Annotated in this window: 98 protein-coding genes and 4 pseudogenes (2 of these 102 only partly in view); 39 read left to right on the top strand and 63 right to left on the bottom strand. The window is 66.2% G+C overall.

Features of this window, described 5'->3' with window-relative positions; translation table 11 throughout:
* Both IPG63_01250 and IPG63_01245 read right to left on the bottom strand, forming a co-directional pair.
* Positions 1 to 71, bottom strand: a pseudogene (locus IPG63_01250) (putative toxin-antitoxin system toxin component, PIN family); it reaches 289 nt to the left of the window's first position.
* A gap of 3 nt (positions 72 to 74) precedes the next feature.
* Complete coding sequence (locus IPG63_01245) at positions 75 to 314, bottom strand: hypothetical protein (protein ID MBK6725878.1); 240 nt, start codon at positions 312 to 314, stop codon at positions 75 to 77.
* Positions 315 to 511: 197 nt separating this feature from the next.
* Between IPG63_01245 and IPG63_01240 the strand changes: the two genes are divergently transcribed.
* The 3 genes from IPG63_01240 to IPG63_01230 are packed head-to-tail and all read left to right on the top strand — an operon-like array spanning position 512 to position 1,637.
* Entirely contained in the window at positions 512 to 799 is a 288-nt protein-coding gene (locus tag IPG63_01240; GenBank protein MBK6725877.1) for a hypothetical protein, read from the top strand.
* Complete coding sequence (locus tag IPG63_01235) at positions 759 to 1,256, top strand: ATP-binding protein (GenBank protein MBK6725876.1); 498 nt, start codon at positions 759 to 761, stop codon at positions 1,254 to 1,256. Before IPG63_01240 ends, IPG63_01235 begins: the two co-directional genes overlap by 41 nt.
* A 3-nt stretch (positions 1,257 to 1,259) precedes the next feature.
* A complete protein-coding gene (locus tag IPG63_01230) occupies positions 1,260 to 1,637 on the top strand; it encodes a hypothetical protein (protein ID MBK6725875.1) in 378 nt (125 codons plus the stop codon).
* Between the two features lie 3 nt (positions 1,638 to 1,640).
* On the opposite strand, the pseudogene IPG63_01225 reads toward IPG63_01230, so the two are convergent.
* The 14 genes and pseudogenes from IPG63_01225 to gshB form a co-directional block, all read right to left on the bottom strand.
* A pseudogene (locus IPG63_01225) lies at positions 1,641 to 2,000 on the bottom strand (Uma2 family endonuclease).
* A 127-nt stretch (positions 2,001 to 2,127) separates the two neighbouring features.
* Positions 2,128 to 6,741, bottom strand: a complete 4,614-nt coding sequence (locus tag IPG63_01220) for a thrombospondin type 3 repeat-containing protein (protein MBK6725874.1) — start codon at positions 6,739 to 6,741, stop codon at positions 2,128 to 2,130.
* Between the two features lie 192 nt (positions 6,742 to 6,933).
* Positions 6,934 to 8,154, bottom strand: coding sequence for an ATP-binding protein (locus tag IPG63_01215; GenBank protein MBK6725873.1), 1,221 nt, complete (start codon positions 8,152 to 8,154; stop codon positions 6,934 to 6,936).
* Positions 8,155 to 8,249: 95 nt separating this feature from the next.
* Positions 8,250 to 9,299 (bottom strand): 23S rRNA (cytidine(2498)-2'-O)-methyltransferase RlmM, encoded by a 1,050-nt coding sequence (gene rlmM / locus IPG63_01210; protein MBK6725872.1) that lies wholly within the window; start codon positions 9,297 to 9,299, stop codon positions 8,250 to 8,252.
* Positions 9,289 to 9,921: a nucleoside deaminase gene (locus IPG63_01205; protein MBK6725871.1), complete on the bottom strand. Its 633-nt coding sequence runs from the start codon at positions 9,919 to 9,921 to the stop codon at positions 9,289 to 9,291. The genes rlmM and IPG63_01205 overlap by 11 nt, the downstream gene beginning before the upstream one ends.
* 1 nt (position 9,922) lies before the next feature.
* Positions 9,923 to 10,201, bottom strand: a complete 279-nt coding sequence (locus IPG63_01200) for a TMEM165/GDT1 family protein (GenBank protein MBK6725870.1) — start codon at positions 10,199 to 10,201, stop codon at positions 9,923 to 9,925.
* 10 nt (positions 10,202 to 10,211) lie between these two features.
* A complete protein-coding gene (locus tag IPG63_01195) occupies positions 10,212 to 10,556 on the bottom strand; it encodes a hypothetical protein (GenBank protein ID MBK6725869.1) in 345 nt (114 codons plus the stop codon).
* Positions 10,556 to 12,277, bottom strand: coding sequence for a glutamine--tRNA ligase/YqeY domain fusion protein (locus tag IPG63_01190; protein ID MBK6725868.1), 1,722 nt, complete (start codon positions 12,275 to 12,277; stop codon positions 10,556 to 10,558). The genes IPG63_01195 and IPG63_01190 overlap by 1 nt, the downstream gene beginning before the upstream one ends.
* 54 nt (positions 12,278 to 12,331) lie before the next feature.
* Positions 12,332 to 12,634, bottom strand: a complete 303-nt coding sequence (locus tag IPG63_01185; protein MBK6725867.1) for a DUF3253 domain-containing protein — start codon at positions 12,632 to 12,634, stop codon at positions 12,332 to 12,334.
* Between the two features lie 112 nt (positions 12,635 to 12,746).
* Positions 12,747 to 13,667 (bottom strand): aspartate carbamoyltransferase catalytic subunit, encoded by a 921-nt coding sequence (locus IPG63_01180; protein MBK6725866.1) that lies wholly within the window; start codon positions 13,665 to 13,667, stop codon positions 12,747 to 12,749.
* Positions 13,664 to 14,113 carry a Holliday junction resolvase RuvX gene (ruvX, locus tag IPG63_01175; protein MBK6725865.1) on the bottom strand — a complete coding sequence of 150 codons (450 nt, stop codon included), beginning with the start codon at positions 14,111 to 14,113 and terminating at the stop codon, positions 13,664 to 13,666. The genes IPG63_01180 and ruvX overlap by 4 nt, the downstream gene beginning before the upstream one ends.
* Positions 14,106 to 14,672 carry a YqgE/AlgH family protein gene (locus IPG63_01170; protein MBK6725864.1) on the bottom strand — a complete coding sequence of 189 codons (567 nt, stop codon included), beginning with the start codon at positions 14,670 to 14,672 and terminating at the stop codon, positions 14,106 to 14,108. The genes ruvX and IPG63_01170 overlap by 8 nt, the downstream gene beginning before the upstream one ends.
* A gap of 28 nt (positions 14,673 to 14,700) precedes the next feature.
* Positions 14,701 to 15,516 (bottom strand): energy transducer TonB, encoded by an 816-nt coding sequence (locus IPG63_01165; protein ID MBK6725863.1) that lies wholly within the window; start codon positions 15,514 to 15,516, stop codon positions 14,701 to 14,703.
* Between the two features lie 41 nt (positions 15,517 to 15,557).
* The gene (gene gshB / locus IPG63_01160) at positions 15,558 to 16,502 is read right to left on the bottom strand and encodes a glutathione synthase (GenBank protein MBK6725862.1); all 945 of its coding nucleotides are present in this window, start codon (positions 16,500 to 16,502) and stop codon (positions 15,558 to 15,560) included.
* A 249-nt stretch (positions 16,503 to 16,751) separates the two neighbouring features.
* On the opposite strand from gshB, the gene pilG reads away from it, so the two are divergent.
* The 8 genes from pilG to IPG63_01120 all read left to right on the top strand — a co-directional run bounded on the left by pilG (position 16,752) and on the right by IPG63_01120 (position 29,738).
* Positions 16,752 to 17,156, top strand: coding sequence for a twitching motility response regulator PilG (gene pilG / locus IPG63_01155; GenBank protein ID MBK6725861.1), 405 nt, complete (start codon positions 16,752 to 16,754; stop codon positions 17,154 to 17,156).
* A gap of 59 nt (positions 17,157 to 17,215) precedes the next feature.
* On the top strand, positions 17,216 to 17,764 hold the full coding sequence (locus tag IPG63_01150; GenBank protein ID MBK6725860.1) for a purine-binding chemotaxis protein CheW: 549 nt from the start codon (positions 17,216 to 17,218) through the stop codon (positions 17,762 to 17,764).
* Positions 17,765 to 17,803: 39 nt separating this feature from the next.
* Positions 17,804 to 19,837, top strand: a complete 2,034-nt coding sequence (locus tag IPG63_01145; GenBank protein MBK6725859.1) for a type IV pili methyl-accepting chemotaxis transducer N-terminal domain-containing protein — start codon at positions 17,804 to 17,806, stop codon at positions 19,835 to 19,837.
* Between the two features lie 15 nt (positions 19,838 to 19,852).
* Positions 19,853 to 20,725 (top strand): protein-glutamate O-methyltransferase CheR, encoded by an 873-nt coding sequence (locus tag IPG63_01140; protein ID MBK6725858.1) that lies wholly within the window; start codon positions 19,853 to 19,855, stop codon positions 20,723 to 20,725.
* An 8-nt stretch (positions 20,726 to 20,733) separates the two neighbouring features.
* On the top strand, positions 20,734 to 24,519 hold the full coding sequence (locus IPG63_01135; protein MBK6725857.1) for an Hpt domain-containing protein: 3,786 nt from the start codon (positions 20,734 to 20,736) through the stop codon (positions 24,517 to 24,519).
* A gap of 168 nt (positions 24,520 to 24,687) precedes the next feature.
* Complete coding sequence (locus IPG63_01130; GenBank protein ID MBK6725856.1) at positions 24,688 to 27,159, top strand: response regulator; 2,472 nt, start codon at positions 24,688 to 24,690, stop codon at positions 27,157 to 27,159.
* A gap of 412 nt (positions 27,160 to 27,571) precedes the next feature.
* A complete protein-coding gene (locus tag IPG63_01125; protein ID MBK6725855.1) occupies positions 27,572 to 29,260 on the top strand; it encodes a hypothetical protein in 1,689 nt (562 codons plus the stop codon).
* Positions 29,261 to 29,276: 16 nt separating this feature from the next.
* Complete coding sequence (locus tag IPG63_01120; protein MBK6725854.1) at positions 29,277 to 29,738, top strand: chemotaxis protein CheW; 462 nt, start codon at positions 29,277 to 29,279, stop codon at positions 29,736 to 29,738.
* A 60-nt stretch (positions 29,739 to 29,798) separates the two neighbouring features.
* Here the strand turns inward: IPG63_01120 and IPG63_01115 are convergent, their stop codons facing one another.
* The 6 genes from IPG63_01115 to IPG63_01090 all read right to left on the bottom strand — a co-directional run bounded on the left by IPG63_01115 (position 29,799) and on the right by IPG63_01090 (position 37,675).
* Positions 29,799 to 30,557, bottom strand: coding sequence for a methyltransferase domain-containing protein (locus tag IPG63_01115; GenBank protein ID MBK6725853.1), 759 nt, complete (start codon positions 30,555 to 30,557; stop codon positions 29,799 to 29,801).
* A 4-nt stretch (positions 30,558 to 30,561) separates the two neighbouring features.
* Positions 30,562 to 30,960, bottom strand: a complete 399-nt coding sequence (locus IPG63_01110) for a hypothetical protein (protein ID MBK6725852.1) — start codon at positions 30,958 to 30,960, stop codon at positions 30,562 to 30,564.
* A gap of 46 nt (positions 30,961 to 31,006) precedes the next feature.
* Positions 31,007 to 31,603, bottom strand: a complete 597-nt coding sequence (locus IPG63_01105; protein ID MBK6725851.1) for an HNH endonuclease — start codon at positions 31,601 to 31,603, stop codon at positions 31,007 to 31,009.
* A 75-nt stretch (positions 31,604 to 31,678) separates the two neighbouring features.
* Positions 31,679 to 33,151: a DUF1501 domain-containing protein gene (locus tag IPG63_01100; protein ID MBK6725850.1), complete on the bottom strand. Its 1,473-nt coding sequence runs from the start codon at positions 33,149 to 33,151 to the stop codon at positions 31,679 to 31,681.
* An 8-nt stretch (positions 33,152 to 33,159) separates the two neighbouring features.
* Positions 33,160 to 34,941 carry a DUF1800 domain-containing protein gene (locus IPG63_01095; protein ID MBK6725849.1) on the bottom strand — a complete coding sequence of 594 codons (1,782 nt, stop codon included), beginning with the start codon at positions 34,939 to 34,941 and terminating at the stop codon, positions 33,160 to 33,162.
* Positions 34,942 to 35,425: 484 nt separating this feature from the next.
* A complete protein-coding gene (locus IPG63_01090; protein MBK6725848.1) occupies positions 35,426 to 37,675 on the bottom strand; it encodes a patatin-like phospholipase family protein in 2,250 nt (749 codons plus the stop codon).
* A 74-nt stretch (positions 37,676 to 37,749) separates the two neighbouring features.
* Between IPG63_01090 and IPG63_01085 the strand changes: the two genes are divergently transcribed.
* The 4 genes from IPG63_01085 to IPG63_01070 all read left to right on the top strand — a co-directional run bounded on the left by IPG63_01085 (position 37,750) and on the right by IPG63_01070 (position 40,945).
* Positions 37,750 to 38,913 (top strand): cystathionine gamma-synthase, encoded by a 1,164-nt coding sequence (locus IPG63_01085; GenBank protein MBK6725847.1) that lies wholly within the window; start codon positions 37,750 to 37,752, stop codon positions 38,911 to 38,913.
* Between the two features lie 103 nt (positions 38,914 to 39,016).
* Positions 39,017 to 40,324: a hypothetical protein gene (locus tag IPG63_01080; GenBank protein MBK6725846.1), complete on the top strand. Its 1,308-nt coding sequence runs from the start codon at positions 39,017 to 39,019 to the stop codon at positions 40,322 to 40,324.
* A 64-nt stretch (positions 40,325 to 40,388) separates the two neighbouring features.
* Positions 40,389 to 40,628: an addiction module protein gene (locus IPG63_01075; GenBank protein ID MBK6725845.1), complete on the top strand. Its 240-nt coding sequence runs from the start codon at positions 40,389 to 40,391 to the stop codon at positions 40,626 to 40,628.
* Entirely contained in the window at positions 40,625 to 40,945 is a 321-nt protein-coding gene (locus tag IPG63_01070; protein ID MBK6725844.1) for a type II toxin-antitoxin system RelE/ParE family toxin, read from the top strand. The genes IPG63_01075 and IPG63_01070 overlap by 4 nt, the downstream gene beginning before the upstream one ends.
* Here IPG63_01070 and IPG63_01065 read toward each other — a convergent pair.
* The 4 genes from IPG63_01065 to IPG63_01050 form a co-directional block, all read right to left on the bottom strand.
* Positions 40,881 to 41,405, bottom strand: coding sequence for a hypothetical protein (locus tag IPG63_01065; GenBank protein ID MBK6725843.1), 525 nt, complete (start codon positions 41,403 to 41,405; stop codon positions 40,881 to 40,883). The genes IPG63_01070 and IPG63_01065 overlap by 65 nt on opposite strands.
* A gap of 115 nt (positions 41,406 to 41,520) precedes the next feature.
* Positions 41,521 to 42,699 (bottom strand): hypothetical protein, encoded by a 1,179-nt coding sequence (locus tag IPG63_01060; protein ID MBK6725842.1) that lies wholly within the window; start codon positions 42,697 to 42,699, stop codon positions 41,521 to 41,523.
* Between the two features lie 72 nt (positions 42,700 to 42,771).
* Positions 42,772 to 43,662, bottom strand: a complete 891-nt coding sequence (locus tag IPG63_01055; GenBank protein ID MBK6725841.1) for a hypothetical protein — start codon at positions 43,660 to 43,662, stop codon at positions 42,772 to 42,774.
* Positions 43,663 to 43,723: 61 nt separating this feature from the next.
* Complete coding sequence (locus IPG63_01050) at positions 43,724 to 44,941, bottom strand: CoA transferase (GenBank protein ID MBK6725840.1); 1,218 nt, start codon at positions 44,939 to 44,941, stop codon at positions 43,724 to 43,726.
* A gap of 205 nt (positions 44,942 to 45,146) precedes the next feature.
* On the opposite strand from IPG63_01050, the gene IPG63_01045 reads away from it, so the two are divergent.
* From IPG63_01045 to IPG63_01035, 3 genes are all read left to right on the top strand, one after another.
* Positions 45,147 to 46,340 (top strand): magnesium transporter, encoded by a 1,194-nt coding sequence (locus IPG63_01045; protein ID MBK6725839.1) that lies wholly within the window; start codon positions 45,147 to 45,149, stop codon positions 46,338 to 46,340.
* Positions 46,337 to 46,927 carry a HutD family protein gene (locus IPG63_01040; protein MBK6725838.1) on the top strand — a complete coding sequence of 197 codons (591 nt, stop codon included), beginning with the start codon at positions 46,337 to 46,339 and terminating at the stop codon, positions 46,925 to 46,927. Before IPG63_01045 ends, IPG63_01040 begins: the two co-directional genes overlap by 4 nt.
* 97 nt (positions 46,928 to 47,024) lie before the next feature.
* Complete coding sequence (locus tag IPG63_01035) at positions 47,025 to 48,992, top strand: hypothetical protein (GenBank protein MBK6725837.1); 1,968 nt, start codon at positions 47,025 to 47,027, stop codon at positions 48,990 to 48,992.
* 117 nt (positions 48,993 to 49,109) lie between these two features.
* Here IPG63_01035 and IPG63_01030 read toward each other — a convergent pair whose 3' ends face one another.
* From IPG63_01030 to IPG63_00970, 13 genes and pseudogenes are all read right to left on the bottom strand, one after another.
* Positions 49,110 to 49,430 carry a non-heme iron oxygenase ferredoxin subunit gene (locus IPG63_01030; protein MBK6725836.1) on the bottom strand — a complete coding sequence of 107 codons (321 nt, stop codon included), beginning with the start codon at positions 49,428 to 49,430 and terminating at the stop codon, positions 49,110 to 49,112.
* Positions 49,430 to 49,951, bottom strand: coding sequence for a GNAT family N-acetyltransferase (locus tag IPG63_01025; protein ID MBK6725835.1), 522 nt, complete (start codon positions 49,949 to 49,951; stop codon positions 49,430 to 49,432). Before IPG63_01025 ends, IPG63_01030 begins: the two co-directional genes overlap by 1 nt.
* A gap of 2 nt (positions 49,952 to 49,953) precedes the next feature.
* Positions 49,954 to 50,373 (bottom strand): SUF system NifU family Fe-S cluster assembly protein, encoded by a 420-nt coding sequence (locus tag IPG63_01020; protein MBK6725834.1) that lies wholly within the window; start codon positions 50,371 to 50,373, stop codon positions 49,954 to 49,956.
* The gene (locus tag IPG63_01015; GenBank protein ID MBK6725833.1) at positions 50,373 to 51,599 is read right to left on the bottom strand and encodes a cysteine desulfurase; all 1,227 of its coding nucleotides are present in this window, start codon (positions 51,597 to 51,599) and stop codon (positions 50,373 to 50,375) included. The genes IPG63_01020 and IPG63_01015 overlap by 1 nt, the downstream gene beginning before the upstream one ends.
* Positions 51,596 to 52,807, bottom strand: coding sequence for a Fe-S cluster assembly protein SufD (gene sufD, locus IPG63_01010; protein MBK6725832.1), 1,212 nt, complete (start codon positions 52,805 to 52,807; stop codon positions 51,596 to 51,598). Before sufD ends, IPG63_01015 begins: the two co-directional genes overlap by 4 nt.
* A pseudogene (gene sufC / locus IPG63_01005) lies at positions 52,804 to 53,578 on the bottom strand (Fe-S cluster assembly ATPase SufC). Before sufC ends, sufD begins: the two are co-directional and overlap by 4 nt.
* Before the next feature lie 2 nt (positions 53,579 to 53,580).
* The gene (locus IPG63_01000) at positions 53,581 to 54,045 is read right to left on the bottom strand and encodes a nucleotidyltransferase (GenBank protein MBK6725831.1); all 465 of its coding nucleotides are present in this window, start codon (positions 54,043 to 54,045) and stop codon (positions 53,581 to 53,583) included.
* Positions 53,993 to 54,229, bottom strand: coding sequence for a hypothetical protein (locus IPG63_00995; GenBank protein ID MBK6725830.1), 237 nt, complete (start codon positions 54,227 to 54,229; stop codon positions 53,993 to 53,995). Before IPG63_00995 ends, IPG63_01000 begins: the two co-directional genes overlap by 53 nt.
* Complete coding sequence (gene sufB / locus IPG63_00990) at positions 54,226 to 55,656, bottom strand: Fe-S cluster assembly protein SufB (GenBank protein ID MBK6725829.1); 1,431 nt, start codon at positions 55,654 to 55,656, stop codon at positions 54,226 to 54,228. Before sufB ends, IPG63_00995 begins: the two co-directional genes overlap by 4 nt.
* A gap of 10 nt (positions 55,657 to 55,666) precedes the next feature.
* A complete protein-coding gene (locus IPG63_00985; GenBank protein MBK6725828.1) occupies positions 55,667 to 56,122 on the bottom strand; it encodes an SUF system Fe-S cluster assembly regulator in 456 nt (151 codons plus the stop codon).
* 181 nt (positions 56,123 to 56,303) lie between these two features.
* Positions 56,304 to 57,404, bottom strand: a complete 1,101-nt coding sequence (locus IPG63_00980) for a hypothetical protein (GenBank protein MBK6725827.1) — start codon at positions 57,402 to 57,404, stop codon at positions 56,304 to 56,306.
* A 229-nt stretch (positions 57,405 to 57,633) separates the two neighbouring features.
* A complete protein-coding gene (locus IPG63_00975) occupies positions 57,634 to 58,494 on the bottom strand; it encodes a hypothetical protein (GenBank protein MBK6725826.1) in 861 nt (286 codons plus the stop codon).
* A gap of 354 nt (positions 58,495 to 58,848) precedes the next feature.
* On the bottom strand, positions 58,849 to 60,168 hold the full coding sequence (locus IPG63_00970; GenBank protein ID MBK6725825.1) for a right-handed parallel beta-helix repeat-containing protein: 1,320 nt from the start codon (positions 60,166 to 60,168) through the stop codon (positions 58,849 to 58,851).
* 33 nt (positions 60,169 to 60,201) lie between these two features.
* On the opposite strand from IPG63_00970, the gene IPG63_00965 reads away from it, so the two are divergent.
* Positions 60,202 to 61,248, top strand: a complete 1,047-nt coding sequence (locus tag IPG63_00965; GenBank protein ID MBK6725824.1) for a hypothetical protein — start codon at positions 60,202 to 60,204, stop codon at positions 61,246 to 61,248.
* On the opposite strand, the gene IPG63_00960 is transcribed toward IPG63_00965, so the two are convergent.
* The 7 genes from IPG63_00960 to msrB all read right to left on the bottom strand — a co-directional run bounded on the left by IPG63_00960 (position 61,221) and on the right by msrB (position 66,483).
* On the bottom strand, positions 61,221 to 63,914 hold the full coding sequence (locus tag IPG63_00960; protein MBK6725823.1) for a serine/threonine protein kinase: 2,694 nt from the start codon (positions 63,912 to 63,914) through the stop codon (positions 61,221 to 61,223). The genes IPG63_00965 and IPG63_00960 overlap by 28 nt on opposite strands.
* Before the next feature lie 23 nt (positions 63,915 to 63,937).
* A complete protein-coding gene (locus IPG63_00955) occupies positions 63,938 to 64,501 on the bottom strand; it encodes an RNA polymerase subunit sigma-70 (protein MBK6725822.1) in 564 nt (187 codons plus the stop codon).
* Between the two features lie 202 nt (positions 64,502 to 64,703).
* Positions 64,704 to 65,177 carry a hypothetical protein gene (locus tag IPG63_00950; GenBank protein ID MBK6725821.1) on the bottom strand — a complete coding sequence of 158 codons (474 nt, stop codon included), beginning with the start codon at positions 65,175 to 65,177 and terminating at the stop codon, positions 64,704 to 64,706.
* Positions 65,178 to 65,257: 80 nt separating this feature from the next.
* Positions 65,258 to 65,485, bottom strand: coding sequence for a hypothetical protein (locus IPG63_00945; protein MBK6725820.1), 228 nt, complete (start codon positions 65,483 to 65,485; stop codon positions 65,258 to 65,260).
* The gene (locus tag IPG63_00940; GenBank protein MBK6725819.1) at positions 65,482 to 65,796 is read right to left on the bottom strand and encodes a DUF5615 family PIN-like protein; all 315 of its coding nucleotides are present in this window, start codon (positions 65,794 to 65,796) and stop codon (positions 65,482 to 65,484) included. The genes IPG63_00945 and IPG63_00940 overlap by 4 nt, the downstream gene beginning before the upstream one ends.
* The gene (locus IPG63_00935; protein ID MBK6725818.1) at positions 65,786 to 66,010 is read right to left on the bottom strand and encodes a DUF433 domain-containing protein; all 225 of its coding nucleotides are present in this window, start codon (positions 66,008 to 66,010) and stop codon (positions 65,786 to 65,788) included. Before IPG63_00935 ends, IPG63_00940 begins: the two co-directional genes overlap by 11 nt.
* Before the next feature lie 65 nt (positions 66,011 to 66,075).
* Entirely contained in the window at positions 66,076 to 66,483 is a 408-nt protein-coding gene (gene msrB, locus IPG63_00930) for a peptide-methionine (R)-S-oxide reductase MsrB (GenBank protein MBK6725817.1), read from the bottom strand.
* 75 nt (positions 66,484 to 66,558) lie between these two features.
* Here msrB and lptD point away from each other — a divergent pair, with 75 nt between their 5' ends.
* The 11 genes from lptD to IPG63_00875 all read left to right on the top strand — a co-directional run bounded on the left by lptD (position 66,559) and on the right by IPG63_00875 (position 78,655).
* Positions 66,559 to 68,745, top strand: coding sequence for an LPS assembly protein LptD (gene lptD, locus IPG63_00925; GenBank protein ID MBK6725816.1), 2,187 nt, complete (start codon positions 66,559 to 66,561; stop codon positions 68,743 to 68,745).
* Between the two features lie 74 nt (positions 68,746 to 68,819).
* Positions 68,820 to 70,109, top strand: coding sequence for a peptidylprolyl isomerase (locus IPG63_00920; protein MBK6725815.1), 1,290 nt, complete (start codon positions 68,820 to 68,822; stop codon positions 70,107 to 70,109).
* A gap of 9 nt (positions 70,110 to 70,118) precedes the next feature.
* The gene (gene pdxA / locus IPG63_00915) at positions 70,119 to 71,123 is read left to right on the top strand and encodes a 4-hydroxythreonine-4-phosphate dehydrogenase PdxA (protein ID MBK6725814.1); all 1,005 of its coding nucleotides are present in this window, start codon (positions 70,119 to 70,121) and stop codon (positions 71,121 to 71,123) included.
* Positions 71,120 to 71,896 (top strand): 16S rRNA (adenine(1518)-N(6)/adenine(1519)-N(6))-dimethyltransferase RsmA, encoded by a 777-nt coding sequence (gene rsmA / locus IPG63_00910; protein ID MBK6725813.1) that lies wholly within the window; start codon positions 71,120 to 71,122, stop codon positions 71,894 to 71,896. The genes pdxA and rsmA overlap by 4 nt, the downstream gene beginning before the upstream one ends.
* Before the next feature lie 44 nt (positions 71,897 to 71,940).
* The gene (locus IPG63_00905; protein ID MBK6725812.1) at positions 71,941 to 72,213 is read left to right on the top strand and encodes a WGR domain-containing protein; all 273 of its coding nucleotides are present in this window, start codon (positions 71,941 to 71,943) and stop codon (positions 72,211 to 72,213) included.
* Position 72,214: 1 nt separating this feature from the next.
* Complete coding sequence (locus tag IPG63_00900; GenBank protein MBK6725811.1) at positions 72,215 to 73,057, top strand: hypothetical protein; 843 nt, start codon at positions 72,215 to 72,217, stop codon at positions 73,055 to 73,057.
* 5 nt (positions 73,058 to 73,062) lie between these two features.
* Positions 73,063 to 74,157, top strand: a complete 1,095-nt coding sequence (locus IPG63_00895) for a uroporphyrinogen decarboxylase (protein MBK6725810.1) — start codon at positions 73,063 to 73,065, stop codon at positions 74,155 to 74,157.
* A complete protein-coding gene (locus IPG63_00890; GenBank protein MBK6725809.1) occupies positions 74,154 to 74,648 on the top strand; it encodes an SET domain-containing protein-lysine N-methyltransferase in 495 nt (164 codons plus the stop codon). Before IPG63_00895 ends, IPG63_00890 begins: the two co-directional genes overlap by 4 nt.
* Entirely contained in the window at positions 74,645 to 74,974 is a 330-nt protein-coding gene (locus IPG63_00885) for a phosphotyrosine protein phosphatase (GenBank protein MBK6725808.1), read from the top strand. Before IPG63_00890 ends, IPG63_00885 begins: the two co-directional genes overlap by 4 nt.
* Before the next feature lie 151 nt (positions 74,975 to 75,125).
* Complete coding sequence (locus IPG63_00880; protein ID MBK6725807.1) at positions 75,126 to 75,443, top strand: hypothetical protein; 318 nt, start codon at positions 75,126 to 75,128, stop codon at positions 75,441 to 75,443.
* A gap of 386 nt (positions 75,444 to 75,829) precedes the next feature.
* Positions 75,830 to 78,655, top strand: a complete 2,826-nt coding sequence (locus IPG63_00875) for a collagen-like protein (GenBank protein MBK6725806.1) — start codon at positions 75,830 to 75,832, stop codon at positions 78,653 to 78,655.
* Between the two features lie 57 nt (positions 78,656 to 78,712).
* On the opposite strand, the gene dsbD is transcribed toward IPG63_00875, so the two are convergent.
* Positions 78,713 to 81,154 carry a protein-disulfide reductase DsbD gene (dsbD, locus tag IPG63_00870; GenBank protein MBK6725805.1) on the bottom strand — a complete coding sequence of 814 codons (2,442 nt, stop codon included), beginning with the start codon at positions 81,152 to 81,154 and terminating at the stop codon, positions 78,713 to 78,715.
* Positions 81,155 to 81,322: 168 nt separating this feature from the next.
* Between dsbD and IPG63_00865 the strand changes: the two genes are divergently transcribed.
* The 3 genes from IPG63_00865 (at position 81,323) to IPG63_00855 (ending at position 85,308) form a co-directional block, all read left to right on the top strand.
* Positions 81,323 to 81,583, top strand: coding sequence for a DUF3297 family protein (locus tag IPG63_00865; GenBank protein MBK6725804.1), 261 nt, complete (start codon positions 81,323 to 81,325; stop codon positions 81,581 to 81,583).
* 526 nt (positions 81,584 to 82,109) lie between these two features.
* Entirely contained in the window at positions 82,110 to 83,522 is a 1,413-nt protein-coding gene (locus tag IPG63_00860; protein ID MBK6725803.1) for a hypothetical protein, read from the top strand.
* Between the two features lie 28 nt (positions 83,523 to 83,550).
* Positions 83,551 to 85,308, top strand: a complete 1,758-nt coding sequence (locus IPG63_00855; GenBank protein MBK6725802.1) for a hypothetical protein — start codon at positions 83,551 to 83,553, stop codon at positions 85,306 to 85,308.
* A gap of 105 nt (positions 85,309 to 85,413) precedes the next feature.
* On the opposite strand, the gene IPG63_00850 is transcribed toward IPG63_00855, so the two are convergent.
* The 3 genes from IPG63_00850 to IPG63_00840 all read right to left on the bottom strand — a co-directional run bounded on the left by IPG63_00850 (position 85,414) and on the right by IPG63_00840 (position 89,953).
* The gene (locus tag IPG63_00850; protein MBK6725801.1) at positions 85,414 to 85,857 is read right to left on the bottom strand and encodes a hypothetical protein; all 444 of its coding nucleotides are present in this window, start codon (positions 85,855 to 85,857) and stop codon (positions 85,414 to 85,416) included.
* Positions 85,854 to 88,493: an Ig-like domain-containing protein gene (locus tag IPG63_00845; GenBank protein ID MBK6725800.1), complete on the bottom strand. Its 2,640-nt coding sequence runs from the start codon at positions 88,491 to 88,493 to the stop codon at positions 85,854 to 85,856. The genes IPG63_00850 and IPG63_00845 overlap by 4 nt, the downstream gene beginning before the upstream one ends.
* Positions 88,494 to 88,576: 83 nt before the next feature.
* Positions 88,577 to 89,953, bottom strand: a complete 1,377-nt coding sequence (locus IPG63_00840) for a hypothetical protein (protein MBK6725799.1) — start codon at positions 89,951 to 89,953, stop codon at positions 88,577 to 88,579.
* 207 nt (positions 89,954 to 90,160) lie between these two features.
* Between IPG63_00840 and IPG63_00835 the strand changes: the two genes are divergently transcribed.
* The 5 genes and pseudogenes from IPG63_00835 (at position 90,161) to IPG63_00815 (ending at position 99,439) form a co-directional block, all read left to right on the top strand.
* Entirely contained in the window at positions 90,161 to 93,826 is a 3,666-nt protein-coding gene (locus IPG63_00835; protein ID MBK6725798.1) for a hypothetical protein, read from the top strand.
* 255 nt (positions 93,827 to 94,081) lie between these two features.
* Positions 94,082 to 94,369, top strand: a complete 288-nt coding sequence (locus tag IPG63_00830) for a co-chaperone GroES (protein ID MBK6725797.1) — start codon at positions 94,082 to 94,084, stop codon at positions 94,367 to 94,369.
* Positions 94,370 to 94,487: 118 nt separating this feature from the next.
* Positions 94,488 to 96,132: pseudogene (groL, locus tag IPG63_00825) on the top strand (chaperonin GroEL).
* Entirely contained in the window at positions 96,132 to 96,821 is a 690-nt protein-coding gene (locus IPG63_00820; GenBank protein ID MBK6725796.1) for a SocA family protein, read from the top strand. Before groL ends, IPG63_00820 begins: the two are co-directional and overlap by 1 nt.
* A 317-nt stretch (positions 96,822 to 97,138) precedes the next feature.
* The gene (locus IPG63_00815) at positions 97,139 to 99,439 is read left to right on the top strand and encodes a M28 family peptidase (GenBank protein MBK6725795.1); all 2,301 of its coding nucleotides are present in this window, start codon (positions 97,139 to 97,141) and stop codon (positions 99,437 to 99,439) included.
* 417 nt (positions 99,440 to 99,856) lie between these two features.
* Here the strand turns inward: IPG63_00815 and IPG63_00810 are convergent, their stop codons facing one another.
* From IPG63_00810 to IPG63_00755, 12 genes are all read right to left on the bottom strand, one after another.
* Complete coding sequence (locus IPG63_00810; protein ID MBK6725794.1) at positions 99,857 to 100,066, bottom strand: hypothetical protein; 210 nt, start codon at positions 100,064 to 100,066, stop codon at positions 99,857 to 99,859.
* 79 nt (positions 100,067 to 100,145) lie between these two features.
* Positions 100,146 to 102,101, bottom strand: a complete 1,956-nt coding sequence (locus IPG63_00805; GenBank protein ID MBK6725793.1) for a copper-translocating P-type ATPase — start codon at positions 102,099 to 102,101, stop codon at positions 100,146 to 100,148.
* A gap of 247 nt (positions 102,102 to 102,348) precedes the next feature.
* Positions 102,349 to 102,687 carry a hypothetical protein gene (locus IPG63_00800; GenBank protein MBK6725792.1) on the bottom strand — a complete coding sequence of 113 codons (339 nt, stop codon included), beginning with the start codon at positions 102,685 to 102,687 and terminating at the stop codon, positions 102,349 to 102,351.
* Between the two features lie 184 nt (positions 102,688 to 102,871).
* The gene (locus IPG63_00795) at positions 102,872 to 103,513 is read right to left on the bottom strand and encodes a nuclear transport factor 2 family protein (GenBank protein MBK6725791.1); all 642 of its coding nucleotides are present in this window, start codon (positions 103,511 to 103,513) and stop codon (positions 102,872 to 102,874) included.
* A 67-nt stretch (positions 103,514 to 103,580) separates the two neighbouring features.
* Positions 103,581 to 104,246 carry a cytochrome c gene (locus IPG63_00790; GenBank protein MBK6725790.1) on the bottom strand — a complete coding sequence of 222 codons (666 nt, stop codon included), beginning with the start codon at positions 104,244 to 104,246 and terminating at the stop codon, positions 103,581 to 103,583.
* A gap of 172 nt (positions 104,247 to 104,418) precedes the next feature.
* Complete coding sequence (locus tag IPG63_00785; protein ID MBK6725789.1) at positions 104,419 to 104,925, bottom strand: CopL family metal-binding regulatory protein; 507 nt, start codon at positions 104,923 to 104,925, stop codon at positions 104,419 to 104,421.
* A 151-nt stretch (positions 104,926 to 105,076) separates the two neighbouring features.
* Positions 105,077 to 106,243 carry a hypothetical protein gene (locus tag IPG63_00780; protein ID MBK6725788.1) on the bottom strand — a complete coding sequence of 389 codons (1,167 nt, stop codon included), beginning with the start codon at positions 106,241 to 106,243 and terminating at the stop codon, positions 105,077 to 105,079.
* Positions 106,240 to 106,836 carry a hypothetical protein gene (locus IPG63_00775; GenBank protein MBK6725787.1) on the bottom strand — a complete coding sequence of 199 codons (597 nt, stop codon included), beginning with the start codon at positions 106,834 to 106,836 and terminating at the stop codon, positions 106,240 to 106,242. The genes IPG63_00780 and IPG63_00775 overlap by 4 nt, the downstream gene beginning before the upstream one ends.
* A 6-nt stretch (positions 106,837 to 106,842) precedes the next feature.
* Positions 106,843 to 108,678: a hypothetical protein gene (locus IPG63_00770; protein ID MBK6725786.1), complete on the bottom strand. Its 1,836-nt coding sequence runs from the start codon at positions 108,676 to 108,678 to the stop codon at positions 106,843 to 106,845.
* A 529-nt stretch (positions 108,679 to 109,207) separates the two neighbouring features.
* The gene (locus tag IPG63_00765) at positions 109,208 to 109,672 is read right to left on the bottom strand and encodes a DUF4442 domain-containing protein (protein ID MBK6725785.1); all 465 of its coding nucleotides are present in this window, start codon (positions 109,670 to 109,672) and stop codon (positions 109,208 to 109,210) included.
* Entirely contained in the window at positions 109,672 to 112,143 is a 2,472-nt protein-coding gene (locus tag IPG63_00760) for an acyl-CoA dehydrogenase (GenBank protein ID MBK6725784.1), read from the bottom strand. Before IPG63_00760 ends, IPG63_00765 begins: the two co-directional genes overlap by 1 nt.
* 16 nt (positions 112,144 to 112,159) lie before the next feature.
* Positions 112,160 to 113,056 (bottom strand): alpha/beta hydrolase, encoded by an 897-nt coding sequence (locus IPG63_00755; protein ID MBK6725783.1) that lies wholly within the window; start codon positions 113,054 to 113,056, stop codon positions 112,160 to 112,162.
* A gap of 90 nt (positions 113,057 to 113,146) precedes the next feature.
* Between IPG63_00755 and IPG63_00750 the strand changes: the two genes are divergently transcribed.
* Positions 113,147 to 113,740 (top strand): TetR/AcrR family transcriptional regulator, encoded by a 594-nt coding sequence (locus tag IPG63_00750; protein ID MBK6725782.1) that lies wholly within the window; start codon positions 113,147 to 113,149, stop codon positions 113,738 to 113,740.
* Positions 113,741 to 113,875: 135 nt separating this feature from the next.
* Here IPG63_00750 and IPG63_00745 read toward each other — a convergent pair whose 3' ends face one another.
* On the bottom strand, positions 113,876 to 115,343 hold the 3' portion of the coding sequence (locus IPG63_00745; GenBank protein MBK6725781.1) for a TonB-dependent receptor. The gene runs 674 nt beyond the window's last position; 1,468 of the gene's 2,142 nt are visible here — the last part of the coding sequence; the start codon falls outside the window, past its right edge — the gene reads right to left on this strand; its stop codon occupies positions 113,876 to 113,878.

Here is a 115,343-nt window from a genome sequence, read left to right as displayed (position 1 = left end):
AGCAATCGAAAAGGCACGCCACCCCAGATCAACGCCGATACGACGACATCGGTGTCGAGCACGAACCGCACCGGTCAGCGCCGCTGTGCGTGACGCATGGCTCGTACAGCGTGGACCTCCGCCACGACTTCTTCGTCGGTCATTGGCAGCAAGTCGGCCACGTGCAGGTCGCCTGCAAGCTGCAATAGCCGGCGCCCGGCGTCGCGACGCATCGCGTCCTCCAGTAGCTGGCGGATGGCGTCGTCAGAGAGCAGGCCGGCGCTCCTGGCGCGTTCAACGACATCGTCGGGCAGGGATACGGTGATGCGGGTCATGGAGATCTCTCCCTTGCGAACGGCCCTCTTGGCGACGCGGCTGCGCTCGGCCTCAGCCTCAGATACTTCAGTGTCCGTTGCGCAAGCATAGCCGGCTGGCGTGCAGTGTGTTGGCGCACTCATAGCGAAGCCGCGTCGCGCGGGATTGCGGTTCAGATCGAAGCAACGGCCGCCTCTGCGATCCGGCACTGGGCCGGATGCTGTCCCCGGACCCGGTCGTGCAGGAGCTCTACAACGCCCAGAATCTCAATCGCTACACCTACGTCCTCAACAACCCGCTCAGCTACACCGCCCCCAGCGGCCTGAACTTCATCCGCAAGTACTGGCGCCAGATTGCGGCGGTCGTGGTTTCCATCTTTCTGCCCGGTGCGGGTTTCATGATCGCCGCTTTCGGTGAATTCGGGGCAGTGGTGGTTGCCGGCTTCCGGTCCGGAGGTATCGGCAATGGCAGTTTGCATGGCGCGATGGTGGGCGCCTTCAGTTGAGCACGCTCACCACAGTCCGGGCCGCGGACTCGACAAGCGGCTCATCGCCACGCTGTCTGGCGGCGACTGGATCCGACAAAAGCAGAGTCTGTTGATCACCGGTCCGACCGGCGTCGGCAAGACTTGGCTGGCCTGTGCGCTGGCGCAACATGCTTGCCGCCAAGGCTTCCCGGCGCTGTATCAGCGCGTGCCGCGGCTCACCGAAGCGCTACGCATCGCGCATGCCGACGGCAGCTTCGGCAAACTGCTTGCGCAACTCGCGCGCATCGACGTGTTGATCCTCGACGATTGGGGCATGACCCCGCTCGATCAGGCCGCACGCCACGACCTGCTCGAAGTCATCGACGAACAGATACCCTACGTCTTTGCGCACATCAGGTTCGATGCAAAGCTCAACAGGAACGTCCCCATCTACGATGAGCCGGGTCGTTGGCGCCGATTCCAGCCCGGAGGTTAGTTCATGCTCTCGAATCTGAAGTGGTCATTTCTCTTGGTTTGTCTCGCAGCGCCTGTCGCCTGCACCGTGGCGTCCAGCCAAGCCCAGGTGATCGAGCTTGAGGATATTGCCACTGATGCTGAAGCGGTCGAGGTCGAGAGAAGGGCGCTGCAAGGTGACGTTTTCTCCATGATCCGACTTAGCAGATATGTGGGCATGAGGAACAACGACGTCGTGGAGGCGCGACACTGGTTGTGGTTGGCAGCAAAGCATGGAGACTGCATGGGAATCTCGGAGACCATCAGCTACTGCGAGGACGACGAGGAACTGGAGCATTGCGCAAAGTGGTACATCGCCAGGGATGAGCATTGTCCAAAGTTGCCTAGCGATGCCGCTCGATAAATCTCAGTCCTCGGGAGCTTCTCCCTGCTTGCGTAGCGCGGCCATGAAGTCCAGATCGAGCGTCAGACCGGCGAGGGCGGTGATCAGGATGTTGCCTTCGGCTCGGCGGATTTCGGCGGGGGCGAAGCGTGCTGGATTCTGGGCGGCAGGGTCCTGGCGATACAGGGTGATCACGCCCGAGGGAATGTCGATCAGCCAGAGTTCGCGCACGCCGGCCAGGTCGTAGCGCTGGCGCTTCTCGATGAGATCGAAGCTGGCGGTGCTGGGCGACAGCACTTCGATGATGAAATCCGGCGCGCCGCGAACGCCGCGTGCGTCGATCTTGGCGGGATCGCAGACGACCGCCACGTCCGGCTCGAAAAGCAGTGGAAGAGAGGCTGGACGACAAGGCACTGCGGTCGTCCGAATGCGCTGTGCCGGTATCCGGCGTCTCCGAAAAACAACACGGCCCGCGCGAAGCGGGCCGTGTTGTTGGGTTTGCGGCGGGGAGTTACTCGAAACCGTCGCGGAAGATCAGGCCAGCATCGGTCGGGTAGGGGTCGCAGGCGTCGCCCTGGCCGTCGCTGTCGGTGTCGGTCTGGCTGGCGTTGGCAGTGATCGGACAGTTGTCGACGAGGTTGAGCACGCCGTCGCCGTCGATGTCTGGATCGCAGGCGTCGCCGATGCCGTCGTTGTCGAGGTCGGCCTGGTCGTTGTTGGCGAGCGCGGGGCAGTTGTCGAGCATGCCGCAGATCAAATCACCGTCCGGGTTGAGTACCGGATTGGTGGCGCAGGCGAAGTCGAGGTAGGTGATCATGCCGTCGTGGTCGGAGCTGTTGATCGGCCCGGTATTGGTGCGGCTGCGCTCATCGGCCGCGGCGTTGTTGGCAATGCCGTAGTCCGCGCCCAGGAAATAACCCTGGGCGGTGCGCGCCAGCAGGATGTGATCGATGACCTGCATCGCCGGCACATCGCGGTCGCCCGATCCCTGCACCGCATCGAAGTCCTGCGTGAACTGGTACGAGGTGCGCTCATTCGCCGGGACCGCCGTGCCGACATTGAACAGCCGCGGCACGACGATGTTGGCGCCGAGGTTGCAGGTCTCGGTGCCGGCTCCGCCCGACAGCGTCGCGTTGCACTCGTTGGCGGCGTCGTCATAGCTGCCGGCGATCAGGCCAACCACGTCGGCATAGCCGTCGGTGTGCTCGAAGGCGTTGTAGTCGCCGACCAGAATCAGCGGCAGCGTGTCGGTGCCCTGTCCGGCGAACGGACCGGTGGCGGTCTGGAATGCCTGCACCAGGTTGGCGATGTCGCGCGCCTGCTGGAAGCGCTTGGCGCGGTCGCGCTCCAGCGCTGACTGGGTCGTGCAACTAGTCGTGATCTTGTCGACGCAGGATCGCGCCTTGGTGTGGTTATTCAGCACCGCAAACGCACGCGCACCGCCCGGTCCGTTGAACGTGCCGCGCAGCAGCAGCGGCGGGCGATCATGCAGAATGTCCGAACCGTTCGGGTCGTTCCACATGTTGCCCTTGTAGAACTGCTGAACGCTGACGCCACCGACACGGCTGGCGCGGGTCAGGAAGCCCACGTCGATATCACCCGGGTCGTCGCCTTCGAGCAAGGCTGCGTCGTAGATTGGGCCGCCGTCGGCGTTGATGCGGGCGGCGAGGTCCTGCAGCGTGGTCAGGCGGTCGACTTCCTGCACGCCGATCACGTCCGGCGAACCGAGCACGCCGCGCACATAGGCGGAGACCTTGCCGAGCTTGTCGGTGTAGTTGAGTACGGTGCCACCGGCGCCGCGTGTATCGCGACTGCACTGCGGGGTCGAAACGAGGTCGTCGCACAGGTGCTGGGTGTTGAACGAAGCGACGGTCAGTTCATCGCCGCCGGCGGCCGCCATTACCGCCTCGGGCACTGCTTGGGCGGCGACGATGTTGAGCACGGTCGGATAGAACTCGTAGTCGCCGAAGCTGTAGCCAATCACGCCGCTGGCATTGAAGCGCGTGCCTGCGGTGACCTCGGTCACGGTCAAACCGGCCTCGTCCGCATCCATCTCCAAGGATTCCGGGTTGCCGTCGAACTGACCGGCGGCGGCGTTGCCGGCGCCAGGAATGCTCGGCCACAGCACGCCGACTTCGCGCCGCGAGACCATTGCGGTGGGCGAGATGAACACTTCGGCGTAGAGATCTGCTGCGCGGCGCAGGTTTGCGCGCGAGACGATGGCGTCGGGCAGGCTCACGCGCATGCCCTCGAAGCACTCGAAGTTGGTGTCGGTGTTGTTGACTCCGCCGGGTCCGGTGCCCGGGCAGCTCAGCAGTGTCGGGTTGGTGGACGGAATACCGCCGCCAGCGCTGAACGGCACCGCGGTCGGCAGTGGTGCGGTGCCGGTCACGACGATGCTGGTCGGATTGCTGATCTGGGTCTGGCCGAAGCGTTCGTGCGCCTGACCGACCACGGTCACCGCGTCACCGATCGCAACCGTTGGGTCGGTGTTGGTGGAAACGAAGATGCCTTCCGAAGTCAGCGGGTCGGCATCGGCGTCGGCGTCGGCGGCCTGGGCGAAGAAGCCGTTGAGATCGGCGGGCGAGCCATCGACCGCAGCGATGCGGGTGATGGCGGTGACGATCGCACCGGAGATGCGGACGATTTGCCCGGGGTTGGCGTCGGAGGGCGTCGGATCGAAGCTGGAGAACGCACCGCTGCCCTGGATCTGGTGGATCGGCGTGGTCGTCAGATCGTCGTCCTGGATCGTCCCGGTTCCCGGAGAAACGGCGATGCTGGCGCCGACCGGACTCGACAGGTTCACGACGAAGACCTCGTTCGGCTCGACCGTGGTGTCGCCGGTGACGTTGACGGTGACGGTGCGCGTCAGGTTCATGGCGTCGAAGCTGAGTGTGCCCGAAGCCGCGGCGTAGTCGTTGTCCGCGACAGTGGCTGTGCCATCGTTGCTGGCGTAGTTGACCGTGACCGTGCCACTCGCGGGCGCGGCGCTCATGGTGACGGTGAACGAGAACGCGGTCGGTCCGCTGTTGCCTTCATTCTGGCTGACGTTGTTGATCGACAGGCTCGGCACGTCATCGTTCTGGATGGTGCCCGTCGCGACCAGGTCGTTGCCGGTGGCGTTGACGTTGGTGACGCCGGAGAGGGTGACGGTGAAGTCTTCGTTGCTCTCGATGCTGCTGTCGGTGACGATGCTGACGACCACGCTGCCGCTGGTGGCGCCTTCAGCGATCGAGCCTGCGGCTGCCACCAGGCCGCCGTAATCGATCGGGTCATTGGCGCTGCCGTCACTGGTGCTGGCGCTGAAGCTCACGCCGCCGGCCGGGGCAGCGCTGGAGAGCGTGATCGGGAAGCTGAAGTTGGTGCTGCCACCGGTGCCCTCGACCGCGCTGACATCGCCGATGCTGATCGTCGGCAGCGCCACCGCGAGATCATCATCGAGGATGGTCGCGGTGCCGCTGTTGCTGCCTGCGAGCACGAAGTAGCCGCTGGCGGCGGCGGTGGCGATGGTGACGGTGAAGGTCTCGTCGGGTTCGTCGCTGTCGTCGCAGAGGATCGGCAGGTCGATGGTCGAGACCGTTGCTGCGGGCAGCAACGTCTGCGCCTGATTCGTGTAGCCGGTGTAGTCGGTGCCCTGGGTTGCGGTGACGGCCGCGGTGGTGAAGGTGAAGGGGATGCCGGTGCTCGGCACGCTGCCGTTGCGGCTCACGGTCAGGACCAGGTTGTTCGATCCCGGGCAGGTGGCGACATTGCCTTCGGTCAGCGAGTCCGCGGCTTCGAGGTCGAGCGTCGGGACCATGAACGAAACATCGTCGATCGCGAGCGCGTCGGCGACGCCGACGGTGTTGGCGTCGAGCCAGCGGATCCAGAAAGTGGCGCCGTTGGCCAGGTTCAGGGTCTCGATCCAGGCATTGATCGCGGTGCGGTTGCCGCTGGCGTTGCCGTCGAGCGCGGTGTTGGCGACGCTGGTGTTGGGCGAGCTGAAGTCGAGCGTGTTGACGTCGGTCCAGGTGGCGGCGCCATCGGTGAGCGAGGTGGCGTCGGTGCTGTACTGGAAGTCGAGACGGTCGGAGGTGGTGTCTGCGGCGCTGCGCTTCCACTGCTCGCCGGTGTACTTGACCCAGAGGTACTTGAGGACATCGCCGGTGTTGTTCTGCAGGCGCGCGCCGATGTAAGGCGTGGCGGTGGTGCCGCGCACTGCCGGCTCGCGCCAGGTGCCGAGTGCGCGATCGCTGTTCGTGCCGGTGCCGAAGCTGTACACGCCTTCGTTGATCGCGCTGCTGCCGTCATCGGCCAGATAGACGCCGTCGCCACCGACCTCATCGAAGGCGAAGCCGGTCGGCAGCGTGCTGCTGGTGCCGGAACTGGCGAGCGTGTCCAGCGACTCGATCGAGAGCGTGGAAACGGTTACCGGACGCGGTGTCGTGATTGGCGTGCCGGTGACGCTGAGGTCGTCGATGCCGACCCATTCGTCGGTGCCGGCTGCGTTGATCGTCAGGATGCGGAGCTGGATCTGCGCCTTGTTGTCGGCGTCGCTGCCGAGATTTCCGGTGACGGCCGTCACCTGCGTCGCTGACCCGCCAGTCGTGGCATCGGTGATGTTGGTGTTGGTGCCGGCTGCCAACGTGAAGGCGCCCGAGCAACTGCCGAGTGAAGCGCACGCCCTGTACTGCAAGGCGAGCGGCTGGGTGGCATTGGTGGCGTCCGACTCCATGTCCTTGGCGTTGAAGGTGACCACGATGTTCTGGAAGCCGGTGGTAACGAGGTTGACCAGGATGTAGGCGGCATCCGCGGTGCCGCTGCCCTGGACGGCGACGGCGTTGCCGTTGATCTCGATCTCTCCGGTGCCGCCGGCGGAGGCAGAGCCCGGGGTGGTGATGTTCGGGGTCACATGCAGCGTGTCAGCATCGCCGCCGATCGGGTCCGCCAGAAGAGTGCCGGCATTGCCGCCGTTGTACGGATTTGCGCCGGCGGCGTCGGTGCCAGCATAGCCCTCGATACCCGGCACGCCGGACCAGTCGTTCGCGGTGGTGATCAGCGACGTGTTGGTCCAGTCTTGGGAAAACGGCAGGGTTTGCGGCGTGCTGTTGGCCAGGACGAGCGGAGCGCAGAGCAAAGCCACCATACCGCCTGCACGCGCAAGGCGGTTGAACCCACGACGATGTTGCATGACGAACCCCTGTGTGACTGCTTCGTGAAGGAGGCAGCCTAGCAGCGGCCTGTTCCCGTCGCATGACACGGCGCGGCAACGCGTACGGGCGTGGCCGAGCTTCGGCTCAGGCGCGGGTGGCGAAAACAGTGATTTCTTCGCGGTCGATCAGTGCTTGCTTATCTGCCGCAGGCGCGCCATTGCGTCTGGGAGACTGAGGGCGCTCACGCCGTCGGGCAGAGGAAAGCTGCGCTCTTCTCCGTGCACGAACCAGCGGCTGCTGGCCTCGACATCGCGGCATGCGATGTGGAAACCACGCGAGGGCTTGGTGGACGTACTGCGCTTGATTTCAACGGCGATTCGTTCGCCATGACAGTCAAGCAGCAGGTCGACTTCCGCACCGTCCTGGGTACGGTAGAAGTGAGCTGTGCACATCGTTCCTGCTGCGGTGATGAGCTGCTCTGCCACCCAACCCTCGAAGCTGCCGCCGATGACCGGGTGCTTCAGCAAGGCCGGCATGTTCGGGATGCCGAGCAGTGCGTGGGTGAGGCCCGAGTCGCGGATGTAGACTTTGGGCGACTTGCGCAAGCGCTTGCCGACATTGTGTGCAAACGCGGGAAGACGCCGCAGCAGGAACAGGTCACAAAGCAGGTCCAGATAGCGCAGCGTGCTCTGGGCCGAGACGTCGAGTCCTCGCGCCAACTGGCTGGCGTTGAACTCTGCGCCCTGCAGGTGAGCCAGCATGGTCCAGAAGCGACGGAGGGTTTCGCGCGGAAGCCTCGGCGCGAACTGCGGAATGTCGCGTTGCAGGTAGCTTTGGACGAACTGCTCTCGCCAGACCATGCTGTCGGTGTCGTTGCGCGCGAGATAGGACTCCGGGAAACCGCCCCGAAGCCACAACCTGTTCGCCGATGCCGCCCCGACCTCGGTAATCGAAAACGGTCCCAGTTCGACGACCTCAACGCGACCGGCCAGCGATTCTGCGGCACCCTGGAGCAGGTCGAGCGAGGCTGATCCGAGGACGAGGAATTGGCCACAGCGGTGCCCCTGCCTGCGACGTTCGTCAACCGCGACACGAAGGGCCTGGAACAGGGTCGGCACGAACTGGACCTCGTCGAAAATGCACAATCCGGGCCCCAGGTGGTCGAGCAGTGCGTCCGGCTCCGCAAGCGCAGCGCGGTCCGAAGCGCGTTCGAGATCGAAGTAGCGCGACCCGGAAATGCCCCGGTCTGCGGCGATCTGACGGGCCAGCGTGGTCTTTCCGACCTGTCTCGGCCCGACCAGCGCCACCACCGGCGATCGCTCCAGGGCGGCCCAGGTGGCATGCTCGCTCCTGCCAATCTTGAACACTGCATATTCTCCATGTGCTGGAAGATTTGCAGGGTACATCCGAGCGCGGGCTCAGGGCCAACCCGGACCAGCGGAGCAATGTGCATGCGGCAAACGCTGGGTCGGCCGGAGCACGGCACCGGGTCGCCGGGCCCTCAGGCGCGGGTGGCGAACACCGTGATCTCTTCGCGGTCGTGGTAGAGCTGCTTGGCGCGCAGGTCGAGGTCGAAGGGGGCGGATGCGCGCATCGCCGCGAAGCAGCGTTGCACCTCGGGCCAGCGTTTTTTCATCGGCAGCTTGAGGTTGAAGATGGAGCGTCGGCACCAGCCCTCGCGCAGCCAGGTGGCCATGCGCTCGGCGACCTTGATCGGTTGCTCGACCATGTCGCAGACCATCCATTCGATCGGCTTCTGCGGCTGGAAGCGGAAGCCGTCGGCGCGCACATGATCGACCAGACCAGTGGCCATCAGCGAGTCGGCCATGGCGCCGTTGTCGACCGCGATGACGCGCATCGCGCGCCGGGTGAACTGGTAGCTCCAGCCGCCTGGGCAGGCGCCGAGATCGACCGCGGTCATGCCGGCCTGCAGCCAGCGCGCGCGCTCATCCTCATCGAGCAGCACCAGGAAGGCCTCTTCGAGCTTGAGCGTGGAGCGACTGGGCGACTCGGACGGAAAACGCAGGCGTGGAATGCCACCCTTCCATGGCGCCGTTTCGGCATGCGTCGCGATCGACACGTCGATGTGCGTGCCGCTGTGGGCGAACAGGTGCAGGCGATGCGCGCTGCGCGCATCAATTCGCTTCTCGCGCTTGAGCGCGGTCGCCATCGCCGACTCGAAACTGCGGGCGAAGGCGCGCATCTGTTCACCGGCCGGGCTGTCCGCGGTCTCGACCCAGACATCGCTCAGCATCACGCCTGAAGCCTTCAGCTCGGCGAGGATCGGGCCGACGCGGTCTTTCGCATCGAGTTGCTCAAACGAGGCTCGGATCGGTAGCAGCTGGCGTGCGAAGATCAACTCGCGCACCGTGATCTTGCGCAGCGCTGCGGCCTGGACGTGGAGGATCACGAAACCGCTGTCGCGGCTTGTCTGCGCATAGCCGGCGCCACCGCGTGTCGCCAGTTCCTGTTCCAGTTCCTGCGCGCATTCGGGCTCGAAGCCGGCGCGGGTGAGGGCGAGCAGACGTGGAAAAACGGGGTCAGATTCCATTTTCGGTCCTGGACTCGGCTCGGAAGGATGCGCGTTCATCGAAATGGAATCTGACTCCGTTTTTCAATAGCGCGCCGCCGCTGTCGCGGTAGAACGCGAGCACGTCGCGGCATTCGTCGCGCAGGATGTCGCGTCGCACGGCGATGCCGCGGCGTTGCAGTTCTCCGACCCAATCCTGCGGCAGCGGGCCTTCGTCGAACTCGGTGAGTTCCATCACGTCCTCGGCGCGCGCGCCGATCTGCAGTTCGTCGATGCCGGCCCAGAAGCTGGCGCCATAGCATTGGCAGCACGGCTGCGCCGAAGTCACCAGCGCATAGCGTTCGCCGGTTTCGTTCATTCGGTATCGTTGCAGGCGCTGCTGCGCGGTCATGAAGGCCATGATCTCGGCGTGCGCGAGCGAGCAGTTTTGCGGCATGACGCGATTCACGCCGACGCTGACGATGCGCCCGTCGCCGTCGAAAACGGCCGCGCCGAACGGGCCGCCGGTTTCCAGTTCAACATTGCGCCGCGCCAGCGCGGCGACGAAGCGCATGCGCGAGGCATCGTCGGCATGGATCGCGAGTGCGTCGATTTCGGTCGACACCCAGTCGGGCAGGGCCAGCTGGACTTGTGCGCGGATCATCTCAACTACTCCGGGTCGCGAGTGTCCATGCACCGATGGCGATGAAGCCGATGCCGGCGATGGTCTTCAGGGTCACCGGCGAGGCAAAGCGCTCGAGTTGCGCGCCAACCAACACGCCGATGCCGGCAGCGGTGACCAGCGCCACCGAGGAGCCGGCGAACACGGCCCATTTGGAGCGCATGCCGTCGGCAGCGAACAGCATCGTCGCCAGTTGCGTCTTGTCGCCGATCTCGGCCACGAACACCGAGAGCGCAACGGTCAGGAAGGTCTGCCAGAACACGCGTCCGCCTTCAGTCTAGCTCGGTGGTGGCGGTGGCCGACTCGACGCACTGGCCGGCGTCGCAGCGGCAGCCGGCAATGTCGCGTTGGCCGCAGACCGAGCTCAGCCCCTCGCTCTCGCAGCGACGCTTCACCGCCGCCACATCGACCGCTTGGTCCACGTGCACGCAGGCGAGAAATTCGCCGCAGCAATTGCCGACGTTCTTGACCGTGCACTGGGCATCGGTCTCGCAGGCAAGCGGCGCATCCGGCGCACCCGCCGCAGTCGGTTCTGGACTGGTAACCGGTGCCGGCGCACAGGCCGCGAGCAGCCCGCTGAGCAGCACGATGCAGATCCTCCATTCGAGCGTACGCATCACTTGCCTCCGGCCTTGGCCCAGGAATCTCGCAGCGTGCAGATGCGATTGAACACCGGTCGATCGGCGCGATGGTCGACGCGGTCGGCGACGAAGTAACCGATGCGTTCGAACTGGAAGCGGGTTTCCGCCGCCACCTTGGCGAGCGAGGCTTCGAGCTGCGCGCTGACGACGCGCACCGATGCCGGATTCAGATGGTCGCGATAGGTCAAGCCGTCCTTGTCGTCATCAGGATCGGCTACGCTGAACAGGCGGTCATACAGGCGCGCCTCGGCGGCAATCGCGTGCTTCGCGCTGACCCAATGGATCGTGCCTTTCACCTTGCGGTCGGCACCGGGCATGCCGTGGCGCGTGGTCTCGTCGAGCGTGCAATGCACTTCGGTCACGGCGCCATCGGCGTCCTTGAGGAGGGCTTCGCACTTGACGATGCCGACCCCACGCAGGCGCACTTCGCCGCCCGGGACCAGGCGGTGGTAGCCCTTGGGCGGCACTTCCATGAAGTCCTCGCGTTCGATCCACAGCTCGCGCGAAAACGCCACGGCGCGCGTGCCGCGGGACTCGTCCTTGGGGTGGTTGGCCATCGTCAGCGTCTCCGCGTGCGACTCGGCCAGGTTGCTGATCACCAGCTTGAGCGGATCGACCACCGCCATGCGCCGTTCGGCGCGCGCGTCGAGGTCGTTGCGCACTTCGTTCTCGAGCAGCGAGAACTCGAGCACCGACTCCTGCTTGGTCACGCCGGCATTGCGGATGAAGGTGCGGATCGCTTCCGGCGTGAATCCGCGGCGGCGAATGCCGCGCAAGGTCGGCATGCGCGGGTCGTCCCAGCCGGCCACCAGGCCATCGTTCACCAGCGCGAGCAGCTTGCGCTTGCTCATCACCAGGAAGTCGAGATTCAGGCGCGAGAACTCGATCTGGCGCGGACGGCCGGGCGCGAGCCCGAGGCGATCCAGTTCGTCCCTGAGTTCCGGCATCTCCCACACCGGCAAATGATCCAGGCACCAGTCGTAGAGCGGGCGGTGATCCTCGAACTCGAGCGTGCACAGCGAATGGGTGATGCCCTCGACCGCATCCGAGATCACGTGTGCGTAGTCGTACATCGGGTAGATGCACCAGGCGTCGCCGGTGTTCTGGTGCTCGACCTTGCGGATGCGATACAAGGCCGGATCACGCAGGTTGATGTTGCCCGATCTCATGTCGATCTTGGCGCGCAGCGTGCGCGAGCCATCGGAGAAATCGCCCGCTTTCATGCGCGCGAACAGGTCGAGGTTTTCGGCGACGGAACGGTCGCGGAACGGGCTGTTGCGACCGGGTTCGGTCAACGTGCCGCGATACGCGCGCACTTCGTCCGCGCTGAGGTCGCAGATATACGCATGGCCGTCGCGGATCAACTTCAGTGCGCAGCGATGGATCAACTCGAAGTAATCGGAAGCGTGGCGCAGATCGGCCCACTGGAAGCCGAGCCAGTGCACGTCCTGCTGGATCGCCTCGACGTATTCCGGGTCTTCCTTGGCCGGGTTGGTGTCGTCGAAGCGCAGGTTGCAGCGGCCACCGAACTCGGCGGCCATGCCGAAGTTCAGGCAGATCGACTTGGCATGGCCGATATGCAGGTAGCCGTTCGGCTCGGGCGGGAAACGGGTGGCGATACGGCGATGCTTGCCGCTCTCCAGGTCGTCGAGGACGATCTGGCGGATGAAGTGGTTGGGGGTGGGGCTCAAGCTCATGAATCGCGGCTCGGACAAGGCAAGAGCGCGAGTTTAGCCGATCGCGGCAGCGCCTCAGTGACCGCGGATGCGCTTGCGCCGCAGCCGCAGCCGCACCGGGCCACGGGCAGCGTGGATATCGACCGGCCGGCCGCTCTGGACGATGTCGATGCTGCCCTGGTCGGCCATGGTGGCGGCGACATCACGCACCGAGCGCATCAGGTCGCGCCACTCGATCTTCAGTTCACCACCGAGGATGCGCGCGGCCTCGCTCGGGCAGATGCTGGCGTCGTCGTTGCGGTGTTCCAGCAGTTCGATCACGCACTCGCGGATCAACACCGCGAGCGAGTCTTCGACCGGGAACTGGCGTGGCGTCACGGTGGCGGTATCCTGAGTGCCGCTCGACGGTAGCCGAGTCGCGCACCGGGAACCATGTGCGCCGTCGCGCAATCTTCGCCAGCTACGATCATTTGCAGCGCCCGCCAGCGGCTCATGCTCGCGCTCCCGCCAGGTGCGCCATCACCGCCATGCGGACGGCGACGCCATTGCCAACCTGCTCGAGGATGCGCGATTGCGCGCCGTCGGCGACGACGTCGGCGATTTCGACATTGCGGTTGATCGGACCCGGGTGCATGACGATCGCCTCCGGATGCGCGAGCCGCAAGCGGACAGGGTCGAGCCCCCAGTCGCGAAAATAGTCGGCGTCGGAGGCGATCAGCGCATGCTGCATGCGCTCTTTCTGCAGGCGCAGCATGATCACCACGTCGGCACCGCGCACGGCGTCGTCGATGCGCTGGTGCACGACGCAACCGGGCAACGTATCGGCCTCGGGCAGCAATGCCGCCGGAGCGGCGACGCGCAGTTCGCCGACGCCGAGCGCGCGCAGGGCGTGGATGTCGGAACGGGCGACGCGCGAGTGCAGGATGTCGCCGACGATCGCGACGCAGCGGTTCGCGAGATCGCCCTTGTGGCGCACGATGGTGTAGGCGTCGAGCAGGCCCTGGGTCGGGTGCGCGTGGTTGCCGTCGCCGGCATTGATGATCGAGACGCCGTCGGCCGCCTGTTCGGCGAGTGCACCCGGGGTGCCGTTTTCCTTGTGCCGCACCACGAACTGGTCGCAGCCCATGGCTTCGAGGTTGCGCAGCGTGTCGAGCAGGGTCTCGCCCTTCTGTGTTGACGAATGCTCGACATCGAAGGCGACCACGTCTGCGCCAAGGCGCATCGCCGCCAATTCGAAGCTGACACGGGTGCGCGTCGAGGGCTCGAAGAACAAGTTGACCACCGTGCGCCCGGCCAGCAGTTGCGGCGGCCGGGGTTGACGCAGGCGGTCGGCGAGTGCGAACAGCGATTCGATTTCCGTGCGCGCCATGCCGGCGAGGGTGACCAGATGGCGGCGATGGGACGGGTTCATGCGGGGGCCGACTCGGTTTGCGGATGATGGAGCCACTGTTCGACGATGCGGCGCGCGGCCTGCGCGTCGAGCATCGCGGCGTCCTTGCGGCGCGCCAGGCCGGCGCGACGCGCGGCGACGAACTCGGCATCGGCAGCGCGCGAGGTGAAGCGCTCGTCGGCGAGGTGCACCGGAACGGCGTAGCGCTGCCGCAGCAGTGCGGCGAAGGCGCGCGCCGCATGGGTCATCGCCTGCTCGTGGCCATCGCGTGCCAGCGGCAGCCCGACCACCAGCGCCTGCGGGCGCCAGGTCTTGATGAGCGCATCGCAGGCGGCCCAGTCCGGGCCACTCTCGTGGTTGCGCATTACCGCGAGCGCGCTCGCCGTGTGCGTGATGCGCTGGCCGACGGCCACGCCGATGCGGCGCAATCCATAGTCGAAGCCGAGCACGACGGTCGCCTCAGGCATGGCCAGCCACGCCCCCGAGCAGGCGGATATCGACGCCGAGCAGCCGTGCGGCAGCGTCCCAACGCTGCTCCACCGGCAGGTCGAAGAGGATGGCGGTGTCCGGCGGCTCGGCGGTGAGCCAGGCGTTGTCGCGCATCTCCTCTTCCAGTTGTCCGGCCGACCAGCCGGCATAGCCGAGCAGGACCAGAAACCGCTTCGGACCGCGTCGTTCGGCGATCGCCTGCAGCACATCGCGCGAAGTGGTGACGACGAGATCGTCGGAGACCTGGGCGCTGGAGTCCCAGGTACCGAACGGCTCATGCAGCACGAAACCGCGATCGCCCTGGACCGGGCCGCCGACCAGCACGCGCATCTGCGCCAGATCCGCCGGCGCGTGCTCGATGCCGACCTGGGCCATCACATCGCCCAGGCTCCAGTCGGAAGGACGGTTGATGGTCAGGCCCATTGCGCCGTCCGCGTTGTGCTGGCAGACCAGGGTTACGCCGCGCGCGAAGTTCGGGTCGATCAGCGCCGGCATGGCGATCAGCAGGTGGCGGGACAGGTAGCTGGGCGGAGACATGCGTGCGAGTGTAGTGGATGCGCCTGGGTCACTTGCCGGTGACGGTGCCGTCGAGGAATTGCCAGGTGCGGGTGATGTGCAGGATATCGATCTGTTCGTTGCTCGCTGGCAGGGGCGAAAACGGCGCGCCCAGCTCGACGATGCGGATCGCGGCCTGATCGAGCACCTCGTTGCCGGACGACTGGATGATGTCGATGCGTTCGACGCTGCCATCGCGATTGACCGCCACCGTCAGCACCAGGCCGCCGTGCACCTGCTTGCGTCGCGCCTCGTCCGGATAGTTGAGATTGCCGATGCGCTCGATCTTGGCGACCCAGGAGCGCATGTAGGCGGCAAACGCATACTCGCGCGTGCTGGCCGAGATGAACTTGCGCTTCGGGCGCTTGGCGTAGGCCTCGGTCTGGCGTTCGAGTTCGGCCGCGAGCCGTGCCATTTCCAGGCTGTGCTCGATCAGTTCGCGCGCGCTGACCTGGGGCACTTCGGGCGTTGCGACGCGGGGCTCGTCGACGCGCTGCACCGCATATTCCTTGGAGCTTCCGTGCAGTGCCGGTTTCGGAGTGGCCTGTTGCGGCTTGGGCGCACCGGCACGCTGCGGCATCGGTGCGAGGCCGTCGGTCGGCTTCGGGATCGGGCTGGTGACCGGCTGGCGCGGCCGTTTCGACTCCTCCGACTCGCCACCTCCTTGCTGCGAGGCGTTGGCCAGGAAGTCGGCCTTGTTCGGTTGCGTCGCGGCGGCGGACTGCACCAGGATCACGTCCAGGCTGGGCAGGTAGGCTGCCGGGTCCTCATAGTCGAAGGAAACGCCGAGGATCACGATTGCGTGCAGGATCGCCGAGAACAGCAGGGTGACGCGCAAGCGCTCTTCGGGGCCGATGCGCTGCTGGCTCACGCGAGTCGGCTCTCGATGGCGTCAAACAACATCGCGCCGATGTCGGTGCCGGTCTGAGCGTCGATGTCCACGACCCCGGTCGGGCTGGTGACGTTGATCTCGGTCAGCCAGTCGCCGATCACGTCTAGCCCGACGAAGAGCAAACCACGTCGCTTCAGTTCCGGACCGACCTGGTCGCAGATCCAGCGATCCCGCTCGGTCAGCGGCTGGGCGACGCCGCGCCCGCCGCGGGCGAGGTTGCCACGGAAATCGTCGCCGCCAGGAATCCGCGCCAGGCAGAAGGGCACCGGCGTACCGTCGATCATCAGGATGCGCTTGTCGCCGGCGCTGATTTCCGGGAGGAAACGCTGCGCCAGCGCGAATTGGCGGCTGTTGTCGGTCAGTGTTTCGAGGATGACGTTGAGGTTCGGGTCGCCGCGCTGGCTGAGGAAGATCGAGCGCCCGGCCATGCCGTCGATCGGCTTGAGCACGCAACGGTCATGTTCGCCGACGAACGCCTTCAGCGTGGCGGCGTCGCGTGCCACCAGCGTCGGCGGGCAGCATTGCGGGAAGCGCAGCGCGAACAGTTTCTCGTTGCAATCGCGCAGCGCCCCCGGATCATTCACCAGCAGTGGTCGCGCCGGATCGGCCATGCTCGCCCACAGAAGTTCGTGCAGGAACGCGGTGTCCACGGGCGGGTCCTTGCGCAGCAGCAGCACGTCGAGTTCGTCGAGCGGCAGCAAGCGCGATGCCGCCGGGGTGAACCACGGGGCATCACCCGGATGCAGCGTGATCGGTCGGAAGCGGGCGCTCGCACGGCCGGCCTCCAGCACCAGGTCGGTCGGGCTGCAAACGAGGATTTCGTGTCCACGCCGCGCGCCAGCGCGCATAATGGCGACGGTGGTGTCCTTGCCTGGCCGAATGCGTTCGGCCGGATCCATCAACACGCCGATCTTGCGCATGGTTCGAAGAGTTCGCTCGGAAGGAAGGAGGCGTGAGTAATCTGCAGGGCTCGCAGCAGATCGTCATTTGTGCCAGTTTCGCGCATGATACCCTTTTTCAACAAGCCGTTAGAGTCTTTACTTGACAGGTTTCTCCACGTTGGCTAAACAGCTTTCAATCGGGTTCGAGGCCGTCGTTGTGCGCTTTTGGGGCCACGCGACACGCGACGAACCGGCATCAGGTTGCACCCAAAGACTCCCGGGGGTCGCATGGACGAGCAAGGTAAGGAAGGTTCCCTCGCCGGATTGAAGGTGATGGTGATCGATGATTCGAAGACCATTCGCCGTACCGCCGAAACACTTCTGAAGAAGGAAGGTTGCGATGTGGTTACCGCAACCGATGGTTTCGAGGCGCTGTCGAAAATCTCCGACCAGCAGCCGCAAATCATCTTCGTCGACATCATGATGCCGCGGCTCGACGGCTATCAGACCTGCGCGCTGATCAAGAACAACCAGATGTTCAAAAGCGTGCCGGTGATCATGCTCTCGTCGAAGGATGGCCTGTTCGACAAGGCGCGTGGCCGCATCGTCGGCTCCGAGCAGTACCTGACCAAACCGTTCACGCGCGAGGAATTGCTCGGCGCGATCCGCCGCCACGTCGATCTGAAGGGCTGATGCCGTCGCAGGGGAGTGGGGTCGATGAGCATTTTCCGCCGCAGATTCGAGAGGAACGCATGAGCGAATCCGCAAGCACGATGGGGCCATTCGAGATGCTGCTCGATTACGAGCAGCGCAGCCTAGCTCATGTTGCCGGCCTGCCCGAACAGATCGACGCGCCCGGCCTTTGGCGCGGCATCGCGTTTCGCGTCGGCGGCAAGCTGATGGTCAGCAGCATCACCGAGATCAACGAAATCCTGACCTACCCGACCATGACCTTCGTGCCCGGCACGCGGTTGTGGCTGCTCGGCGTCGCCAACGTGCGCGGCAACCTGGTGCCGGTGGTGGATCTGCGCGGTTTCGTCGAGGGCGAGAAGAACACCCACAACGAGCGCTCGCGCGTGCTGGTGGTGAAGCAACAGGGCGGCAACGTTGGCCTGCTGGTGGACGAAGTGCTCGGCCAGCGCAGCCTGGTGGATGAGAATGAAGTGGTCGGAGCGGTGGAGGACGATGTGCGCTACCAGCGCTACATCCCCAAGCAGTACGACCTAGGGGGCGTCCGGTACCTGCACTTCAGCGTGAGCGCGCTGGTGCGGAACCGGGAATTCGTACAGGCGGCGGCATAGTCCGTCGGTTTTGGTGGTCAGCGCGGCGAGGAACAACCAATGAGCACAACGTCAGCCAATACCGGGTCGCGATTCAGCGGATCCGCATCCTGGGGCCTTCTGGCCTTTTTCAGCCTCCTGGCGCTGTTGCTGAACGTCGGTTGGCGCTTCTACAAGGACAACCAGGAGCGAGCCGCGATCGGCTACACCACCGACCTGCAGGTGCTGTCGCAACAGGTCTCCAAGTTCGCGACCGAAGCCGCCGCCGGTAATATCGAGGCCTTCGAGGAACTCAGGACCACGCGCGCCTCGATCGAGACACGGGTGAATGGGCTGCTGAAGGGCGACACCAAGGCCGGCATACCGGCCTACGTCAACGAGTCGGATGCGGTGAAGATTCCGCTGAACAAGCTCAGCGAGGATTGGGACCCGATCAACAAGGCTGCGAAAACGATTCTTGAGCGCCAGGAACTGGTGCTCGACATCACCGAAACCGCCTCCGAGTTCCAGTCCGCGATCCCCCAGTTGACCGGCAAGATCGACGAGTTGTTCTCGGTGTTCCGCGACTCGCGCGCGTCCGGCGACAATCTCTATCAGGCCAGCCGTCAGATGCTGCTCGCCGACCGCATGTTGCGCCGCGTGTCCGACATTCTGCAGGGTGGCGATCAGGCGATCTCCGCCGCCGACCAGTTCGCCCGCGACGCCCAGGTTTACAGCCGCGTGCTCAGCGGCTGGATGCAGGGCGACGCTGAAATCGGCATCGAGGCCCTCTCCAATCCGACCGCCCGCGCCATCGTCTCCGACGTCCAGACCCTCTACAGCGGCGTCGGCGAAAACGTCGAGAAGATCCAGAGCGCTTCGACCGACCTGTTCGAGGTAACCGAAGCCGCCGACAACATTTTCCAAGCCTCGGGCTTCCTGCTCGAGTCGAGCAAGAACATGGCGACCGGTCTCGGCAAGCTGCCCGGCCAGCGCATTCTCGGCAACGACTACGTGTCGCTGGTGCTCGGTGGCCTGACCCTGCTGTTCTCGCTGCTCGCCGGTCTTGCCCAGTACGGCGCCACGCGTCGCCAGCTGCAGAGTACCGCCGACCTGAACCAGCGCAACCAGGAAGCCATTCTGCGCTTGCTCGACGAAATGGGTTCGCTCGCGGAGGGCGACCTGACGGTGAAGGCAACGGTGACCGAAGACATCACCGGCGCAATCGCCGACTCGGTCAACTTCGCGGTCGAAGCACTGCGCTCCCTGGTGACCACCATCAACGAGACCGCGGTGCAAGTGGCCGCTGCTGCCCAGGAAACCCAGGCGACGGCGATGCACCTCGCGGAAGCCGCAGAACACCAGGCGCAGCAGATCACCTCGGCCTCGGCGGCAATCAACGAGATCGCGGTCTCGATCGACGAAGTGTCGAAGAACTCGGCCGAATCGGCCGACGTGGCGCAGCGCTCGGTGGCGATCGCCGGCAAGGGCGCAGCGATGGTGCGCCAGACCATCCAGGGCATGGACAACATTCGCGACCAGATCCAGGAAACCTCGAAGCGCATCAAGCGCCTCGGCGAATCCACTCAGGAAATCGGATCGATCGTCGAGCTGATCAACGACATCGCCGAGCAGACCAACATTCTCGCGCTGAACGCCGCCATTCAAGCGGCCTCGGCCGGTGAGGCCGGCCGTGGATTCGCGGTCGTCGCGGACGAAGTGCAGCGACTCGCGGAGCGCTCCGGTGGTGCGACCAAGCGAATCGAAACGCTGGTGCAGACCATTCAGGCGGATACCAACGAAGCCGTCAGCTCGATGGAGCAGACGACCTCTGAAGTGGTGGCGGGTGCCCGCCTCGCGGAAGACGCAGGCCTCGCGCTCGGCGAGATCGAAAAGGTGTCGAACGACCTCGCGGACCTGATTCAGAACATTTCCGAAGCCGCCCGCCAGCAGTCCGCTGCAGCGACCAACATCTCGGCGACCATGAACGTGATTCAGGAAATCACCACGCAGACCTCGGCCGGTGCATCTCAGACTGCGGAGTCGATCGGAAATCTGGCGCAATTGGCCGCCGACCTGCGTCGATCGGTTGCCGACTTCAAGCTGCCGGGCTGACGGAACCGTCCCTCGATGGTGACCATCGCACCCAGCAGGAACCCCTTTTCGCCGATGCCGAGCATGGGCGACGAGGAGTTCGTGCGCTGGGTCGATCTGTTGCAGCGGCGCACTGGTGTGGTGGTGCCGCCCGATCGCAAGACTTTTCTCGTCACCGGCCTGCGAATGCGCATGCGCGAGACCGGCTACGCCAGCTTCGATACCTATTTCGATCAGGTACTGAACGGCGCGCGCGGTGCGATCGAGTGGGCGACTCTGGTGGATCGGCTTACGGTGCACGAGACCCGCTTCTTCCGCCACCTGCCCTCGCTGGAATTGATTGGTGACGAGTGGCTGCCGCTGCATCTTGCAAGAGCGCCGGGCGCCGCCGTGCATGCCTGGAGCGTCGGCTGCGCGACCGGCGAGGAGGCGTACTCGTTGGCGATGGCGCTCGACCTTAAACTGCGCGCGCTTGATGCGCAGAAGGCGTATTTCGGCGTCACCGCCACCGACATCAGCAATCCGGCGCTGGCGGTCGGGCGCTCGGGTCTTTACCCGCGCGAACGCTTGGCGGAGTTGCCGGAACCGTATCGAACGAACTACACCGTGGCCGAAGGCAAGGACTCCTTCCAGATCGTGGAGTCGCTGCGCAAGCGCGTCGGTTTCGCGACCTTCAACCTGCTCGACGTGGCGCGTGCGCCGCTGAAGAAGCTCGACCTGATCTACTGTCAAAACGTGCTGATCTACTTCGCTCGCGAGCGCCGCAAGGCATTGCTCGATGCGCTTGCCGATCTGCTGAAGCCCGGTGGCCTTCTGGTCTTAGGACCTGGTGAGGTGCTCGGATTTGCCAATCCCCAGCTGACACGGATCGGTGGGCGCCAGACCTTGGCGTACTGCCGGAACGGGTGAGGTTGCATATGCGTCTGCAACAAGAAATCGATTTCACCACCCTGAATTGGGTCAAGCAGGAGCTCGACGAGACGCTCAAGCAGGCCCGGCAGGCACTCGAGGCGTTTGTCGAGGACCCTGCGGATTCGAGCCTGATGCGCTTCTGCGCCACCTACCTGCACCAGGTGCAGGGCACACTGCGCATGGTCGAGCTGTATGGCGCGGCGATGGTGGTCGAGGAAATGGAGCGCGTCGCCCAGGGGCTGCTCGACGAGCAGATCCGCAACAAGAATGACGCCTACGAAGTATTGATGCGCGGCATCGTGCAGCTGCCTGACTACCTCGAGCGGCTGCAGGGTGGACACAAGGACATTCCGATCGTCCTGTTGCCGCTGTTGAACGACCTGCGTGCTTGCCGCGGCGAGAAATTGCTCAGTGAAGGCGTGCTGTTCTCGCCCGACCTGTCCGCGGCGCTGCCGGCGGCGGCGGCGGGTCCGGACAAGCCGTTGCCAGACCAGGAGATGAAGCCGGTAGCGGCGCGCCTGCGCACCAACTACCAGATGGCGCTGGTGAAGTGGCTGCGCGACCAGACTTCCAACGTAGCCGCCGCGGGGCTGATGAATGCGCTCGACGGATTGCGCAGCGTCACCTTCCATGAGGATGGTCGGCGCTTGTGGTGGGTGGCCGGCGGCCTGCTGGATGGCGTTCGTGCCGGCCTGGTCGATGCGAATCAGGCGGTGAAACTGCTGTTCGGTCGCGTGGATCGCGAGATCAAGCGTCTGGCCGATAGTGGCGAAGGCACATTCAAGCTCGAGCCGCCGCGTGACCTGATCAAGAACCTGCTTTATTACGCCGCGCATGCGCGTGGCAACGATGGCCGCATCGGCGAACTCAAGCGGACCTACAAGCTCGACTCGCTGCTGCCGAGCGACAAGGAGATCGAACACGCGCGCGGTACCCTGGGCGGCCGCAACAAGGCCCTGCTCGACACCGTCTCGAATGCGATCAAGGAAGATCTGATGCGCGTCAAGGACGCGCTTGATCTCTATCTGCGTACTGCCAACCCGAACCCGGCCGATCTCGGTGCGCAACGCGAAGTGCTCGACCGTGCTGCCGACACGCTCGGCATGCTCGGCCTCGGCGTGCCGCGCCGCGTCGTTCTCGAACAGCGCGACAGCCTGACCGCGATGGTGGCCGGCACCAAGCCGGCCGAGGAAGGCGCGTTGCTCGATATCGCCGGCGCGCTGCTGTTCGTCGATGCCTCGCTTGACGACAACATCGACCGGCTGGGTGCGGACGAGGAGAAGGCGCCCGCAGTCGAAGGCGCGACGACGATGGAACTGCCGCAGGTCGAGGTGCGCAAGATCCTCGACGCGCTAATGAAGGAGGTGCAGGCGAACCTGTTCCAGGTCAAGCAGGACATCGTGGCCTTCATCGAATCCGGTTGGCAGCATGACAAGGCCGAGTCGATTCCGCGCCTGTTCGACGAGATCGGCGGTGCAATGCGCATGGTGCAGCTCGACGAGGCCAGCCAGTTGCTGGCGGCGATGGCGAAGTTCATCGACGTGGAGGTGTTGCTGCGCAAGCGGGTGCCGACCGCGGACCAGATGGATCGACTCGCCGATGCCGTGGCCAGCGTCGAGTATTACCTGGAAGCCACGCACGCGCAGCGTGCCGGGCGCGAAAAGATTCTCGATGTCACCAAGGAAAGCTTGGAAGATCTCGGCTACTGGCCGATTCCCGAGGACGAGGCGCTGGCTGCAGAGACTGCGGCGATGTCCACGCCACCAGCGGCTCGTGCCGTCGCTGCCGTCACGACGCCAGCTGCAATGCCAACAACGGCGGCACCGCCCGCGGCCGAAGAGACCGTGGGCGACGCGCTGCTGAGCGCAGTGAGCCTGCCTGACAGCGGCGAGATCGACCGCTTCATCGCCAATATCGATCGTGGTGAGTCCGGGATGGATTATGTCGCTCCGGTTTCCGCGGAAGCCGTGGAGTCGCCGGAGATGCGCTCGGTGGTCGAGATCGCCCCCGGCACCGGCATGGAAGACTTGGTCGTCGGCGCCGCGGCACCCACACCCGAACCGCCGCCGCAGCAGGATGTCGGCGGGCTCAAGTTCGCCGAGACCACGAGCATGGCCCAGTCGTTGCAGCCGTCCGCTGCCGATGGTGCTGCCGAGGAAGACGAATACGAGTACGAGTGGATCGAGGAGGATCGCGAAGTCATCGAGGAAGCGCCGGTCGCGGACGGTGGTGCGTTCCAATCGGTGCCCTCCGACGATATCGACGAAGAGATCCGCGAAGTCTTCCTCGAAGAAGTTCAGGAAGAAGTGGAAAACCTGAATCGTTGCCTGCCGGAGTGGAAAAACAACACCGCCGATTTTGAGAAGCTGAAACCGGTTCGGCGTTCCTTCCACACCATGAAGGGCAGCGGGCGGCTGGTTGGCGCCATGGCGCTGGGCGAGTTCAGCTGGAAGGTGGAGAACACGCTCAATCGCGTGCTCGACAAGTCCATCGCGATCACCCCAGCGGTGCTGGACTTGCTCGACAAGGCAGTCGCCGCGTTGCCTGCGCTGCTGGCGGCTCTCCGCGGCGAACAACTGCGCGGTGCCGACGTGCCGCAGTTCATCGCCGTTGCCGAGAAGCTGGCAGCGGGAGAGGATGCCTGGGTGCGTCCGGCCGAGCCGATCAAGCGCATCGAGAAGGTGCGCGTGCAGGTCAAGCGCCTGAAGCCGAAAGCGGTGGTGGAGCAACCGGCGCCGTCCCTGATCGTCGCGGCGCCGGTCGAGTTGACCGAGTCGTTCGACATCCACACCGAACTGGCACCGCCGGTTTCGACCGAGGCCGACCTGACGCCCTGGCAGCCGCCGCTGGTCGACCCGATGATGCTGGAGATCCTGCGCAGCGAAGTGGCTACGCACCTGCAGGCAGTACGCGGCTATCTCGACGAGTGCCGGACCGCCGGTGCCGGACAGCAGATCTCGGAGAGTCTGCTGCGGGCGGTTCACACCATGCATGGGGCGATCGCGATGGTCGACCTGCCGGCGATCGCGCCGCTGCTCGCGCCGCTTGAGGGCTACGTCAAGCGCTTGCGCGGGGCCAGCGAAGTGCCGAGCTTGGCCGGCGTGGACGCAATTGCGGAGACTGCCGCACTGATCGAACAGGTGGTGGCGGGGGCCGACCAGCACGGTTTCGTCGCGCCGGATACGACCGCACTGGTCGAACAGCTGACGCGCTTCCGCAATGGTCTGCCTGAGCCCGACAGTGTGCTCGGCGTGTTCAACGTCAATGTCGAAGAAGAAGACGCCGGACTCGCAAGCGATGCAGAAGCGCCGCCTGGCGAGTCTTTCGACGATCTGCTGATCGCGCCAGCGGACGAAGTGGAAATGGAGACCGAGACTGCCGTCGATCCAGTCGCGTCGTCCGGCGACGATGCCTGGTCCTGGGATGCGGACGTAGCAACTGCCGCAACGCCCGAAGTGACCTTGGATGAAGCGTTGTTCGCGGATGCAGGCGTGCTTGAGGAAACCCTGGTGGACCCGCCACTGGGCGCGCCCGCGATCGAGGAAATCACGATGGATGCGCCGGTCGCCGCTTTCGACGGCGATTGGGCTGCGCCACAGTCTGAGGAGGCCGCTCTCGATACCTTGCCGGCGCTGGCGGACGAGGCGCCGGTACTCGAAGTCGAGGACGCGGATCTCGCTTACCGCGAAGACTTGCCGGACGCCGAACCGGCGCTGGAGCTCGCCAGCACGATCCCCGAGCCCGCGCTCGAACCCGAATTCGAAGCGCTGGAGGACTGGTCGATCGAATAGGCATTCGCCCAAGCCGACGCCGAGACCGAATTGCCGGAACTGCAGGATGAGTTCACCGCAGCGGCGGACGTTCCGCCGCTGGTCGATGCCTTGCTGGTCGCGGAGGCGGTTGCCGCTGCACCAGAGGCCTTGATCACCGCGCCAATCGAGGCGTCCTCGCACGAGGTCATGTACGTGCAGGTCGAGCCCGATCTCAATCCGGACGGGCCGCTGGAGCTGCCCGACATGGACGAGGACCTGCTCGAGATATTCGTTCAGGAGGGCGGCGACATTCTCGACGCCTCCGACACCATGATGGCGCGCCTGCGCGAACAGCCGCATGAGCGCGAAATTGTCAGCGGCCTGCAACGCGAGTTGCATACGCTGAAGGGCGGTGCACGCATGGCTGGCCTGGCGCCGATCGGCGACCTGAGCCATGCCATGGAGGCGCTGCTGGAACTGGTGGCCGACGGCCGACGTGCGATGGATCGGGTCTCGCTGGAGTCCCTGGAACGTGGCTTCGACCGTCTGCACCAGTTGGTGCAACGTGTTGCCAAGCGTCAGGCGATCGGCATGCCGGTCAATGCGGTGGCGCGCTTCGACGCGCTGGTGGCAGGCGAGGCGATCGCGACCGTGGATGGCGAGGTGCCAACATCGGACGTCGCCGCGGTCGTGGTCCCGGTCACTGCAGCGGCGGAAACTGCGGTCACAGGTTCCGAAGCGGCCAAGCCGGCCGTGGCTCCGGCACCAACGCCGCGGCCCGCGCGCGACATGATCGAAGAAGTGGAGGAAGCCGGTCGCGTCGCGCAGGAGATGATCCGCGTGCGCTCCGACCTGCTCGACAATCTCGTCAACTACGCCGGCGAGGTTTCGATCTACCGCTCCCGTCTTGAACAGCAGATGGGCACCTTCCGCTTCAACCTGCAGGAACTCGACCAGACGGTGCTGCGTTTGCGCGAGCAGCTGCGCAAGCTCGAGATCGAAACCGAGGCGCAGATCATCGCGCGCTACCAGCGCGAGCACGAAACCTCGGACGCCGACTTCGACCCGCTCGAACTCGATCGCTTCTCCACCTTGCAGCAACTCTCACGAGCGCTGGCCGAGTCGGTGTCCGACTTGGCAGCGTTGCAGAGCGCGCTCGACGATCTTACGCGCCAAGCAGAAACCCTGTTGTTGCAGCAGTCGCGCGTCAGTTCCGACCTGCAGGAAGGTCTGATGCGCACGCGCATGGTGCCGTTCGACTCGGTGGTGCCGCGTCTGCGTCGATTGATGCGGCAGACTGCGGGTGAGTTGAGCAAGCGCGCGCAGTTGCGCGTCGAAGGGGCACAGGGCGAAATGGACCGCAACGTCCTCGATCGCATGACCGCCCCGCTCGAACACATGTTGCGTAACTCGATGGCGCACGGCATCGAGACACCGGCGGAGCGCGCCGCGCAGGGCAAGAACGAAGAAGGCACAGTGACCGTCGCGATCTCGCGTGAGGCAACGGAAGTCGTGATCCGCGTGAGCGACGACGGCAAGGGCATGGATCGCGACGCGATCCGGCGCAAGGCGATCGAGCGCGGGCTGCTCAAACCGGACGCACAGCTGTCCGACCGCGATCTGTTCGGATTCGTGCTCGAAACCGGCTTCTCCACTGCGGAGACGGTCAGCAAGATCGCCGGTCGCGGCGTCGGCATGGACGTGGTGCACTCCGAGATCAAGCAGCTCGGGGGTTCGCTGGCGATCGACTCGGTGCGCGGCAAGGGCAGCCAGTTCACGGTGCGCCTGCCGTTCACGCTGGCGGTGACGCAGGCGATCCTGGTGCGTATCGGTGAGCATCTGTTCGCGGTGCCGATGTCCTCGGTGCAGGGCGTGGTGCGCATCCGCCGCGAAGACCTGGATGCGCGCATGCACAGCGCCCAGCCGGTCTACAGCTATGGCGGCGACGACTACACGATTTATGAAATGAACGACCTGCTGGGTACGGTGTCGCACCGCGCCAGCGACGATGCACAGTTGCCGCTGCTGATGGTGCGCTCCGGCGACCAGCGTGCCGCGGTGCGCGTGGATGCAGTGCTCGGCAGCCGCGAAGTCGTGGTCAAGTCGGTCGGCCCGCAGATCAGTTCGGTGCCGGGCATCTTCGGCGCCACCATCATGGGTGATGGTTCGGTGGTGATGATCCTCGACATGGCGCCGCTGGTGCGCAAGGTCGCGGCGCTGCGCCAGACCGTGCTCGACGAGCAGGGCATCGAGATTCCGTATGTGCCGGAGCCGGTCACTGTCCCGATCGAGCGGCGTCAGCCGCTGATCATGGTGGTCGACGACTCGATCACCATGCGCAAGGTGACGAGCCGCGTGCTCGAACGCAACGACATGGAAGTCACCACCGCGAAGGATGGCCTCGACGCGGTCGAGAAGATCCAGGACCGGGTGCCGGATCTGGTGCTGCTCGACATCGAAATGCCGCGCATGGACGGTTACGAGTTCGCGACCTACATGCGCAACGACCCGCGCCTGAAGGCTGTGCCGATCATCATGATCACCTCGCGTACCGGCGAAAAGCATCGCCAGCGCGCGATGGAAATCGGTGTCGACCGTTACCTGGGCAAGCCTTACCAGGAGGCCGATCTGCTGCGCAATGTCGACGAAATCCTGAGGTTGACCCGTGCCGTCCACTGAGACCAGAGTCGAAGTCGCGATCGGGCTGGTGTACCAGTCCGGGGACCTGCACGCGCATCTGCGTGACGCGCTGCGCGACAGCGGGGCGAGCATTGTCTACGAGACCGAGACGGTGGCATTTGATCGCGCCGCGCTGGCGCGCTCCGGCGCGCAGGTGGTGATCGTCAATCTCGACCCGGACAGTGATGAGCAGCTGGAGGCAATCGACGATCTGCTGGTCGACGATGCCATCAAGGTGGTGTTCAACGACGGCGAGGTCAGCAGCAAGTTGGCCGGCTATGACCTGGCGCGCTGGGCACGGCACCTGGCCGCGAAAATCGTCGGCGATGCCGAATTGTTGCCGCCGCGTCCGGCCGGTGCCGAAGCGGTTCCGGTGCGCAGCATGCCGCAGCATGCGTTGACCACCACCCAGATGCCGAAGTCGCTCGATGCACCGAGCATCAGCGACGACTCGATGCGACATGCCACCGACGCCATTGCCGATGCGTTGGCTTCGTTCGACATGCACGCAACCAAGATGGAGGCCAAGAACTCGCCTGGCGCCGACGACCTGAGTGCATTGCTCGGGGATTTCGGATTGACAGATCCGGTCGGTGCGCTGCCAGCGGCCGCGAATCCATTCGCGGATCTCGGGCTCTCCCTGGATATGGGCGTCGATGCGAAGCCTGCGGAGCGTTCCGATGCGACGGTTGCGCCGGCGGGCGATCTGGCGCCGACGGTCGAATTCGCAAATCCCTTTGACGGGCTCGATTTCGAGTCTCCGGTCCCCGCTGCGGAGCGTCTTCCGGATGAGCGCGATCCTGTGCTCGAAGGGTTGGAGATTGGTGCCAGTGAGCTTGGCGCGGAGACTCCTGCGACATCAGCGGAATCGAAAACCGGCGACCTGCTGGCGTTCGCTGATTTGAGTTTCGATGAGCCCCCCCCAGCCACTGCTTCGGTGATCGGTCTGGATGATCTCCTCGCAGAGCACGCGCAGCGCGCGCCGGCGCCGGCGATGTTGGGTCAGCCAAACGCTGAGACGAGGACACCTCCTGCCGCAAAGGCCGAACCGTCCCAGCGGCTCAGGGAATTGTCGCTCTCGGCCGACGCCGACTATCACGTGGCCGCAAGTACGCCCGCCCCGGCGCCCGAGGTGTTCGTTCCAAACTTCGACTTGAGCGGTCTCTCGCTGGAACCCTCCGAGGAAGAGATGAAGGCGCTCCTGCGGCACTCGGATCCGTATCGTGACGGGGGCATGTCCTATGAGGCGGTGCTGGACCCGTCGGTGCGTTCCAAGGCGGCTCTTGAGCCAGCGCCCGAGCCAGCGAGTCTCCCGCCACAGAAGCCGGCGCCGGTCGATGAGACTACACCCGACTTCCCATTCGACCTCACCTTCGACGAAACGTCGTCGGATTCCGAAGTTTCGGCGATTGGCGAAGCGCCCGCATCCGGTTTGGTGCCCGACTTCGACATCCCCGATGATTTGCTGAGCGAATTTGCTGCGTTGGAGTCGGTGGGCCCGTCAGCCGCAGCCAGCGCTCGAAAGGACGCGGTCCTGTGCAGAGTCTGGGTGCTCGGGGCGTCGATTGGCGGGCCCGATGCAGTGCGCGAGTTCTTGGCGAATATCCCGGCGAGCGTGCAGTCCTGCTTCGTGTTGGCGCAGCACATGGGCGCGGACTTCGTCGATTTGATGGTGGCGCAGTTGCAGAAGGCGACGCCGATGCCTGTGGCCATCGCCGGTTCCGGCATGCGCGCTGGTCACGGTCAGGTGTTGGTGGCACCAATCGCCGAGCGCATGCTGCTGGATCCGAGCGGCGAGGTGAAGGTGGTCGCGCTCGATGAGGCGTCACCCTACAGCCCGTCGATCGACCGCGTGCTGATCGACGTGGCCGATCGCTTTGGCGCCGATGCCGGGGCGATCATCTTTAGCGGCATGGCGCATGATGCGATCGAAGGCGCAATGCACCTGGCGAAAAAGGGCGGCAGCGTGTGGGTGCAGGACCCGGCGACCTGCGTCGTGAGTTCGATGATCGATGGTGCGATGGAAGCCGGCGTCGTCAGCTTCATCGGCACGCCGGTCGATCTGGCGGCGGAGTTCGTCCGTCGTTTTGGCAAGGCGTAAGGACGGGGAGCGCACGATGGAAAAGCAGGCCGAAATCCGCGGATTGATGATCACGGTGACCAACGGGCGCGTGCTGCTGCCCAACGCCAACGTGACCGAGATCATCACCTACTCGACGCCAGAGCCGATCGAGAACGCGCCGCCGTGGCTGCTCGGCCGCACCCGTTGGCGCGGCTGGCGTGTGCCGCTGGTGTCGTTCTCGATGTTGACCGGGCTGGCGGCGAAGGAAGGCGGTGTCAACGCCAAGGTCACCGTGCTCAAGGCCCTGGGCGGTAATCCGAAGATGCCGTTCCTGGCGATGGTGGCGCAGGGCTTTCCGCGTCTGACCACGATTTCGGCGGAGACCATGGTCGCGGCTGGCGAGGGCGAGGAACACGCAGTCGGTATCGCCCACACCGTGCTGGTGCGTGATGATCACGCCATCGTGCCCGACCTGGTCGGGATCGAGCGCCTGATCAGCGACGCCATCGCCGCCTGAGATCTCCGCCGTCGAGCGTGCGCATGGGATGCGCGCCCTCGCCGAGCGACGTTAGCTGGTTCAGTCGACGTAACCCGCCACCATCACGCGCTTGCCGTGCAGCAACTGTTCGTAGCCGTCCGACGGAACCGGCAGCACTTCGACGCGCGCGAACCCGACCTTGCGCATGATCCAGCACAGCGCTTCGGTGCTCGGCACCAGACAGATGCCGGTAGTGCTGGCCTCGGGGCCATGGGTGTCGTCGGTCTCGTCGATGATGCCGAATGAGCCCTTGAGAGGCCGCACGAACTTGTAGCTGCCGTAATCGACCATGCCGCTCAGGTTCGGTACCACCTGGGTTTCCACCAGGCACAGGCGTCGCGTCAGCGCGCGCGCCACGCGCAGCGCCCCCACCGGATTCTCGAGGTGGTAGAGCAAACCCAGGCACAGGCAGACGTCGAACTGGCCCACGGCCGCGAGGTCCAGTGCGTGCACGTCGGACTGCATCATGCGCATCTGCGTCAAGCGCAGGGTGTCGCGGATCAACGTGGCGTCGGCAATGTGCTCGCTGCGCGCATCGACCGCGAGCACGTCGCGCAGACCGAGTTGCGCCAACTGCACCGAGAACCAGCCCTGGTGGCAGGCGAGGTCGATGCCGTCGAGTTGCGTCAGGTCATCGCCGAAGCGGGCACGCAGCGCCGCCGCGAGCATGGACGAACGGGTGTGGTGGATGCCATCAAGCCAGCCGCCATCGTAGCTCGGCGTGGTGGCGCCGCTCGGCAGCCGGAACGGATAGAACCAAGGGCGCGCCAGTGCGCGCGCTTCCAGATCGGCGGTCATGGCCTCATCCCTGGTTGACGGGTGCGAAGTCGCGACGGGCGCTCGCGATAGTGACGGTGAAGCCGGCGATCACGTCGATCAGGCACATCGCGGTCAGCGCGAAGAAGGCCGGGTGCGCGAACTTCGGCGCGATCAGCAGTTCCACCAGCGCGACGATGAACACGATTAGCGACAGCGCGTGGTCGAGAACGCTCATCGAACTGGTGCGCGTGGCCTTGAAGATCTCGACGTAGAGCAGGATCAGGCCGAGCACGACCAGCGCGTCGCCGCTCGCGAACGCGACGCCGCCGCCGGAGGGCAAGGTCAGCACGAACAGCGGCTCGGCGAAGCCGGTCTGGGCTGCGAACGCGACCAGATTCGCGAGCAGCAGCACGACGGAAAGCAGGGGAATGGCCGACAGCATGACGCGCTCTCGCAGGGCGGAGCCGCATTGTGCCAGAGCCGGCCGCTCAGGCGTGGATGCGGCGGTCGCGCGGCAGGTGACTGACCAGGAACTGCATCTGGTCGGAGAGGATGTTGCGGTTCGACAGGATCAGGTGCTCGACCCAGCTCGGACGGTAGGGGATCGCGAGCAGCGGCATGTTCGCCTGCTGCGGCGTGCGCCCGCCCTTGTGCACGTTGCAGGCCAAGCAGGCGCTGACCACGTTTTCCCACACGTCGCGTCCGCCTCGGGAGGTCGGCAGCACGTGGTCGCGGGTCAATTGCGGGCGGCCGAAATGCTGGCCGCAATACATGCACAGATAGCGGTCGCGCGCGAACAGCGCGGCGTTGGTCAGGGCCGGCGCCGGTGCCATCAGTCCGGGACGCGCATGGCCGCGGCTGGCCACGATCGGGTGCAGTTCAACGATGCTCTGCGATCCGGTCCGGCGGCTCCTGCCGCCATGCACGGTCAGGCAAGGCTCGCCGATGGTCCATGCGACCGCACCGCGGACGTAGAGGCAGGTGGCTTCCTGCCAGCTCATCCAGTCGAGGATGCGACCGTTCGAGTCGAGCGATAGCAGCCGCGTCGAATCCAGATCGGCCTTCTGTGCAACCTGCAACAGCATCCCGTCCTCCAGCGCCAGTGGATCACTGCTGGCGCCCGAGCATAGCCGAAAGCCATGGCACGACCGCAATACGCCTCAGACCGCCGCCGGCAGGAACCCGAGGTGGTGAGAGCCGGTGCCGCCTTGGGTGATGTCGGTGAAGCGGGTGACGTTGGGGAAAACCAGGCCGCGGCCACCAGCATCGTCCGGCAGTCCGTACCAGCGCGCGAGCGTCCACGCATACTGGTCAACACTGGTGGTCGGGATGATCTGGCCCCAGCCGGCGTCATCCGGGTTCGAGGCGCTGGCCGCGAGGCTCGGGAAGCGGCCGTAGAACTGGCCGCCGTTGACCGCGCCTCCAAGCACCAGGTGATGCCCGCCCCAGCCATGGTCGGTGCCATCGCCGTTGTTGGTGAGCGTGCGACCGAACTCGCTGGCGGTGAACGTCGTCACCTGATCCGCGATGCCCATGGTCTGCGTCGCTTGGTAGAACTTCGTCAGCCCATTCGCGATGGCACGGATCAGGCCGGGGTGGTCGGCGAGTTGGGTGTCGTGATTGTCGAAACCGCCGAGTCCGACGAAGAAGATCTGGCGCTGCATCTGCAGCGTGTCGCGCACTGCGATCAGGCGCGCCACCATCTTCAGCTGGCGCGTGAGGTAGTCCTCGATGGATGCGTCGGTACCAAACACGGCATCGAAATCGGGTGCGGCCGCCAGTGCGCTGATGACCTGCTCGTAGTTGGATACGGTGCGCTTGAATCCGTTCGCGTAGGTGCGCTCGAGCGGGTGCGAGAGCGGGGCATTGAGCAACTGGTACAACGCCGCGCGCCGATCGGTCGGGTCGGACCAGGTCGGGTCGATGTTGCTGATGCGGTCCACACCCCAGGCATTCAGGAAGTAGGGAACCACGTCCTCGCCCGACTCGAGGACGTTCTCGCCGTCGGTCGAAATCGTCATCGCCAGGTTCTGGTTGGTGTTGCTGGCGCCGAAGCGGTCCGCGAGCAAGCCGCCCCAACCCATGCGGTCCAGGCTGTTGGCCGTGGGTGTCTGCCAGTAGGTCGCTTGATCCTCGTGCGAGAACAGCTGCGGGGGGACCGGCACGCTTTCGTTCTGGTACTGGGTCTTGGTGACCGGATAGAGCAGCGGCCCCGTGTTGGCGACGATTGCAAGCGGGCTGTTGGCCTGGTTGAACAAGCCGGCCAGGGTCGAAACCGACGGATGCGGCGGCGTGCCGGTGCCGGTCACGACCCCGGGGTGCAGGCCGTAGGCGGCACCGCTGGCGGTCGGGGTCAGCGCCACCAGTTGGCTGCGCGGCACGGCGATGCCGCTGCGCGTCGCGGTGTAGGTGGCATGTGCCGAAACATCGCGCGGCACCACCATGTTGAAGCTGTCGTTGCCGCCGTAGAGGAACACGCAGACCAAGGCCCGGTAGTCGGTTCCGAGCAACGCGCGGCGGTCCTTGCCCAGCGTGGCTGCTTGCGCCAGGGAGAACTTGCCGGCGAGCGAGGTGAAGGCGGCGCTGGAGGCGGCGAGGCAGAGCGAGCGCTTGAGCAGGTCGCGACGTTTCATGGCGTTCCTCACTTCTCGATGACGTATTCGGGGGAAACCATGATCAGCCACAGCGCCTCCCATGCGCGCCGGTAGCCGGCCTCGTCGCCGACCGGAATGGCCAGCAGATAGGTTCTGAGGGTGTTGCGCATGTGCGTGCTCATCGTGCCCGACATCATCAGCACGTCCAGGCGTTCGAGCAGGCGCTCGATCGAGGCATTGCCCGAGAGCGCTCGCTCGCTGGCGAGGTTGATCTTGGTTGCGTCCGGATCGGCCCATTCGCTCGGGTTGCCGACGTAGTTCCAGACCATGGTGTCGAGCACGTTGCTGAAATTGGTGACATAGCCATCGGTCTGGATCTGGAACTCTGGCGCCACCCAGCCGTTGCTGGCGATCTCACCAGCGGGCTGGTAGTCGGGCAGGAAGAAGTTGAATACGGTGCGCGCGTGCAGCGGCATCTGCGGCACGTACTGGCCGGGCCACCAGATCCACCAGTCCTGGTAACGGCCAGTCGGATTGGTGGCCGCGAACGCGCGCCAGATTTGCGTCATGCGCAGCATCGGTTCGCGTAGCTTGCCCTGGTGCGAGCCGGTCACCGGGCGCGCGCGTGCATCCGGATCCATCAGCACCGCACGCACGACTGCGCGCAAGTCGCCGCGCACCCCGCTGCCGTTGTTGTTGAACACGCCGGCGACGCGGGCGATGTAGTCGGGCTCGGGGTTGCTGGTGACGAAGCGCTGGATCAGGCGTTGCGCCAGGAACGGGCCCACGTTTGGATGGCCGGCGACATTGTCGAGTGCCGCCGACAGATTCGAGTAGGGCGTGGGGCTGCCATGTGCGGCCAGTGGTTCGGGGGATCCGGTGAGCACGCCGCCGGCGAGGGCCGCGCCCGGATAGACCAGCAGTTGCTTGTCGCCCAGGTAGGCATGCCAGACGAACCACGGCGGCGTGTTGCCCCACCACGGGCCTTCCGGTGTCTGCATCGGCTGCAACCAGCCGGCGCCCGTCTCGCCCGGACCACACCACTCGAACTCGCGCACCGGACAGCCGGCAAAGGTCCAGCCGGTGAATACGTGCGCGAAGCCGCGAATCGTGTCCTGGTTGAAGGTGGGGACGGTCTGCACCCCGGCGGTGCCGGCATCACCGTCCACAGGGCTGCCATCAAGATTGAGTTGCACCAGGCCGACAGAAAACAGCTGCATGATCTCGCGCGCATAGTTCTCGTCGGGGCGCACGTTCGATGCTTCGTCCGGCTTGCGGTTCTGCAGCATCGACAGATAGCGGCCCATCACCGGGCTCAGCGTCACCTGTTCCAGCAGCGCGCGATAGCTGCCGAGGCCATGTGTGCCGAGCAGGTCGTAGTAGTGCGCCAGCGCAAACGGTTCGCCGCCGAGGCCGGCGCCCTGGTCCGAGACCACGAGGATCTCGCTCAGTGCCAGGGCCACGCGTTGGCGCAATTGGTCGGGTGCCGTCAGAGCGCGCTGGAAGAAGGCCTCATAGCGCACGTTCTGGCCGACGTCTTGATTGGCAGCCGCCAGCGCGTCCAGGTAGGGGCGATGCGAAGAAAATGCGAGATTCAGTTGCTCGTTGAGCCACGCGTTGTAGCCGATCTGGCGCAAGCGCTGAATCTCCGGCATGGTCGGCCCCAACGTCGCCTGGGTCAGGAAGCGCGCGGCTTCATAGTCGTTGTAGGGACCTTCGGCGGGTTCGTCGAAGCTGGCGGTAAACAGCAAGTCGCCGGCACGGGCTCCCGGAGCAAGCGCCAGCAGTGCTCCGGCAATGACGGTGACGAAGGATCGGATCGGGCTCATGGGGCACTCGCATTTGAACGTCAATATTTGTAGTGCACGAGTTGTTCCGCTGCTGTGAAGCACAAGCCGCAAATTGCGGTGGTGCGCACGTTGCTTGCGTGATCTGACCCGCAAATCGAGAAATTCGCGGCAATGGACCGATGTTTACGCACGCGAGTCTTGTCCCTCGACCGCCGGTCAAGCCCGCAAACGCGCGACTTCAATGGATCGCGACTGGGTGTCCGTGATACGGAACGACCTCACGGTTGATGGTTCGTCGCCACTCAAGTTCCGCGGTTGGACCCGAAAATTTCACCCTTGCTCGGCGGCGAGGGTCAATAGAGTCAACGATTGGGCGCGATATCGGGCAGCAACCGAACATCGGGCCGATCGCGGCGATGCCGAGCACGAGGATCAGGATCGCCGCGGCAGGTGAGTGCCGGCGTTCGGCGCAACGAGCGCAATGCACGCGACAGCTTCATCCGGCACGCCTGCAAGGTGGTGCTCACCGCCGCTCGCCGAACAGCGACCCGAAGCTGAGGTAGAACGAATCTTCGCCGCCTTCGGCGAGGCCGTAGCCGAAGAAGATCGGGCCGAGTGGCGAGTCGATGCCGACGAAGGTGGAGCCGGCGATCAGCAGCGAGTCGAGGCTGATCGCGTCGCGGCTTTCCCAGACGTTGCCGGTCTCGACGCTGGCGCCGATGTAGGCGGGCAGCGCGAACAGGCGCGACATGTCGCCGAAGCGGCGGTAGTAGATGGCGCGGGCGAGTGCGCTGTGCTCGCCGCTCAGATCGCGGTCGCCGAAGCCGGAGAGGCGGGTGAAACCGCCAAGCGTGGCGAGTGCGCTGAAGGACTCCGGGTTGCCCCAACTGGTCTGGGCTTCCATGCCGAGCAGCAGACGATGGCGGTCGAACGCGAAGGCGCGATGCCAGTCGGCGTGCACGACTTCGCCGTTGGCTTCGGAGCCGAGGCCCGGGCGGCTGATGCTGAGGTCGATGGCACCACGACGACCGGAAGTCGGGAAGCCGAGGTCGTCGAGACTGTCGTGGTCGAGGGCGAACACGAAGCTGGTGGCATCGGAAGTGAAGCCGCTGGCACCGGGCAGGGTGCCGGTCTGCACCTGCGCGCGGTTGTGGCCGTACTCGAGCCCGCCTTCGACGCGCCAGCGGTGGCCCAGATTGGTCCCGACGCGGGCACCCGCAAGCGCGCGGCGCAGTCGCGCCTCCAGCACGCCCGAGCCGACCGCGAACGACTGGTTGCGCGCGTCGAAGCGAACCTCGGGTCGCCAGTAGTACTGGCCACGCTCACCCCAGGGTTGATACCACTCGCCGCTGATCGCGGCGACGCGCCCGAGGTCGGCGCGCACGCGTGCCTCGGCGCCGCGCTCGGAGAGTCCGGTGAACGTCGCTTCGGCGGAAAGTTGATAGTCGCTGCGACCGTTGAAATCGTCCGACAGCTGCAGGCCGAATCCGACGAAGTTCGGTCCCCAGCCCTTGTCGATGGGCGCGACCAGCAAGCCGGTGGCATTGCCGCGGCGCTCGAGGTTGTAGAGGATGCGCTCGTAGTGGCCGGTGCCGTAGGCCTCGCCGACGCGCTGTTCGATGTCGGCGCTGTCCATCGGTGCGCCAACCGCGCCGCTCATGGCCGTATGCACGAACAGCGGCGAGCGTGTGCGCTTGGCATCGACTTCGACGAATTCGAGCTTGGGCGCATCGAACTCCGCGCGCCGCTGTTGCAGGCGCACGGCGGCGAATGCGTCGCCGGGCAGGGCCAGGGGTTTGAGTTTGGCGACCGCGGCTTCTGCCGCTGCGGCACCGCTGCCGATCGCGCCGAGCGCGCGGTCGAATTCGGCACTGCCAAGATCGCCGAGATCCGGGCGGATCAGCACGTCCTGCGGCGACATCGCGGCGAGCACGGCGTCGGTGCGCTGCTTCATCAACAGTGTGATCATCTGCAGCGTGATCGACAGCGGCGAACCGAGCTTGTCTTCGGCCATCATCGGTTCGCCGACGTCGACGACGATGACGCGATCCACGCCCATCGCCTTGACCACGTCGACCGGGACGTTGTTGACGATGCCGCCATCGACCATCAACTTGCCGTTGACGCGGATCGGCGCGAACGCGCCCGGCACCGACATGCTGGCGCGGATCGCGAGTGCGAGGTCGCCCTTGCGGAACACCACCTGTTCGCCCTTGCCGATGTCGGTGCCGACCGCGCGAAACGGAATCGGCAGGTCATCGAAGTTCTTGAGATCCCAGTACTGCAGCAGCATGCGCCGCATCAGGTTGAGGAACTTCTGTCCCTGCAGCACGCCGCGCGGTGCGATCAGCTTGCCTTCGCGCAGGCCAAGCTTGAACTCGAGCAAATCGCGGTAGTCCTCGTCCTTGCGCCGCATCGGCAGTTCCGCGCGCGCCGGGTCGTCGCTGAAGAAATCCTTCCAGTCCAGCGACGCGATCAGCGCCTCGATCTCGTCCGGGGTGTAGCCGGCGGCATACAGGCCGCCGACGATCGAACCCATGCTGGTGCCGGCGATGGCGTGGATCGGAATGTGCTCGCGCTCCAGCACCTTGAGCACACCGATGTGCGCTGCCCCGCGCGCGCCGCCGCCACCGAGCACGAGCCCGATGCGCGGCGCATTCGCGAGCGCATGCGCGTAGGCGGCAGGGGTCGCCTCCTCGTCCTCGCGGGCGGTCGTGGCGGCGCGGGTGACTACGGAACCGATCAGCAGCAGGATGGCGAAGGCGAGGCGCATGGGAGATCCGGGCAATCCGATGCGCCCATGTTAGCGGTCGCGCTACGCTACGCGCCCGTTTTTCGAGGTGAACCATGGCCCAGTCGAAACTCGTGCGCGGCCTCGGCACGCGCGCCATCCATGCCGGACAGAAACCCGACCCGAGCACCGGTGCGGTGATGACGCCGATCTACGCGACCAGCACCTACGTCCAGCGCAGCCCCGGTGAGCATCAGGGCTTCGAGTACTCGCGCTCGCACAACCCGACCCGTTTCGCCTACGAGGACTGCGTCGCCGCGCTCGAGGGTGGTCGCAAGGGGTATGCCTTCGCCTCCGGCCTGGCGGCGACCGCGACTGTGCTTGACGCGCTCGATGCCGGCGGCCACGTGATCGCGATGGACGACATGTACGGCGGCACCTACCGCTTGTTCGAGCGCGTGCGGCGCCGTTCCGCCGGGCTCGACTTCAGCTACGTGGATCTGAATGATCCGGCAGCGCTCAAGGCTGCGCTGCGCCCGAACACGCGCATGATCTGGGCGGAGACGCCGACCAATCCGCTGCTGAAACTGGTTGATCTGGCCAAGGTCGCGGCGTTCGCGAAAAAGCACAATCTGGTCCTGGCGGTCGACAACACCTTCAGCTCGCCGATGCTGCAGCGTCCGCTCGAGTTCGGCGCCGACATCGTCATGCACTCGGCGACCAAATACCTCAACGGCCACTCCGACATCGTCGGCGGCATGCTTGTGGTCGGCGAGAACCGTGATCTGGAGGAACGCATCACTTTCCTGCAAAACGCGGTCGGCAGCGTGCAGGGTCCGTTCGATTCTTTCCTCGCCCTGCGCGGCCTGAAGACTTTGCACCTGCGCATGCAGGCGCACTGCGCCAACGCCGGCGAACTGGCGAAGTGGCTGGAGGCGCACGCAAAGGTCGAGCGCGTGATCTATCCGGGGCTCAAGTCGCACCCGCAGCACGCGCTCGCGAAGCGGCAGATGGACGGCTGCGGCGGCATGATTTCGATCGTGGTCAAGGGTGGGTTGAAGTCGGCGCGCAGGATGATGGAGCGTTGCCAGATCTTCGGGCTGGCCGAGTCGCTCGGCGGCGTCGAGAGCCTGATCAATCACCCGGCGATCATGACCCACGCATCGGTGCCGATCGAGAAGCGCAAGGCGCTCGGGATCAGCGATGCGTTGGTGCGGCTTTCGGTCGGCGTCGAGGACGTCGCCGACCTGCGCGCCGACCTGGAGCAGGCCTTGGAATGAGGTGAAGAGCATCGCGGGCTGGAGCCCGCTCCCACAGGTGCACCGACCCACCCTCATGGAGCTCCTGTGGGAGCGGGCTCCGGCCCGCGATAAGGACAACCTCATGCTGCGCTGCCTCGCCCTGATCACCTTGCTCCTGGCCGCCTGCACCCCGGTGCCACCCAGGCCGGCCGCCGCGCCGCCAGATGCACGCACGGAACTGCAGGCGTTTCGCGAGCGCTACGCCGCGGTCCGCTCGGCGTTGCAGGGCGACGACGCCGGCGCGCTGCTCGCGTCCGGTGACGCCGCGCTGGCGCTGATGCCCGATCTGCCGAATCTGCATTACGCCCGCGCTGTTGCGCTGGCCAAGCTGGGCCGCAGCGACGAGGCGCTGAGCGAGATCGACCGCATGGCCGCGACCGGGCTCGCCTTCCGCATCGCGCAGGAGCCGGGCCTGCAAGCGCTGCGTTCGCAGCCGCGCTTTGCCGCCCTGGTCGAACAGTTCGAGGCCAATCGCCAGCCGCGCGGCCCGATCGAGCTTGCGTTCAACGCCCGCGGCTTGCCAGCGGACTTCATTCCGGAATCGATCTTGCGTGACGAAGCCAACGGGCGCTGGTGGCTCGGCAGCGTGCGCCATGCGCGCATCGACGCGGTCGATGAGGGCGGTGCCGCCTACGATTTCGTCGCGGCTGGTGACGGCGGTCTGCTTGGCGTGCTCGGCATGCGTGCGATCGGCGACACGCTGTGGGTGGCGTCGGCCGGGCTGGCCGAGACCGCAGGCATCGCCAAGGCCGACATCGGCCGCAGCGGCCTGTTCGAGATCGACGCGCGCAGCGGTCGCGTGCGGCGCTCGTGGTGGCTGCCCAAGGACGGACAGATGCATGCGCTCGGTGATGTGCTGCTGCTCGGCAGCGAGGTGTTCGCCAGCGACAGTATCGGTGGCGGCATCTACCGACTCGATGCGGCGCGCACGTCGCTGAAGGCCCTCGTCGCGCCGGGATTGCTGCTGTCGCCGCAAGGCATGGCCGCGCTCGATCGGCGGCGAATCGTGATCGCCGACTATCCGACCGGGCTATGGCTGCTCGATCAGGAATCGGGCTCGCTGCGGCGCCTGCCGACGGACACCGGCGCGCTTACCGGGATCGACGGTCTCTACGCGCACCAGGGCGATCTGATCGCGATCCAGAACGGCACCGCTCCGAAGCGCATCCTGCGCATCCGCCTCGACGCTGCCGGCGAACGTGTCGCCGCGGTCGAAGTGCTGGCGCAGAATCTGCTTGGCTGGGGCGAGCCTTCGCTCGGCACGATCCACGACGGCGCGCTCTACTACATCGCCAACAGCCAGTGGGACCGCTTCGACGACAAGGCCCAACTACCGCCGCTGGACCAACTGGACCCGCCGCGGGTGATGCGACTGGGGCTCGGTCGCTGAGAAGCTTGCATGGCGACGACTGCACGCTACGCTTGTCGCAGAAGCTGCTGCGGAGAAGAATGACATGATCAGATCAGTGCTGGACGAGTTGCGTCCCCGCGCGCTGGCGCTGGCCGCGGAAGATCGCGCCGAACTCGCACATGAGTTGCTCGTGAGCCTGGATGGCCCGCCGGAGCATGGTGTGGCCGCTGCGTGGGATGTCGAACTGCAGCGTCGACTGGACGAACTCGAGTCCGGTTCGGTAACGCTGATCGAGGCTGATGAGGTCATGCGCAAGGTGCGGGCGTTGAGTCCGGCCACGTGATCCGACGCATGCGGCTGCACCCAGCAGCGGGCGAGGAGTTCGTCGATGCCGCCGCTTGGTACCTGAGCATTGGAAACGCGCTGGGTCGGGATTTTCAACAGGAACTTGAAGCTGCCATGGGGTTGCTGATGCAATCTCCGATACCGGCAGTGCCGCATCCGCGCCTTCCCGCGGCGCTCGGGCTCCGGAGAGTGATCCTGCGGCGATTCCCCTACGACCTGGTGTTCATCGAGCGGCAGAACGAGATTCATATCATCGCGCTGGCGCATCACGCTCGCCGCCCCGGTTACTGGCGGTCACGCCTGGGGCAGCGCTGAGGGGTTCATCCGACGAAGCAGACGGATTTCGCCCGCTCGCGTCCGGGTGCTGGCGTCGCGGTCGCGACAAGGGGTCGCGATCGACGAAGATCAGACGACGGCGGAAGGCGGTCGGGCTCTCGACCAGCGTGATCGCCTTGAGCGATTCGAGCCCTGCCGGAAACCACGGCGCGTGCAGGAAGCGCGTTTCCGCCAGCGCCCATTCCGGGACGTCGAGTGCGTAGCGGAACGCCAGGTGCTCGGCGACCGCGGCCAGATAGGCGTCGGCGCGCGGGTTGCCACTCGCTGCCGGCTCGTCGGTGAGCATGCGCTGCCGCTGCGCCGGTGCCGGCTCGACATAGAACTCGTCGAGAAACTCGCGTAGCAGCACGTCGATCGGCTCGTTGGGTGTGGTGCGCGCGACTACCTCGCGCAGTGTGCGCGGACGAGCATTGCCCAAGGCTGCAGCGGGAGTATCCATGGTTCGATGATAGGCCAACTCGGGCCGGTGGCGGCGTTCAGGCTGAGCGCATCGATTGCTTGAAGCGGCGCATGCATGCAAGCGGCGAATTGAATAGGAATTGGCCGGCTGAACACTATTCGAACTGAATGATCTTGTTCGGCGACCACCCCCTAATCTCTCCAATTACTTCTTGCACGCTAGGAGGGGCGGTTGGACCAAATGGCGGAAGACCATCTACCCTTCCGTTCAGCGCGATGTACTCTGCTGCCATAGCTCGAGCCACGCAGGGTCCAATGGCTGTCTGATACGCATCGGAGAACGCCTGGCGAAGCTTGCCTTCTGCACTGATTTGGCAGACTTCACTCAAGTAGCTCTGAAATTGCGTGCCGAGAGCGGAGTCCCGCTCAATTCCAAGTTTTCGGTCTGACCAAGATTCGGAGCTTGCGACTCTTCGCCAGTATTTCTCCGTGCACCCGGATATGAGGACCCCGAGTTCAAGTCTTGCGGACTGGAACCGATCTTCCCAAGCTTTGAAATCGACGGAAGGGCAGGCGAGCAAGCTCTTGTGGGCAGCAAGGCCTTGCTCCAATTTCTTGGCAAGTTCCGCCAGTACAGGTTTCGAAATATCTTCAGGCGATTCTTCGGCCCATCGCTTCGCATTTGAAGCGCCAATCGTCGCAAGTTCAAATGGATCGAGGTGAGCAGCTTCAAGATCGGTAGCTATCGAGACGCTTTCGAACACGAACGGATCCGGTGACATGAGCTTGGAAAAAACCTTCCGAGGATTAAGTGTCTGAGGTGTCGCCCCACTTAGAGTCTGCATCAAGTATGCGCTGAGCTGTGCTTTCGCAGTAGACGCGTAGGACTCGGCATCTGCGGCGCTCGTTTTCGCCAGTCTTGCGGCAAGTTCTGCTGCGCTCGTTCGCTCAGCTGCGGCGCGCTCTCGCAACGAGAGCGATTCGATTTCAGTATCGAGATCGCCAATTTTGTCTGACAATCGAGCCGCTTGGACGCTTGCCTTGTCCCTTTCCAAAATTGTCTTTGCGAGACTTTCTTCCGCAGTCTCGATTTCATTTTCGAGTGCGGCTGCTTGCTCCTCCAATCGTTCCTTTTGCAGGACGGGCACAACCGTCATGAAGTACCCAACGATTGCGACAACAACACCGATCACTTGGGCGCACTGAGCGGCGAACCAGACCCAATGATTGCGCTCGCCTGTTGTGGAGGTAGCGGAGACAGTCTCGTCCCTTCTTGTCGAGACGGCATCACGTTCGACCCGAGGCTTTGATTTCCAAGTAAGTGTTCTGCGCATTTGTCTAGCCCAGTTCGTCGCCCTCAGGCTTCGGATCGCAAATTGCGACGAGTCGAAAATAGAGAAAACGTATCACCCAATCCAGCCCGCCAGCACGAGCAGGGCGAGCACTGCCATCCAGACCACGAGGATGCGCCAGATCAGTGACTGTGATTGGTGCAGCGGCAGCAGGGTGGTGTTGGCGGCTTCGTCGTCGAAGTCTTCGTCTTCGGCGTCGACGCTGGCGCGGGCGGCGGCGAACAGGAAGCCGATGTCGCGCACCAGGTAACCCTGGCCGATGCCGTGGTGGAAATCGCGCCAGCTTTGCGCGACGGCATCGAAATCCGCAGCCAGTGCCATCGCCAGGGTCATCATCTGCGCCGCCGGCCAGTCAAGCAGGACATGCAGCTCGCGCAGCGCATCGGCATGTGCTCGCGGCAGCGCGCTGCGGAAGGCTTCGGTCTGCGCCACCAGTTGCACCAGTCGATACAGCAGTGCGCCGGCGGCACCGAGCAGCAGGAACCAGAACAGCACGCCGAACCAGCGCGTCAGCGCGGCGCGGAACACGGTATCGACCAGGGTGCGGCCGTCGAGGGCGAGCGGCGGTACCGGCGGGTCGCTCGGGATTTCCTGCAACGCAGCCACGCGCGCATCGCGGTCGGCGGCATGCGTCACCGCACCGATGTCGGCATCCAGATCACGCGGACCCCAGCAATAGAACAACAGCAGCGTGGCAAGCAGAAACGAGGGGAATCCGTAGGCCTGGCCCCAGAGCAGAAATTGCAGCAGCGCCAGCAGTGCAACGGGCACGCCGATCGACCACCAGCCGCCGTGACGGCCGGCCCAGATGCCGGAGCCGGCGAAGGGATTGAAGTCGCCGCGCAGCCAGCTTTCGAACCAGCCGTAATGGCGCAGCCGGCCGAGCTCGGGCAGGCTGTGGCTCAGGACGATCGAGACGAGAACGGCGAGTAGGGCGGTGGCCATGGGCGCTTCCTGCGTTGCGCCGATTCTATGTCAAGCGCGTCTGCAACTGGGACGCGGGCCTTCACATCGCCAGTTCGATGGCGCCGGTCGCGGCCAGCTCGTCGATCAGGGACTCGTTGTAGCCGAGTTCGAGCAGCACTTCGTGGGTGTGTTCGCCGCGCAGCGGTGGCGCCCGCTCGGAATGGTGCAGGCGACCATCGAAGCGCAGCGGGTTGGCGATCTGCGGCAGATGCGTGTGCAGCGTGTGCGGCAGGTCGAAGCGCAGCCCGCGCGCCTCGACCTGAGGATCGGCAAACACTTCCTCCAGGTCCTGCACCGGGCCGCAGGGGATGCCGGCATCGTCGAGCGCGCGTCGCCACTCGGCCTTCGAGCGGGTGCGCATGCGTTCGCTGATCAGCGGTGCCAGCAGGTGCCGGTTGGCCACGCGCAGGCTGTTGCTGGTGAAGCGCGCGTCGTCTGCCCAGTTGGCCGAGGCGATCTCGCAGAAGCGGCGGAACTGCATGTCGTTGCCGACCGCAATGAACAGGTCGCCATTGAGCGTCGGGAAGGACTGGTAGGGCACGATATTCGGATGCGCGCTGCCCAGACGCTCGGGGATCTCGCCGGCGATCAGGTAGTTCATGCCCTGGTTGGCGAGGATGGCGACCGCGGAATCGAACAGCGCGGTGTCGATCCAGGTGCCGCGGCCGGTGCTCTGGCGCTGGATCAGGGCCGCCTGGATGGCGTTTGCGGCATACAAGCCGGTGATCATGTCGACCACCGCGACGCCGACCTTGACCGGTCCGCGACCGTGTTCTCCGGTAATGCCCATCAGCCCGGCCTGGGCCTGGATCATCGCGTCGTAGCCGGGCTTGGACGCGTTCGGACCGTCCTGGCCGAAGCCGCTGATCGAGCAGTACACGAGGCTGGGCGAAGTCTGCGCCAGGCTTTCGTAGTCGAGGCCCATGCGCCCGAGCGTGCCCGGCTTGAAGTTCTCGATCAGCACATCCGAGGTGCGCACCAGCGCGCGCACGATCGACTGTGCGCGCGGGTCGGTCAGCTCCAGCGCCACCGAGCGCTTGCCGCGGTTGCAAGACAGGTAATACGCCGATTCCTGCGTGGTCTGGCCCTCGTCGTTGATCAGCCACGGCGGACCCCACTCGCGGGTGTCGTCACCGGCGCCGCTGCGCTCGATCTTGATCACGTCGGCGCCAAGGTCGGCGAGGACCTGGGTCGCGAACGGGCCCGCGAGCACGCGCGACAGATCGAGCACGCGGATGCCGGAGAGTGGGCCGGTCACGCGTGTTCTCCCGATCTCGGTGATCGGCGGCGGGGAAGGGCGGCAGGGTTCGGGCGCATCGGTGAATCCGGTCGGGCAACAAATTGAAAATCAGCCGCGGCTTGTAGCAGGCCGGCGCCGGCCGCTCAAGCCCGGCTGCCATGGCGAGCAGCGACGGCAGTCGCTACATTGACGCAATCCCGTTCGCGGAAGTGTGGACCCCGGCATGGATCGCAATCTGCTCGATGTGGTGCTGAGTTCCGATACCCGCAGTGCCGTGGTGCAACTCGGAGGCGAGTCGGACCAGGCCATTGCCGATCTGCTCACCGCCATCAACCCCGGTTTTGCGGTTGAGATTCTGAGCCAGTTCCCGCCCGAACGACGCGAGCGCATCGCCGCGGCAACGCCGTTCGGTGCCGGCCAGCAGTGGTTGCTCGACCACCATTACGAGGAAGGCACCGTCGGCCGGTTGATGGAGCGGCCGTTGGCGGTGTTTCGACCCGAGACCACGGTCGGCCAGGTGGTCGAGGCGCTGCGCGAGGTGGTGAAGAAGGCGTTCGTGACCTACGTGTTCGTGACCGAATCCGACGGTCGCATGGTCGGCGTCGTCGCGTTTCGCGAATTGCTGTTCGCCGGCAGCGGGCAGACGCTGGCTGCGGTGATGGTGAAGCAGCCGTTTGCGCTGCGCCCGGATATGGAGCTGGTCGATGCCATGCGCGAAGTAGTGACGCGCCATTATCCGGCCTACCCGGTGTGCGACGCCGAAAACCGCTTGGTCGGTTCGGTGCGTGGCCAGGTGCTGTTCGAGCAGCAGGCGTTCGAGATTTCGGCGCAGGCCGGCGCGATGGTCGGTGTCGAGAAGGAAGAACGGCTGTCGACGCCGTGGACGCGCAGCTTTCGCTTTCGCCACCCGTGGCTGCAGCTGAACCTGCTGACCGCCTTCCTGGCCGCGGCCGTAGTCGGCTACTTCCAGGATGCGATCGACCAGATCGTGCTGCTGGCGGTGTTCCTGCCGGTGCTCGCCGGACAGTGCGGCAACAGCGGTTCGCAGGCGCTTGCGGTGACCTTGCGCGGCATGACGCTCGGCGAACTGAAGCCGGGCCAGGGCGTCAAACTGATTGCCAAGGAAGCGCTGCTCGGCTGGTGGAACGGGCTGATCGTCGGCTTGGTCGCCGGCCTCGCGCTGTTCGTGATGGCGCGTGCGCAGCACAACCCGGATGCGCTGGTGCTGGCTGCGATCTGCGTCGTCGCGATGGCTTGTTCCTGCGTGCTGTCAGGCATTGCCGGTTCCGCCATCCCGCTCGGGTTGAAACGGGTTGGTGCCGATCCGGCGACCGCGTCCGGCATCTTTCTGACCACCGCCACCGACGTCGTCAGCATGGGCACTTTCCTCGGCCTCGCCAGTTGGTTGCTGCTGTGAACGCGGCGCGCATCATCCGCTATCGCGACCTGACGGCGGTGCCATGGAAAAACGGACTCGGCATCACCCGCGAGATCGCGCTGGAACCCGCGGCGAATCTTGGTGCCGGCTTCCGTTTCCGGCTGTCGCGCGCGGTGATCGAAGCGCAGGCGGCGTTCTCGAACTACCCCGGCGTGCGCCGCTGGCTGCTGCTGGCGCGCGGCGGTGCGCTCGAGTTGCGTTTCGATGGACTGCCGAGCCGTCAGCTCGAACGCGTCGGCGAGTTCTGCGCATTCAGCGGCGACGATGTCGTCGAAGGCGTCCCGCTCGACGGCTCCAGCGAAGACTTCAACCTGATGCTCGGTGATCCAGCGCTGGACGCCGAACTGCTGGTGCGGCCGATGGTGGGTTCGATGATCCTGCACCAGCCCGCCGGCCAGTGGCTGGTGTTCCATGTGCTCGATGGCCACGCCCACGTTCAGGACCAGAACGGCGTGCTGTCGATGGGAGACACCCTGCTCGCGCGCCCCGAGATGGAGGATCGCATCGCGGCGCGGGTCGATGGTGGCGGTCTGGCGTTGATCCTGCGCATCGCGCCGCGCGCGTAGCGAGCCGGGATACCCCCACGAACGCGGGGGTGGTTGATCCCGCAGCAGCAGATACCGTGTTCGTGCCGGAGCAGCCGGTGTCTTCGGCCGCCACGTCATGCGCTTGTTCCGTTCCAGCATCCTCGCGCTTGGCCTGGGGGCCAGCCTCGGTCTCGTCGCACCGGTGTCTGCCACCACCTTTGTGGTCGACTCGACACAGGCGCTGATCCACGCTCCCGCGAGCCCCGCCGGATCGGGCGCACGCTGCACGGCGACGCCCGCCGACTGCACGCTCTATGACGCTCGCATCGAGGCCGATGGCAGTGCCGGGCTCGACCGGATCGAGTTCAACATTCCGATGACCGACAGCGCTTGTGATGCCGGCACCGGCGTGTGCCGAATCGTCGCCGACCACATGGTTGCCGGCGGTGGTGGAAACGCACTGCGCTTCATCGATGGCGTCGAGATCGATGCCGGCACCCAACCGGGCGCGACGGTCAACACGCTGGACGCGGTGCAGGGCGGACTCGACATGAGTCTGAAGATCGAACTCGGTGGTCCGCCCGCGCCGACTCCGGAGAACGGCGTTCGCCATCTCGACCTGGGCGGCGGCGGGCTGATTCGCGGACTCGCCTTCACCCGCATGCCCATGGCGATCAAGGCCAGCCCGGCCGCGGGAACGCAACTGCGTATCGAAGGCTGCATCTTCGGTGCCCGGCCAGGTAGCACGCAGATGGTCTTCGCCAGCATCGAGGCCGACGAGGACCGGCTGTGGAATGCGATCGAGGTGGCGGAAACCGGCAGCACCGGTGCCGGCGACCCATTGCCGCAGGTGATCATCGGCGGCGCCGCGCCGGCGCAGCGCAACTGGTTTGCCAGCCACACCCGCGCGATCGTCCTGCACGGAAAGCCCGTGGCACTGGCCATGCACGGCAACTTGGTCGGAACCAACAAGGACGCCCGCGGACGCAACGGCCTGGGCAGCGCGATTTCGCTCTCGACCTGGAGTGCCGATGTCTCCGCCTGCACTACGCTCGACATTGGCGGCGCCGACCCGATGCTGCGCAACTATTTCGGTGGCCAGTTCGTGCTCGAGAAAGGCGCGACTCCGGGCAATGCGATGGTGCGCGGCAATTCGTTTGGCATCGATCCGGAAGGGGTGGTCTTGGCCAATTCGAGCAGCTTTCTGCAACTGGGCTCGGGATACCGCATTGGCGGCACTGGTGCTGGCGAAGGCAATGACTTCATCCATCGCAATGGCGCTTATGCGATCCGCAAGAACCTGGGCAGCGGCGGAGCCTTCGCCCTGCCGAGCGGGCGTTCCAGTGCGCTCGGCAACAGTTACGTCGGCGTCATCGAACCCGGCTACAACGGCGACTTCGGTTACGGCGGCGCCCCGATCTACACCGATCTGCGGAGCGGTGGCGGCGCCATCAACGATGCCGGTGACCTTGATGTGGGACCGTTCGGACTGACACTGCAGAACTGGCCGGTGATCACCGCCTACAGCTTGAGTGCAGCCGGAATCGAACTGACCTATCACGTTGACTCGACCGTGACCGCTGCGGCGTATGACCTGACGGTCGAGTTCTACCTGCACACGGTCGCGCCGAGCCTGAGCTATCAATTCGTCGGCCGCGATGTCTATTCCGCGGCCGCGGCAATGCAGGCGCGCAGCATCACCCTGCCGCTGCCGCCCGATCTGGTGTTGCCGGCGGACCCGGTGTTCGTGGCCACCGCCACCAGCAGCGACGCACTCGGGCTGAGCGGGGGAAACCAGCGAATTCAGCTTCCACGATATCGCGCTGGCCTGGGATGCGGGGATGCCCGCCGTGTTCCCGCTGAATCAAACCCGCGAAGTCCGCGTGAACCTCACCAGTACCTCGCCGTTCAAGCCGCACGGCGTCTTGCGCATCGAACGCACGGACGGATTCCAGCCGATATTGATCTGCGAGGGTCCGGTGCAAGCGACCACCACCGCTTCGCGCAGCAGCCTTGGCTGCAACTTCACGCCGACGCAGGCGGGCGCATTGCAATTGCGCGCCTACTGGGCCGCCAGCGGCACCACGTTCTTCGACCTCGGTAACGCCGCATCCGGCCCAGGGTCGGTAGCGATCTTGCGCGATGCCTCGATCGCGGTAGTGACCGACGCGCTGTTCATGGATGGCTTCGAACAGACGCCGTGACCGCCCGGAAAGGGCGCTCAGTCCCAACGGTCGTCGCGCGTCCACACGCCATCGGCGTCGACGCAGACCGGGAAGCTCGCGGTCGGGGTGCAGGCGGGTGGCGCGCAGACGGCGCCAGTGCGCACATCGAAGCGGGCGCCGTGGCGCGGGCATTCCACTTCGAAGCCGTGCACCGGACCGCCGGCGAGTTCGCCGCCGTCGTGGGTGCAGACGTCTTCGATGGCGTAGTGGTGGCCGTCGATGTTGAACACCGCGATCATGGTGGCATCCGCGACGACCACGCGATGTTCGCCGGGCGCCATTTCGTCGCGTGCGCAGACGCGGGTCCAGCCTTCCATCACGCCAGCTCCTTGACGAACACCTCGAAGCGCAGGTCATCGCGCTTGGGCAGGCCGAAGCGTATGTCGCCATACGGGAACGGCTCGAAGCGACCGGTGGCACGATAACCCCGGCGCTGGTACCAGGCGATCAGCTCGCTGCGAATCGAGATCACCGTGCAGGTCATGCGCGTGCAGTCCCAGGCTGTGCGCACCACGCGCTCCGCCTCCGCGAGCAGCGCAGCGCCGACGCCTCCGCCCTGCAGCGTCGGGCGCACCGAGAACATGCCGAAGTAGCCGCGGCCGTCGATCTTCTCGACGTGCACGCAGCCGAGCAGTTCACCGTTCTGCTCCGCGAGCAACACGCGGCTGTTGGCCTTGGTGATCAGCTCGTCGACGCCGGCGGCGTCGATGCGTTGGCCGTCGAGCAGGTCGGCTTCGGTGGTCCAGCCGACACGGCTGGCGTCGCCGCGATAGGCCGATTCGACCAGCGCCACGATCGCGCCGATGTCGTCGTCGCAGGCGGTGCGGAATTGCAGCATGCTCACTCCCGGGTCCTGAGGGCGTTGGCTGCGGCGTCGAACGGCAGCATTGCACAGCGCTGGCGCGCCGGATGGTGGCGCAGTTCGGCGAAGGCGGCGAATTCGCCCGCAGCTTCAGCGCCGCTGTCGAACATCGCCACCATCTGCGCGCGCAGCATCGGCAAGGTATCGACACGCTGGCCGCGCAGCGCCTCGGTCAGCATCGACGCGCAGGCGGTGGTGATGGCGCAGGCTTCACCATCGAACATCGCCGCTTCGATCATCTCGCCGCGCAGGCGCAGGCTCAGCTCGACATGATCGCCGCACATGGCATTGTCGGCCGCGGCGCGATGCGTGGCATCGGCCAGACCGCCGCAATTGTGCGGCGCGCGGTTGTGCGCGAGCACGGTTTCCGAATACAGGGTGGAGGGGTGTGCCGACATCAGGCCAGCATCCTGCGCGCTTTCGCCAGCGCGGCGATGAACACGCCGATCTCGTCTTCGGTGTTGTAGAACGCGAGCGACGCGCGTGCCGTCGCCGGTACCCCGAAGAACTGCATGGTCGGGTGCGCGCAGTGATGCCCCGAGCGCACCGCGACGCCGTCGTTGTCGAGCAGGGTGGCGAGATCGTGCGCATGCGCGCCATCGACTACGAACGAAAACACCGCGGCACGTTCGCGGGCGTCGCCGATCAGGCGCAGGCCGGGCACGTCGGCGAGTGCCGCGCGCATGGCATCACGCAGACGCGCCTCGCGCGCTGCGATCGCATCAAGGCCGATGGCCTCGAGCCAGTCGATCGCCGCGCCAAGACCGATGAATCCGGCGATGTTTGGCGTGCCCGCTTCAAACTTGTGTGGGGCATCGTTGAAGGTGGTGCCATCGAACGAGACCTTGCGGATCATCTCGCCACCGCCCAGGAAGGGTGGCATCGCGTCGAGATGCGCGCGCTTCGCGATCAGCGCGCCGGTGCCGGTCGGGCCGAACAGCTTGTGGCCGGTGAGCACGTAAAAATCGCAGCCGAGCGCGGCGATATCGACCTTGAAATGCGGCGCTGCCTGGGAGCCGTCGATCAGGCTTGGAATGCCGCGCAGCTTCGCCGCCGCGATGATGGTCTGGACCGGATTGATCGTGCCGAGTGCATTCGACACATGCACCAGTCCGACCAGTCGGGTGCGCTCGTTCATGAGCGCGACCATGCCCTCGAAATCGATCTCGCCGGAAGCGGTGATCGGCGCCGGCACCACCTTGGCGCCGGTCTCGGCGGCGACCAGTTGCCAGGGCACGATGTTGGCGTGGTGTTCCATGCGCGAGACCAGGATCTCGTCGCCCGGCTTGAGCTTGTGGCGCAGGAAACTGTACGCGACCAGGTTCACCGCTTCGGTGGTGCCACGGGTAAACACGACCTCCTCGCGCGAGCGCGCGCCGATGAAACGCGCGAGCTTGTCGCGGGTGCCCTCGTACAAGGCGGTAGCCTCGGCGCCAAGCGTGTGTACCGCGCGCGCCACGTTGGCATTGTGCTCGCGGTAGTAGCCGCTGACGGCATCGATCACCGCCAGCGGCTTTTGCGCGGTGTTGGCGTTGTCGAAGTACACCAGCGGCTTGCCGTGGATCAGACGCGCGAGTTGCGGGAACTCGGCGCGCAAAGCGTTGATGTCATCGAGCCGGCTCATGCCGCGTCCTCGGGCAGGCAGCGCGCAAGCGCCGCGAGCGCGGTCTCGCGCACGGTGGCGTCGCTGAGTTGCAGCAACGGTTCGCGCGCGAACGCAAGTTGCAGGATGCGTCGCGCTTCGGGTTCGGCAATGCCGCGAGAACGCAGGTAGAACAGCGAACGCTCGTCGAGGCGGCCGACGGTGGCGCCGTGTGCAGCCTTGACCTCGTCGGCGTGGATTTCGAGCACCGGCCGGGTGTCGATCTCGGCATGCGCCGACAGCAGCAGGTTCTTGTTGCTGAGCGCGGCATCGGCACCGTCGGCGCCGGCTTCGACGATCAGTTGGCCGGCGAAAATGGCGTGACCGCGCTGGTCGGCGAGACCGCGCCAGACGATGTCCGAACGGGTGTTGCGGGCGCGATGGCGGACGTCGATGTGCAGGTCGGCATGGCGGCGCTGGCCAGCCATGGCGCAGCCGCGCACACAGAGCTGGGCATGCTCGCCGGCAAGGGTGACGTCGACCTCGTGCCGGTACAGCGATGCACCCGCAGCGACTTCCGCCAGATACAGCTGCGACTTTTCGGCCAGCGTCGCGCGCGTGCCGAGCACGCTGCTGACGCCTGCGCCTTCGTCCGCGACCTCGAGCCAGTGCAGCGTGGCAGCGGTGCCGATGTCGATGTCGCGCCAGGCATTGACGAAGGCGCTGCTGTCGCCGTCGGTGAAGCGGTGATGGACGAAGCTCGCCTCGGCGCCAGCGCCAAGCTCGAGCCGCAGCGACTGCTGCACGATCGCGTCCTGTGCCGCTGCCGTGGTCAGCGCGACCAGATGCAGCGGTTGCGGCAGCGCCGTATTCGCGGCAATGCGCAGGCCGAGCGTGCGCGCACTCGCCGCTGCGGCGAGCGCGAACGGCCAGTGCGGTGGTGGTGCGTGCACCGGGTCGGTGTTCGACAGCGTGATGTCGTCGCCGAGTGCGCTGAGGTCGGAATGCGCTGTGTCGAACTGGCCGTCGACGAATACGATGCGCGCGGGCAGGGCGCGCAGACGTTCCTGCATCGCGACGGAGATCGTTGCGGCGGCGCGCGGTGCAGCCGCGAACTGGCGCTGATTGAGCGCACGCAGCGAGCTGTAACGCCAGCGCTCGTCGCGCGACGCGGGCAGGCGCAGTGCCTGCAAGGCATCTCGCTGTGCCGCTGCCGCGTTCGCGATCAGGGGTTCGAGCAGGCCGCTCATGACGCGAACGCCGCCTGTTCCTCGCGCTTGCGCTCCTTGAGCCAGGCATAACCCTGGTCTTCGAGCTTCAGCGCCAAGTCTTTGTCGCCGCTCTGGACGATGCGGCCGTCGGCGAGCACATGCACGACATCGGGCACGATGTAATCGAGCAGGCGCTGGTAATGGGTGATCACCAGGAACGCGCGCTCGGGCGAGCGCAGCCGGTTCACGCCTTCGGCGACCAGGCGCAGCGCATCGATGTCGAGGCCGGAATCGGTTTCGTCGAGGATCGCCAGCGTCGGTTCGAGCACCGCCATCTGGAAGATTTCGTTGCGCTTCTTCTCGCCGCCGGAGAACCCTTCGTTGACGGCACGATTCAGCAGCTCGTCCTTCAGGTGCAGCACCTTCAGCTTCTCGCGCACCAGCTTGAGGAAGGCCATCGAGTCGAGTTCGGGCTCGCCGCGATGCTTGCGCTGGGCGTTGTACGCGGCGCGCAGGAAGTAGGTGTTTGTTCACGCCCGGGATCTCGACCGGATACTGGAACGCGAGGAAAACGCCGCTGGCCGCGCGCGCCTCGGGCTCCAGTGCGAGCAGGTCCTGGCCGTTGAAAATCACCGACCCCTGCGTGACCTCGTAGCCCTCGCGACCCGCGAGCACGTAGCCAAGCGTCGACTTGCCGGCGCCGTTCGGACCCATGATCGCGTGCACTTCGCCTGCCTTCACGTCGAGCGTGAGGCCCTTGAGGATGTCCTTGCCGGCGACGCGGACGTGGAGGTTGTCGATCTTGAGCATGGTCAGTCCGCTCCTTTGCGCAACTGCTTCGATTTCTCGAACTCTTCGATGTCGGCGAGGTCCTTGGCACGACCGCTCGCGCGCTTGTTGATCAATAGGTCTTCAAGTGCGATCAGCGGAATGCGAACCCCGCCCAGGTTTCCATACAGCCTGCGCGGATAACAATCGTCGAACTCGCGACCGGAGATGCCGATGAGCAAATCAATGCGATTCGGTGGCCGTCCCAGCATCAGCACCGCTTTGGGATCAAGCAGGTCGTCCCAGGTGAATTCATCGAAGCCAAAATCATGCAGCGCCGACAGTGTCCTTGTCGCGTTTTCCTCGCTGCGCTGCAGCCAGAAGTCAATGTCCTCCGTCGACCTCACGTAACCGAGTGCATTCACGGCGGCGCCGCCGACGACCAGGTAGCGCACATCATGGGCGTCGAGCAACCTGATGAACTCTTTCAAATCCGGGATCAGTTCCATATCGGTCCTCAATGGTTCTTTGCCGCAGGCGCAGGAAGAGTTCCAGTCGCTGGTCGATCGACAAGTGGGCGTATTCGTCGACCAGACTGGGTTCCTCGCCAAGCCTGAATTTCCGTGCGATGCGTTCGAGACGCTCGAAGTCGGGCGCTTGAGCATGCGAGCTTGCCGTAAGCGCGTTACTCATCCAATCGCTCCTTCCAGGCTCACTTCCAGCAACTTCTTGGCCTCGACTGCGAATTCCATCGGCAGCTCGCGGAACACTTGCTTGCAGAAGCCGTCGACGATCATCGACACCGCGTCTTCCTCGCGGATGCCGCGGGCCAGGCAATAGAACAGCTGTTCGTCGGAGATCTTCGAGGTGGTTGCCTCGTGTTCGACGATCGCGTTCGGGTGTTTCACCTCGATGTACGGAAAAGTGTGCGCGCCGCAGCGCTTGCCGATCAGCAAGCTGTCGCACTGGGTGAAGTTGCGCGCGCCCTCGGCGCTGCGCTCGACCTTGACCAGGCCGCGATAGGTGTTTTGGCCACGGCCGGCGCTGATGCCCTTGCTGATGATCTTGGACTTGGTGTTGCGTCCGAGGTGGATCATCTTGGTGCCGGTGTCGGCCTGCTGGCGGTGGTGGGTCAGGGCCACCGAGTAGAACTCGCCGCTGGAATCGTCACCCTTGAGCACGCAGCTCGGATATTTCCAGGTGATCGCCGAGCCGGTCTCGACCTGGGTCCAGGAAATCTTGCTGCGCGCGCCGCGGCATTCGCCGCGCTTGGTCACGAAGTTGTAGATGCCGCCGACGCCGTTCTCGTCGCCCGGATACCAGTTCTGCACGGTCGAGTACTTGATGCTGGCGTCGTCGAGCGCGACCAGTTCGACCACCGCCGCGTGCAGCTGGTTCTCGTCGCGCATCGGCGCGGTACAGCCTTCCAGGTAGCTGACGGTCGCGCCTTCCTCGCAGACGATCAGGGTGCGTTCGAACTGGCCGGTGTCGCGCGCGTTGATGCGGAAGTACGTGCTCAGCTCCATCGGGCAGCGCACGCCTTTCGGCACGAACACGAAGCTGCCGTCGGAGAACACCGCCGAGTTCAGCGCCGCGAAAAAGTTGTCGCCGGTCGGCACCACGCTGCCGAGGTAACGGCGCACCAGTTCCGGGTGTTCGTGCACGGCTTCCGACAGCGAGCAGAAGATCACGCCCTTCTCGGCCAGCTCCTTCTTGAAGGTCGTGCCGAGCGAAACCGAGTCGAACACCGCGTCCACCGCAACGCCGGCCAGGCGCGCGCGTTCGTGCAGCGGCACGCCGAGCTTGTCGTAGGTCTCGAGCAGTTTCGGATCGACCTCGTCGAGCGACTTGAATTTCTTTTTCGGCGCGGCGTAGAAGCTGATGTCCTGGAAATCGATCGGCGCGATCGCGAGCTTGGCCCAGTGCGGCGGCGTCATCGTCAGCCAGTGGCGATACGCGGCCAGACGCCATTCGGTCAGCCATTCCGGTTCGTTCTTCTTGGCCGAGATCAGCCGCACGACGTCCTCGCCCAGACCCTTGGGCATGACTTCGGTCTCGATGTCGGTCGAGAAGCCGGCCTCGTACTTGCGATTCGCGATCAGGGTTTCGACTTCGCTCACTGCGCGATCCTCAGGCCATCGTTACGCGGATCGGCACGGCCTTGCCGCGCGCGGTCCTGGCGGTGGCGGGTGCGCGCAGCTCGGTCAGGGTGACGCCACCGAGGGCGTCGCCAATGGCGCTGCTGATGCGCCGCCAGTTGTGCTGGATCAGGCAATGCGTCTCGTGGTCGCAACTGCCTTCGTGCAGGCTGCATTCGGTCATGCCGATAGGCCCCTCGATCGCGGTCACGATGTCGAGCACGGAGATGGCGTCCGCGGCATGCGCCAGCCGGTATCCGCCGTTGACGCCGCGGCGCGACTCGACCAGTCCCGCCGTCGCCAGCTGCTTGAGCAGCTTGCTCACCGTCGGCAACTCGATGCCGGCGCGCTCGGCCAGCTCGCTGGCACTGGCGACCGTGTCCGGATCGTCGGCGAGCGCTGCCATCAGCACGGTGGCGTAGTCGGTGAGTTTTGAAACGCGCAGCATCGGGACTGGGACCAATATGGGACAAGAATGGTACCGTTTCGTCATCGGCGGCGCAAAAGCCAGCGTCAAACTCCTTGTTACGGCGGCGCCGGCGCGAACTCCAGCGCAGCCGAGTTGATGCAGTGCTTGCCGCAAGCCCCAGTCGGTGCACGGTTGCGCCGCACACCAGCCTCGCCAGAGATCACTCGAAGCCGTCAGACATCAGGGGAGCTGATTCGTAGGCGCCGAGGTCGATGATGCCGTTGATGCGCGTGTAGCCGGCGATGTCCACGGTTCCGACGCCACCGAGCGCGCTGTTGTTGCCGAAATCGATCACCGGCGAATCTTCCTGCAGGCGCAAGTTGCTGCCGCCGATGAAGTTCGGGTCGACGCTGACATTGCCGATGCTGAGCGGCGAGGGCGTGCCCGCCATGGACTCGATGTCGTTGGTGATCAGGGTCGTCGTCAAGCCGACATGCAGATCGCTTTGTCCGCTGGTGGTGTTGGCGTAGAAGATGTTGTTGCTGAGGAAGATACTGCCGCTGTTGGGCGTACCAAAATGGGCGGCTGCCTCCGAGGTTTCTGGCTGGCCCGCGAGGTTGCCGCTCACCGTGTTGTTGGTGAAGTGGATGGTATGAGCGCTGTAGACATGCATCGCTGCGGCATTCAAGTACGAGGAGTTTCCGAAGAACGCCGAGTTGAGCACGCTGACGTCGCCTCCGCCGGAGACGTACAGTCCGGCGCCAATGCTACTTGATACGTTGTCGATGAAGTGTACGCGCTCGATGCTGATGTCGCCGAACTGCGTTCCTATCATGTGCAGACCCGCTCCCCAAGGTGCCGGATCGGGGCGAAAGCCTCCGCGGACGGTGAGGTTGCGCACGCTGATGCTGCCGCTGCCGCTGCTGCCTTCGATGTCCAGCACATGGCTCAGTCCGTTGCCATTCAGTACCGTCCGACTGGCGTCGTTGGTGAGCATGGCGCAGGGGCCAAACGCATCCTGCCAGCCACCTTCGATGGTCAGGCTTTCATCGGCGCCGACAAAGGCATGGAACGAGGAACCCTGAGTGTCGAAGTCGGTGCGCGTCAGACGGATGGTGTCGTCAACGCCATTGTCCTCGGCAGAAACCAGCGCACTGCGCAACTGGCTGGAAGTGTGGGCGCAGTAGACGGCAGCCGCTGCCGTACGGGGTAGCGTAGCGCCCGCCAGCAAGGCCGCCGTGCCCAGTATCAGGCTCGCAATGCGGTCTCGAAAGATGGAATGGCGGGCATCCCTGAGAAGGTAAGGGGAAAGGCGGCTCATGGTGTGCTCCGCGTGGTCGTTGGCGCGCCGAAATGGTGTGCTTGACCTTCTCTTACGAAGTTTCGCCGACCGACCGGACATGGCTGCGAAGCCGCCACCGCCCGCCGCGACAGCCTCGGTGCGCACCACTGGGAAGTGAACGATGCAATCGTTGCGGCGCAGTCAGGCGGAGTCGTAGCGCCGTAGGCTGGGTTGAACGCAGTGATACCCAGCATCGCGTTTGCCAAGTTCACTCGAAGCCGTCGGACATCAGGGGAGCCGATTCGTAGGCGCCGAGGTCGATGATGCCGTTGATGCGCGGACTGCCCGCGATGTCCAGGGTTCCGACGCCACCGAACGCGGCGTTGGTGCCCAGATCGACCAGTGGCGAATCGTCCTGCAGGCGCAAGTCGCCGCCGCCGATGAAGCTCGGGTCGACGCTGGTATTGCCGTTGCTGAGTACCGAAGGCGAGCCCGTCAGGATCTCGATGTCATTGCGGACCAGCGCCACGCTTGAGTCGGCAAACACGTCGCTTTGTCCGGGGTCGGTGTTGGCGTAGAAGATGTTGTTGCTGAGGTAAGTGCTTGGCGCGAGAAAACTGGCGGCTGCCGCCAGTCCTGGCAAGCTCGCGAAGTTGCCGCTCACCGTGTTGTTGGTGACGTAGATGTTCTGATTGCTGTAAATGTGCATCGCTGCGGCATTTAAGCCCGAGACATTGCCGAAGAACACCGAATTGAGCACGCTGACGTCGCCCCCGCCGGAGACGTGTAGTCCGGCACCAACGCTATTTGACACGTTGTCGATGAAGCGCACTCGCTCGACGCTGATGTCGCCGAGCTGCGTTCCTACAATGTAGAGTCCCGCCCCCCAAAGTGCCGGATCGAATCGGTAGCCGCCGCGAATGGTGAGGTTGCGCACTTTGATGCTGCCGGTGCCGCTGCTGCCTTGGATGGCCAACACATGGCTCAGTCCGTTGCCATTCAGTACCGTCCGACTGGCGTCGTTGGTGAGCATGGCGCAGGGGCCGAACGCATCCTGCCAGCCACCTTCGATGATCAGGCTTTCGCCGACATCGACAACGGCATGGAACGGGGACCCGTTTGTGTTCATCTCGGTGCGCGTCAGACGGATGGTGTCGGAAACGCCATTGCCACCTGCGGCGTTCAGCGCAGCCTTGAACTCTCCGCTGTTATGGGCGCATTAGACGGCAGCCGCTGCCGTGCCGGGCAACGCGGCGCCCGCCAGCAAGGCCACCGTGCCCAGCATCAGGCCCGCAATGGGGGCTCGGGAGCGGGAATGGCAAGCATCCGTGAGAGGGCGAGGGAAAAGGCGATTCATGACGAACTCCGCGGTCGGTGGCGCGCCCAGATGGTCTGCCTGTCCATCTCCTACGGAGTTTCGTCGATCGAGCGGACACTCCAGCATCAGCGTCATGTCGCGGGACGCGAATCCACGATGAAGAATTCACTCGAAGCCGTCGTACAGCAGCGGGGATGCCGATTCGTAGGCGCCGAGGTCGATGATGCCGTTGATGCGCGGATAGCCGGCGATGTCCACGGTTCCGACGCCACCGATCGCGGCGTTGACTCCGAAGTCGATCAGCGGCGAATTGTCCTGCAGGCGCAAGTTGCCGCCGCCGATGAAGCCCGGGTCGACGCTGATATTGCCGATGCTGAGCGGCGAGGGCGTGCCCGCCATGGACTCGATGTCGTTGGCGATCAGGGTGTCCGTAAGATCGGCATGCAGATCGCTTTGTCCGCTGGTGGTGTTGGCGTGGAAGATGTTGTTGCTGAGGTAAATGTTGCCGCTGTTGGGCGCACCAAAATGGGCTGCTGCCTCCGAACTTCCAGGTTCGCCGGCGAGATTGCCGCTCACCGTGTTGTTGGTGAAGTGGATGGTTTGAGCAGCGTATAGCGACAGCGCCGTAGCGTAGGCAGTCGACGCGTTGCCGAAGAACACCGAGTTGCGCACGCTGACGTCGGATCTGCCAAAGACGTAGAGCCCTGCGCCCTGATCATTCGACAGGTTGGAAATGAAGCGTACGCGCTCGACACTGATGTCCCCGGTGTGCGCCGGCAGTGCATTGATGCTCAAACCCGCTGCCAGAGCCGACGAGGCCGTGCGGTAACCCTTGCGGATGGTGAGGTTGCGTACGCTGATATTGCCACTGCCGCTGCTGCCCTCGATGGCCAACACCTGGCTCAGTCCGTTGCCACCGAGCTCGGTCAGGCCGGCGTCGTTGGTGATCAAGCCGCAGGGGCCGAATACATTCTGCCAGCCGCCTTCGATGGTCAGGCTTTCGCCGGCAGCGACAAAGGCATGGAAGGCTGACCCCTGGGCGCTGAAGTTGGCGCTCGTCAGGCGGATGGCGTCGTCAATGCCATTGCCCTCGGTAGCGGCCAGCGCAATGCGCAATTGGCTGGGGGTTTCGACGCAGTAGACGGCTGCCGTTGCGTTGCCGGGTAGCACTGAGCCCGCCAGCACGGCCGCCGTGCCCAGCATCAGGCTCGCAATGGGGGCTCGGGAGTGGGAATGGCAAGCATCCGTGAGAGGGCGAGGGGAAAGACGATTCACGGCGAACTCCGCGGTCGGTGGCGTGCCGAAATGACGTGCCTGACTTTCTCTTACGAAGTTTCTCCGATCGAGCGGACAACCCGACATCGACGTCAGGTCGAGCCTCGCGCTCCGAACCGAGTTGGTGGAGCAACAAAGTGCCGTATTGGAGCTTCGGAAAACCCCTGTCCGGTTTTGGCGTGCGGTCTCGTAAGAGTGGGGCAAGCGCACCCTTCGCTGTGCGCCTGCCCTGAGGAGATCGTCATGCGCCGTCCCGCTCGCACCACCCTGTTGTCGGCACTCACCCTTGCTTCCGCGCTGGCCGGCGCCAGCGCCGACGCTGCCATCTACTGCGTCAACAACACCAGCGAATTGCGCAATGCGCTCGCTGATGCCGACGGCAATGGCGTTGACGACACCATCCGCCTGGCGCAGGGGACGTTCAACATCACCCAATCCAGCCTGCAGACCTTCGTGCAGGACGGCGAGGATCTGCTCATCGAGGGCGGCTGGTTGAGTGTATTCGGGCCCTGCAACATGCTCACCAACGATGCCAGCCTGAGCGTGCTCGATGGTCTCGACGAGCGCCCGGTACTAAGAATCGTGGGCGGTAGCGGGCTCGCCGATATCAGCGTGCGCAACCTGAGCATCCGCAACGGCAAGCGACTGGCGGGAACGGATACCGCCGGGCTGACCATATGGACCGATTTTGAGCACACCGGTGCGGTAACCATCGAGCGCGTGATCTTCAGCGGCAACAGTTCAGACACCGACGCTGCCGCGCTGTACATCAGCGCGCGTGCCGACATCACTGTGCGCAACTCGGTGTTCACCGGCAACCACGCGGTCGCCACGGCGGCGATGTTGCTCAGCACGCCGAACGCCCACAGCATCTTTCTCGTCAACAACACGGTGGCGTTCAACGTCGCCTCCCAAGTCGGTTATGGCTGGGCGGCAGTGGGCTTCGTGTACGGCACGCCATTCCTCAGCAACAACATCTTTTACTACAACACCAGCGGTTCGCAGAAGGACTTCACAGCGAACAGCGATGACATCCTGATCGCCAACGACATCGAGCAAATGGGTGGCACGCCATCGCCCCTGAGCATCGACAACCTGGCGCTGGAGCCCGACTTCGCGGACCCCATCTCCTTGCGTCTTGCCAGCACTTCGCCGCTGCTCAACGTCGGCACCGCCGCGGCGATCGGCGGCGTCGGCACAGTGGACATCAAGGGCGATGCGCGCGTTGTCGGCGGCATCGACCTTGGCGCCCACGAGTTGGATCAGTTCTTCCGCGATGGCTTCGAGTAGGTGCCGATCCGCGCGATATCGGCGTCGATCTCGCGCAGCGCTGCGGCCTGCTCGGGCAGTGCCGCGCGCAACACGGCGGCCTCGGCGGCGATCAGCGGCGCCGCGCGGTCGCCGTTGGCGCTCAGGATCGCCGCCTGCAGCAGCAGCGAGCGCACCAGACCGAAGCGTTCGCCGTCGCCGAGTTGGCGATAGCGCGTCACCGAGCGCTCGATGCGTGTACCGGCCTGTTTCAGGTCTCGCAGGCCGAACAGCGCGCGCGCCATCGAGTAGTGATGCGCCGGCCACAGCGGGCTCTCCGGCGGCACGGTGGCGCGCCAGACCTGTTCGTTCACGGTGAAGGTCTGCAGCGCTGCCGCATACTCGCCCAGGCGCGCCTCGGTCCAGCCGACATTGGTCAGCGCCCATCCGCGTTCCGGCGATTCCGGACCGGCGACTTCCGCGGCGATCTCCGCAGATTCGCGGAAGGCAGCGAGCGCGCTCCGATGATCGCCGCGCGCCGCGTACAGCAGGCCGCGGTTATGCGCGTTTCCGGCGTAGCGCATGCTGCGCTCGCCGACCAGTGCCTTGATCCGTATGCGTGCGGTCTCCAGGTTTTCCGCTGCGGTGTCAAGTCGGCCCATCGAGATATGCAGCCAGCCCAGCGCCTGCACCGCGGTGACGGTGCGCAGATCGCCGTCGCCGAACAGCCCAGCCGCCATCGCGCGCGCTGCCTCGATCGCCTGCTCCGCCTCGGCATAACGCGCGAGATCGGAGAGCACCCAGCCGTGGCGGATCAGTGCCGATACCAGGCGATCACTCCCGGTCGTTGGTTCGAAGCGCCGCGCCAGTTGCAACGCTGCGCTCAGCGTGCGCTCGGCGTCCTCGCTGGCGCCGCGGTCGCGCTCCAGCATGCCAATGGTGGTCAGCAGATCGAGGTGATAAGGAAAACTCGCCGCGTCCAGCGGGATCGCCAACGCGCGTGCCTCGCGTAGGCGTTGGTCGACCAATGGCGACTGTCCGGTGCGCGATGCGGTCCACGCGCTGCGCTCCAGTGCCTGTCCCAATTGCAGGGGCGTGGCGGCGGGTGCTCGGCGCATTGCTTCCAGCGCGGCCTCGAAGCGCGCGTGCGCGCGGCGCATTTCGCCGATTCCGACATAAGTGCGTCCGAGGAGCATCTCGAGGTCGGCGCGCACCTCGGAGTCGGCGAACTCGGCGCTGGCGAGGCGCCGCACGGCGTTCTCCAGCATCACGTTCGCGCTCAGTTGCTCACCCCGGTTGATGCCGGGGTCGTCCACCTGGAACAGTTCGCCGATGAACTCCTGCATGGCGCGCGCGCGCGCCGCTTCGCGTCGCGCCTGGTCGGCCGCGGCGGTCGCCGCTGCTGCGGCCTGCTGCGCACGCTGGGCGCGCTCGATGGCGAAGCCGGCGCTGGCGGCGAGCGCCAGCAGCAGCACGCTGAAAGCGCCGACCAGCCAGCGCCGGCGCTGCACGAAGCGACTGAGGTGGTAGAGGGCGCTCGACCGCTGCGCGCTGACCGGACGGCCGTCGGACACCGCTTCGAGGTCCGCGACCAGCGCATCCATCGACACATAGCGGTCGTCCGCCGATTTCGCCAGCGCCTTGCGCACGATCGCCTCGAGGTCGCCGCGCAACGCGCGTCGCAAGCGCCGATAGTCGCCAGGCTCCACCGAACTGATGATGCGCTCGTGGCGTTGACCACTGGTGCTCTCGCCGGTACGACGGGTGTCCAGTGCCTGCGCCAGCCGCAGCGGTTCTTCGGCAGTCACCGCGTGCGCCCAGGCGGCGGCATCGCGGATGTCGGCGCGGTACGGCAGTCGGCCGCTGAGCAGGCGGAACATCAGCACGCCGAACTGGTAGACATCGGTGGCGGCGGTGATGTGGCCACCGCGGAATTGCTCGGGTGCGGCGTACTCGGGTGTCATCGGCCCAGGCGCGAGATGCTGTGTGAGACCGGCCCCGGGCGCCTCCAGCAGCAGCTTGGCGATGCCAAAATCGAGCAGCTTCACCTGGCCCTCGCGATCAACGAGCACGTTGTTCGGCTTGATATCGCGATGCACCACCAGATTGCGGTGGGCGTAGGCAAGCGCGGCGCCGACTCGCGCCAGCAATTGCAGACGTGCGGCGACGCCGAGGCCGCGCTCGCGGCAATGTTCGGTGATCGAATCACCATCGACGTACTCCATGGTGAAGTACGCCGCGCCGTCGGTAGTCTCACCGCCGTCGAGCAGTGCTGCGATGTTTGGGTGCTTGAGCTGCGCCAGGATCTGACGCTCATGCGCGAAACGCAGTCGCACGCTGCCGCCTTGTACTTGGCTGCGCACCAGCTTCAGTGCCACATGCTGGCGGAAGCCACCTTCGGTGCGCTCGGCGAGGTACACCGCACCCATGCCGCCGGAACCGAGCAGACGCAGCAAACGGTAATTGTCGACCTGCTGGCCGACGCGTCCGCCATCGGCGCACGCCTCGGCCTCATCCGCAGAGACTACCTGCTGCGCCAGCGCGGCCACCGGCGATTGCATTGCCGGCGCTTGCGCATGCGCGGCCACCAGCGCCGCGAGTTCGCTGCGCAAATCGTCGTGCTCACCGCTGATACCAGCGACAAAGGCTGCCCGCGCAACCGGGTCCTCGAAGTCCAATGCCTGTTCCAGCAAGGGGCGCAGACGCACCCAGCGAGTGGGATCCATCGACCTCAGCCCGACTGCATCACCGACGCTAGGTAGGCGCGCGCAGCCTCCCAGCGGCGACGGATGGTGCGTTCATTGAGATCCAGCGTTGCCGCGATCTCGATGAACGAGCGGCCGGCGAAGAAGTGCCAGTCGACCACCTGGGCAAGTTCGGGGTCGATCGCGCGCAAACTGCGCAGCGCCGCGTCGATCGCCAGCGCTTCCTCGATGGCCATGCCGTCGAGTTCGATCTCCTCGCTGAGGTCGGTGCGGCGCTGGTCGCCGCCGCGCTTCTCGCTGGCGCGGCGTCTGCCGATGTCGAGCAGGATCTGGCGCATTGCCTGCGCCAACACATTGAGGAAATGCCGGCTGCCGGCCAACTGGCGCTCGCCACCACCGGCGAACTTGAGGTAGGCCTCATGCACCAATGTGCTGGCGTTTACCGTCAGCGCGCCGCCGACGCGGCGGATCTGTCCGCGCGCGATGCGCTTGAGTTCGTCGTAGACCAACGCGTACAGGCGCGCCTCGGCGCCCGCATCGCCGGCCTGCGCTGCCTGCATCAGTGTGGTGAAGGAATTGCCGGTGCTCATGTCGCGCCGCCACTGCCGGAGATGGCTCCTAGTCTAGCCGGTGCGTTGGGTGGCGATCAGTTGGTTTTTTCGCGCTGCGCCGGCAAGCGGCGGTGGCGTAGTCGGTGAGTTTGGCAACGCGCAGCATGGCGGCCGGGACCAATATGGGACAGAAACGGTACCGTTTAAGCTTCGCCGCGGCAAAGCCGCAGGTGCCCAGGGATCAGGGAAGTTTGTGCCGCAGGCGCGATCGCGCCGCGGCGAGCAGGGCGCGCGAATAGAGCTTGTGGAAGCCCAGCATCAGGCCGAAGCCGGTGCCGATGCTGGTTCGACCAGTGTCGCGGTCGCGTTTGAGAACGATCGCCGATCCGAAGTACAGGCGGGTGCCGCCGCGGCCGTCGGCTTCGGCCATCAGCCAGGAACGAGTGCGGCCCATGAAGTCGGCGAGCAGCAGCTGCGTATCGCTGCGGTCCTCGACCGTCCAGGCGGCGAAGGCATCGCGTTCGCCGCGCGCCAAGGCGCGCGCCTCGTCATCGGTCGATGGCTTGCCCGCGGCGGCGGCCAGGACGGCACGCTCCAGCTTGAACAACGGCGTCGTGTAAAATGCCTCGATGAACTCCGCCTGCGACACCACCTCGGTCAAGTCGACTACGTAGCAATCCGCGTAATGCCCATCCCGAAGGTAACGCTGCAACAACGCCTGCGCCGGCAGTTCGACTCGATGCACCAATTCAGTGGTCATTGCGCGTCCTGCTCCTGCGGGCAATCACTGCGTTGTCAGGCACCGTGCGCGCCCGCCTGGATCAGCGCGATGTCTCCGCGCTCAAGTGCGAAGCCCTCGCTGCCATCGGCAAAGGCCAACCAGAGATGCTTCTCGCCCTGAATTCCCCGAATTTCGACCACCTTGCCGAGCTGAGCAGTCAGCGTGCCACGCTCACGCTCCGGAATGTCTCGCAGAAGCCAATCGGGAATGGTGAGTACTCGGACCTTGTCACCGACTTTCATGCGCCGGCTTTCTCGACAGTGCCTGGAGCCACTCGGGATACCGCTTCAAGGATGCTGCCAATGTGCGGAACAAGATGCGCCATGCGGTTGGAGACGGAGCGCACGACGACAACGCCGAAAGGCAACACCTTGATGTGTTGCTGAAACTCAAGATTGCGGTCGAGCGTGACGAAGACCTCGCATGCGGTATGGGCACGACGAAGCAGTTCGCCGTTTCTTGCTCCAGACCAGCCCAGGCCGTGAACCGTCAAGACGTCATGGCCGACCAGAAGCTTTGCGAAGTCGACTGGGAAGTTCTCGTCAAGCAGCAACCGCATCCGCAGCGACCCTCTCGAAAGCGGCATTCAGCACCGCAATGGCCTGTTCGCGTTTGACCGATGGAAACTGATGCAGGAACTCTTCCAGCGTATCGCCTCCTTCGAGGTAATCGAAAAGCGAGCGCACTGGGACGCGGGTACCGACAAACACCGGGGTGCCGCCAAGAATGTCCGGGTGACGATGGGTGACGCCGGAGAGTGAAACCATGGTTTGTGGCTCCTTGCTGCAGGTGCAGTATAGACGGGCGCAACGCCAGAGCGCGCGCTTCGGAGTCAGCCTCCACGCGGTTTGAAGTCGAGGGCGGCGGAGTTGATGCAGTAGCGCAGCCCGGTCGGGCGCGGGCCATCCGGGAACACGTGGCCGAGGTGGGAGTCGCAACTCGCGCAGCGCACTTCAACGCGGCGCATGCCGTGGCTGTCGTCCTCGATCGTGGTCAGCGCCGCGTTCGACATCGGCTGGAAGTAGCTCGGCCAGCCGCTGCCGGAGTCGAACTTGGCCGCGGCATCGAACAGCGCCGCGCCGCAGCCAATGCAGTGGTAGACGCCATTTTCATGGTGGTCCCAGTACTTGCCACTGAACGGCGCTTCGGTGGCCGAGCAGCGGCACACGGCATATTGTTGAGGATCGAGGCGGGCGCGCCATTCCGCGTCGGATTGGGGTGTCTGGCCGGGGTCGTTCATCATGCGTTCCTCCGTGTTCATTGCCCAGACCGGCTCGGCGCTGGCAAGCTTACGCGTCTTTCCCGCCGGATTCGTATGCGCCGCGTCGTTCTCATAGTTCCGCTGATGCTCGTTACCGCGCCGCTGGCCACCGCCGCCGATTGCCCGCTGGCGACGCCATGCCCGTCTTGCGTAGCGCCGCTGTTCGTCGCCGCCGACGCGGCCGCGTTCACGCCGGCGCAGCGCGCGCTGGCCGATACCGAGGTCGGGGCGGCGAGCGTGCGCGTGCTCGGCGAAGATCAATATCGGCTGGAGGGCGACGTGGTGGTGAACCGCGCCGACCAATGGCTGTGGAGCGAACGCTTCGACTACCACGCGGGTGAGGGCGTGATGCGGAGCCCGGGACCGATGCGCTTCCAGAGCGAGGGCCTGCTGGCGCGCGCGGAAACCGCGACCTGGCGCGAAGAGGGCGCCAGCGACTTGACCGGCATGCAGTTCCAGCTGCGCGATGGGCGTGGTAATGGTCGCGCCGACCAGGCCACGCTGGCGGCCGATGGCAAGACCCGACTCGACACCGCCGCCTTCACCAGTTGCGACCCCGAGCATCCGGCTTGGCAACTGCGCGCCGGGCGCATCGACCTCGACCAGGAGACCGGCGTGGGGCGCGCGCGCCAGGTCACGCTGCGTCTTGGTGATGTGCCGGTGATGTACCTGCCTTACGCGCGCTTTCCGATCGACGACCGCCGCCAGAGCGGCTTGCTGCTGCCTTCTCTCGGCAACTCGAACGACGCCGGTTACGACCTGATCGTGCCCTATTACCTGAACCTGGCGCCGAACTACGACGCCACCCTTTTGCCGCGTTTCATCCGCGACCGCGGTGCGATGCTGGGCGGCGAGTTCCGCTATCTGGGCGCGACCCAGCGCGGTGAGCTGCAGGCTTCGTGGCTGGGCAGCGATCAGCGCAACGGCGAAACCCGCAGCGCCTTCGACTGGACGCACCAGGGCAGCATCGGCACGCACTGGTTCCTCGATGCCAGCCTGCACGACGTTTCCGACCAGCGCTACTTCGAGGACTTCGGTAACTCGCTGACTGCGGTCGCCACCAGCCTGCTGCCCTCGCACGCCTACCTGCGCGGTCGTGGCGCGTGGTGGAACGCGAGCTTCGGTGGCGATCGCCAGCAGGTCACCGACCCGCGCCTGACGCCCGAGGTCGAACCCTATCGGCGCCTGCCGCGCGGACAGTTCGAGATGCGCAGCCCCAACCTGCGTGGCCCGCAGTTCGCGCTGGCCTCGGAATGGGTGCGCTTCCACAAGGAGGACGCGCTCGGTGGCGACCGTCTTGATCTCTACCCGCAGGTCGCCTGGCCGCTGGAATCCGCCGCCTGGTTCGTGCGCCCGCAGCTCGGCTATCGCTACACCAGCTACGCGCTTGACCGCGACCAGGAACGTGCGCCGACGCGCGGCGTGGCCATTGCCAGCCTCGATGCCGGGCTGTTCTTCGAGCGCCCCTTGCAGTTTGGCGACGGCGGCTGGTTGCAGACGCTGGAGCCGCGACTGTATGCGCTGCGCGTGCCCTATGAGGACCAGTCCGATCTGCCGCTGTTCGATACCCAGGACCTGACCTTCAGTTTCGCCTCGCTGTTTCGCGACAACCGCTTCACCGGCGCCGATCGTCAGGGCGACGCGCAGCAGGCGACGCTGGCGCTGACCTCGCGCGTCATCGATGGCTCCGGCCGTGACCGCCTGCGCCTGAGCCTCGGCCAGGTGCACTACTTCGAGTCGCCGCGCGTGCTGCTGCCGAACCAGACGTTCGAAGAACGCAGCGGTTCGGACTGGGCTGCGGAGGTCGAGTGGATCGCCGGCGATCACCTGAGCTTCGCCGTCGGCGGACAGTGGGATGACCACGAGCGCAACACCGAGCTCGGCTACGCCAGCGCGAACTGGCGCTACAGCGATCGCGGCCTGCTGCGTCTCGCGCATCGCTATCGGCGTGGCCAACTGGAGCAGGTCGATGTCGCCGGCCTGATCCCGTTGAACGAGCGCTGGCGCCTGATCACGCGCTGGAACCAGAGCCTGCGCGACGATCAGCTGCTCGAGGCCTTCGGTGGCGTCGAATACGATTCCTGCTGCTTCGCGGTGCGCTTGCTGGCGCGGCGCTACGTGCGCAATTTCGAGGGCGAATTGAACACCGGACTGATGCTGGAACTGGAGCTCAAGGGGCTCGGTTCACTGGGCAGGCGGACCGAGGATTTCCTGTCGCGTGCTATGCTCGGGCTTCGTTAACAGCGCGTTGTTCAGCGCCACGCCAGCCGCATCCTGCAAGGCTGAACCCCTTTCTCCGTGAGTCTGCGAACCCGATGAAACGACTGCTTCTCGCCACCGCCCTGGTGTTCTCCGCTGTTGGCCCGATCACCCTGCGTGCTCAAGCCCTTCCCAGTGAACGCCTCGACCGCATCGTCGCCATCGTCGATGAAGACGTGATCTTGCAAAGCGAGTTGGATCGCGCCACCGATAGCATCCTCAAGCAGTACCGCAGCCGCGGCGGCGAACTGCCGCCCGAGGACGTGGTGCGCAAGCAGGTGCTGGAGCGGCTGATCACGCAACGTCTGCAGATCGCGCGCGCCGATGCCACCGGCATCGTCATCGCCGACACCGAAGTGGATACCGCGGTGCAACGCATCGCTGCCCAGAACGGCATCGATGCGGCGCAGCTGCGTCAGTCGTTGCTGCGCGACGGCTTCAGTTTCGAGGAATTCCGCACCACCTTGCGCGAGGAATTGCTGGTGCAGCGGCTGCGCGCGCGCTTCGTGCAGTCGCGCGTCGCGGTGACCGACACCGAGGTCGACATCTTCCTGTCCAGCGATGCGGCCAAGGCCGGCGAGGTGCGCCTGTCGCACCTGCTGATCGGTTTGCCGGAGTCGCCTACCGCCGCGCAGGTCGAGGCGGCACGGGTCAAGGCGGCCAAGGTGCGTGCCGAGATCGAAGCCGGGCTCTCGTTCGCCGACGCCGCGATCCGCTATTCCGAGGGCCAGCAGGCGCTCGAGGGTGGCGACCTCGGCTGGCGCAGCTACGACCAGATTCCGACCGCGTTCACCGACATCGTCGCGGCCATGACCAAGGGCGAAGTATCGCAACCGCTGCGCGGCCCGAACGGCTTCCACATGCTGCACCTGGCCGATACGCGCGCCACCGCCAAGGTGATGGTGACGGAGTACAAGGCTCGCCATCTGGTGATCAAGCCGAGCGAATTGCTGAGCGAGGACAAGGCACGCGAACGCATTGATGCGCTGCGCAAGCGCATCGTCGAGGGCGCCGACTTCGCCGAGCTGGCCAAGCAGTATTCCGACGACAAGACCACCGGAAACCTCGGCGGTGATCTCGGCTGGTTCCAGGTCGGCGACTACGGCAGTGCCGTCGCGAACCACATGGGCACGCTCAAGGACGGCGAGCTGTCGCAACCCTTCCGCACCGATCTCGGCTGGCACATCCTCGAGCGCATCGGCAAACATGAGGTCGACCGCACCGTCGAAACGCGCCGGGCCAAGGCGCGCGAGACCCTGGTCGATCGCAAGGCCGAGGAGGAGTACGACAACTTCCTGCGCCAGATGCGTTCCGAGGCTTACGTCGAAAACCGCCTGGCGGGCTGAGGCCCGCGGGTGACCGACGCCGTCGCACGCATCGCGGTGACGGCCGGCGAGCCGGCCGGCATTGGCCCGGAGTTGTTGGTGCGTCTCGCGCAGGCGGCACATCCGGCGCAGCTGGTCGCGATCGCCGATCCGACGGTGCTGCTGCAAGCCGCCGATGCGCTGGATATCCCCCTGCTGCTGCAGGCGTTCGATGGCGGCGCGCCAGCGGTGGCGCATGCGCCGGGCCGGCTGTGGGTTCAGGCGGTGCCGACCGCGCGGCCGGTGCACTTCGGTCGCCTCGATCTTGCCAATGCCGGAACGGTGATCGAGACGCTGCGCGCCGCCGCCGAGGGCGCCGAGCAGAGGCGTTTCGATGCGATCGTGACCGCGCCGGTGCAGAAGTCGGTGCTCAACGACGCCGGCTTTGCCTTCAGCGGGCACACCGAGTTCTTCGCCGATCGCGTCGCTTGCGACGTGGTGATGATGCTGGTCGCGGGCGAGCTGCGCGTGGCGCTCGCGACCACGCATCTGCCGCTGCGCGCCGTGCCCGATGCGATCCGCGCCGATCGCCTGGAGCGCACGATCCGCATCCTGCACGCCGACCTGGGCGACAAGTTCGCGTTCGCCGCGCCACGCATCACCGTGCTCGGGCTCAATCCGCACGCCGGTGAGGGCGGGCATCTCGGACGCGAGGAACTCGATGTCATCGCGCCGGTGCTCGAACGCCTGCGCAGCGAGGGCATGGTCCTGCGCGGGCCGTTGCCGGCGGACACCGCCTTCCTGCCGCGCGAACTCGCGCACTGCGACGCCGTGCTCGCGATGTATCACGACCAGGGCCTGCCGGTGCTCAAGCACGCCGGCTTCGGCCACGCCGTGAACATCACGCTGGGCCTGCCCTACATCCGCACCTCGGTCGATCACGGCACCGCGCTCGACCTTGCCGGTTGTGGCGTGGCCGATGCCGGCAGTCTGTTCGCGGCCACGGCACTGGCGATCGAACTGGTCGCGCGCCGGCGTGCGAGCATGCCGGCATGAACGACAGCCCGCATATCGCACGCAAGCGCTTCGGCCAGAATTTTCTGCACGAGCGCGGCATCATCGAGCGCATCTTGCGTGCGATTGATCCGCAGCCGGGCGAGCGCATCATCGAGATCGGCCCTGGCCAAGGCGCGCTGACCTGGCCGCTGCTTGATCGCATCCAGACCCTGACCGCGATCGAGATCGACCGCGACCTGATCCCGCGTCTGCACGCCGAGGCGCCGAAGCATGGCGAGTTGCGCATCGTCGAAGCCGACGTGCTCACCGTCGATTTCACCGCGCTCGCGGCCGGCGGCATGATCCGTCTGGTCGGCAACCTGCCCTACAACATCTCCTCGCCGATCCTGTTCCACGCGCTCGACCATGCCGCGGTGATCCGCGACATGCACTTCATGCTGCAGAAGGAAGTGGTCGAGCGCATGGCCGCGGGCCATGGCAACAAGGTCTACGGGCGCCTGAGCGTGATGCTGCAGGCGTATTGCCGGGTCGAGCCGCTGTTCACGGTGCCTCCGGGCGCATTCACGCCGGCGCCGAAGGTCGATTCGGCGATCGTGCGCCTGACGCCGAAAACCGCGGCGGAAATTCCGTCGCACGACCGTGCCCGCCTGCAGTTGCTGGTGCGGCACGGTTTCTCGCAACGCCGCAAGACCCTGCGCAATGCCCTCGACGAGGTCGCCACCATCGATCAGTTGCAGGCCGCCGGCATCGACCCCGGCGCGCGCGCCGAAGCGATCGCGGTGGCCGACTGGCTGAAGCTCGCCGCGACCTGATTTCACACGCGGCGCACGCAAGGTTCCCGCTAAACTCTGCACCCATGCGTATCTTCATGCAAACCCAGTCGGTGCCGAACGAGTCGCCGCGCTATTACCACCTGATCCTGCAGCAGGACCTGCTGGGCGGCTGGTCGCTGCTGCGCGAGTGGGGCCAGACCGGCGGCCGCGCCTCGATGAAGCGCGAGTTCTACGAGCAGCGTGACGTCGCCGAGAACGCGATGATGGGCGTACGCGACCAGCAGTTGCGCAAGGGCTTCCAGGTCATGTTTTGCCAGGGCATCGAGGCGCCAGCGGGGTCGCGTTATGAACCTTAGGATGAGCGCGCTCGCACTCGCGCTGTGCATTGCCGGCGTTGCCGATGCCGAAGACGAGCGCAAGGACGAGGGCGTGTTCCAGCCCGGCGTGCAGCATGTTTGCGTGCCCGCGGCGGGTGGCGATGGTTGGGACTGCGGCACCGAGACCGCTCCGCCCAGGAACTACCAGCCACTCGAGCCGCAGTCCGAAGCGGAGATCGCGCCCGATGCTGCTGCCGAGGCCGAGCCCGAAGTCCAGTCCGAAGCCGAGTCCGAGGAGGCGCCGGCACCGCCGTTCTTCCTCGCCGACCCGATGCGGAGGACGCCTTACGCGCCGATCGAGAAGCCATCGCGGGAGCCGGCTACGGCCGCGGAGGCGGTGGTCGCCGCGGAAGCCGCAGATCCCGCGACTGAGCCCGCGCCTGCGATGGAGACCGCGCCGGTCGAAGCGGTTGCGCCCGCCGCGCCGACGCCGGTTGTGCAGGACGGCTTGGACGCCTCGATCAGCGCCGAGGCCGGTCGCGCCGCATTGGTATCCGGACCGAGTGCCGCGGCACTGCCGCTCGGCGACGCCAGTGCTTTCGCGCGTCTTCCGGCGACGGCCTTCACGCTGCAATTGGCCTATGCCGCGACCAATTCCGAGTTCGCGCGTCTGGTCGCCGATCTCGATCTCGATCCCGCCAGTTGCTACGTGTTGCGCGTGCGCGGCACGAATGGGCCGACCTGGCTGCTGGCGCATGGCGCCTTCGCCGACGCGAACGCCGCGCGTGCCGCCCAGGCCGCATTGCCGAAGGTGGCTGGGCTCTCCGCACAATGGCCGCGGCGCATCGGTGCGCTCCAGACCGAAATCACGCAAGGACTCTGAGTCTCATGTCGAACGGATTCGCGCCGCTGGCGAACGATCGTTTTCTGCGCGCGCTCAAACGCCAGCCGGTGGACCGCACGCCGGTGTGGATCATGCGCCAGGCCGGCCGCTACCTGCCGGAATATCGCGCGACACGTGCGCGCGCCGGTTCGTTCATGTCCCTGTGCCAGTCGCCCGAACTCGCCTGCGAAGTGACCCTGCAACCGCTTGCGCGTTTCCCGCTCGATGCCGCGATCCTGTTCTCCGACATCCTCACGGTGCCGGATGCGATGGGTCTCGGGCTGTCGTTCGCCGAGGGCGAGGGACCGCGTTTCGCGCGCCCGCTGCGCAGCGTCGCCGAGATCGACGCGCTCACCGTGCCGCGCATCGACCCGTCGCTGCGTTATGTCACCGATGCGGTCACGCTGATTCGCCGCGAGCTGCAGGGGCGCGTGCCGCTGATCGGTTTCTCCGGCAGCCCGTGGACGCTGGCCTGCTACATGATCGAAGGCGGCGGTTCGGAACACTTCGAACGCGCCAAGGCCCTGCTGTGGAACGAACCCGCGGCCGCGCATCGCCTGCTCGACGTGCTCGCGCAGAGTGTCAGCGCCTATCTGCAGGCGCAGCTCGATGCCGGCGCGCAGACGCTGATGATCTTCGATACCTGGGGCGGCGCCTTGTCGGCCGATCACTACCGCGAGTTCTCGCTGCGCTACATGGCGCAGATCGCGGCCTCGCTGAAGCGTGGCGAAGGCGACGCGCGCGTGCCGCTGATCCTGTATTCGAAGGGGGCGATGGGCCAACTCGAGGCGATGGCCGACGCGGGTGCCGATGCGCTCGGGCTGGACTGGACGATCACGCTCGACGAGGCGCGGCGTCGCGTCGGCGATCGCGTCGCGCTGCAGGGCAATGTCGATCCGATCGTGCTCTATGCCGGCATCGACGCCATCCGCGCCGAAGCGCGCAAGGCGGTGCACAGCTTCGGCGCGCAGCCCGGCCATGTGTTCAATCTCGGTCACGGCATCCATCCGACGATCAATCCCGAACACTTGCGCGCGCTGATCGAAGCCGTGCACAACGAGAGCGCCCTGCTGTTCGCGGCGCGTGGAAATTCCCGATGAGCAAACCCCTGATCGAAATGCGCAACTCCGCCATCCACGGCAACGGCGTGTTCGCCATCGCCAACATCAGCGAGGGCCAGGAGATCATCGAATACGCCGGCAAGCGCCTGACGCATGCGCGTGCCGACCACCGCTATGGCGGCAGCTCGATCACCGGCCACACCTTTTTGTTCACGCTGAACGATGACTACGTGATCGACGGCAACCAGGACGGCAACGACGCGCGCTGGATCAACCACAGTTGCGACCCGAATTGCCGCGCCTGGAAGATCGACGCCGAAGACGGCAACCCCAAGCACGATCGCGTTGTCATCGAGGCGCGCCGCGCCATCGACAGGGGTGAGGAACTCACCTACGACTACGGCATCGTGCTTGACGAGCCCTACACCCGCGAGCTCAAGGCGGCCTGGGCCTGCCGCTGTGGCGCCAAGACCTGTTCCGGCACCATGCTCAAGCCCAAGCCGCGCAAGCCGGTGAAGAAGTCGCGTTGAAACGCGTGCTGTTCGTCTGCAGCCGCAACCGGCTGCGCAGCCCGACCGCAGAGCAGGTATTCGCGACCTGGCCGGGCGTGGAAACGGCTTCGGCGGGTACCGATCACGACGCCGACGTGGCGCTGACGCCGGAGTTGGTGCGCTGGGCCGAGCTGATCTTCGTCATGGAGCCGATGCATCGCGACAAGCTGCGACGGCGCTTTTGCGAAGCACTCACCGGCCAGCGCATCGTCTGCTTGAACATTCCGGACGAATTCGCCTTGCTGCAACCGGAACTGGTCGCGTTGCTCCAGCGCAAGGTGCCGCCGCACCTGATGGCGCGTTAGCGCCGCTCACCGGCACCGCTCGTCGGCGCCGTTTGCGCTCCCCTCGGAAGTTGCATTCGATCACATCGACAGCGTGATCCGTGGCGCAGTTCGTGCGATACGGTCATCCAGGGTCCGCGTCCGGACCGCAGTCAATACGGATGAATACGTAATGAGACGAGAACAGCTCTGGTTCCCGGTGCGGTGGCCGAAGCGAACGCTGCGCGCGCGCCTTGGCGGTATTGGCTTGCTGTCGGTCGGCCTGACCTGGGGTTTGGCCCATGCCGGGGGCTACGACGTTCGCAACGGCACCGTCGCCGGTGGCGGGGCGATCACCAGCGCCGGTTCGTATCGGGTGATCAGCACGGTTGCGGAACCGGTGATGGGCACGACCAGCGCCGGCGCTTACCGACTCACGGCCGGATTCCCGGCAACGCTTGCCAACACCTTGCCCCCATCGGGCAACATTTTTGCGGACGGATTCGAATGAACGAGGGCACTGCGATGATCAAGCGAACGACTCTTCGGCTGGCCATGGCGGCTGCCCTGGCGGCGATGTGGGCGGGTTCGGCGATGTCGGCCCCGGCAGCGGTGCAACTCCCGGACTTCGTCTACCAGGGCAAGCTGGAGCAGGCCGGGGCCACTGCCAGCGGCAACTTCGACTTGACCTTTTCCCTCTGGGATCAGGCCAGCGGCGGCACCCAAGTGGGTACCACCGTGGTCGAGAACGACTACCCGGTGGTCAACGGCGTATTCACCGTGAACCTGGCGTTCCCGGGAGCATTCGTCGGTACCCAGATGTACCTGCAAGTGACGGTGGAGGGCACCACGCTGCCGCGCCAGCCGATTTCCACGGCGCCAGTCGCGCAATGGGCCATGACCGGCACGCCGGGACCCCAAGGACCGCAGGGCCCGACCGGCCCGACCGGCCCGACCGGCCCAACCGGCCCAACCGGGCCGCAAGGACCCGTCGGTCCGACCGGCGCCGACGGCGCCACGGGTGCCCAGGGTCCGATCGGCCTGACGGGTCCGGCCGGCGCCGACGGCGCAACGGGCGCGCAGGGGCCAATCGGGTTGACGGGTCCCGCTGGTGCGAATGGCGCCGATGGTGCGACTGGTCCCGCTGGTCCCGCGGGCGCGACGGGTCCGCAGGGTCCGATCGGCCCGACGGGTGCGAACGGCGCCGACGGCGCGACGGGTCCCCAGGGTCCAATCGGCTTGACCGGTCCGGCGGGTGCCGATGGCGCGACCGGTCCGCAAGGTCCGATCGGGTTGACCGGTCCGGCAGGTGCCGATGGCGCAACGGGTCCGCAAGGCCCGATTGGGTTGACTGGTTCGGCAGGCGCCGATGGTGCGACGGGTCCGCAAGGCCCGATTGGGTTGACTGGTTCGGCAGGCGCCGATGGTGCGACGGGTCCGCAAGGCCCGATCGGGTTGACCGGTCCGGCAGGCGCCGATGGTGCGACGGGTCCGCAAGGCCCGATCGGGTTGACCGGTCCGGCAGGTGCTGACGGTGCGACCGGTCCGGCGGGTCCTGCTGGTCCGGCAGGCGCCGACGGCGCGACGGGTCCGCAAGGCCCGATTGGGTTGACTGGTCCGGCCGGTGCCGATGGCGCGACCGGTCCGGCAGGCGCCGATGGCGCGACGGGTCCCCAGGGTCCGATTGGCTTGACGGGCCCAGCGGGTGCCGATGGAGCGACCGGTCCGGCGGGTGCCGATGGCGCGACGGGTCCGCAGGGACCGATCGGCTTGACCGGTCCGGCAGGCGCCGACGGCGCGACGGGTCCGCAAGGCCCGATTGGGTTGACTGGTCCGGCCGGTGCCGAAGGCGCGACCGGTCCGGCAGGCGCCGATGGCGCGACGGGTCCGCAAGGCCCGATCGGCTTGACCGGTCCGGCAGGCGCCGATGGCGCGACGGGTCCGCAAGGCCCGATTGGGTTGACTGGTCCGGCAGGCGCCGATGGTGCGACGGGTCCGCAAGGTCCGATTGGGTTGACTGGTCCGGCCGGTGCCGATGGCGCGACCGGTCCGCAGGGTCCGATTGGCCTGACCGGTCCTGCTGGCGCGACCGGTCCTGCCGGCGCGAATGGCTTGGATGGTGCGACTGGCCCGCAGGGCCCGATCGGCTTGACCGGTCCTGTCGGCGCGAATGGTTTGGACGGCGCGACGGGTCCGCAGGGTCCGATTGGCCTGACCGGTCCTGCTGGCTTGACCGGTCCTGCCGGTGCGAATGGTTTGGACGGCGCGACGGGTCCGCAGGGTCCGATTGGCGCGACCGGTCCTGCCGGCGCGAATGGCTTGGATGGTGCGACCGGTCCGCAGGGCCCAATCGGCTTGACCGGTCCTGCCGGCGCGAATGGCTTGGATGGTGCGACCGGTCCGCAAGGTCCGATTGGCCTGACCGGTCCTGCCGGCGCGAATGGCTTGGATGGCGCGACTGGCCCGCAGGGTCCGATTGGCCTGACCGGCCCTGCTGGCGCGACCGGTCCTGCCGGCGCGAATGGCGTGGATGGTGCGACCGGTCCGCAGGGTCCGATTGGCCTGACCGGTCCTGCCGGTGCGAATGGTTTGGACGGCGCGACGGGTCCGCAGGGTCCGATTGGCCTGACCGGTCCTGCTGGCGCGACCGGTCCTGCCGGTGCGAATGGTTTGGACGGCGCGACTGGCCCGCAAGGTCCGGTTGGCCTGACCGGTCCCGCTGGCGCAACCGGTCCTGCCGGCGCGAATGGCTTGGATGGCGCGACTGGCCCGCAGGGTCCGATTGGCCTGACCGGTCCCGCTGGCGCGACCGGTCCTGCCGGCGCGAATGGCTTGGATGGTGCGACCGGTCCGCAGGGTCCGATTGGCCTGACCGGTCCTGCTGGCGCGACCGGTCCTGCCGGCGCGAATGGCTTGGATGGTGCGACCGGTCCGCAGGGTCCGATTGGCCTGACCGGTCCCGCTGGCGCGACCGGTCCTGCCGGCGCGAATGGCTTGGATGGCGCGACTGGCCCGCAGGGCCCGATCGGCTTGACCGGTCCTGTCGGCGCGAATGGCTCGGACGGCGCGACTGGCCCGCAAGGTCCGATTGGCCTGACCGGTCCCGCTGGCGCGACCGGTCCTGCCGGCGCGAATGGCTTGGACGGCGCAACCGGTCCCGCTGGTGCAAATGGACTGGATGGCGCGACGGGTCCGCAAGGTCCGATCGGGTTGACCGGTTCGGCAGGTCCCGCTGGTGCCGATGGCGCCCCGGGTCCTGCGGGCGCCGATGGTGCGACGGGTCCAGCAGGTGCCACCGGGCCGCAGGGCGCGACGGGCTTGTCGGGACACACCGCTGCGTTGTTGCTCGGCAGTTCCTACTTCAATGTTGCAACCGGAAACAATGCGACGACTTATGTTGGCGTGGGTGAGTCAAGCACGAGCAGTGAGAACAAGGTCGCTTTGCCCTCGCCGATCGCGGGCACGCTGTCGCAGTTCCGTCTCCGAGCGAATAATGGGCCCGACAACGGCGGTGGCACGCAGTCCTACACCGTCACCTTGCGTCTGAACAACGCCAGCACAGCGCTGACCTGCACCCTCTCGGAAACGGCGACCAGTTGCTCCGATACCACCAACTCGGTGACGATCGCCGCAGGAGATGCGCTCGCGGTGCTGGTGCAGGAATCCGGAACCGGCACGCCGCTCGCGATCAGCGTGACCTGGTCGGTCCGGGTCCAGGAGTAGGCGAGGCTGTGCCGGCGGCGACGTTGCCGCCGGCACAGTCGGTGCGTGGGGCGCGGATCAGGAACCCGCCCGCCGCAGTCGTGCCGCGAATGCCGGCGCGTCTTCGTAGCCGATCAGACGTTCGCCGCGCAATTCCTTGCCGGCGACGTCGAAGAACAGTGTCGCCGGTGGGCCGATGATGCCGAAGCGCTGCTGCAGCGCGACGTGCGCTTCCGACTGCTCGGTCACGTCGGCCTTGATCAGCACGAATCCTTCTACTGCGGCGATCACCGCGGTGTCGCGGAAGGTGCTGCGCTCCATGCGTTTGCACTCGATGCACCAGTCGGCATAGAAGTCGAACAACACCGGCTTGCCGCTGGCAGTCGCCGCCGCGATGGCGGCATCCAGCGCCTCGTTCGAGCCGGCTTTGCTGAAGCGCAGTTCGCCGCTGTCGGCACCGGACGCCGCACGCGAACCGCCCAGGTTCTCGAGCGGGCGCGACCAGTCGCGCGCGCCTGAAGCCATGCCGATGAACTGCAGCACGCCAAGGATCACGAAGATCAGGCCGATCGCCTTCCAGGTTTTCTGCCAGCCCGTCGGGTTCTCCGGCAACCGCTCGAGCGCGTGCAGGTGCACGCCCTTGCCGACCAGCAGGATGCCGGCCAGGAACATCACCCAGCCCGGCGCCAGGATGCGCTCCAGCATCCAGATCGCAAGCCACAGGAAGGCGACGCCGAACGCGACCTTGACCAGTTCCATCCAGCGCCCGGCGCGAGGCATCCAGTGGCCGGCGCCGGTACCGAACGCGAGCAGCGGCAGGCCCATGCCGAGCCCGAGCGAGAACAGCGCGAGGCCACCGAAGATCGGGTCGCGAGTCTGCGAAATGTACACCACCGCACCGGCCAGCAGCGGGCCCGAGCAGGGCCCGACGATCAGCGCCGAGAGCACGCCCATGATCGCGACCCCGGTCAGCGAACCGCCTTCGACCCGGTTGCTGGCCGTCGTCAGTTTCGTTTGCCAGCGGCTCGGCAACTGCAGGTCGTAGAAGCCGAACATCGACAGTGCCAGCGCCACGAACACGAGCGCGAAGCTGCTCAGGATCCACGGCTTCTGGAACAGCGCCTGCAGGTTCTGGCTGGCGAGCCCGGCGATCACGCCGACGATGGTGAACACCAGCGCCGAGGCGAGCACGTAGACCAGCGAGAGCACGAAGGCGCGGCGCGTGCTGAGATTGTCGCCGGCGCCGGCGCCGGCGACGATGCCGGACAGGATCGGTACCATCGGGAACACGCAGGGCGTGAACGCCAGCCCGATGCCGCCCAGCAGGAACACCAGCATCGCGAAGGCGCGATTGCCGCCGCGCAGGCTGTCGGCGAAGAAGTCGGCGCTGCCCTCGGCCGGGGCCGGCGCGGCGTCGGTCGCGCGCAATTCCGGGGTTCCGGCGGGTGCGATCGCGGCGCGTGCGGCGGCAAGTTCGGCAGCGCTGGCAGCCGGCAGCGATACGGTCAGGATGCGCGTCATCGGCGGATAGCAGATGCCGTCGAGCTGGCAGCCCTGCAGGTTTACGCGCAGGTCGATGTCTCGCGCGGCGCCATCCTTGCGCGCGAGGGTGATCGGAATCTCGACCAGATCGAAGTAGACCTCGACCCGACCGAACTCCGGGTCATCGAAGCTGCGGCTCGCCGGCCAGCGCGGCGCGCCGAGATCGCCGACCTTGGGGTCTTCGAGGATGAAGCCGGTCTTGTTGCGGTACAGGTAGTAGTCCTTGGGCATGCTGAAGCGCGCCAGCAGCTCGGTGCCGCTGAGCGCGATCGTCTCGACCTGGAACGCTTCTTCCTCGGGCAGTGGCAGCGCGTCCACACCTTCGCTTGGTGCGGCGGTTCCGGGCAGGCTGAGTGGCGCCGGAGCGGAAACGACCGGGGCGCTGGCGACCACAGGCGCGGCAGTCCCCGGAAGTACCAGCGGCATCGCAGTGACCGGTGCATCCGCCGGGGTCGGCGCCGGCGCGTTCATGGGAGCAGTCGACGTCGGGTCTTCGACCGCGGTTTTCGCCGCCACGGTGCGCGCCGGGTCCGGCAGCGACACCACCACTTCCTTGCGCTGCGGCGGATAGCAGACACCGGCATCGGCGCAGCCTTGGTAGCTGACCTTGAAGCGCAACAGCTCGACGCCAGCGGCGGCGGTGCCGGACAGGGTGGCGGTGGCGCTGCCGCGGTAGGTCTCCATGCGCCCGAAGAACTGGTCTTCCTTGACTTCCCCGGCCGGCAATTGCAGCGGGTTGGCGGCGAAGCTGCCGGAATCGGCCAGCGCCACCTTGATGCGCTCCTTGTACAGGTAGTAGCCGGGCGCGATCTTCCAGCGGAATTCGACGCGGTTCTTGGCCACCGCTTCGGCTTCGAGCCGGAAGGCATCGTCGACCGCCAGCAGGTCCTTCTCGGCGATCGCGCACACTGGTGCACCGGCACCGGTCAGCGCGAGCAGGGTCAACAGGATTCGCGGCCAGTGCAGCCAGGTGTTCATCGGCGGGTTCCAGTGAGGAATTGAGACCGGCAATCTTGGCAGCCGCTTGCAGGCCGTGAAAGCGCCGGATCGATGGCGCTTCGGACCGCCGGCCGCGGTACAAGTTCGCGCCGCCGGCGCGAGCCGCTACCCTTCGCGTCCCGATTCCATCGACGACCCGAGCACGCCATGTCCGACACGCCACCCGATCGCCTCTCCGTCAACCCGCGCAGCCCGTTCTATGACGAGGCGGTTCTGGCACGCGGCATCGGCATCCGCTTCAAGGGCGTCGAGCGCAACGACGTCGAGGAATACTGCGTCAGCGAAGGCTGGGTCCGCGTCGCCGCCGGCCGCACTCTCGACCGCCGCGGCAACCCGATCACCTTCAAGCATCCGGGTCCGGTCGAGCCCTACTTCAAGACCGAAGCCGCTGCCGCGACCGACGAATAGCCCGTTGTCGCCCGCACCAATGCGTGCAGGGCGTTAGCGCTTCTCGACGACATCGTCCGCAGAACGGATCCGGCGCCGGCGCGTTGCAATTGCAGCGCTGTTTTGCCGGCTTCCGCGACATGCGCTGGACGATGTGTTTCTTCTCCGCAACTGATGTCGCGATCGCTCGCCACATCGCGCTCTTGCAGTCATCCCCCAGCGACGGAATGACTGCATGCGTGCCCTGCTTTGGTGTTTTTGCGGACTGATGTTGCATGGCCCCGGTGCCCATGCCGATGTATTCACCGTGGGCTCGGGTGCTGCGTGCACGCACGCCAGCGTGCAGGCCGCCATCAACGCCGGACTCGACAACGGCAACGGTCTGGATGTCATCAACGTGGCGCGCAACCGCACCTACACCGCGCAAGCGCTGGTGGCGCAGAACGACACGCTGGTCATCCAGGGTGGATTCACTGACTGCAGTAGCGCCACCGGTGACCCGAACCAGCCAACGGTGCTTTCCGGGGCAGGCGGCAGCGCTGCTGCAGTGCTGCGCATCCAGGGCAACGGCAATGTGACGCTGCGCAATCTTGTGCTGCAGGACGGCGACGCTCCCGCCAATGCGGACGGCGGCGGGCTGTCGATCATCGACGGCCCGCATCTGATCACCCTGAACAACGTGCGTCTGGCCAGCAATCACGCTGGACGCGGGGCCGGCATGGCGGTCGCATCCAACATGGCCTCTGTCACCGTCACCCTTCAGGGCGACAGCCGCATCTTCGCCAACCAGGCGAGCAGCGATGGCGGCGGCATCTACTGTCTCAACAGCAATCTCTCGCTGGTCACCGAGTCGGGGATCATCAACTCCAATACCAGTGGGCGCGACGGGGGCGGCATCTACGCAGAGAACTGCCACACCGACTTGGCCAGCGGTAATGCCCTGGGCATGCTCTGGAACAACCAGTCGGTGCGCAACGGCGGTGGCATCTACGCGTTTGGCTCTTTCAGTGTCACGCGGGTCTATTCCCTGTTTGCGGATGCGTTGACCCGGCTGGTGGCCAACGTCGCAGCGGCCAGCGGCGGCGCCATCTATGCTGCCGATGGCGCCGATGTGCAGCTGCAAAACATCGAGATCTCCGACAATGCTGCGCAAGACGGTGGCGGCATCTTCTATCGGGGCAGCAGTGGCAGCGTCGGCAATGACCTGACGATTGCATCCACCGGCGTGGCCGATGGTGCGGTTGACTGCCCGCCCGGAAGCATCTGCAACCGCTTCGTCAACAATTACAGCGCGGTGGGTGGAGTCCCAGCCAATGGCGTTGCCGCGATCGCCTGGCGCCTGGAAGGCAGCGCGGCAGGTCGGGCGCAGATCAATCGCGCCAGCTTTACCGGCAACCAGGGTGGTCGGGTGCTGGACAGCTTCGTTCAGAACGATGCCGCCACCAAGCAGATGGCGCTGAGCAATGTGGTTCTGGTGGGCAATCAACAAACCGATTCGCAAGCGGCGCTGATCCAGGGTCAGAAGCTGGTCCTCAACTTCGTCAGCATTGGCGGCAATACGCTCGCGGGTGACGCCGTCATTCGTGGCCTGGATCTGCAGACCGTACTCGGCTATGTGGCGGCTTACCAGCCCGGAAGACCCCTCCTGCGCCAGGTCGGTGGATCCGTTCTCAGTGGTTATCTGATTGCCAACGACCTGAGCGGCATTCCGCCCACGGTCAACAATCTCGAAGCCGATCCGCGTTTTGCAGGTGTCGCCGATCTGCACCTGCGGCGAGATTCACCCGCTATCGACTACGCCACTTCGTCGTCGGCACTGGGCTGGCCCTACAACGCCGACGCAGAAGGCTCGCTGCGCCCGCTGGACGACAGCGGCATCACCAACCAGTTCGGGTCCATCGATGTCGGCGCCTTCGAATCCGCGACCGACGCGCTTTTCGCTGACGGTTTCGACTCGTGATGAACGGGTCCCACATCTGGAGTTCGCCATGAAGACCTCGATTTGCCGCGCTTTGCTTGCTGCCGGCTTCTGCTCCCCCGTGCTCGCTGACAATGAGTTCGCTGTCGGCACCGGCCCCGGCTGCACCCATGCGACGATCCAGTCAGCGCTGGATGCGGCGGCCGGTGATGGCTTGGTGCGGTCGCTGATCAAGATCACGCGCACCCTCAACTACACCCAGCAGGCGTTGCGCATCAATGACCGCGAGTACGTCGAACTGCGCGGCGGCTACGCGCGTTGCGTCGACGCGCTGCCAAGCGCCAGCTATACCCGCATCGACGGCAGCGGCGGCGCCCAGCAGACGGTAATCGCCGTGGTGGGCGACTACCCGTCGACGGTTCGGCTGGCTGGGCTGGAGGTTGTGGGTGGGGACGCCGAAAACCACGAATACGGTGGCGCCATCTATGCCCGTCACGGCGGGCAGTTGGTGATTGCGGCCAGTTCCATTCACGACAACCGGGCCGGCTTCGGCGGGGGCATCGCCATCGATGGCCGAGGTACCGAGTTGGCCCTGCGCGACGACGTGCTGATTTACGGCAACAACGCCCAGTTTGAAGGGGGTGGCGCCTACTGCCGCGACGGATCGGTCTACGTGAATGCCCGCGGCACCGGGTTCTTCAGCAATCAAGCGATGGGTGAGGGAGGTGGACTGCGCCTTCATCGCTGTAACGCCGAGCTGGCCAGCAACGGTCCCTTGGATGCCGGCATTCTCCATGGCAATACTGCGACCGAGGGTGGAGGGTTGAGTGCCCTGAACTCGATCGTGAAGGTCTACAGCGTGCTTGGCAGCGCGCCCAATCGGATTGCCTACAACTACGCTGGTCACAACGGGGGCGGGTTCGCTTTGCGGAACTCCTCGTCGATCACGCTGTGGGACACGCTGATCGAGGGCAACTCCGCCTTGAATGGCGGTGGTGGCTGGATCTACTCCAGCACGGCGAGTGACCCGAGCGTGCGCTTGCGCAGCGCTCGCAATCGGGATGCGCAGACGCCGATTTCTGCCGTGGCCTGCGCCGCCGGCATCAACTGCAACCGGGCCACCGGCAACGTGGCCCGAGCGAGCGGAAGTTCTGCCGGCGAAGGGGCGGTGTTTGCTTTCGACTGGAGCTCGCCACGGGGATGCAACTTCCCCTTCTCGTGCTTCTGGCCCGAGGGGTTCACTGGGGTTGCCGACATCCTGGACGCCCAGATCGACCGCAACGCCGGGAACTCGCTCATTCACTATCGCCAGCACTACGATCACTATGGCATCGCCCAGTCGCTCATTTTCGCCAACAACGTCGGCGATGCCCTGATCAAGACCGGTGACGACGACAAGGTGTGGATTGCACAGACGACCATCACCGGGAACAGCATCGGCGGCGCGGTCGTGCGCGCACCGCACCTGGACTTGCGCTGTGCCATCGTCAATCAGGCCGGCCTGATTCGCCAGGGTAGCGGCACCCTTGAAGCGCAGTTCGTGCTGGTGCCGAGTACAGCCTCGTTGCCGACGAACACCAGCGTCTTCCAGGGCGTGCCGCGCTTCGTGTCGCCCGCGAGCGATAACTTCCGGTTGTTCGCAGGCGAGGCCCGGATCGATCCGATTCCATCGCCGGGCATCGATATCGCCAGTGGCTGCGGGGTGTTCCAGCGTCAGAACGATCTCGACGGACAGCTGCGACCCGTCGACAACCCCGCCTCGCCCAATCAGTTCGGAACGCTGGATCTCGGGCCATACGAGGCACGCCAGTCCCTGCCCTCGTTCTGACCGGGGCGCAGGGCGGGCGGTCGCGAGCGCGGTTCCGCGCTCGAGTCCCGCCCATCCGGCGATGGGGGTGAGGCCAAAAAGATGGAGTGTGGGTTGGCGCTTCGCCTACTCGAAACCGTCGCCGAAGATCGCCGCCGGCAGCGCCGTCACCGTGAGGGTGAATGACTGCGTGGCCTGCGCCAGCGATGGATCGCGTGCGGTGACGGTGACGTTGTGCACGCCGATGTCGGCCGCCAGCACGGTGCCGCCGATGTTGCCGTCGTTCAGGCCGATGGCGACCGACGCCGGCAGCCCGGTGGCAGTGTAGGTCAGCGCATCGCCGTCGACATCGGCGAAGCCCGCTGCGGTGCCGAGGCTGACCAGGGTGCCCTCCGGATAGCTCTGGTTGGCCAGCGTGCCCACCGCGTTCGGCGCGTCGTTGCTGCAGGTCATGGTGATCGACACCGTCGCCGACGATCCGCCGTTGAGCGTGTAGCTGAAACTGGTCGACGCGCAGAAGTTCGCGTTCGGCGTGAACACCACATGCGCACCGGCGGGACCGATGGTCACCGTGCCCCGCTCGGCTGGGTCACCGACTGCACCAGTTTCGGGCCGCCATCGGGGTCGGGATCATTGGCCAGCACCAGGATCGTGTTCGCGCCGCTGTCTTCGTTGATGTTGGCGTTATCCGCAGTGGCGGTCGGCGGATTGCTCGCCGGCAGGCAATTGCAGTTGAACAGGCATTCCGCCCATTCCGGGTGGTCGATGAACGGATTGCGGTTGCCCTGGAAGCTGAAGATGACGCCATTGCGCAGGAGCTCGTGCTCGTCCGGCGGATCGGCCGCGTGCCATGCGAGCAGGGTCGACTTGAGCCCCATGTAGGCCGGTCCGGTGGTGGTGCTGGCGCGGCTGAGAATGAGATTGCGGTCGTCGGTCACGATCAGGTCCGGCTCGCTCTGGCCAATGGTGTTGCCGCCGGTCGCGGTACCGCCCTCGTAACGGATGTCCATGTACAGCACCGCGCGAGCCATGTCGCCCTTGCGGTGGTTCCAGACTTCGTAGCTGCCGAAGGCTTCGCTGCCGGCAGTCTTCCTCCAGTTGTGGTTGCCGCTGGCATAGGTCACCGCGCCGCCGCCAAAGCCGTTGTAGGCAAGCGTGGCATCGGCGCTGCAGCCGTCGGTATCGGGGCAATTCGCGTAGGGCTTCGAGCCGCGATTGCTGTTGTACTCGATGTCCGACAGATACAGCATGTGGGTGTCGACATAAGCCGAGGATTGCGGCACGCCGGAGCCGTTCACGCCGCTCAGGTTGTTGAAGCCGTAGCTGTTCGGCCAGGTGTGCTCGCGGTTGTAATTGCTGTTGCCACCGCCGGCCTTGGCATAACTCGCGTTCTCGTACACCTCGAGCACGCTGCTGCTGCTCAGCGGATCCTGGTCGGCCGCTTCGAGCACGGTCCAGGTATCGGGCAGCGTGGCGTGGCTGTACGGAAACGCGGTGTGGTCGTCGATCTTGTCGTGCAGCGTGCTGCGCAGCGTGACGCAGGTGCTGGCATCGACGCCGGCGTAGTAGTCGCCTGACCCGCTGCCGATGGTGAAGTCGAACACGTAGTCGGCGGCCATCGGCGTTGCGGCGCCATCGGTGTCGGTGACCAGAGCGGCGGTCACGGTGACCGTGCAGACCTCGGCTGCGGTGAAATCGGCATCGGGGTTCAGCGTGAAACTCGTCGCGGGCGTCGCCGACAGAACGAAGGTGTGCGCGCCTGATGTCGCGCAGCTGACGGTGAACGAAGCCGTCGTCGCGTTGACCGGCTCGCTGAACACCACGGTGATGTCGCTGCCGAGGGTGACGTTGATCGCGTTGTCGGCGGGCGTGGTCGAGCTCACCATCGGTGCCAGATCGGCGCCGGTGGTGAAGGTCCAGGTTTTCGGTGCCGCCATCGGGTTGGGCATGCCGTCCTGGTCAACGACGTTTGCCACCGCGATGGTCGCGGTGCAGAGTTCGCTGAAGGCGAAGTCGCTGTCCGGGTTGAGCGTCCAGATCGTCGGTCCGCCGCTGACCGTCAGCGGATGAACGCCGCTGCTGGCGCAACTCAGCGCCAGCCAGTTCGGCAGCGTGGGCGTGACCGCTTCGCTGAAGGTGACGCTCAGGTTGGCGCTGACGCCGATGCCGGTGGCGGTGTCGGCCGGAACGGTGGAGACGACGCTCGGCGCCGAGTCGGCGACGGTGGTGAACGAGAACGCATTCGAGCCGGTCAGCGGGTCGAGCGTGCCGTCGGTGTCGCGGATGTTGGCTGCGGTCAGCGTGACCGTGCAGCTGGCGTTGAACGGCAGGTCCAGCGTCGGATCGAAACTGCGCGTGCTGCCGCTGCCTGACATCGTTCCTGCGACGGCGCCGGCGCCGCAGTCCAGCACGAACCAGGGGTCGGTGGTGGTGACTGCTTCCGAGAACGTGAGTGCGATGTTGCTGGCGACCGCGACGTTGCTTGCGCCGCTGGTCGGCGCGCTCGCGGTCAGCTGCGGCGGGTTGTCGACCGCGAGGCCAACGCTGAAGTCGTCGATGGCGAGACCGTCGTCGTTGCCGCTGAGGTTCGGGTCGATCCAGCGGATCCACATCGTCGCGCCGTCCGCGAGCGTGAAGCCGCCGCCGCTGATCGTTGCGCTGATGGCGACGAAATTGCCGGTCGCGTTGCCATTCAGTGCGCCGGGGGCCGAAGTCGTGTTCGGTGACGGCAGGTCGAGCCCGTCGAAGTCGACCCAGGTACCGCTGGTCAGCGAAGTCGCATCGAGGCTGTACTGGAAGTTCAGCGGATCGGCGCGCCCGGCCACGCCGAGACGCCATTGCTCACCGCGATAGCTGACGAGCAATTCGGACAAGGTCGAGCCGGTGTTGTTCTGCAATCGCGCCCCAAGCATCGGCTCGGTCGAGTTCGATCGCAACGAACCGAATGCGCGCTCGGTCGTTGACGTCGTGCCGTAGGAATACGCACTGCCGGAAACGCCAATGCCGTCGTCCGCCGCGTACGTGCCGGCGGCACCATTCTCGGTGAAATACCAGCCGGTGGGCACGATCGTGTTCGCCGTGCCGGTATTGGCGAGCGAATCGAAACTCTCGACCGCCGGCACGCCGCCGGTGATGGAGACCGACTGCGCCAGCGCAGCGGAAGAACAACAAAGCGCCAGCAGCGCGCCACGAAGCACGGTTCGCATCGAGAGACCCGGGGTTGAAAAAGGGGGGCGGCGATTCTAGCTGCGAATCGTGAACCGGCGTGTTGCAGTGCGGCGAGTGCGGATCAGGGCGGTGGCGGCGGTTCCTCGAAGCCGTCGCCGAACAACACCGGATTCAGCTCGATCGCGCCGAAGTCGCAGGCCGCCACACCGCCGTTGCCAGCGAGCGGTCGTGGCGTCAGCAACTGGTCGAGATCGACCACTTCGAAGGCCACGGCATCGAGGCAGTCGGGTGCGCTGTCGACGGCCACGCTGTCGAACCGCGGCGTGTAGTGCGGCGAGTCGGCCTGGGCGTCGATCGGCTCGAACTGCGACTCGAGTGCGGGCACGACGACGCCCGGGCAGGATGCATCGTCCACGCGGTTTGTCGTGCGAGCGCTGAGCGCGGCGCCGGCGCACGGCGTGGCGCCGGTGTTGGCGGCAATCGCGCTGACATTGAGGATCGCGGCGGCTTCGCTGTCGATCGCTGCGGCGCGAACGGGCCCAGTCGCGCCAGTGGCGCCTGCGGGCGGCGGTGGGTCGCCTGGCATCAGCGGAGGTCCCCCAGGCCCTCCCGGTCCGCCGTCGCCCGCGTCGACGGCGTTGGCGATCAGTGTCGAAAAGGCTGCGGTGGGGGCGGCCGACTCCGCAAATGCCAGTGCTCCGCCGATGGCAGCGCCGCCGTCGCCACCATTGAAGCCGGGCAGTCCGATGCTGCCCATGCCGCCGCCGCCACCGTTGCCGCCAGCGGCAAGGTTGCCGGAAAAGGTCGAGTTCAGAATGTCTGCGGTCGCCATGGCGTGAACCGCGCCGCCGCTTGCGGCACCACCGGATGCACCTGGGAGGAAGATGCTCGACGCGCCGTTGCCACCCTGCGCCTGGTTGCCGACGAAGGCGCAGTTCTCGACCAACAGGTCGCCGGCGGCAAAGATCGCGCCGCCGCGTGCCGAAGCGCCCGGCATGCCGGTTTCCGGCGCGCCGAATGCACCGGTGGCGCGGTTGTCGCGGAACACGCAATCACGCAGCTCCAGCGCGGCGCCCGCGGCGATGTAGATGGCGCCGCCGTCCGCGCTCACACCCGGGAGCGAAGGCGCAGCACCGTTCTCGAAGCTCAGGCCGATCACGCGCGCATCACCATTGCCGACCACCTCCAGCAGCCGTCCATTGCCGCCGACGCGACGGATCGTGGTGCGGGCGCCGTCGGTGGCGGTGATGCGCAACGGCACGTCGATCTGCAGCGCGCTTCCGCTGAGGCCGATCAGGATCGGTGCCGGCAGCGCCAGGTCGAACAGGATGCGATCGTCGGTGTTCGCTGCGTCCACCGCATCACGCAGGGTGCAGCTTGCGTCGCAGGTGCCATCGGAGGCGTCGCCGGTGTCGGTGACGGTCCAGGTGGCGGCGCACGCGCCGCCCGCAGCGGTCAGTGCGCCGCCGATCCAGAGTGTCAAGGTGCGCAGCCGCATCGTCGTCACCGACTCCCACAGAGGCCGCCGATTCTAGTCGCGATCGGCGCGAACCGGCCCGGTAGCTGCGACCGGGCGGTGAGTTGACGGCCGTAGGCGGCGCGACCGGTGCTGTGCAACACAAGGTGACTCGGTAGCCCGGCGCTGCTAGCCTCCGCGGCGGCGCGGTGGCGCGCATTCCGGTCTGCATCAATCTTGGGGGTTGCAATGAAGTCCAATTCTTTCGGCGCGCGCGCCGCGAGTGCGCGCGGTCTTGTCGCTGCGTGGATCAGCGCGGCAGCGGCCCTGCTGTTCTCATCGTCCGGCTTTGCCGGCGAGCACTACAAGCCGGAGGAAGTCGGCTTCGTCGTCAACCAGAAGGCAGAAGTGACGCGTGCGAACGGGTTCCTGGCCTCTAAGGCCGTCGCGTTCGGCTTGTCGGTGCCGATCCGTGATCTGCCGAAGGCGCCGCCGCCGCGCGGCAAGGGCGTCAAGGACCTGGACGAGCGCAACGAGAACCCGCGCGTGCGTTATCCGATCCCCGGTGCCGGGCTCGGCGAGCGCGACTTCATCGATCCGCTGCTGGTGCTGAACCACGGCGATGCCCCGAGCGCGATGCCGTCGCCGGCCGCGACCTACGACGGCATGACCAACGCCGAAGCCTGCGGCTGCCTGCCGCCGGACACCAACGGCGACATCGGTCCGACCCATTACGTGCAGACGGTGAACGTGCGCGCCAGCATTTACAACCGCACCACCGGTGCGCGCGTGCTCGGTCCCGACCTGCAAAGCACCGCGTTCTTCAGCGGCCTGCCCGCGGGCAATTCCTGCCGCACCGGTGACGACGGCGATCCGGTGGTGCTGTATGACCCGCTCGCCGATCGCTGGATGATCAGCCAGTTCGAAGTGGACGATGTCCCTGGTCACCAGTGCATCGCGATTTCGCAGACCGGCGATCCGACCGGCGCCTATTACGCCTACGACTTCGTCATGCCCAACGGCGAGTTCCACGACTATCCGCACTACGGTGTGTGGCCCGACGGCTATTACATGGCCGACCACATGTTCAACCAGGCGGGCACCGCCTATACCGGCGCTGGGTTCTTTGCCTTCGATCGCGCCAAGATGCTGGCTGGTGATCCCAGCGCGTCCTACATCTTCTACAGCAACGTCAATGCCGGCGGCCATCTGCCGATCGACCTGGACGGCTTCATCGCGCCGCCAGCCGGTTTGCCGCACCGTTTCGTGGAGTTCCTCGCCGACGAGTTCGGTTCGGCGACCGACGGCCTGCGCATCTACGAACTGGTGCCGAACTACGCCAACCCGGGTGCATCGACCTTCACCACCAAGGGCGACATCACCCTGGCCGCGTTCGACGCGCGCGCTCCCACTTCCTCGCGCAGCGTGATCGAACAGAGCGGCACGGCAGTCGGTCTGGATGCGATCGCCGATCGCCTGATGTTCCGCGTCGGCTATCGCAACCTCGGCACTGCCGCGGCGCCGGTGAACTCCTATGTCGGCACCTTCACGGTCAATGTCTCGGGCGTCAATCCGACCAGCATGGCCACGTACCAGGCGGGGGAACGCTGGTTCGAGTTGCGCAGCACCGATACCGGCGCGGCATTGCCGACCGTGCGCGACCAGGGCACGCAGAATCTGGCACCCGGCAATGGCGCCGGTGGCGTCAACAACTTCATGGGCAGCATCGCCCAGGACGCGCAGGGCAATCTCGCGCTCGGCTTCTCGCAGTCGTCTTCGAGCAGCTTCCCGAACATCGTCATCGCCGGTCGCACCGGTTCCGGCACCGGCGGCGGCCTCAACGAGGGCGAGGCAAGCTTCTTTGCTTCCGGTGGTTCGCAGACTTCGTCGAGCAATCGCTGGGGCGACTACAGCGCGATGGGTGTCGACCCGACCGACGAATGCACCTTCTGGTACACGCAGGAGTACTACGCATCTACCAGCACCAGCGCCTGGCGCACGCGCTTCGGCAAGTTCACCTACCCGGGCTGCACCACGCCACCGCGGGGCCTGATCGCCGCGCACATCACCGATTGCAGCAGCAGCGCCGACATCGCCGATGCGACGGTGAGCGTCAGTGGCGGCTTCTCGCGTCAGACCAACGCCAGCGGTGCGTTGCTCAGCAATATCGGCGTGTCGCCTGCCACCTACACGGTCACCGTGAGCAAGACCAACTACTCGACCTACACCGACAATGCAGTGGTGGTGACCGATGGCAATACCACCACGGTGAATGCGTGCATTTCCGGCTCCCCGGCGATCGCTTCGGCCCCGCCGGCCCTGGTCAGCGCAGAGAATTTCCTGCCGCTGAACTCCGCACCGGACCCGGGCGAGACGGTGACGGTGTCGCTGCCGCTGCACAATACGGCTCCCACCAACAGCACCAACCTGGTCGCGACGCTTCAGGCCAGCGGCGGCGTGACCGCGCCGAGCGGTCCGCAGAACTACGGCGTGCTCGTGGGCGGCGGCGCCAATGTCAGCCGCGACTTCAGCTTCACCGCGGCTGGCGTTTGCGGTGACGACATCACGCTGACGCTCACCCTGCAGGACGGTGCGCTGAACCTCGGCACTGCGACCTTCACCCTGCAGCTCGGTACCACGTCGACCACCACCGCCCTGAGCGAGAACTTCGACAGCGTCACCGCCCCGGCGTTGCCCGCGGGCTGGACCACCGCGCAGTCGGATGCCGGCGTTGCCTTCGTCAGTTCGATCACGCTGCCAAACAGCGTGCCGAACGACGCCTACAGCCCGAACGTCACCGCGGTCGGAAACGCCGAGATCATCAGCCCCGCGATCAGTGTGCCGGCGGGGGGCGGGCAGCTCAGTTTCCGAAACCTGTTCAACCTGGAGGACACCTACGACGGTGCGGTGGTCGAGCTTGCGATCAACGGCGGGGCATATGCCGACATCACCACCGGCGGCAATGCCTTCGTGGCTGGTGGCTACACCGACACGATCTCGTCGAGCTGGTCCAGTCCGATCGCCGGCCGCCAGGCCTGGAGCGGACTCTCCGGCGGAACCACGGCGCTGCCGACCTACCTGACCTCGACCATCAACCTGCCGGCCGCTGCGGCCGGACAGTCGGTGCAGTTGAAGTGGCGCCTGGCTGCCGACAGCAGCGTCGCCGCCGGCGGGGCCAATGGCCTGCGCATCGATGACGTGTCGGTGCTGGCGAGTTCACCGGTGTGCTCGGTGGCGGCGGTGAACACCGCGCCCTCGATCACCGGGCCGGCGAACGCGAACCTCCTCGAAGATGCCGCGACCAGCGCGCTTGCCGTGACCGTCGGCGACACCGAAACCGCGGTCGGCGCGCTGGTGCTGAGCGCCAGTTCGAGCGACACCACGCTGGTGCCGAACGCCAACATCGTGCTCGGCGGCAGCGGCAGCGCGCGCACCGTCACCGTGACGCCGGATGCGAACCGCTTCGGTACTGCCACCATCACGCTCACCGTGACCGATGGCGGCGCCCTCACTGCGACCGCCACCTTCGATGTCATCGTTGCAGCGGTCAACGACAAGCCTTCGTTCACGCCGGGTACCTCGCCGTCGCACGCCGGCGGAACCAGCGGGGCGCAGACCTCGGCTGGTTTCATCGGGGCCATCAACTTCGGCCCGTATGAGGGCGCGCAGACGGTGCTCGGCTACAACGTGACCGAAACTGCGGACCCGAACGGCATCGTCAGCGGCACCGCGATCGCTGCCGACGGCACGCTCAGCTACACCCTGTCCGGCCTGAGCGGCACTGCCAGTTTCAACGTCACGCTGCAGGATTCCGGTGGCACTGCCAATGGCGGCATCGACACTTCGGATCCGAAGACCTTCGCGATCACGGTCGGACCGCTGGTCGACGCCGTGTTCGCCGACGGCTTCGAGTAACTACGAAGGCCACGGGCCGGCCTGCGGGCCGGGCTCGTCGAGTGATCCGGGGTCGCCGCAGGGCGGCCCCGTTTTTTTGGTGCGCATCGGTTCCGGGCAGCCCTTGAATCCGGCACCGACTGCCCCATCTCCGGGCCGTCCCCGACGCGACCTTCTCCTGGGAAGCGTCGGCGGCTAGAATTGGCACTCATCGACGGTGAGTGCTAACAACTTGTCGAGAATCTTCGTTCAATCAATCGTTTGCAGAGGATGAGCATGAACATCAAACCGCTTCACGACCGTGTTGTCATCAAGCGCATGGAAGAAGAAAAGATCTCCGCCGGTGGCATCGTGATCCCGGATTCGGCCACCGAGAAGCCGATCCGCGGCGAAATCGTCGCCGTCGGTCCGGGCAAGCCGCTGGACAACGGTTCGGTGCGCGCCCCGACGGTCAAGGTCGGCGACAAGGTGCTGTTCGGCAAGTACAGCGGCACCGAGCAGAAGCTCGACGGCGTTGAATACGTCTTCATCAAGGAAGACGACATCTTCGCGGTTCTCGGTTAATCGAATCCACATGTAGGAGCGCCACTTGTGGCGCGATTGCTCTTCCGCACCCCGCCCGAATTTCGGATCGCGCCACAAGTGGCGCTCCTACAAAAAGACAATCATTAAGGAAGCAAACATGGCTGCCAAAGAAATCCGTTTCTCCGAAGACGCCCGCGCCCGCATGGTCCGCGGCGTGAACGTGCTCGCCAACGCCGTCAAGGCCACCCTCGGCCCGAAGGGTCGCAATGTCGTGCTCGAGAAGAGCTTCGGCGCACCGACCATCACCAAGGACGGCGTCTCCGTCGCCAAGGAAATCGAGCTGGCCGACAAGTTCGAGAACATGGGCGCGCAGATGGTCAAGGAAGTCGCTTCGAAGACTTCCGACGTCGCCGGTGACGGCACCACCACCGCGACCGTGCTCGCCCAGGCGCTGATCCGCGAAGGCATGAAGGCCGTTGCGGCCGGCATGAACCCGATGGACCTGAAGCGCGGCATCGACCGTGCCGTCAGCGCCGCGGTTGCCGAGCTGAAGAAGCAGAGCAAGCCGTGCAACTCGTCCAAGGAAATCGCACAGGTCGGTTCGATCTCGGCGAACTCGGACCAGGACATCGGCGAGCTGATCGCGAAGGCGATGGACAAGGTCGGCAAGGAAGGCGTGATCACGGTCGAGGAAGGTTCGGGTCTCGAGAACTCGCTGGATGTCGTCGAAGGCATGCAGTTCGACCGCGGTTACCTCTCCCCGTACTTCATCAACAACCAGCAGTCGATGAGCGCCGAGCTGGAAAGCCCGTTCGTGCTGCTGTACGACAAGAAAATCTCGAACGTGCGTGACCTGCTGCCGGTGCTGGAAGGCGTCGCCAAGTCGGGCAAGCCGCTGCTGATCGTGGCCGAGGAAGTCGAAGGCGAAGCGCTGGCGACGCTGGTGGTCAACACCATCCGTGGCATCGTCAAAGTCTGCGCCGTCAAGGCACCGGGCTTCGGCGACCGTCGCAAGGCGATGCTCGAAGACATGGCCGTCCTCACCGGTGGCACCGTGATCTCCGAGGAAGTCGGTCTGAGCCTGGAGAAGGCGACGATCAAGGACCTCGGCACCGCCAAGAAAGATCCAGATCTCGAAAGAGAACAGCACCATCATCGACGGCGCCGGCGACAAGAAGGCGATCGAAGCGCGCATCAAGCAGATCAAGGCGCAGATCGAAGAGACCACCTCCGACTACGACCGCGAGAAGCTGCAGGAACGTGTCGCCAAGCTTGCCGGCGGCGTCGCCGTGATCAAGGTCGGTGCCTCGACCGAAATCGAGATGAAGGAGAAGAAGGCCCGCGTCGAAGACGCCCTGCACGCAACCCGTGCGGCCGTTGAAGAAGGCGTGGTCGCCGGTGGCGGCGTCGCGCTGGTGCGTGCACTCTCGGCGATCGGCTCGCTCAAGGGCGACAACGAAGACCAGAACCACGGCATCGTCATCGCCAAGCGCGCGATGGAAGCCCCGCTGCGCGAAATCGTCGCCAACGCCGGCGAAGAGCCGAGCGTGGTGCTGAACAAGGTTGCCGAGAACAAGGGCAACTACGGCTACAACGCCGCGACCGGCCAGTACGGCGACATGATCGAACTCGGCATTCTCGATCCGACCAAGGTCACCCGCACCGCGCTGCAGAATGCGGCATCCATCGCCGGCCTGATGATCACCACCGAAGCCATGGTGGCCGAAGCGCCGAAGAAAGAGGCCCCGGCAGCGCACGGTGGCCACGACCACGGTGGCGGCATGGGCGGCATGGATTTCTGATGTATGAGCGCCACTTGTGGCGCGATCCGATGCACGACAAACCCCGCAGCGATGCGGGGTTTTTCTTGCCGGCTGCGGCGGTCCGTCGCTGGGCTTACCCTGCCGCTGCCCGCCGGAGATGGTTTCTCATGCTCAAGAGCCACGATCGCGAGAAGCTGATCAACGCCGCGATCTACTTCGCGGAGCACACCCGCCATTGCGGCAAGATCAAGCTGATCAAGCTGCTGTACCTGCTGGATTTCGAGCACTACCGTCAGACGGGCGCCCCAGTCACGGGCATGGAATACCGAGCCATGAAGATGGGGCCGGTACCGATGGAGCTCTATCAGGAGTGGGATGCGCTTGAGCCAGACTTTGCCGACGACATCGACATCGTTCCGCTGCAGGTAGTCGACTTCGTGCGCGAGTCCGTGCGACCGCTGCGCGCATTCGACGACAGCCATTTCACGCGACGCGAACTGCGCCTCATGCACGAGCTCGCGACCCGATTCCGGGACGACTTCTCCAAGCCCATGATCGGCGTGACCCACGAGGAGCGCGGGCCTTGGGCGGCCATCTGGGACAACGGCCGCGGGAACCTGGAGCGCATCCCGTTTGCGCTCGCGATTCGCGAAGAAGACTCGCATGCAGCGCTCGTCCGGGAGGCCGCCACCGAGTACGAGGGCATCCGGCTCGCGCAAGGGCACTGAGGCGTGTTGGCGCGTGTTGGCTCGGTCTGCCGCGACGCAGGGTTCTATGTCGACGCCGGGACGGGTGAGCGGATGCCCAAGTACCTGCTCGTGCTGGCCTCGCCGGAGCGGGGCGACATCGTGTTCCGGCTGCTCACCAGTCGTTACGCCGGGTTGCGCCCCGAGGATCCGCCCTGCTTTCACGGACACCCCTACGCGGGCTTTCGACGACACCACGCGCGCGCAGGAACGCCTGATCCGCGACGCACTCTCGCTGCTCTCGGGGCAATAGCCGGGGCGGCATGGATTTCTGATATCGGAGCGCCCGCAAGGGTGCGATGCCAAGCTACGCTTCGCGTTCGAGCAACGACACGGTGCGGCGGATGGATGCGATGCGCAGGGAGCGGCTGGGTGCGCTGCTGACCTGGCTGTGGTGGGGGCTGGTGCTGCTTGCGGCCATCTGGGGACAGCGGGTTCCAGAGCCACTGCCCGCCACCGCTGATCCTGCGGTGTTTTCTGCAATGCGGGCGCGCGCGGTGCTGGTCGAGCTGCTCGGCGACGAACGGCCGCATCGGCTCGGGACGGCGGCGAACGCGGCGGTGGCCGATCGCGTGGTCGCGGCCTTCGCGGACATCGGGCTGAGCGCGGAGCGGCGCCCGCGCTTCGTCTGTGCCGACTACGGCGTCTGCGGCCGCGTCGAGAATCTGCTGGTGCGCTTGCCGGGTGCGGGCGACGAGGCGGCACTGCTGCTGACCTCGCACTACGACTCGGTCGGTGCCGGGCCCGGTGCCGGTGATGCCGGTGCCGGCACCGCGGCCCTGGTCGAGATCGCGCGCGCGCTCCAGGCCGATGCAGGTCCACGTCGCGAGATCCTGATCCTGGTCGCCGATGGCGAGGAAGCGGGGCTGCTCGGCGCCGAGGCCTTCGTGCAGGAACCCGAGTTCGCACGCGTCGGCGCGGTGCTCAACCTCGAGGCACGCGGCACCCGCGGTCGCGCCAACCTGTTCGAGACGCAGCCCGGCAACGCGGCACTGATCGCGGCGCTGGCGCCGGCACTGCCCGACCCAGCGTTGAGCTCGCTGGCTTACGAGATCTACCAGCGCATGCCGAACAACACCGACTTCTCGGTGTACAAGCGCGAGGGGCTCGCCGGCGCGAACTTTGCCTTCATCGGTGGCGGCGCGCGCTATCACACGCCGCTCGATGACCTGGCACATCTGGACTCCGGCAGCCTGCAGCATCTGGGCGACGGCGCACTGGCCGCAGCGCGCGCACTGGCCACACCGGGCACCACGGTCGTCGCGGATGCCGACCGCGTGTATTTCGACTGGGCCGGTCGCGTCTGGCACTGGTCGGCGCGCGCGAACCTGCTGCTGCTCGCGCTGGGCACGCTCGGGCTCGCGGTGTTCCTGATGCGCGCGTATCGCAGCGGCACGATCCGCGTGCGTGCGGTGGCACTTGCGGGTGGCCTGGCACTGGCCGCGCCGCTGCTCGCGGGAGCCTTGGCCGCGGGCGCGCTCGGTGCCTGGCAGGGACTCGGCGCGGTGCCGATGCCATGGACCGCAAATGCGCACGCGCTGCAATTCGCCGCCGCCGCGATCGGCCTCGCGGTAGCGCTGAGCGTGGCAGCGCGCGCGATCGCCTGGACCGGCGTCGCGGCCTGGCTCGCGGCGCTGTTGCTGCTGCTCTGGTTCGCGGCAGTCGCGTTGATCTGGATGCTGCCGGGCGGGGCCTACCTCGCGCTGGTGCCGCTGCTGGCGGTGGCGCCCTTCGCCGCGCTCGCGCCCGCGCGCTGCATGCTGATCGCCGCCGTGCTGGCGGCTTCGCTGCTGGCGACGCAGGCGGCGTCGCTGCTGCAGCTCCACGACAGTCTGGGACCCACCGCGCTGGTCGGGCTCGGCGTGTTGGTAGCCGCAGTGATGCTGCCGCTTGGCGCCACCTTGCCGGCGCTGTCGCCCTGGCGCGCGCGCCTGCTGCTCGGCGCCTGGGTGCTGGCGCTCGGAGCGGTGGGCGTCGCCGCGCTTCGGCCGCCCTTTGATGCCGACACGCGCGCGACGCTGGTGCTGCGCGACATCGCCGGACCCGAGGGCCGCGTGCTGCATCTGTCCGGACTCGCGGCCGGCGAGGACGCGACCTGGCTGTCCGCCTTGCCGAAACCGCCCGCAGCCCAGCGCGTGCTGCCGTGGGTAGACGCCGAGGTTCCCACGGTCGCGCTGCAAGGCGAAGGACTGGCGCCGCCAACGGCCGCACTCTCCACCGATGCGACCGGCGCACGACGGATCGAACTCACGCCCCCGGAACCCGAAGCCCTGGTCGCGCTGATCCTGCCCGCTGCGGTGCCGCTCGCGGCCGTGCGCGTCGATGGCGTCGCCTTCGCCGCACCGATCCGCCGCCAGCGCGCGCAGACGGGCGCCTGGCGCAGCGTGTTCGTCTATCCCACCGGCGCCCCGGTGCGCTTCGAGATCGACTGGCCCGAAGGCGTCGCTGCCGAAGCCTACGCACTCGCCCAGTCCGCAGGCGCGGCCCCCGACCTCCACCCCATCGCCACCGCCCGCAACCGCGTCGCCGTCCCCGCCCACTTCGGCGATGCGCGCATCGGCTACCGCAAGCTCGACCTCAACCCCACCGCCGCGCCCTGAACCCAAGCGCCCCTGCGGGAACCGCGCCCGGCCGCGATCACCTCCGGGAGCCGCCCCACCCACGTAGGGCGGCCCCCCGTGGCCGCCCGCTCTGCCCGCCTGGCCCGCCGCTCAGACCCGCGCTTTCCGGGTGCGGGTGGCTGCATGCCGAAACCGGAATATCCGACGAATCATCGAGCGTGGGGACGACGTGGTTGCAACCAGCGGTGTGCCCGCGGCGACGCGGAGCGCTGTCACGAGGCGCCCCTCTCTCCCGGCCTCTCTCCCGCGAGGGGAGAGAGGAGAAGTGCGCGACTGCGGCTTGGTCTGCGGCTCGGGGATGTTGGAGGCTTCTCGGCGGAAAGCTCGCGGCCAGGAGGCTTGCGCGGCAAGCAGATTCCTCGGGAAGGATCGCCGAGGAAGTGCCGCGAGGGTGGGTTACTCGAACCCGTCCGCAAACAGCACGCTGGCCCAGTTGCCGATCGGGGTGAACAGCGGGCCGACCTTCTTGCAGACCATCGAGTCCTGGGTGCCGGCGCCTTCGTTGGTGCGGTCGCGGACGCCGGCGCGGTAGTACAGCACCACGTCCGTTCCCTCGCCGGCGGCGCCGTCGAGGTCCTGGCCGTTGGCGAGGTTGCCGTCGACCATGGCGCAGTCGCCGAGACTGTTGTCGGCGCGGTCGCTGGATCGGTTGCGGGCATGCCGAAGCCCGGTCCCGCGCAGCGCGCTATCGCCGCAGACGATCCAGCGGTGCGCGGCGCAGCAGTTGCGCGTTGATCGCCACGATGATCGTGCTGACCGACATCAAGACGGCACCCAGCGCCGGCGCCAGCACGATGCCCCAAGGCACCAGCACGCCGGCCGCCAGAGGAATCGCGACGATGTTGTAACCAGCCGCCCACCACAAGTTCTGGATCATCTTGCGGTAGGTGGCACGACTGAGTGCGATGATCGCCGGAACATCGCGTGGGTCTGAACGCACGAGAACCACGTCTCCAGCCTCCACCGCGACGTCGGTCCCGGCGCCGATCGCCACGCCGACGTCGGCCGAAACCAGGGCCGGCGCATCGTTTACACCGTCGCCGACCATGGCCACGCGCTTGCCCTTGGTTTGCAGGCCCTCGATCACCGATGCCTTGTCCTGGGGCAAGACTTCGGCCAGTACGGTGTCGATGCCCAACTCGGTCGCCACGCTGCGCGCGACGGCTTCCGAGTCGCCGGTGAGCATGGCGACCTCGATTCCGGCATCGTGCAGCAAGCGCACGGCTTCCTTCGATTCAGGGCGGATGGCGTCGGCGATCGCGAATACTGCACGCACACCGCTCGCGTCCACCAGATAGATCGCCGAGCGACCGGCGACTGCGGCGCGCTCTGCCGCACCGCGAAGTTGCGTCGGCGCCTCGACCTTGAGCGCCCGCAAGAGCCCCGGACCTCCCACCTTCCAGACTTGGCCATCGACGATGGCTTCCACGCCACGACCGGCCTCGGCATGGAAATCCGTGGCCTGCGGAACCACCAGCCTGCGCTCTTCGGCGCTTCGCAGCAGGGCGCGTGCAACGGGATGCTCGGAGTCGCGTTCGCTGGCCGCGGCGAAGCGCAGGGCGTCCTCGGGCGTGAGCATGGCGTCGGTCGCGATGTCGACCACGCGGTGCTCGGCCAGCGTCAGCGTCCCGGTCTTGTCGAATACCACGATGTCGAGATTGCGCGCTTCTTCCAGGCCGCGGCGATCACGAATCAGCAGCCCGTGCTGGACGCCGAGCGTCGTCGAGATCGCGATGACCAGCGGCACTGCGAGTCCGAGTGCATGCGGGCAGGCGATGACGAGCACCGTCACCACGCGTTCCACGGTGTAGTTCCATGGCGCACCGAGCGCCGTCCAGACCACGGCGGTGAGCATGGCGATCGCGATCGCGGCGAACGTCAGCAGTCGCGCCGCTCGATCTGCCAGCGCCTGCGCCCGCGAGCGTGATTGTTGGGCCTGTTCGACCAGCCGCATGATGCCGGCCAACGCCGTCTGATCGCCGGTTCGCGTCACCTCCACGCGTAGCGACCCCTGGCCGTTCAAGGTGCCCGCAATCACGGCATCGCCCGCCTGCTTGTTCAGCGGTCGCGACTCGCCGGTAATCATCGATTCGTTGACTGGGCTCTTGCCGTCGCGAACGAGGCCATCGGCGGGAATGCCCGCACCAGGGCGGATCAGCAGCAGGTCCCCGGCGGCGAGTGTGGAGACCAGGACATCCTCGCTGCTGCCGTCAGCGCCGATCCGAACGGCTTTGTCGGGAAGCAGCTTGGCCAGTGCGCACAGCGCGCCTTGTGCCTGGGTGATGGAGCGCATCTCGATCCAGTGGCCGAGCAACATGATTGCCACCAGCGACGCCAGCTCCCACCACAAATCGCTGCCCGGCGCGCCGAAACTGACCGCCAGACTGAACACGAAGGCGACGCTGATCGCGAGTGAAATGAGCGTCATCATTCCGGGCAGGCGACGCCGGAGTTCATCCGCGGCGCCCTTCAGGAAGGGCCACCCGCCATAGAGGTAGACGGCGCTCCCGAACAGCGCAGGAATCCACGACGACCCGACAAACACCGGCGCGGTGTAGCCAAACCAATGCTGGATCATTCCCGACCAGACCACGGCCGGAACCGTCAGCAACAGCGTGATCCAGAAGCGGTCACGGAACATCGCCACGCTGTGGCCAGCGTGGCGATCATGCGCGCCGTGGTCCCGGTGACGCGCACCAGAGCGCGCCGAACGAGAGGCGCCCGTCGCCACCGCCTGAGGCGACTCGGGTGAATGGTGATGCTTGTGCTCGTCCAAGGCGCCCTCACCGGATGATCGACCGCTCGAGCACCACCGATGGGCTCGACCGTTTGCTATTTCGGGGTTCGACTGGGGCGAACGCAACGGCGTCGCCACCAGTCGGTGGGACTCATTTCGCCGCAGTGGCCAGCTCGACGCTGTCGTGCTGGCCGGCCTTGCCGTCAATGACGGTTGCCTCGGCATAGTGCTCGTCGACGATCGCATCGATGCGCACCTTACCGATCACCTCGCGCTTGAACCGGCCGATGCCTTTTGGCCCGGTCCGCACGCGGGAATGATGCACGACGTCCAGTTCCTGGCCGACACTCGCGCCGTCTGCGGCACCGATACACAGGACGATCGTCGAGTCCTGAACCTCAAGGATCTGTCCGCGCATGAAGACCGTGTGCCCGATCGAAGGCGAGTCGCCCGCAAGGGCGGCGCCCGAAGCCAGCAGACTGAAGAGCAGTAGTGAACCGAGCGCCCCGCGAATCGACCGACGGCGGGTGGCATGTGTTGAGATTGAACGGAACATGGGACTCTCCTTTGGTGAGTGGTTGGGCCAACTCCTCCGGAGGTCTGGCCCGGTTTGCGAGAACGGCCCGGTGCCGTGTATGGCTCCCGGGAGCCACGGGGAGCGATCTTGCTGCGCATCACGCGACGATGGCGAGGTCGTTGGACTGTCGCTCAAGGATCGTTGCCACTTCCGCCGGCTGGATGCTCCCGGTTGGAGGCGGCAATCGCGGGTGATGGGCCTGGTGCGCTGCTCCGGCGTGTTCGCGCAAGGGTTTCGGCCGGACAGCCGTCGACTGGTCCTTCGCACGACGCGACGACCAGTGGATGTGCACGATCCTCCAGGCCTGGCCCGACCTGCGCAGCACCATGGTCTCGGTCGCGTCGATCATCAGCATCTCTTTGCCCTTCATGGTGTGGATTGCACTTTCGCTCGACACCCAGGCGAGATCGCCGGAAGCCCGGGCGGTGCGCTGCCGGAGACTGATTCGCGCCGACTTCAGAAACGCCGCATCGCCCTTGGCGTGGCCGCCGAGGTACTCGTCGCGGCTGCGCTCGACAGCGCCGCTTTCGAGAATGATGACCCCGGGATCGAGTTCCGCGCCGGCTTTGGTCAGATCACCGGCACCGAGCGCGGCGGAAAATCGCTCGACGGTGGCGACTGCTTCGGCCGCTGCCGGTTCGATGCCGAGTTTGGCCTGGGAAACGTCGCGCCCGGCCGTCATCTGCGCGGGTTCGTGCTTTTCCTGGCCGTGCGCGAACAGCCCGGGAGCGCAGAGCATCGCGGCCAGGGCGAGTGCGATTCGGATCGGGTTCATACGGTTCTCCGTCAGTGGGTGAGGGTTGGCGTCAGTGCCGATGGTGGTCGGCGTCGGACGCCGCTTCGGCCATCGGATCGTCGATCGGTTCGAACGATGAACGGGTAGCACCGTCTGCAGGAGGATCGACCTGGTCCATGCCGGACAGGGTCGCCGCGTCGTGCGGCATGCTTTCACCGCCGCCATGATCGTGCCCGCCACTCGTGGTCACCAGTTCGTGATAGCGCGCCTGGGTCATGCGCGGAAACTGCCGCAACAAGGCGACCATGCCCCAGATGTAGCGGTCATCCATGCTCTTGCCCCAGGCCGGCATGCCGCTCATCTTGACGCCGTGCTTGATCACCCAGAAGGCTTCGCGCGGGTCCACGGCGCCGAGCTCCGACCAGGTCGGTGGTGGCGGGTACAGCCCGAGGCTGAGTTCAGTGTCCGGAGTGCCCGGGCTCAGGTGGCAAGTGACACACATCGCGTCGTAGTTGCCGGCACCGGCACGGATCAGTGCGTCGTCGTCAAGCGGCGGTACGGTGACATCGACGGCACGGGTGCTGATCGAGCGGCTGCGTACCGTCTCCATCAGGCGGTGGGTGAGCGGCCAATGCGGATCATCGGCCGCAACGTTGTAAACACCGAGTCCGATGAACGCTGCGGCCCCAATGACCGCCACGACGAACATCAGCAGAAAGATCTTGAACCGTTTCATGCTGGTCTCCCAGAAGCGAGATCCACTTGATACGCCAGTTCGATGCCGAACCGCGCGGACACGCTGTTGCCGGTTGCCGGTTGCCGCGCAGCCGCGTTCCGCTGGCAAGTCGGCACTGCTTGCGAACGTGTTCGCGACCAGCGCTGACGTGGCGAAGAGGATTACCAGGGAGTCAAGCGGAGGGTGGTCGAAACGGTGGCATCGACGGCAGTGCTTCCGAATGCTCGACCGACACGACGCCCGGCGCGAGCACTGCGGGCTGGGGGAACTGCGGCAGGACGGCGAATACCAACGCAGGCGGGAGCACGCAGCCGCATGAGCAGGTCGTCCCGTTGCAGCATGACCCGGCGGCCTCGGGATCGGCGCCGGTGCGGTCACCGGTCCGGGGCATTCCCGCATGCGTCTGCGCATGATCCATGCCGTGCTCGTCGTGCGCCTGGATCGCGGCATCGGCGATCGCGGCGTGCATGCCGTGCGACGTCGGATGCCCCATGCCTTGGCTCATGGCCGACATTGCCCACGGCGCCCCCGATGCGTTGAGCAACAGTGTTGCGACCAGCAAGATTCGGAGGATTTGCGGGTACATGGCGCAGAAAGACTGCGCCCGGTTCGCGGAAATTGCAATGCCTCCGCGGCGTGACCGGCGCATGCCGATCCGTGCCGCGGTGCAGGTGTTCATGCGGTCTACGCAGACTCGACGCGCGATCTGCCTCGTCGTCCTGCCACATCACTCCATCCATTCCCGACGCTGCGTCCGGCACGTGGATCGCTCCCGCGCGTTGCCCTCGGTCCCCGGCCTTCGCTCCATCGACGCTGCACTCATCCCGAACTTACTCGAACCCGTCCGCAAACAGCACGCTGGCCCAGTTGCCGATCAGGGTGAACAGCGGGCCGACCTTCTTGCAGACCATCGAGTCCTGGGTGCCGGCGCCTTCGTTGGTGCGGTCGCGGACGCCGGCGCGGTAGTACAGCACCACGTCCGTTCCCTCGCCGGCGGCGCCGTCGAGGTCCTGGCCGTTGGCGAGGTTGCCGTCGACCATGGCGCAGTCGCCGAGACTGTTGTCGGCGCGGTCGCTGTATTCGCCGGCGTTGTAGACGGTGCCGATCACGTCGCGCAGGTGGAAGCCCCGTCCGGACTGGTTGGTCGGAGTCACGTAATCGGCGGCGGTGGGGTCGAGCTCGAAGCCGCGTCCGGTCACGGTGTCGAGCACTTGCCAGCGGCGCTCGCTGGCGCAGCTTGGCGTGGTCGTGGGGTTGCAGCGCAGGGTCGCGAACTCGCTGCTCTTGGCGACGCCGTCTTCGGCGATGACGTCGTTGGCGGCGCCGTCGATGTCGAAGTCGAGGCGCCAGTAGTTGTGATGCCAGTGCGTGGTGTTGTTGTTGGTGCCATTGGAGTTGCCGAAGCCGAACTCGGGTTCGAAGGAGCCGTCGGCATGGAAGCGGAAGCGCGATGAGTACAGGTACCAGGCGGCGCTGTACTGGGTGCTGAGCTCGACGTAGCTGCCGAAGTCCTCGACCGCGACGCCGGTCTGGCAGCTGCCGCTCGGGTTGCCGTCGCTGCCATTGGTGACCAGGCTGAACGGACAGGTGCCGAAGGAGGCGATCGGGTCCTTGGACCGGTCGCAACTGCTGGTGGTGCTGCGTGCAAAGCTCGGGTGCAGCGCCGACCAGCGCAGCAGCTGGCTGTCGGTGTCCTTCCAGTCGCGGTAGCAGGTGCTGCTGGTGTACTCGGCGAACAGGATCGGCGCGTGCGCGCGCTTCAGCGCCAGATGCCCGCGATAGTGGACGTTGCGCAGCTCCATGCCCGAGCCGCGCGGCCCGGAACTCAGCCCGGGCGGCAGGTAGCAAAGTTCCCACAGCGGGTCGGAAGCCGGCCACGACAGCAGGGTCTCGTTGACGCCGCAGGTCGGGCTGGCGGCGTGGCCTGGTAGTGGAACCGACAGCAATGCGGCGGCGGTGAGGAAGATCGCGCAGTGGAAGCGGGAGATCGGGTTCATTGGCGGGCAGCCTTCTGCATGGATTCGGCGATGCCGCCGAGTTCGGGGTCATAGTCGGGATCGACGACGCGGCCGCGCTGCAGATCGACGATGGCGTGCGCGACCTTGTAGCGACCGTTCTCGCGCGAAACGATGACGTGGATGCAGCGCGACCCCAGGTCGCAGTGCTGGTCGCCCGGCTCGCGCTGGCTGAAGCCGCCGTAGACGTCGGTGTCATCAGTGAAGCGGGCGTCGATCGCGGCATCCTGGCGCAACAGCGCGACCGCGTAGGCGAGTTCGGCGTCGGTCGCGTTCAAGGTCAATGCCGGCAGCAGGCGATCGCTGATCAGGCTGCCGTCGGGTGCGGTCTGGCGTTCGCGTGCGACTGCGGCGGTGTAGTCCCACAGATAGGTGACGCGCATGCGTTGCTCGCGACCATCGCCGAGCTTCACTTCATCGTCGTACTCGCGCACCAGTACGGCGTCGTGGCCGTCGGGCAGTTGCAGCGTGGCGACGTGGTCGAGGGTCGGGCTGCGCAGCGAAGCGTTGCTGCCGGCGCAGGCGGCGAGTGCGAGCGCGCAGAGCGCGGTGAAACATCGGAGCGTGGATGTCATGGCGGCTCAGTGGGTGGGTGACGAAACGGTGGTGGCGCTGACCATGGCCAGCGGCGGCGAACGGCCGAGTGCAGGATCGGTCCACTGGTCGTAGAGGAACTGGCCGCGCGACTTCGCGCCCGGGCCAACGCTGAGGCTGCGCCCGCACATCGCGTTCTCGCTCGGCTGCGCGTTCTCGACCGCCTGGTTGCGCAGGAACTCGATGTAGTCGCGGCTCGCGGTCTGGTAACGCAGCGTGGCGGTGACCTGCAGCGGGCGCGGCGTGCCCGGCGCCAGCGGCACGCTGTAGGCGGTGTCGTCGTAGTGCACCAGCTGTCCCGATCCGGGAGCGGTCTCTGGGTAGGTGTGGCCGACCGGGCGCAGGTCCTCGCCATTAGGATCGAGTGCGGTGCGCGGCGTGAAGCCTGCGGGCGGGATGCGGTTGTCCTTGGCGATGCAGTTGTTCAGCACGAAGTGGAACTGTTTGCGGCCGAGCCCGTCCTCGGTGCGGCAGATGCCGGCGCCGGCGTCCCAGATGCCCTGCAGCACCTCGTACACCTTCGGCGTCGGTGACGGCGCGAGCGTGCCGGTGGCGGCGTCCCAGGCGCCGCTTTCGTAGACCAGCGCACCGTTGCCGTCGAGCACGCGCAGGTGCAGCCACATGCGCCGACCTTCACCGTAACCGGTTGGCAGCTTGTGGCCGGCGCGATTGGTGACGCGCACCTGCGCCTGCAGCGTGGTCGCATCCGCAGCCAGCGGCTCAAGCGTCAGCGCGATGTCGGCGCTGCGTTGCGTGAGCATCTCCTCGGCCCAGTTGATGGCGCGGCCGATGGCATTGCTGCGACCGGTGGTGCCGCCGTAGAGCTGGTCGATGACGCGCAGCATCCAGGTGTTGCCGCCGACGAATTCGTGCACCGCCAGTTCGCCACTGCGTGAGCCGACCGGGTTCTGCATGCAGGCGCGCGCCGTGGCATCGCTGCTGCTGCGCATGTGGCAGTCCTGGCAGCTCTGCACCTGCACGATGCCGGCGCCGGCGCGGGTTTCGTCCTCGAAGGAATCGACCAGGAAACGGTCGCCGTAGCGGCTCTGCTTCCACTCGCTGTAGGTGCGCTCGGCCGGGAACGCGCGCCCGCTGTCGCTGCCGTCGAGCAGGATGTGGGTGCGCGCCGGCACGCCGCCGACCAGTGGCGAAGACACGTCGTGGCAGCTGCCGCAGTGCGAGCTGTCGCTGATGAAGTTGGAGAACTCCCAGCCGTGCGGCGGCTGCAGGCTGCTGCTGGGCGCGTAGCGATACGGGCCCTTGCGGCAGGGGCCGTAGTAGCCGTTGCACTCCAGGCTGTCGTCGAGCCAGACATTGCCGCTGCCGGCGGGCGCCAACTGGCCGGCGGGTCCGGTCGGTGCCATGCGATGGCAGTTGTGGCAGGTGATGCCGGAGTAGTCGTTGTTGGCGTTGTCGTAGTCGTCGTGATCGCCTTGAAGCAGGCAACCGTTGCTACCGTCGACCAGATCATTGGGCGGTGCCAGCCCGGTCTTGCGTACGCGTCCGCCGTACCAGCCCTGCGAGGTGTGGCAGCGCAAGCAGAAGTCGCCCACCCCGGGCAGGTCGCGATTGGCGACATCGAGCGCGGCCCAGAACAGCGGGTCGCGGGTCGAGTGCGACATCATCGAGCCGCCCCAGGAATCGTGCGGCATGAAACCCGGCCCCGGCGCGCCGAAGGTGCCGTGGCAGGACGCGCAGGACTCGACATCCTCCAGCGGCACCGCCAGCCCCGGCTGCGTGCCATGCGCGGTGAAGTCCTGGGCGCAGGCCTGGCCCGCGACGAACGCGGCCAGCAGCGCCACGGCGTGGATGGCTCGTGACATGCGGAGGACCCAAGAGAGCAGCCGCGAAAGATACGCCAGCGCGTAGCCCGCGGCGTGAAGACGGCGTTCACGCGCCGCCGGCCGCGCCGCAGCCCAGGTCTCGATACCGGGGCGTGGTTGGGCACCGGCGCGAACTTCCGTCCCGCAGCCGGGACGGTGCCGCCGCCGAGCGGGCCGACGGCTTTGAGTCCTGCCGCACAACACCCGGATTCGCAACGGTTTGCCTGGCCCGGCACGACGCCGGGCACCCGCAGCAGCGCGCGCTCGACCCGCCCCACTCAGGAGGCGCAGATCATGCTCTGAATGGCGAGTCGATGCAGTTTCACCGGCGATGCGTTCATGGCTCTCCCCAAAGGTGCAGCCACAGGCTGGCGCACGGCCGGCTTGGCTTTTTCCCTCTCCCTCGACGGGAGAGGGCAGGGAGAGGGTGAGTTCGGAGCGGTGTCGCGGTGCGCCCCCTCTCTCCCGGCCTCTCTCCCACGGGGGGAGAGAGGAGAAGAGCGGGGTATCGAAACGTCCGTGACGCTGCTTAGCGCTTCCGCGGCGTGACCCACATGGTGATGTCGGCCTCGAACACGCGGGTGCGGTCGGGATCTGTGGCGACGACCGGGATGACGCAGTCGTGGCCGCTGCCGATGTCGTCGGGCAAGGTGATGGTGGCTTCGAGCCGCGCTTCGCGCGTGGCCTTGGCGAGATAACGAACCGTCATCGTCTTCGGAATCCAGCGCCACTCCGGTTTCAGCGTGGCTTCGATGCCGACGCCGGCGGCGAGTTCGGCGCCGTTGCACAGGGCGATGGCGTGGATGGTGCCGATGTGGTTCTGGATACTGCGGCGTTGCCGGATGCGCACCACCATGCGGCCGGCTTCGAGCGACTCGATGCGCGGGTGGATCGAACCGAAATACGGTGCCTGCCAACAAACGATGCGCGCGAACAGCCAGCGGCCGAAGGGTTTGTCCTTCAGCCGCTGCCAGTGCGCGAGCACGCTCGACATCAGGCGGCGGCCTTGAGTGCGGTCTTTTTCGCGGCGCTGGCGGCTTCGAGTTCGGCGTGGTCGAAATCATCGACGGCGATGAACTCGTTGGTGAGCACGCGCACTTCGGCGAGCAGGTCGCGTTCGGCAACGCTGATGACGTTCTTCTGCACCGCTTCTTCCAGTTGCGCGGCGACTTCCAGCGCCACGATCTGGCCGGCCTTCACCGCCTTGATCACCTTGCGCTCCACCGGTTCGGAGGCGATGACCTTGTCGAGCGCGTGGTGCATGCGTCCCGGCACGTTGTTCGCGTTCGGGGTCAGGTAGACGCCTTCGACCAGACGGTTGCGCGCCTCGCTCGGTGCCAGCAGCAGGGTGCAGACGCGGTGGCCGAGGCGGTCGGACGGCGCGTGCTCGCGCAGGCCGATCGGGAACACCAGCGCGCGCAGCAGCCAGGCCACCGGGCGGATCGGGAAGTTGCGCAGCACGCCGTCGAGCGCGTTCTGCATCTTGTACACGGCATCGTGCATCGCCCAAGCCAGCAGCGGGTAGTCGGCGAGCGGGCGGCCCTGGTCTTCCCAGCGCTTGAGCATCGCGCTCATGATGTAGAGCTGGCTGAGCACGTCGCCAAGTCGCGCCGAGAGCTTTTCCTTGACCTTGAGCTTGCCGCCGAGCGTGGCCATCGCGGTGTCGGCGACCAGCGCCAGGTTGGCGGAGTAGCGCGTGATCTTCTTGTAGAACTTCGCGGTCGTGGCATCGCCGATCGGCGCCTTGGCCAGGCGCGAATGGGTCAGGCCAAGCAACAGCGAACGCACGCCGTTGCTGATCGCGAAGCCGATGTGGCCCATCAGCAGGCGATCGAACTCGGCCAGGCGCTTGCCGGGATCGGCGAGCTGCGCCGCCTGCATTTCCTTGAGCACAAACGGGTGGCAGCGCACCGCGCCCTGGCCGAAGATGATCATGCTGCGCGTCAGGATGTTGGCGCCTTCGACCGTGATGCTGATCGGCGCCGCCTGGTAGGCGCGACCGAGATAGTTGCGCGGGCCGAGGATGATGCCCTTGCCGCCGTGGATGTCCATGGCGTCCTTGACCACGATCGCGCCGGTCTCGGTGGCGTGGTACTTCGCGATCGCACTCGGCACCGACGGCTTCTCGCCCAGGTCCACCGCGGCCGCGGTCATGCGCGACAGTGCGGTGATCGCGTAGGTCAGGCCACCGATGCGCGCGAGCGCTTCCTCGACGCCCTCGAAACGGCCGATCGGCATCTGGAACTGTTTGCGGATGCGCGCGTAGGCACCGGTCGCGGCCACGCCCATGCGGCAGCCGCCGGCGGCGGTCGAGGGCAGCGAGATGGCGCGCCCGACCGACAGGCACTCGACCAGCATGCGCCAGCCTTGCCCGATCATCTTCTCGCCGCCGATCAGATAGCTCATCGGGATGAACACGCCGTTGCCGCGCACCGGTCCGTTCTGGAACGGCACGTTCAGCGGAATGTGGCGGCGGCCGATTTCAAGCCCCGCGGTATTGCGCGGAATCAGCGCGAGGGTGATGCCGCGATCCTTGTCGCCGCCGAGCAGGGCATCCGGATCATGCAGGCGGAAGGCGAGGCCGACGATGGTCGCGATCGGCGCGAGCGTGATGTAGCGCTTGTCGAAGGTGAGCCGGATGCCGAGCGTTTCCTCGCCATTGAACTGGGCCTTGCAGACCACGCCGAAGTCGGGGATCGAGGTGGCGTCGGAGCCGGCATGCGGGTTGGTCAGCGCGAAGCAGGGAATTTCCTCGCCGCGCGCGAGTCGCGGCAGGTAGTGGCTCTTCTGTTCATCGGTGCCGTAGTGCAAGAGCAATTCGCCCGGGCCGAGCGAGTTCGGCACGCACACGGTCGAGGACAGGGTGCCGGAGACGCTGGCGCACTTCGCCACCACCGCGCTGTGCGCCAGCGCGGAGAAGCCGAGGCCGCCGTAGGACTTGGGGATGATCATGCCGAAGAAGCGGTTCTTCTTCAGGAACTCCCAGACCTGCGGGCTCAGGTCGGCGCGCACGTGGGTGGCTTCCCACTCGTCGTGCAGCTTGCAGACTTCATCGACCGGTCCATCGAGGAAGGCCTGTTCCTCCGCCGTCAGTGCCGGCTTCGGCTGCGCTGCCAGCTTGCGCCAGTCGGGGCGGCCGGAGAACAGCTCTCCTTCCCAGCCGACGGTGCCGGCTTCGAGCGCGGTCTTCTCGGTCTCGGACAACTGCGGCGTGATGCGCTGGTACAGCTTCAGGAACGGGCCCGAGAAGATGGCGCGGCGCAGCGGCCCCAGGTTGAACGGGATCGCGACCAGCGCGAACACGCCCCAGGCGACGTACAGCGCGACGGGATGCGCGCCGGCGAATGCCGTCGCGGCGGCTAGGCCGAGTGCCGTCAGGCCGGTCCAGACGAGCAATCCGAGTCGCAAGTGCGCGACCACGACGGTGCTGAGCAGAAGAACGAGGAAGGGGAGCGTGCTGTTCATCGGAGTCTCCGGTGGATCAGGCGGTGCGTGCTGCCAGCCGTTGCAGGTAGCGGGCGATGGTGGATACGAAAACGTCGTTTGCATCGCCGACGACCATGTGCGTGGCCTCGTCGATGCGTTCGTGTTCGGCGTGCGGGACGAGCTTCTGGAACTCGTCGATAGTGTGGTCCGAGACGACATCGCTGCGTCCGCCCGAGATCAGCAGCACCGGCAGGCGCAGCGCACTCGCGGCGGCGGTAAGCCCGGCGACGTAGCGCGCGCCGTTGTCGCCGGCGACGGTGTCGAGCAGGCGCGGGTCCCAATGCCAGCGGAGGCGGCCGTTGGCCATCGGCACCAGCATCTTCTGCAGTCGGCCGGGATCGTTGCGCTGCGCGCGATGCGGCAGATAGGCCGCGACCGCGGCGCTGGCTTCCTCGACCGAGGCGAAGCCGTGGGGGTGTGCGCGCATGAACTCGAGAATGCGGTTGACGCCGGAGGTTTCCCAGCGTGGCGTCACGTCGACCAGCACCAGTGCCTCGAACAGGCCCGGCTGCGCGGCTTCGGCCATCATGCCGATCAGCCCGCCCATCGAGGCGCCAACCCAGACCGGTGGCCGCGGCAGCGAGCGGGCGATGGCTACGGCATCGTCGACGAAGCGTTCCAGCTCGTAGGCAACGCCGTCATCCCAGTCGCTCTCGCCGTGGCCGCGGCCGTCCAGTGCGAGGCAGTGGAAGCCCTGTTGCGCCAGGTGTTCTGCGGCGACGGTCCAGGCCAGCCGCGACTGGCCGAAGCCATGCGCGAACACCAGTGGTGGGTTTGCTGGCGAACCGAAGTGCTCGATCGCGAGTGCAAGCCCGCCCGGTCGCGGGAAGCGGCGCAGTTCGCGATGCACGCGAGCAGGCGGGGCGGCAGCGGGGCAGCTGGCAGGGCTCATGGCGGCAAGTGTGTCAAACACTCGTTTGAGTTGTCAATACGCATGCGTATGGTGATACCCTGCGGGCCCGAATTCCGAGTGTTCCCGCCTATGCCTTCGACGCGCACGGCCGAGCTCCGCGGCGAACGCGCCCGCCTCTCCAGCGCCGACTGGGAAGCCGCTGCGCTCGACCTGCTCGCCGAGCAGGGGGTGGCCGCAGTCGCGGTCGAGCCGCTAGCGCGTCGGCTCGGGGTGACCAAGGGGAGCTTCTACTGGCATTTTCCGTCGCGCGAGGCGTTGTTGAAGGCAGCGCTGGAACGCTGGGAGCGACTGGACGAAACCACCGTGTTCGCGCCGCTCGAGGAAATCGCCGATGCGCGTGCGCGCCTGCGCGAGCTGTTCGTCAGCACCAGCCGCGAGATGCGCACGCATCGGCTGTACAGCGAACTGCTCAAGGCGCTCGACCACCCGGTGGTGCAGCCGGTGATGGCGCGGGTGTCGCAGCGGCGCATCCATTTCCTGATGCAGGCCTATCGCGCACTCAACTTCTCGCGCCGCGACGCCATGGACCGCGCGCGCCTGGTCTATTCCGCCTACGTCGGGTATCTGCAGCTGATGCTGCAACTCAAGCTCACCCGCATGAGCGCCGAAGAGTTCGACGCCTACGTGCTGCACGTGGTGGCGACGTTCATTCCGCGGGAATGAGATCGCGCCGTTGCGGCACCACCCGATGTTACGCGGGGATGTGATCGCGCCGTTGCCGGCGCTCCTACAAACGGCGACGACGCCGCGCGGATTGTAGGAGCGCCGGCAACGGCGCGACCCAATCCACGGGGTCCATCAAAGTGCCACTTCAATCCCGAAGTAGCCCTGGCGACCGGCCGCCGGTTCGATGCCATCGCTGCGCACGCGCGAGGTGTAGATTTCGTCGGTGACATTGTTGACGCCGCCGAGCAGGCGGATGTGTTCGTTGATGCGCCATTCGCCGGTCAGGTCGAGCACGTGGTAGGCGGGGATTTCGGCGGCAACGAAGGTGACGACGTTGCCGGTGGCGGTGTTGGCGTCGCGCCAGAATTGTTCATCGACGCGGGTGCCGGTGAGCCCGAGCTTCACGCGCTCGTCGAAGCCGCGCCAGATCAGGCCGAGCTTGGCGATGTGGTCGGGCGCATAGGCCGGGGTGTTGCCGACCAGATCGGCGGTCAGCGAATCGGTGATCTCGGCATCGAGCAGGGCGATGGAGCCGAACAGGGTCAGGTGGCGACCGGCGCTGCCGGCGAAGAAGTCGTATTCACCGGCGAACTCGATGCCCTGGTGGCGCGCATCGCCCGAGTTCACGCGCTCGACTTCGCTCGGCGAGATCAGCACGGTCTCGATCTTGTCGCGGAAGTCGATGCGGAAGACGCTGACATCGAAGAACAGGCCATCGACCGGCGCACCGCGCAGGCCGATTTCGGCGCTGAAGGTCTTGGCCGGGTCCGGGTCATTGCCGGTGATCAGGTTCGAGGTCGGGTTGCCGACGTCGTCGTAGCGCATCGGCCGATAACCCTGCGACAGGTTGCCGTAGGCCTGCAGTCCTTGCTCGACGAAGTCATAGGTGGCGCCAAGGCCAGCCAGCGGCACGCTGTGGTGGAAGCTGTCGTCGATCGGATCGCGCATCACGGTGGACGAGCGCTGGGTTTCCTCGATGTCCAGCGTCAGCGATTCGATGCGCAGCGCCGGGACCAGGCTCCAGCGGTCGAAGCGGAAGATCGACTCGGCGAACAGCGCGGCGTAGTCGGTGCCGCGCAGCTGGGCGTAGCGCAGCACGTTGCCGGCGTCGGCGTCGAGCACGACGTTGGAGCGCTGCCAGCGGTCGCTGTCCTCGTGGTAGGCGGTGAGGCCGAAGGTCAGCGTGTGGTTGCTGCCGAAGTCGTGGGTCACGCGCGCATCGAGCCCGGTGCTGGTGAAGTCCTGATGGTCGAAGTTCGAGCGCAGGTTGGCCGGCAGTTGTCCGGGCAGGAACACGGCATTGGCGCGACGGCTGTCGCGGTCGAGCTCGGCATGCCACACGCGCGCGTCCAGCGTGTAGCTGTCGGCGAGTGCGCGTTCGGTGCTCAGGACCAGCGACTGGCGCTCGATCGCGATGCGGTTGAACGGCGTTGTGGTCAGTTCGGGCTGCGTTTCGAACAGCGGCGTCGGCAGGCGACCGGCTTCGCCGGACTCGCTCTCGTAGTGGTTCAGGTCGAGGCGCCAGTTGGCCAGATCGCTCTCGCGCCAGAACAGCGCGATCGCGGCGCCGTCCACTTCGCTGTCGGAATTCACGCGGGTG

This window comes from Lysobacterales bacterium, from assembly GCA_016703225.1.
Taxonomy (GTDB): Bacteria; Pseudomonadota; Gammaproteobacteria; order Xanthomonadales; family Ahniellaceae; genus JADKHK01.
The sequence above is the reverse complement of the archived record's forward strand: the minus strand, read 5'-3'. Positions and strand labels throughout refer to the sequence as shown.

Excerpts from the sequence above, each read along its gene's own strand:
- IPG63_00995 (MBK6725830.1), bottom strand. The coding sequence starts at position 54,229 with ATGAGTAACGCGCTTACGGCAAGCTCGCATGCTCAAGCGCCCGACTTC.
- IPG63_01095 (MBK6725849.1), bottom strand. The coding sequence starts at position 34,941 with ATGAGCCCGATCCGATCCTTCGTCACCGTCATTGCCGGAGCACTGCTG.
- IPG63_01130 (MBK6725856.1), top strand. The coding sequence starts at position 24,688 with ATGTACGTGCAGGTCGAGCCCGATCTCAATCCGGACGGGCCGCTGGAG.
- IPG63_01195 (MBK6725869.1), bottom strand. The coding sequence starts at position 10,556 with ATGCGTACGCTCGAATGGAGGATCTGCATCGTGCTGCTCAGCGGGCTG.
- sufD (MBK6725832.1), bottom strand. The coding sequence starts at position 52,807 with ATGAGCGGCCTGCTCGAACCCCTGATCGCGAACGCGGCAGCGGCACAG.
- IPG63_00755 (MBK6725783.1), bottom strand. The coding sequence starts at position 113,056 with ATGAGCCCTGCCAGCTGCCCCGCTGCCGCCCCGCCTGCTCGCGTGCAT.
- rsmA (MBK6725813.1), top strand. The coding sequence starts at position 71,120 with ATGAACGACAGCCCGCATATCGCACGCAAGCGCTTCGGCCAGAATTTT.
- IPG63_01090 (MBK6725848.1), bottom strand. The coding sequence starts at position 37,675 with ATGCGCCTCGCCTTCGCCATCCTGCTGCTGATCGGTTCCGTAGTCACC.
- rlmM (MBK6725872.1), bottom strand. The coding sequence starts at position 9,299 with ATGGAATCTGACCCCGTTTTTCCACGTCTGCTCGCCCTCACCCGCGCC.
- IPG63_00980 (MBK6725827.1), bottom strand. The coding sequence starts at position 57,404 with ATGAGCCGCCTTTCCCCTTACCTTCTCAGGGATGCCCGCCATTCCATC.
- IPG63_00855 (MBK6725802.1), top strand. The coding sequence starts at position 83,551 with ATGAAGACCTCGATTTGCCGCGCTTTGCTTGCTGCCGGCTTCTGCTCC.
- IPG63_00815 (MBK6725795.1), top strand. The coding sequence starts at position 97,139 with ATGCCAAGCTACGCTTCGCGTTCGAGCAACGACACGGTGCGGCGGATG.
- IPG63_01120 (MBK6725854.1), top strand. The coding sequence starts at position 29,277 with ATGGAAAAGCAGGCCGAAATCCGCGGATTGATGATCACGGTGACCAAC.
- IPG63_01245 (MBK6725878.1), bottom strand. The coding sequence starts at position 314 with ATGACCCGCATCACCGTATCCCTGCCCGACGATGTCGTTGAACGCGCC.
- IPG63_00965 (MBK6725824.1), top strand. The coding sequence starts at position 60,202 with ATGCGCCGTCCCGCTCGCACCACCCTGTTGTCGGCACTCACCCTTGCT.
- IPG63_00905 (MBK6725812.1), top strand. The coding sequence starts at position 71,941 with ATGCGTATCTTCATGCAAACCCAGTCGGTGCCGAACGAGTCGCCGCGC.
- IPG63_00770 (MBK6725786.1), bottom strand. The coding sequence starts at position 108,678 with ATGTCACGAGCCATCCACGCCGTGGCGCTGCTGGCCGCGTTCGTCGCG.
- ruvX (MBK6725865.1), bottom strand. The coding sequence starts at position 14,113 with ATGCCTGAGGCGACCGTCGTGCTCGGCTTCGACTATGGATTGCGCCGC.
- IPG63_01110 (MBK6725852.1), bottom strand. The coding sequence starts at position 30,960 with ATGCTGTCGGCCATTCCCCTGCTTTCCGTCGTGCTGCTGCTCGCGAAT.
- IPG63_01140 (MBK6725858.1), top strand. The coding sequence starts at position 19,853 with ATGGTGACCATCGCACCCAGCAGGAACCCCTTTTCGCCGATGCCGAGC.
- IPG63_00780 (MBK6725788.1), bottom strand. The coding sequence starts at position 106,243 with ATGAACCCGATCTCCCGCTTCCACTGCGCGATCTTCCTCACCGCCGCC.
- IPG63_00985 (MBK6725828.1), bottom strand. The coding sequence starts at position 56,122 with ATGCTGCGCGTTTCAAAACTCACCGACTACGCCACCGTGCTGATGGCA.
- IPG63_00775 (MBK6725787.1), bottom strand. The coding sequence starts at position 106,836 with ATGACATCCACGCTCCGATGTTTCACCGCGCTCTGCGCGCTCGCACTC.
- IPG63_01215 (MBK6725873.1), bottom strand. The coding sequence starts at position 8,154 with ATGTACCCTGCAAATCTTCCAGCACATGGAGAATATGCAGTGTTCAAG.
- IPG63_00835 (MBK6725798.1), top strand. The coding sequence starts at position 90,161 with ATGAAGTCCAATTCTTTCGGCGCGCGCGCCGCGAGTGCGCGCGGTCTT.
- gshB (MBK6725862.1), bottom strand. The coding sequence starts at position 16,502 with ATGCGCAAGATCGGCGTGTTGATGGATCCGGCCGAACGCATTCGGCCA.
- IPG63_01115 (MBK6725853.1), bottom strand. The coding sequence starts at position 30,557 with ATGACCGCCGATCTGGAAGCGCGCGCACTGGCGCGCCCTTGGTTCTAT.
- IPG63_00880 (MBK6725807.1), top strand. The coding sequence starts at position 75,126 with ATGAGACGAGAACAGCTCTGGTTCCCGGTGCGGTGGCCGAAGCGAACG.
- IPG63_00820 (MBK6725796.1), top strand. The coding sequence starts at position 96,132 with ATGTATGAGCGCCACTTGTGGCGCGATCCGATGCACGACAAACCCCGC.
- IPG63_00830 (MBK6725797.1), top strand. The coding sequence starts at position 94,082 with ATGAACATCAAACCGCTTCACGACCGTGTTGTCATCAAGCGCATGGAA.
- IPG63_00840 (MBK6725799.1), bottom strand. The coding sequence starts at position 89,953 with ATGCGGCTGCGCACCTTGACACTCTGGATCGGCGGCGCACTGACCGCT.
- IPG63_01045 (MBK6725839.1), top strand. The coding sequence starts at position 45,147 with ATGGATCGCAATCTGCTCGATGTGGTGCTGAGTTCCGATACCCGCAGT.
- IPG63_01240 (MBK6725877.1), top strand. The coding sequence starts at position 512 with ATGCTGTCCCCGGACCCGGTCGTGCAGGAGCTCTACAACGCCCAGAAT.
- IPG63_01235 (MBK6725876.1), top strand. The coding sequence starts at position 759 with ATGGCAGTTTGCATGGCGCGATGGTGGGCGCCTTCAGTTGAGCACGCT.
- IPG63_01030 (MBK6725836.1), bottom strand. The coding sequence starts at position 49,430 with ATGGAAGGCTGGACCCGCGTCTGCGCACGCGACGAAATGGCGCCCGGC.
- dsbD (MBK6725805.1), bottom strand. The coding sequence starts at position 81,154 with ATGAACACCTGGCTGCACTGGCCGCGAATCCTGTTGACCCTGCTCGCG.
- IPG63_00790 (MBK6725790.1), bottom strand. The coding sequence starts at position 104,246 with ATGAAACGGTTCAAGATCTTTCTGCTGATGTTCGTCGTGGCGGTCATT.
- IPG63_01145 (MBK6725859.1), top strand. The coding sequence starts at position 17,804 with ATGAGCACAACGTCAGCCAATACCGGGTCGCGATTCAGCGGATCCGCA.
- IPG63_01205 (MBK6725871.1), bottom strand. The coding sequence starts at position 9,921 with ATGATCCGCGCACAAGTCCAGCTGGCCCTGCCCGACTGGGTGTCGACC.
- IPG63_01060 (MBK6725842.1), bottom strand. The coding sequence starts at position 42,699 with ATGCGCAGAACACTTACTTGGAAATCAAAGCCTCGGGTCGAACGTGAT.
- IPG63_00945 (MBK6725820.1), bottom strand. The coding sequence starts at position 65,485 with ATGAAAGTCGGTGACAAGGTCCGAGTACTCACCATTCCCGATTGGCTT.
- IPG63_00890 (MBK6725809.1), top strand. The coding sequence starts at position 74,154 with ATGAGCAAACCCCTGATCGAAATGCGCAACTCCGCCATCCACGGCAAC.
- IPG63_00810 (MBK6725794.1), bottom strand. The coding sequence starts at position 100,066 with ATGGTCGACGGCAACCTCGCCAACGGCCAGGACCTCGACGGCGCCGCC.
- lptD (MBK6725816.1), top strand. The coding sequence starts at position 66,559 with ATGCGCCGCGTCGTTCTCATAGTTCCGCTGATGCTCGTTACCGCGCCG.
- IPG63_01150 (MBK6725860.1), top strand. The coding sequence starts at position 17,216 with ATGAGCGAATCCGCAAGCACGATGGGGCCATTCGAGATGCTGCTCGAT.
- IPG63_01015 (MBK6725833.1), bottom strand. The coding sequence starts at position 51,599 with ATGAGCCGGCTCGATGACATCAACGCTTTGCGCGCCGAGTTCCCGCAA.
- IPG63_00875 (MBK6725806.1), top strand. The coding sequence starts at position 75,830 with ATGACCGGCACGCCGGGACCCCAAGGACCGCAGGGCCCGACCGGCCCG.
- IPG63_01035 (MBK6725837.1), top strand. The coding sequence starts at position 47,025 with ATGCGCTTGTTCCGTTCCAGCATCCTCGCGCTTGGCCTGGGGGCCAGC.
- IPG63_00795 (MBK6725791.1), bottom strand. The coding sequence starts at position 103,513 with ATGCTCTGCGCTCCCGGGCTGTTCGCGCACGGCCAGGAAAAGCACGAA.
- IPG63_01085 (MBK6725847.1), top strand. The coding sequence starts at position 37,750 with ATGGCCCAGTCGAAACTCGTGCGCGGCCTCGGCACGCGCGCCATCCAT.
- IPG63_00935 (MBK6725818.1), bottom strand. The coding sequence starts at position 66,010 with ATGGTTTCACTCTCCGGCGTCACCCATCGTCACCCGGACATTCTTGGC.
- IPG63_01000 (MBK6725831.1), bottom strand. The coding sequence starts at position 54,045 with ATGGAACTGATCCCGGATTTGAAAGAGTTCATCAGGTTGCTCGACGCC.
- IPG63_01135 (MBK6725857.1), top strand. The coding sequence starts at position 20,734 with ATGCGTCTGCAACAAGAAATCGATTTCACCACCCTGAATTGGGTCAAG.
- IPG63_00955 (MBK6725822.1), bottom strand. The coding sequence starts at position 64,501 with ATGAGCACCGGCAATTCCTTCACCACACTGATGCAGGCAGCGCAGGCC.
- IPG63_01020 (MBK6725834.1), bottom strand. The coding sequence starts at position 50,373 with ATGTCGGCACACCCCTCCACCCTGTATTCGGAAACCGTGCTCGCGCAC.
- IPG63_01025 (MBK6725835.1), bottom strand. The coding sequence starts at position 49,951 with ATGCTGCAATTCCGCACCGCCTGCGACGACGACATCGGCGCGATCGTG.
- IPG63_01230 (MBK6725875.1), top strand. The coding sequence starts at position 1,260 with ATGCTCTCGAATCTGAAGTGGTCATTTCTCTTGGTTTGTCTCGCAGCG.
- IPG63_01105 (MBK6725851.1), bottom strand. The coding sequence starts at position 31,603 with ATGCTGTTGCAGGTTGCACAGAAGGCCGATCTGGATTCGACGCGGCTG.
- pilG (MBK6725861.1), top strand. The coding sequence starts at position 16,752 with ATGGACGAGCAAGGTAAGGAAGGTTCCCTCGCCGGATTGAAGGTGATG.
- IPG63_00765 (MBK6725785.1), bottom strand. The coding sequence starts at position 109,672 with ATGTCGAGCGTGCTCGCGCACTGGCAGCGGCTGAAGGACAAACCCTTC.
- IPG63_00785 (MBK6725789.1), bottom strand. The coding sequence starts at position 104,925 with ATGAACACCTGCACCGCGGCACGGATCGGCATGCGCCGGTCACGCCGC.
- IPG63_01180 (MBK6725866.1), bottom strand. The coding sequence starts at position 13,667 with ATGAACCCGTCCCATCGCCGCCATCTGGTCACCCTCGCCGGCATGGCG.
- IPG63_01220 (MBK6725874.1), bottom strand. The coding sequence starts at position 6,741 with ATGGTGGCTTTGCTCTGCGCTCCGCTCGTCCTGGCCAACAGCACGCCG.
- IPG63_00865 (MBK6725804.1), top strand. The coding sequence starts at position 81,323 with ATGTCCGACACGCCACCCGATCGCCTCTCCGTCAACCCGCGCAGCCCG.
- IPG63_00975 (MBK6725826.1), bottom strand. The coding sequence starts at position 58,494 with ATGAACACAAACGGGTCCCCGTTCCATGCCGTTGTCGATGTCGGCGAA.
- IPG63_01065 (MBK6725843.1), bottom strand. The coding sequence starts at position 41,405 with ATGGATACTCCCGCTGCAGCCTTGGGCAATGCTCGTCCGCGCACACTG.
- IPG63_01100 (MBK6725850.1), bottom strand. The coding sequence starts at position 33,151 with ATGAAACGTCGCGACCTGCTCAAGCGCTCGCTCTGCCTCGCCGCCTCC.
- IPG63_01170 (MBK6725864.1), bottom strand. The coding sequence starts at position 14,672 with ATGTCTCCGCCCAGCTACCTGTCCCGCCACCTGCTGATCGCCATGCCG.
- IPG63_01125 (MBK6725855.1), top strand. The coding sequence starts at position 27,572 with ATGCCGAAGTCGCTCGATGCACCGAGCATCAGCGACGACTCGATGCGA.
- IPG63_01080 (MBK6725846.1), top strand. The coding sequence starts at position 39,017 with ATGCTGCGCTGCCTCGCCCTGATCACCTTGCTCCTGGCCGCCTGCACC.
- IPG63_00760 (MBK6725784.1), bottom strand. The coding sequence starts at position 112,143 with ATGAACAGCACGCTCCCCTTCCTCGTTCTTCTGCTCAGCACCGTCGTG.
- IPG63_00900 (MBK6725811.1), top strand. The coding sequence starts at position 72,215 with ATGAGCGCGCTCGCACTCGCGCTGTGCATTGCCGGCGTTGCCGATGCC.
- IPG63_00750 (MBK6725782.1), top strand. The coding sequence starts at position 113,147 with ATGCCTTCGACGCGCACGGCCGAGCTCCGCGGCGAACGCGCCCGCCTC.
- msrB (MBK6725817.1), bottom strand. The coding sequence starts at position 66,483 with ATGAACGACCCCGGCCAGACACCCCAATCCGACGCGGAATGGCGCGCC.
- IPG63_00895 (MBK6725810.1), top strand. The coding sequence starts at position 73,063 with ATGTCGAACGGATTCGCGCCGCTGGCGAACGATCGTTTTCTGCGCGCG.
- IPG63_01190 (MBK6725868.1), bottom strand. The coding sequence starts at position 12,277 with ATGAGCTTGAGCCCCACCCCCAACCACTTCATCCGCCAGATCGTCCTC.
- IPG63_01055 (MBK6725841.1), bottom strand. The coding sequence starts at position 43,662 with ATGGCCACCGCCCTACTCGCCGTTCTCGTCTCGATCGTCCTGAGCCAC.
- IPG63_01075 (MBK6725845.1), top strand. The coding sequence starts at position 40,389 with ATGATCAGATCAGTGCTGGACGAGTTGCGTCCCCGCGCGCTGGCGCTG.
- IPG63_00805 (MBK6725793.1), bottom strand. The coding sequence starts at position 102,101 with ATGTTCCGTGACCGCTTCTGGATCACGCTGTTGCTGACGGTTCCGGCC.
- IPG63_00920 (MBK6725815.1), top strand. The coding sequence starts at position 68,820 with ATGAAACGACTGCTTCTCGCCACCGCCCTGGTGTTCTCCGCTGTTGGC.
- IPG63_00845 (MBK6725800.1), bottom strand. The coding sequence starts at position 88,493 with ATGCGAACCGTGCTTCGTGGCGCGCTGCTGGCGCTTTGTTGTTCTTCC.